Below are 114,957 nucleotides of genomic sequence, written 5' to 3'. Positions count from 1 at the left end.
CCAAACGATGGCTTGGTTCCGGGAGTGGCTTGACCCGATCGCCCCGGAGGGGCGGCCCGTGATCCTTGTCGGCTTCAGCGGAGGCGCGGCGTTCGCGGGCGGGTTGCTGCTGGCTGATCCGCAGCGTTTTGCGGGCACCGCCATACTCTCGTTTTGCGGGCACCGCCATACTCTATGGGACGATGCCGTTCGAGGCAGGCGTTCCGACGTCACCGGACCGGCTTGCCGGCGCCCCGGTGTTCGTTGCCCATGGCGAAGCTGACACTGTCATCCCGTCAGATCTCCTGGGCCGGACTTGGGAGTACCTGCTGGGGGACTCCGGAGCGCGCACCCACGCCCGCAGGGACCCCGGCGGCCATGCCCTCACCGGGAAAACTGTCGCCGAACTGGGAACGTGGATCACCGAACGGGCCTAGCTCCCGCTGCCCCTGTCAGTCTTCGTCGCAGAGTAGGTGGCACCAGCTGTCGACCAGCACCTACAACTCCCTGCTGCCGCCGGACGCCTTCCACCTCCCCGTGGGGGCCGGTAACCCACAAGATCTCCCGTGACGCGCACCATTCGTCCAGGCTGGTGCTTCCCTTTACCGTGCGCTGGTCAGGAGGGTGCCGGGCCGGTGGACTCCCGGATGGTCAGGTGGGTGGGCATGACCGCCAGTTGCCTGCTGGCGTTTCCGGACAGCGGGTTGAGCTGGGCCAGCAGCATGGACACCGCCACCCTGCCTGCCTGTTCTATAGGGCTGGAGATGGTGGTCAGCGGGGGATTGCAGAAATCGGCACCGAAAATGTCGTCCGATCCGATGATGCTCATGTCCTCGGGGACCCTGATGCCACGGGCTTTCAGGCGCTGGAGCATGCCGATGGCCAGCAGGTCGTTGAAGACAATGCAGCCTGTGGCGCCGGTCCGGACCGCGGCGTCCGCGGCGGCGGCTCCCGAGGTCGTCTTGGGGGCGTAGGGGCCGATCCGGTGGACCTCCATGCCGCGCTTGGTGGCATCCTCTTCGAAGACTTTCCACCGCATCTGGTTGGACCACGACGTGGGCGGGCCGGCGACGTAGCAGACCTTGTGGTGACCCAGCGAGGCCAGATGCTCCAGGGCCTGGATGATCGCGGACGGTGTATCGATCATGACCGTGGGGGCGCTGGTGGACGCCCGGTTGAACGTCACCAGGGGCTGAGACTGTGAAACCTCCGCCAACTGTGCGTCCGTCAGGCGGGAGGCGGCCAGGATGAAGCCGTCGGCGGATTTGCGCATCTTGTGCAGCGCGTCCAGCTCCATCTCGCTGGACTCCTCGGTATCCACGAGGAGCTGGGTGACGCCTGCGGCTTTGAGCTGGTGCTGGGTGCCGCGGATGATGTCGAAGTAGAACGGGTTGGTGATATCGGGAACCAGCACGGCCACGGCATTGGTCCGTCCCGAGCTCAGTCCCCGCGCCTGGGAACTCGGCACATAGTTCAGTTCCGCTGCGGCCTCTTCGATGCGGGCCCTGGTGCGGGCGTTCACCCGGTCCGGGCGCGAGAGCGCCCGCGACACCGTGGACGTCGCCACTCCTGCCAGTTCCGCGACGTCCCGGATGGTTGGGTGGCGCTCCCGCTGGGCGCCCGCGCCACTCCCGGCCGCGGTTGACGCCGTGGTTGCTGGGTCTGCCATCGCTGCGGACCTTTCCTCGCGGACCGGCAGGGCCGGCCGAATGGGGTGTCCGGGGCTGCCCGCCACGGATACCTGATGCATCAATATGAGCATTTATGGCAACTTTTGGCAACCGCTTGCCACGCGCTTGCCAGCTTCCTAGACTGGCATTCGAGTCGCCTGCAGTGATTTCCGCCACAGGACGGATGTGGCCATGTGGGTGTCCTAGAGGAGAAAAACAATGAGGTTTAAATCGACCACTGGGCTTGCGGCGATCGTCACGGCTGCAGCGCTCGCCTTGACCGGTTGTGGATCCGGAGGCTCCGGAACCGGCGGTGGAGGTTCAACCAACGCCGACGGGAAAGTGGACGGCACAGGCAAGACGCTCAACGTCCTTGTCGGCGTCCTGAGCCAGTATCCGGAGCAGCAGAAGCAGTGGCAGAGCGACATCGCCGCGAAGTTCAAGGCCGAAACCGGCGCCGACGTGAAGTTCGAAACCTTCGCTTCGGCCAACGATGAGCTCACCCGCATCCAGACCTCCGTGGTCTCGGGCCAGGGCCCGGACATCTACGGACTTGGCACCACGTTCACCCCCACGGCCTATGCCACCAAGGCTTTCGTCACCCTCTCTGATGATGACTGGAAGAAGGTGGGCGGCAAGGACCGGTTCAACCAGGCAGCCCTTGGCATTTCAGGACCGGATAAGGACCACCTGGCCGGCATCCCGTTCGTCAGCCGCCCGTTTGTGATGGCCTACAACAAGGACCTGCTGGCTGCGGCGGGCATCGACAAGCCCGCCACGAGCTGGGATGAGCTGGCAGCCCAGGCCAAGAAGATGACCAACGGCGACACCTACGGCATCGCCACCGGCTACAAGGACAACTACGACCCCTGGAAGTTTATCTGGGCCATGTCGGTGCAGGCCGGCAACCCGCTGGTCGACGGCGACAAGCTGCAGCTGGACGACCCCGCGGTCAAGAAGGCATACCAGACGTACTTCGGCTGGCTGACCGAGGACAAGGTGGTTGACCCCGCAGCCGTGGGTTGGAGCAGCAGCAACGCCCTGGCGGCCTTCGCCAGCGGCAAGGCCGGCTATCTCATGATGACGACCTCCAGTTCCATTCCGACGCTGGAGAAGTCCGAAGTCGCGGGCAAGTACGAATACGCCTTGATGCCGACCATCGCGCCGGGTGAAACCCAGTCCAAGTCCGATGGCGAGGCTGCCAGCATCCTCTCGGGCGACAACCTGGTGGTGGCTGACTACTCCAAGCAGAAGGACCTGGCCTTCGCCTACATCAAGCTGATCACGTCCAAGGAAGAACAGCTGAACTACCAGAAGACCTTCGGCGACCTGCCGGCGAATGCCGAGGCGCTTGCCAGCCTGACCGATCCGAAGCTCAAGCCGCTGGCCAAGGCCGCGGCCAGCTCGAAGGCCACGCCGTTCACCGGCGCCTGGGGCGACATCCAGCTCGCACTCCTCAATGTCACCGTACAGTCCATCCCGGACCTGGCCGCGGGCAAGGTGGACGAGGCCGCCCTCGAATCAAGGATCAAGGACGCCCAGGACAAGGGCCAGGCTTCCCTGGACCGGGCCCCCAAAGGATAAGTTCCGATGTCAACCGACGCCTCCCATGAAGTCCGGCCTGCGGCGGATACCGCCGCAGGCCGGGCGCCCCGCCATAGCGATGACACCGGGCAGCCGCCCGGCCACAAGGACGGGCTGCGCCGCAAGGGCCTGAGTGAACGGAACCGCCCCCTCTGGATGCTGATCCCAGGCGGAGCCCTGATGATCATCATCATCGTGCTTCCGCTGCTGCTGGGCATTTACATGTCCGCCTTGAACCTGGACCAGTACACCCTGCGGAAGTGGATCAGCGCACCGTTTATCGGGGTGGAAAACTTCGTTGAAGCGGTCACGGCTTCGCCGCTGCTGCACGCCGTCTGGCTCAGTGTCAGCTACTCGCTGCTGGCCATGGTGGTAACGCTGCCCCTGGGCATCGCCGCGGCCGTTGCCACCCAGAACGCGTTCAAGGGCCGGGCAGTGATCCGCTCGATCTTCCTCATCCCGTATGTCCTCCCGTCCTTTGTGGTGGCAACGGTCTGGCGGACCATGCTCCAGCCGGGCGGAATTGTCGATGAAGCACTTGCTACGGTGGGGATCCACGTGGGGCTGTGGCTCAACGGGCCCCAGACCTTCTGGACGCTGGTCCTGGTCCAGATCTGGGCCTCCTGGCCGTTCATCTACCTCCTGGCCCTCTCCGGCCTGCAGTCCGTTGACCACGAAGTGCACGAAGCCTCGGCGCTGGACGGGGCGCTGTGGTGGAACAAGCTGCGGTACGTGATCTTCCCCTACCTGAAGGGCCCCCTGGCGCTTGCCTTCCTGATCGGCATGCTGCACCACATCAACAACTTCACGCTGCCGTTCGTGCTGTTCGGCGTCCCGGCCCCGGCCGACGTCGAAGTCCTGCCCATCCTGACCTATGTCACGAGCTTCCAGAGCTTCCGCTTCGGGCTGAGCGCGGCGATGGCCTTCATCTCACTGGTGCTCATCGCCATCCCGCTGTTCGTCTACCTCCGCGCCGTGAAGCTTGACGACGCCGAAACACCAGGAGTGAAGAAATGAGCACCACGACAGCCACCCGGCACAGTGTGGCCACGGCTGACATTCCGCGTCCGGGTTCGCGCCGCCAGCATGAGGTGCTGCGGCTTCTTCCGACCCCCTTGCTGGTCTTCATCCTGGTGTTCCTGGGCGTCATGGTCCTGACTCCGGTGCTGTACATCTTCCTGGCCTCCGTGAACTCGGACATCGGGGTGGCCAACGGCGAGTTCTGGCCGTCCTCGGTCACGTTCGAGAACTACTCGAAGATCTGGACCAGCGTGGGCCTGGCCACCGGCCTCACCAACAGCGTCCTGGTGGCCGGGGCAACGGCTGTTGTTTCCGCGGCACTGTCCGTTTCCACCGCCTTCGTTTTGGTCCGCTACACCTTCCGGGGCAGGCTGACCATCCTGCGGGGCCTGCTGGCACTGCAGTCCGTTCCGGGCACCCTGATGGTGCTGCCCGTGTTCGTCCTGTTCTCCTCGGCCGCGACGTACCTCGGCATCCAGGTCATCGGAACCCAGTGGGGCCTGTTCGTCACCTACCTGACCTTCGCCATGCCGTTCTCCACCTGGGTGATGGTCACCTACCTCCGCGGGCTTCCCAAGGAACTTGAAGAGGCGGCAAGGATCGACGGCGCGTCCAACGTCGGGGTGCTTTTCCGCATCATCCTGCCGCTGAGCTGGCCCGGCATCGTCGTCTCCGGCATCTTCGCGTTCCTGCTCGGCTGGAACGACGTGCTGTTCGCCTCGGTGATGACGCGCCCCGAAAGCCAGACCGCCGCCGTCGCGCTCCAAATCTTCGGCGCTTCGCAGGAAGGCGGCGCGATCCCGTACTACGGCCAGATGATGGCGGCGGCGCTGGTGTGCGCCGCTCCCGTGGTCATTCTTTACCTGATTTTCCAGCGTTACCTAGTAGGCGGGCTAACCGCCGGAGGAGTTAAATAACCATGGTTTCGACCACCCAGGTCACCTGGCAGCTGTCAGGCTTCGGCGACGAGATCGACGACGACCCCGCAGTCCAGATCGCCGTGCTGCAGGCCCTCGGCGCCAACCACATCGAAGTCCGCAGCGCCTGGGGCACCAATATCGTGGACCTCAACGACGAACAGCTCCAGGCCCTCGCGTCCCTCCTGGCGGAGAAAGGCATGAAGGTCTCGGCCATCGCTTCCCCTATCGGGAAGGTGGATGTCAGCCTCCCCGTGGAGCACGAGGTGGAGCGGCTGCGCCGGGCGGTCAATGCCGCCAAGGTGCTGGGCGCCAAGTACATCCGGATCTTCTCCTTCTATTACGGGGAATCAGTGCAGGTGGAAAGCATCCGGGACGACGTCATGGAACGCATGCGGGCCCTGGCCGATGTTGCCGAGGAAGCCGGCGTGATCCTGCTGCATGAGAACGAGAAGGACATCTTCGGGGACACCCCCGACCGCGTCCTGGACATCATTGAGACCGTCAACTCGCCCGCCTTGAAGGTGGCCTGGGATGCCGCGAACTTCGTCCAGGTGGGCGTGAAGCCCTTCGACGAAGGCTACGCGAAACTCCGCCCGCACCTGGAGTACCTCCAGGTCAAGGACGCCCTCTTTTCCAATGGCCACGTGAAGCCCGCCGGTGAAGGCGACGGAGACGTGCTCAAGACCGTGGAGGCCCTCAAGAACGACGGCTACCAAGGATTCGCTTCCCTTGAACCGCACCTCGCCGGAGCCCACGGGCTGGGCGGATTCTCCGGCCCCACCGCCTTCGGCATCGCAGCACGCGCCTTCGCAAAAGTCACCGCAGAAGCAGGAGTCCAGACCGCATGAGCACCCTTAACGTAGCCATCACCGGATGCGGAACCATCGGCCGTACGCACGCCGTTGCCCTGCGGGAGTTCCCGGACGTCCGCATCGTGGCCCTGGTGGATGCCATTCCCGAGGCGGCCGAAGCGCTCGCCGACTTCATCGAGAAGCAGGGCGGCGAACGGCCAGCCCTTTACACCACCCAGGCGGAGGCCTTCGCTGCCGAGGACATCCACCTCGTGGCCCTGGCCACCCCCAGCGGCCTGCACATCCAGCAGAGCCTGGAGGTCCTCGCCGCCGGCAAGCACGTGGTGATCGAAAAGCCCCTCGACGTCGACCTCAGCCGCGCGCAGGAAATCGAAGCCGCCGCCAAGGAGGCAGCCAGCAAGGGCATTGTCGCCTCGGTCATCAGCCAGCACCGGTTCGACCAGGCCAGCATCGCCGTCTCCACGGCCATCGCCAACGGCCGCTTCGGCAAACTGACCTCGGCCATCGCCTCCGTTGCCTGGTGGCGCAGCCAGGGGTACTACGACTCCGGTGACTGGCGCGGCACCTGGGCCATGGACGGTGGCGGCGCGCTAATGAACCAGGGCGTCCACACCGTGGACCTCCTCCTGTGGTTCATGGGCCGGCCCGTGGAAATCTTTGCGCACACGGCGCGGCTCGCCCACGAACGGATCGAGGTGGAGGACACGGCCGTAGCCACCATCACCTTCGAAAACGGCGGCCTGGCGGTCCTGCACGCCACCACCGCGGCCTACCCGGGCCTGACCGTACGCGTTCAGCTGATGGGATCCGAAGGTTCGGCGGTGGTGGACAACGACCGCCTGCAGTACTTCCACAGCAGCGACGCCGGCGGCGCGTCCGCGGACATGGGCCTCCAGGGCGGGGGCAACCAGGCGGAACAGGAACTGGCCAAGTACCCGGAGGAGGACTACAAGGCGGCCGACCCCACGGTCTACCCCGCGGGCCACGTCCGGCAGTACCGGGACATCCTGGCAGCCGTCGCCGGCGGAACACAGTCCGGCGTCACCGTCAGCGACGCCGTCAACGCCCTCGCCGCTGTGCGGTCCGTTTACGTCTCAGCCACCCTCGGCCAGCCCGTCCTCTTCGAGGATGTCCTGGCCGGCAAGTACAACGACCTCGAAGTCCGCACCGGCAGCACCGCGGCAGAAAGCGCCTGAGGCCATGAAGTTTTCAGTATTTACGGCATCAACCCCCGAATGGACCCCCGAAGAGGCAGTGGAACAGCTCGCCGCCCAGGGCTGGGACGGCGTCGAATGGCGCATCACCGATCAGGCCGACGCCGCCGAGCCAGGCTTCTGGGCCGGCAACAGGGCCACGGTCCCGCTCACCGGCATGGAAGAGAACCTGCAGCGCATCGCCGCCATCACCGCTGACGCCGGCCTGGAGTTCTCCGGCATCGGCGGGTACGCGCGGTGCGACAACCACGCGGACGTGGACCGGATGCTGGCCGCCACCGCCGCGCTGGGTGCGGGCCAGGTCCGCGTGACCACGCCACCGCTGGGCACCGCTGCCTGGGGTAACGAACCGGCCAGCGGCACGCCCTACCCGGAGCTCTTCGAGGGAGCCCGCCGCGACTTTGAGTGGATCGCCGAACGGGCAGCCCACCATGGCGTGAAGGCCCTCGTGGAGCTGCACCACCGCACCATCACCGCTTCGGCCTCCTCCGCGCTTCGCCTGCTGGACGGGCTGGATCCCCGCCACGTGGGGGTCATCCACGACCTGGGCAACCTGCTGATCGAAGGCCAGGAGGACTACCTCCCGGCGTTCGAGCTCCTCGGCGACTACCTGGCGCACGTGCACGTCAAGAACGCCGTGTGGGTCGACAGCGGCGAGACCGACGAATCCGGCGCCGCCGTCTACCGCAACGAGTGGGCCCCGCTTCGCTCGGGCCAAGGCAGCGTGCTGCAGTACTTCAAAGCGCTCGCCGCCTTCGGCTACGACGGCTGGGTGACCGTGGAGGACTTCTCCACGGAGCTGCCACTGGCCGAGCGCACGGCAGGCAACCTCGACTACCTCCGTTCCACCGCGGCCCTGGCAGGGCTCTCCGTCGCGGCAGGGAGGCGTTGAGCCATGGCAAAGCCGATAGCGGACCACCCGGACCGGCTGCTGCCGGCCGACCCCGGGGTCCGGGAGATCGCCCGCTCACTCTTCGACAAGGTCGTGGGGCTCCCCATCATTTCCCCGCACGGGCACGTGGATGCGGCGGTCATCGAAAAGAACACCCCCTTTCCTGACCCGGCCGCGCTGCTGGTCACCCCGGACCACTACGTCACCCGGCTGATCCACGCCGGCGGGGTACCCCTGGACCAGCTGGGGCTCGGCAGCCAGCCCGCAGGTTCGCGGGAGGTGTGGCGGCATTTCTGCGAGGCCTGGCCCAATTTCGAAGGAACGGCATCCGGGTACTGGATCCGGCAGGAGTTCGCGCACGTGTTCGGCCTGGCGGAGGAGCCCTCTGCCGATAATGCCGACCGGCTCTACGATGCCCTGCAGGCCAAGCTGTCGGAGCCAGGTTTCCGGCCGCGGGAACTGTTCAAGGAGTTCAACATCGAGGTGCTCGCCACCACCGATGACCCCCTGGACTCCCTGGACAGCCACGCCGCCCTGCACTCGGACCCCTCCTTTGCCGGCCGCGTGCTGCCCACCTTCAGGCCGGACCAGTACCTGAACATGGCGCATCCGGCGTGGCAGGACAACGTGGAGCGCCTCATCGGTTCCGCCGGGGACGGAGCGTCCGGCTACGCAGGCTACATCCGGGCCCTTGAGGCGCGCCGGCGCCACTTTGTGGAGCGCGGCGCTGTCTCTGCAGACCATGGCGTCTTCACGCCGGCTACTTTGAAGCTGGACGACGCCGAGGCGGAGCGCCTTTTCGAGCGCGGCAGGACGGGCCAGGCAAGTGCCGCCGACCGGGACGCCTTCGAGGCGCACATGATCTACCAGATGGCCCGGATGTCGGTGGAGGACGGATTGGTCATGACCATCCACCCGGGCTCGTTCCGCAACCACCATTCGCCCACCTTCGAGGCTTTCGGCGCCGACACCGGCCATGACATTCCGGTGGCGGTCAACTACACCGAGGCCGTCCGCCCGCTGCTGCAGGACTTCGGAACGGCCAAGGACTTCCACCTGGTCCTGTTCACGCTTGACGAGACGGTGTTCTCCCGGGAGCTCGCCCCGCTGGCAGGCTTCTACCCCTCGGTGTACCTCGGTGCACCGTGGTGGTTCCTGGACGCGCCGGATGCCATGCTCCGCTTCCGTTCGGCGGTCACGGAGACGGCAGGATTCTCCCGGTCCTCGGGCTTCATCGATGACACCCGGGCGTTCTGCTCCATCCCGGCCCGCCACGATACCGCCCGGCGGATCGAGGCTTCCTTCCTGGCACGGCTGGTGGCCGAGCACCGGATCACCGAGGAGCGTGCCCACGAACTGATCGTGGACATCATCGACGCCTCTCCGCGGCGGGTGTTCAAGCTGTGAACGCCGTGCCGCCTGCAGAGCACCCGGTTCCGGCCCTGGACCGGAAGCTGAAGCCACTGCCGAAGCCCCCGGTACGCATCGTGCACCTTGGGCTGGGAGCTTTTCACCGCTCCCACCAGGCCTGGTATACGCAGCAGGCTCCGGACGCGGCGGAATGGGGGATCGCAGCATTTACCGGCCGCCGCCCGGATGCTGCGGAGGCGCTGTCCCGCCAGGACTGCCTCTACACACTCATTGAGCGGTCGGCCGGCGGGGACAGCTTCGAAGTCATCGGCAGCATCGTGGAAGCAGTGGACGGCGCCGACGTTGGCCGGCTGTGCGAGCTTCTCGCCGCCGGGCAGACGGCAATCGTTACGTTGACTATCACCGAGGCGGCCTACGGGCTGGCCGCGGATGGAACGTTCGACGCCGGGGCGCCGGGTGTGGTGGAAGACCTGCGGACGCTTGCGGCGGCTGCAGCCGGGGAGGCCGGGGTGCCCGGTACGCCTTTGGGGCGGCTGGTGCTGGCCCTCGCCCGGCGCCGGCACAGCGGCGCGGGACCGATCGCCGTCGTCAGCTGTGACAACCTTTCAGCCAACGGCGAGGTGGCGCGCCGCGCCGTCCTGGGCCTGGCGTCGGCCTGGGGACAGGACCTGGCGGAGTGGATTACAGCGAACGTCAGTTTCGTCAGCACCTCGGTGGACAGGATCACGCCGCGGACCACGGAGTCGGACATCGCCGAAGTCGCCGAACAGTGCGGCTACAGCGACAACTCGCCCGTAGTGGCCGAACCGTTCCGGAACTGGGTGCTGAGCGGCGGTTTCCCTGCCGGGAGGCCGCGCTGGGAGGAAGCTGGCGCCGTCGTCGTTGACGATATTGAACCCTACGAGAACCGCAAGCTGTGGCTGCTCAACGGCGCCCACTCGATGCTCGCCTACGCCGGCCAGCTCCGTGGCCACGCGACCGTTGCCGACGCCCTGGCCGATCCGGCCTGCCGCAAAGCCGTGGAGGATTTCTGGGACGAAGCCGCCCGGCACCTGCCGGCGGAGGGGCTGGACATCCCTGCATACCGGCAGGCCCTGCTGGAGCGCTTCGGCAACGCCCGGATCGCCCACCGCCTGGCCCAGATCGCGGCGGACGCAACCACCAAGCTGCGGATGCGCGCAGTACCGGCCCTGACTGCGGAACGGGCCGCCGGCCGCAGCGGCTCGGGCAGCGCACTGATGATCGCCGCATGGATCGACTACGTCGGTGCCACCAGCGACTTCCAGGACCCCCTCGCCGCCGGGATCCACGCCGCCAACGCGCTCGAGGGCAACGACAGGGTGGAAGCCCTGCTCCGCCTTGTCAGCGCCGCCCTCGCAGACGACGCCGAGATCGTTTCCATGGTCGGGGCGCTCTGCGGCTCCTTCGCAGCGCCCACGGCGGTTTCCGCCACAACGACACATCCTTAGACCCCGCTTTTACGTCCGGAAGGAACAGTTTCTCCCATGAAAATCATTGCCGCCGATGTGTTTGTGACCAGCCCGTCGCGGAACTTCGTCACGCTGCGGATCACCACCGAGGATGGTGTGACAGGTATCGGTGACGCCACCCTGAACGGCCGTGAGCTCGCCGTTGCCGCCTACCTGAAGGAGCATGTGGCGCAGCTGCTGATCGGCAAGGACCCGCACCGGATCGAGGATACGTGGCAGTTCCTGTACCGGAGCGCGTACTGGCGGCGTGGGCCGGTGACCATGGCGGCGATCGCCGCGGTGGACATGGCCTTGTGGGACATCAAGGGCAAGCTGGCGGGGATGCCGGTGTACCAGCTCCTCGGCGGTGCATCACGCAACGGGCTGCGGGCCTACGGGCACGCCTCCGGCGCGGACATCCCGTCCCTGTTCGATTCCGTGCGCGAGCACCTGGAGCTCGGGTACAAGTCCATCCGGATCCAGACCGCCGTACCGGGGATCAAGGCCCTGTACGGCGTGGCGGCGCAGGCCCAGGCGTCGGGGGAACGGTATGACTACGAGCCTGCCGGGCGTGGTGCGTTCCCGGTGGAAGAGGACTGGGATACCCGCGCTTACCTGCGGCACCTGCCAAGCGTGTTCGAGGCCGTCCGGAACGAGTTCGGCCCGGAGATCCCGCTGCTGCACGACGGGCACCACCGGATGACGCCCATCCAGGCCGCCAAGCTCGGCAAGGCCCTGGAACCGTATGACCTGTTCTGGCTCGAGGACTGCACTCCGGCGGAGAACCAGGAGGGCCTGCGCCTGGTCCGCCAGCACACCACCACGCCGCTGGCCATCGGTGAAATCTTCAACACCGTGTGGGACTACCAGACCCTGATCAAGGAGCAGCTGATCGACTACGTCCGCGCGGCCTCCACCCACTTCGGCGGGATCAGCCCGCTGAAGAAGGTCATGGACTTCGCCGCGCAGTACCAGATCAAGTCCGGCTTCCACGGCCCCACCGACATCTCCCCGGTGGGCTTCGCCGCGCAGCTGCACGTGGGCCTGGCGATCCACAACTATGGCATCCAGGAATACATGCAGCACTCGGACAAGACCAACGAAGTCTTCCAGCAGTCCATGACGTTCGTCGACGGTTACCTGCACCCGGGCAACAACCCGGGCATCGGCGTCGAATTCAACGAAGAAGCCGCCGCGGCCTACCCCTACCAGCAGGCCTACCTGCCCTACAACCGCCTCGTCGACGGCACGGTGCACGACTGGTGAGACAGGCACGACTGGTGAGGAACAGGCTATGACGAAGCCCCGCATCATCGTCATGGGGGTCTCCGGCTGCGGCAAGACCACCATCGGTGACCTTGTGGCCCGCGAACTCGGGATTCCGTTCATCGACGGCGACGCGCTCCACCCGGTGGAGAACGTGGCCAAGATGGCTGCCGGCACGCCTCTGACGGACGAAGACCGCTGGCCCTGGCTGGCGATCGTCGGCCGTGAACTGGCTGCCGCCGGGGACGGCGGGATGGTGCTCGCCTGCTCCGCGCTGCGCCGCACCTACCGCGATGCCATCCGCGAGCAGGCGCCGGACACCATCTTCCTGCACCTGAACGGCAGCAAGGAGGTCCTGAAGGCCCGCACCGAAGGACGGACCGGGCACTTCATGCCGCCAGCGCTGCTGGAATCCCAGCTCGCCACCCTCGAACCGCTGCAGGACGATGAGCGCGGGGTGGTGGTGGACATCGCCGCGCCCGTCGCGGACGTCGTGGCCGCGGCTCTCGAGGGGATTGCCGCCGTCGTAGGGCACACCCCGGACGCTGCCGCCCCGGACGCTGCCGCCCCGGGCGGGCAGCGCACCCGGGCCCGGCAGTTCGACGTCGACCTTGCCGCTGCGCCGTTCAACCTCGACGGCGACGCCATCGCCTGGGTGGAGGGCACAATTGGTGGCATGACGCTCGAGGAGAAGATCGGGCAGCTGTTCATCAACCACAACAACGACTACTCCCCGGAGTACCTGGACAGCGTGCTGGAGAACTTCCACGTGGGCGGGATGCGGTACCGCCCCGGGCCGTCCGCGGCTGTCCAGGAACACATCCGCTATGTGCAATCCCGGTCGAGGATTCCGCTGCTGATTGCGTCCAACCCGGAAATGGGCGGCGCCGGCAGCTGCGACGACGGGACGTTCGTGTGTACGCACCTGCAGGCCGGCTCGCACCTGGACAAGGACATCGCCCGGCAGATGGGGCAGGTGGCCGGGGTGGAGACGGCGGCGCTGGGCTGCAACTGGGCGTTCGCGCCCATCGTGGACATCCACTACAACTGGCGGAACACGGTCATCTCCACGCGTTCCTTCGGCAATACGCCGGAGGTGGTGGTGGAGCGGGCGAAGGAGTATTTCAACGGGATCAGCGAGTCCGCCACCGTGTGCGCCATCAAGCATTTCCCCGGAGATGGCGTGGATGAGCGGGACCAGCACGTGGTGACGTCCTACAACACTTTTTCCTTTGAGGAGTGGGACCGGACGTACGGGCACGTGTACCGGGAGATGATCGCGCACGGCGTGCAGTCCGTCATGGTGGGGCACATCGGCGCGCCGGAGGTGTCCCGGCACTTCCGGCCCGGCCTCACCGACGCGGAGATCCTGCCCGCGACGTTGTCTCCGGAGCTGCTGCAGGACCTGCTGCGCGGGGAGCTGGGGTTCAACGGGCTGGTGCTCACGGATGCTTCGCAGATGGTGGGGCTCACCCAGGCGATGAAGCGCAAGGACCTGGTGCCTGCCACGATCGCCGCGGGGTGTGACATGTTCCTGTTCTTCCGGAACCCTGCCGAGGACTTCCAGTACATGCTGGACGGGTACAAGTCCGGGGTCATCACCGAGCAGCGGCTGCATGATGCGCTGCGGCGGATCCTCGGGCTCAAGGCATCACTGGGCCTGCACCGCCGGTCCCGGGATGAGCTGGTCCCGCCCGCCTCGGCGCTTTCCATCATCGGCTCCGCCGGGCACCGGGCGATTGCTGCCGACATCGCGGATAAGACGGTGACGCTGGTCAAGGACACTGCCGGGAACCTGCCCATTACCCCGTCCACGCACCCTCGTGTCCGGTTGTACGGGATTTCTGGCGGAGCGGACTTCACGCGGGCCGACCCCCTGGCGTACCTGGAGGTGGTCAAGGAGGAACTGGAGGCCGCCGGGTTCGAGGTGCACCTGTTCCGCACGGCAGAGCAGCGTGAAGCCGCGGGGGAGGCCGGGATGAACTTTCTGCGGGTCCTGGCAGAGGAAGCCACCGGTGACTACGCGGAGAAGTACGACGCTGCGTTCGTTTTTGCCAACGTCAAGGGCTTCGCGCAGGAGGCAGCCATCCGGATCAAGTGGTCCTCACCGATGGCAGCGGAGATCCCCTGGTACGTCACCGAGGTGCCCACCGTGTTCGTGTCCCTGAACCAGCCGAACCACCTGATCGACGTGCCGATGGTCAAAACCGCCATCCACGCCCACGCGGGAACGCGGGAGGCCATTCGGGCTGCCGTGGACAAGATCCAGGGCAAATCGGAGTTCCAGGGAACGTTCAACGACAACGTGTTCTGCGGGTCCTTCGACACCAGGCTTTAGGAGCTCTACGGAAGGAGGCGCCACCGCAGCTGCGGTGGCGCCTCCTTTGTGCTGAGGACCCAGGCCTGGGTTTCCTTATGCGTCTTCGCGGTCAGGGTTCTCCAGCCGGAAGAAGTTGGACTGGCTCCCGTCGGTCCGCTGTTCCTGGTAGATGAAGTTGAGGCCGCGGTCGTCGAAGGTCTTGAACCATTCCTCCCAACTCACTTCGCGCAGGTTGGCGTCCTTGTCGCGGAAATCGATGCGCAGGACGCCCAGATGGTCGCCGTGTTCCGTGCCGTCGACCGTTGCCGGGACGCCACCGCGTTCTTCCGCCCACTGCCGGATCACTTCGTGGTGCGTGGTTGCCAGGCTGCGGCCTTCGCGCTCCGGTTCCTCCTCGGTGGAGGTGATTTCCTGCGAGTACTTCAACGACTTGGACGATTCATCGCCATAGCGGACCTTGCCGCCGTCGGGGCCGGCGCCGAAGTCCTCCGGGTCCTTTGCGCCAGAGCGGGAACTCTCGTTCCGGCCGCCGTCGTGGCCCTCCTGCCGGGCAGCGGCCACCTCCTTCACCAGTTCTTCCTTGCGCATGCCGGAGGCACCGGAGATGTGTTCCTCCTTCGCTTCCCGGCGGAGCTCGTCCACTTTCATGTTGCGCAGTTCGGTTTCACTCACATCGGGAGTGTTCGGTGTCTGGTTACCCGGCTTTTCACTCATGGAATGTCCTCCTTTGTCAGCCAGTAAATAATAAGGTTGCTTACTTTTCTACCGGTGGCCACACCCGGCGTCAAGCACTGCGAGGATTTGCGCGGGCACATTGGGAGGCATCTGCGTGGTAGCGAGCCTGCGGCGCCCTTCCTGCCAGCTGACCGGGTCGAATTGGAATGCGCGCACCTCCTGGGCGCAACGGCAAGCGGCCGCAATCTTCGAGGCCCATTCCAGGGCTGCATCGTACGAAGGCAGCTCAAGCACGGAATATCCGCCTTCAAGCCGCGCCGTCTGAGGGTAGGTGCCTTCCTGTACGGTGCCATCGCCATCGACCATGACGGGCGGGATGCTCTCATCAATACCTCCGCCGAACACCCAGACGCCGGCGTCCTTGGCCTCCTGGACCACAGCATGCGCAGCATCCGAAACGGCTGGCAATTCCTCGCTCGTGACAGCCATGGCGGCGCTCGGGAACGAAATCAAATATTTGGTCATCGCTTCGACTCCTTCTTTGCAGCACGGGGGACTGCGTTCATCCTCGTGGATGCCGTCCTGTCCCGCAATCATGCCGCGAGGCTGCGCAACCCGCATGACCGTCGCCGGGCAAAGCAAAAGGTCCTGCTTTTCCTTTTTCAGGAAAAGCAGGACCTTTCTACGTGGCGGTGACGGTGGGATTTGAACCCACGTTGGCTGTTACACCAAACAACATTTCGAGTGTTGCACCTTCGGCCGCTCGGACACGTCACCAACCTCAATAGGGTACCGGAGCGAGGCCGACATCCCCAAAACGTGGCGGCCCCAGGCTCCAGCTTTGAATGTCAGTGCCTCGTTGGATGATGTTTGTATGGGAATCAGCGGCGGCGCAGTGAGCGGTTCAGGGGCAGGAATGGAGGGCGTTCATGCCTCTGTTGCTGCCCTTGATGCGCTGTTCACGGAGGACGCTTTCCTCGCTTCCGGGGACGCTGCTGGTACGGACGCTGGTGATCTCGGTGCTCGGGTGGATGTATTGCAGCGGCAGTACGAGATCCGGCTGGAGCGGCTGGCCGGGTATTCGAAGCTGGAGTCAATGATTGCCGCCGCTAAAGCCCAGGACGCGGCCGAATCCATCCGGATCCAGCAGGCCATGACCCCGCCGGACGCGTCCGTGCCGGAACGCACCTACGCGGAAATGTCCGCGGTGGAGGAGATCGCCGGGGTCCTGACCATCAGCTCCGCGGCAGCCGGGGCTTTCGTCCACCAGGCGCAGCAGGTCTGCTCGCTGCCGCCGGTCATGGAGGCTTTGTCTTCCGGGGCGGTGTCGTGGCAGCACGCGAAGGTCGTCGTGGATGAAACCGAGGGCCTGAGCCCTGCCGGGGCGGCGTCCCTGGTGGCGCACTTCTTCGACCCCGGAGCCCCGAACCCTGCCCGCGGCGCCGCCCCCGGTGAGCTCGTCCCGTCACGGTTCCGGGCCAAGGCCCGTACCTGGCGGGAACGCCACCACCCCGAATCGATCGAGACACGCCACACCACAGCAGCCGCCGACCGGCGGATGGAATACCGGCCCGACCGGGACGGCATGGCCCGGGTGACGCTCTACCTCCCCGGCGACACCGCCTCCGCGATCTGGAACCGCACCACCGCCACCGCCCGCGGCCTCCAAGGACCCGACGAACCACGCACCCTTACCCAACTCCGCCCCGACATCGCCGCCAGCCTGCTCCTCGGCGCCGGAAGCACCAGCTCCGGCGACACCGGCTCCGGCGATGGCAGTTCCCTGCAACTAGGAACCATGGCCCTCGGCCAGGTTCCCGTCCCGAGGGCCGACGTCCTGGTTATGGTTCCGGTGTTATCCCTCCTCGGCGTCACCGAGGAACCCGCCGAACTCGACGGCCACGGACCGATCCCCGCCTCCATGGCACGGCGGCTGGTCGCGGACGGGGCGGACTCCTTCTACCGTGTCCTGGTCGACCCCCGCGACGGCGCACCCCTGGAAATCGGGCGGAAGAGCTACCGGCTCCCCGAGACGATCAAACGCTGGATCAGGATGCGCGATGCCAAGTGCACCTTCCCCGGCTGCACCAACCGATCACTGGGCAACGACACCGACCACCTCCAAGCTTGGCAACAGGGCGGTACCACCGGCGCGTCCAACCTGGGACAGCTCTGCCCCAAGCACCACCGCCTCAAACACAACACTGGCTGGACCCCCACCCCCGCCACCACCAACGAACCACCCGGCTGGACCTCCCCAACCGGCCGCACCTACACAGCCGAACAGCACGACAGAGAACCAACCAACTGGCCTCATTGGATGATGTTCGCCGCTGGCCCTGGTGAAGCTGCCAGCCCCGGGGACGTGCCGCAGTGGGAACCGGACGACGACAAACTCATCGATCCCGGCGATTTGTCACCCGACGACCCACTCTGGGCGGAATTCTTCGCAAAGCCATTTGCCTTGTTGACGTGTTAGTTCTGCCGCGATCCGCGCGCGTCTGTCCCGCCAAGCGGTTGGCACCCGCGTCTGCCCGTCCCTGCGGGGGTGCGCGCGTCTTCCCTCCGCCTCCACCGTGAACAGTCCACGAAAGTCCGACACCCGGCGTCGGACTTTCCCCTTGCCTGCGCATCCGGCTAGATTCATCAGCAAGATGACGAATCCACAGACTCCGATCCACGCAACCGCATACTGGACCACCGCCAAGGAGCACGGCGAGCTCCGGTCCGAGGAAGTGCCCGCTCCTGGCCCGGGGGAAGCCTTGGTCCGTGCCCTCTACTCGGGCATCAGCAAGGGCACAGAGATGGTGGTCCACGCCGGATCGGTCCCGCCACGTGTCGCAGAGGAAATGCGGGCGCCACGACAGGAAGGGCACTTCCCGGGGCCAGTGAAGTTCGGATACCTGTCCGTGGGCGTTGTGGAGGAGGGGCCCGAGGGCTGGAAAGGCCAGCGCGTCTTCTGCCTGAACCCGCACCAGGACCGTTACGTGGTTCCCGTCGACTCCCTGACCAGGATTCCTGACGACGTCCCGTCCCGCCGGGCCGTCCTCACCGGCACCGTCGAAACGGCGGTGAATGCGCTGTGGGAGGCCGGGCCGCGACTGGGGGACCGGATCGCGGTCGTCGGCGCCGGGCTGGTGGGCAGCATGGTGGCCACGCTGCTGCGCACCTTCCCGCTGGCCCGCCTCCAGTTGGTGGACCTCGATCCAGGACGGAAGCAGTTGGCGGACACCCTGGGCGTGGACTTCGCCCTGCCGGCCGACGCCCTTGCCGACTGCGACATCGTATTCCACTGCTCGGCGTCCCAGGAGGGCCTGGAGCGCAGCCTCCAGCTCGTGGGCGACGAAGGCGATGTCATCGAAATGTCCTGGTACGCCAACCGGGAGGTCACCGTGCCGCTCGGCGAGGACTTCCATGCCCGGCGCCTGTCCATCAGGGCGAGCCAGGTGGGAATGGTGGCGCGCGCCCGCCGCCACCGCCGGACCAACGCCGACCGCCTGGACTTGGCCGTTTCACTGCTTAAGGACCCAGTCTTCGACGCCTTCCTGACCGGCTCGTCTGCGTTCCAGGATCTGCCGGACGTGGTGCAAAGCCTGTCCCACGGCACCCTGCAGGCCCTGTGCCACGTCATTGACTACTCCGCAGACAGCGGCCCCGCAAACCACGCCAGCACCGATTCGACTCCCGAGGACCCGAGGTAAATATGTTCAGCCTGACGGTACGCCGCCATTTCATGATCGCCCACAGCCTTCCCCGGGAAGCTTTCGGCCCCGCCCAGGCCCTGCACGGGGCGACGTTCGTGGCCGAGGTGGCCTTCCGCCGTCGCGCGCTGAACTCCGATGCCATCGTCCTGGACATCGGTGCCGCCGGAACCATCATCGAGGAAGTGCTCGCCGGCCTGAACTACCGCAATCTGGACGAGCACCCCGACTTCGCCGGCAAGCTGACCACCACGGAAGCGCTTGCCGAGTACATTGCCCAGGCAGTGTCCGCCAGGATCAAGGACACTGACGACGGGCCCGCGCTCTCGGGGATCGACGTCACCCTTCGCGAGAACCCTGACGCCTGGGCCACCTACTCCCTGGACCTCTCCGCCTGACCATGGCCTCCATCCGGCTGCTGGTCCCCGGCAACATCCAGTACAGCTCCGGCGGCAATATCTACAACGCCCGTTTGGTTGCGGGGTTGAAAGCGCTTGGGGAAGAGGTGGAGGTCGTCGCCGCCGTGGGCGGCTGGCCAACTCCCAGTGCCAGGGAACGACGCCGGCTGGGCGCGCTGCTCGGGGGCCGGGACCCGGAACTGGGTCCGGGGCCGCCTGTGGTCATCGTTGACGGGCTGGTCGCCGTGGGCGCGCCGGACGAACTGGAGCTTGCGGCAAAGGGCGGCCGGAAAACATGGGTTTTGGAGCATATGCCGTTGCCGGAAACTTCGGACCCGGCCAGCCTGGAACGGGAGGCGCGGGCACTCCGTGCAGCAACGGGGGTGATCTGCACCAGCACCTGGGCCGCAACCAAGCTCGCGGAGCGGGGAATCACGGGCAGCAGTGTGGCACTTCCCGGGGTCGAGCCGGCTCCGGAAGCCCCCGGTTCGAACCCTCCGCATCTGGCCGTTGTGGCGGTCCTGCTGCCGAACAAGGACCAACTTCTGGCCGTGGAAGCCCTGGCAGGGATTCAGGATTTGGAGTGGACCGCGTCGCTGGTGGGCTCGGACCAGGCGGATCCCGACTATGCGGGCGAGGTCAGGGCCGCCATCGCGGACTTGGGATTGGAAAGCCGGGTGCAGTTGACTGGCGAGCTCACCGGCGACGCATTGGAAGCCGAATGGGCGCGCACCGATTTGAGCCTGCTGGTGTCCCGGAACGAGGCCTTCGGGATGGCGGTCACCGAGTCCCTGGCGCACGGCATCCCTGTGCTGGTGCGCGCGGGCACCGGCGCGGTGGAGGCGCTGAGCCTCGCAAAGTTGGCAGCGGCCGACGGCGGCGCCCGGCTTCCGGGGGCAGCCGTGGCACTTCCGGAAGGCGGGCGGGAGAGTCCTCTGCTGTTGGCTGGCGTCCTGCGGCGCTGGCTGGAGGACTCCGGAATCCGGCGGAGCTGGCAAGCGGCTGCCCTGGAGGCGCGGACGAGGCTCCCGGATTGGAACGGGACCGCCCAGACCGTGCTGCATTTGCTGGCAGGCCGGGAAGGGAAAGGCTAGAGCCCGGTCCGGTGAGCGGCGAAGAACTCCCGCAGCAGCACGGCGCACTCCTGCTCGCGGACCCCGGGATACACCTCGACCCAATGATTGAGGCGGCGCTCCCGGAGGATGTCGAACACCGAGCCGGCGGCGCCGGCCTTCTCATCCCAGGCACCGAAGACTACCCGGGGAATCCGGGCCAGGACAATCGCGCCCGCGCACATGGCGCAGGGTTCCAGGGTGACAACCAGCGTGCAGTCGGAAAGCCGCCAGCCGTCACCGCTGCCGCCGCCGGCCCTGGCCCGCTCCCGGAGCCGCCCGGCCGCCTCCCGGATCGCAACAACCTCGGCGTGGGCCGTGGGGTCTCCCAGCTCCTCGCGCTGGTTGCGTCCGGAACCCAGCACCTCGCCGTCGGGCCCTATCACCACGGCCCCGATGGGCACATCCTCGGTGCTGAGCGCCCGGCGGGCCTCCGTCAGGGCGAGCCCCATCCAGGCGTCGTGTTTCTTTTCGGGCAACGGCATGGCTCAATGATAGTTTCGGGGATACTCAGGTTACTTACCGATGCCGGGAGGCACCATGGACAGTCTTCGGGACCGTTTGGGTATTTGGTTCAAGCCATACGCCGCGCTGGTCCTCCCCATCCTCGTGGGCGGCGTGATCATCGTGTCCCTGGCACTGCTCGGCGCCGAGGTGTACGACGACGTGGTGGACTCGGCCGGACTGGCGAACCTGGACAAGCCTGCCCTGGCATATGCGGAGACCCTGCGGAACCCCGGCTTCAATGCCGCGGTCACCGGGTTCACGAATATCGGGGGCGGCGTCGGCATGCCCATCCTTGCCAGCATCCTCACGGCCTGGCTGACCTTTCTGAGCCGCAACTGGCGCCCCCTTGTCCTCGTTGGCGGCGCGGCCGCAGTGTCCATCACGGCCACCACGCTGGGGAAGAAGCTCGTGGGCCGCACCCGGCCGGACCACGCCGACGCCGTGCCGCCCTATGAGGATTCACCCTCGTTCCCCAGCGGCCATACCCTAAACACCACCGTGGTGATCAGCCTGATCGTCTACCTCATCTGCCTGCAGTTCAACGTGATGTGGACCCGCGTCACAGCAATCACTGCGGGGACTCTCTTCATCATTGCCATGGGCCTGAGCCGGGTCTTCCTCGGCCACCACTGGCTGACCGACGTCATGGCCGGCTGGATCCTTGGGCTTGCCTGGGTGGCCATAGTGATCCTGGCACACAGGCTCTTCCACCTTGTCCGGCGCCGGGAGCACGCCGGTGCGCCGCCGTCGTTCGACCGTCCCGTGGTCCGCGACGTGGTGGCCCAGGAACTGCACGACGGCGGTCCTTCCGGCCCGGGGCACGGTACCGGCGGGTGATAGTTTTGGGGGATGCGCACTCTCGTTGTTGACCACCCGCTGGTTGCCCACAAGCTCACCGTCCTGAGGGACAAGAACACGCCGTCGCCGGTCTTCCGCCAGTTGACGGAGGAGCTGGTCACCCTGCTGGCCTACGAGGCTACCCGTGAGGTCCGCACCGAGCCCGTCACCATCCAGACTCCCGTCAGCACCACCGTCGGCACGGCCTTTACCAAGCCCACGCCGCTTGTGGTCCCCATCCTGCGGGCCGGCCTGGGGATGCTTGAGGGCATGACCAAGCTGGTTCCCACCGCCGAGGTGGGCTTCCTGGGCATGGCCCGGGATGAGGAAACGCTGGACATCATCACCTATGCGGAGCGCCTTCCCGAGGACCTGACCGGCCGCCAGGTCTTCGTCCTGGACCCGATGCTGGCCACGGGCGGAACGCTGCGCGAGGCCATCAAGTTCCTGTTCAAGCGCGGTGCGTCCGATGTCACCTGCATCTGCCTGCTCGCCGCACCCGAAGGCCTCGCGCGGCTTGAGGAAGAGCTGTCGGGCGCCAACGTGCACATTGTCCTGGCATCCATCGACGAAAAGCTCAACGACAAGTCGTACATCGTTCCGGGCCTCGGCGACGCCGGTGACCGCCTTTACGGTATTGCCGGGTAGCCTGCAACCCTTTTCCCATCAGGGTCCCGCCGCTAGCCTGTGCGGATGGACTGGAAACTCGAACTTGTCTTTGTCCCCGTATCCGACGTTGACCGCGCCAAGGACTTCTATGTCAACAAGGTGGGTTTCAACGCGGACTATGACGAGCGGCCTTCGGACGACGTCCGCTTTGTACAGCTGACGCCGCCTGGCTCTGCCTGCTCCATCTGTATGGGCGAGGGGCTTTTGGACGCCCCTGCCGGCACGGGAACCGTTCTTCAGATGGTGGTCGACGATATCCAGGAAGCGCACGACCACCTGAAGAACAACGGTGTGGACGTCAGTGATGTTGAAGTGCTGCCGTGGGGCCACTTTGTGTACTTCGCAGATCCGGACGGCAACAAGTGGGCTGTCCAGTACATCCCGTGGCGGAACGCGGGGCAGGCTGCAGGCTGATTAACGCGGCAGCAGCCCGCATCCAGGGATGAGGGCTGCTGCGGGTGCTGGGTTACGCGCCTGGCGGCACGCGTGGGTGGCTCCTAGTACCAGTTGTGGGCCAGGTGGAAGTTCAGGGCGCCACAGGGAGAGTCGTAGCTCTTCTTGATGTAGTCCAGGCCCCAGTTGATCTGGGTGCGGTAGTTGGTGAGGTAATCCGCGCCGGCGGCGGCCATCTTTTCGGCCGGCAACGACTGCACGATGCCGTAGGCTCCGCTGCTGGCATTGGTGGCCGTGGTGGTCCAGTCCGATTCCTTGGTCCACAGCGTCTTCAGGCACTGCATCTGGTCGGCGCTCCAGCCAAAGGATGCCAGCTGGCTGGCCGCGTATGCCTGGGCGCCGGCAGGATCATTGACCGCGACGGCGGGAGCCGGCTCGGGCGCGGGGGCGGGAGCAGGTGCCGCCTCAACAGGGGGAGCGGACGGAGCAGGTGCCGGCTCGGCGGCCTGGGGTGCCACGCTGATAGGCGCGGGAGCGGGGGTCGCTGCCGGATTCGACCGGATCTCGCTCTTCTCGATGCTCATTTGGGCGTCGGAAGCTGCTGTGGAAGAGTGTGCCCCAGTGGCCGACACCGGCGCGATGCTGCTGGTGGCCTGGCCCGCGGCGCCTACGCCAACCAGCACGGCGCAGGACGCCGCCAGGATGGCGGCCCGCCGGCCGAGGGTGCTCTTCTTGGCCGCCTCGGGTTTGGCCCGGTGTTTTGACTTGGACTGCAGGCAGGGTTCTGCCGTGTTTTTGGACATGGTCTATCGCCTCTCACACCTGCGGAGTTAGCTGTCGGGTTCGGATGAGGGCATCCGGCAGCACGGAATGAACACGTGCTGCTTAACCCCAAGGGCAGTCAATGCCCGGGACGGTGGGTCCCCCGCCTCTGCCGTTGCTAAAGCGGAATCCGGGAAGTGGCAGAGCTTGGCGTCAACCCGGGATTGCGGTCCGAACGCGGGCCGCACTCAATCGACGGTACAGGAAGCCAGCGCTTAAGTCACATTTAGGTAACGGAAGTCACGATGAGTGGCGCGTCGCGTTGCACGCCGTCACCAGTCGTTATCAGCCCCGCAGTGGCCGTTGTTGCTGGCAGTGGCTTAACGCTTGCTGCGTTGTCAGCGCCTGGTTCCGGGAAGGCGCACGGCGAACTCTGTCCTGCCGGGCCGGGAGGCCAGTTCCACGGTGCCGCCATGGGCTTTGACGATCGACTCCACGATGGAAAGCCCCAGCCCGGACGAACCCTCCCCGAATGAGCCTTCCGCGCCGGAACGGGCTGCGTCCGCCCGGGCGAAGCGCGAGAAGATCCTGCCCTGGAACTCCGCAGGGATACCTGGCCCGTCGTCGGTCACAGTGACCACCACGCTGCCGTCGGCCGAGCGCATCACACCGGTAGTCACCGTGGTGCCCACGGGCGTGTGCTTGCGTGCATTCGAGAGCAGGTTTGCCAGTACCTGGTGCAGTTGGATGGTGTCCCCGCGGACGGAGACGGGTTCGTCGGGCAACTGCAGCTGCCAGGTGTGGTCCGGTGCCATCACCTTTTCGTCACTGACGGTTTCGACCACGAGTTGGGTCAGATCCACGTCGGTGGTGTCGGGCGTCTTGCCTTCGTCCAGCCTGGCCAGCAGCAGCAGGTCCTCCACCAGCGCCGTCATCCGCTCGGACTGGCTTTGCACCCGACCCAGCGACTTCCAGCCGTCTTCGGTAAGGGTCTCAGTCATGCGCATCAGTTCGGTATAACCGCGGATCGCCGTCAGCGGGGTCCGGAGCTCATGGGAGGCATCGGCCACGAACTGCCGCACTTTCATTTCGCTGCGTTGCCGTGCCTCCAGCGCGTTGGAGACGTTGTCCAGCATCAGGTTCAGCGTATGGCCAACGCTGCCCACCTCGGTCCCGGGGTGGGCAGCGGCGGGCGGGACACGCACTGCCAGCGCCACTTCGCCGGCATCAAGCGGCAGCTGCGACACCTTGGTCGCGACGTCGGACAACTGCTCCAGCGGCCGCATGGTCCGGCGGATCAGGGCGGTTCCGGCCAGTCCGATCAGGGCCAGGCCGCCGAGGGACACCAACACCATGGTCAGCACGAGCGACGCCTCGGTATTTTGCTTCGTCGCCAGCGGCAGTCCAGTAATCACCACGTCTCCGTAAGGGGTTGCAGTCGCCAGAAGCCGGTAATCGCCCTTGGAGAGCGTCCGGTTAACCGGTTCTCCGTTGTGGGGGAGTGCCTCCAGGATGGTGACGTCCCGGGCCGTCAGGGCGGTGCGGGTCGCGTCGGAGGACAGGAAACCGGCTGCACTGCCCACCTGCCCGTTCACCACCCGGGCGTTGAGCGTGCCGACGCTCTGGCCGCGCGCGTCCAGCGGGTCGGGGCGTCCCGAGGGGTTGCCCTCGGGCGGGCGGCCGCGGGAGGCCTGCATCAATTGCGAATCCAGCTGGTTGGTGAGGACCACGTCCATGGTGGCGTAGCTGACGACTCCGATGGCACTGGAGATCGCTACCAGCAGGGCCATGGAGAGCAGGATCAGGCGGGTGCGGAGGTGCCAGGTGGAAGGATTGAACCAGGACCGGCCCGCAGGCCGGGGAACACCGGAAAGCGACGACATGCGTTTCCTTGGTCAGTCCGCGGGCTTGATGACGTAGCCCGCCCCGCGCACGGTGTGGATCATTGGCGGGTGGTTGGCGTCGATCTTCTTGCGCAGGTAGGAAATGTAGAGTTCCACAATGTTGGCCTGGCCGCCAAAGTCGTAGTCCCACACGTGGTCCAGGATCTGCGCCTTGCTGACCACGCGCTTGGGGTTCTCCATCAGGTAGCGCAGCAGCTCGAACTGCGTTGCCGTCAGCTGGACGTCCTCTCCGGCGCGGGTGACCTCGCGGGTGTCCACGTTCAGGATCAGGTCGCCCACCACCAGTTCGGCAGTGTCCATGGCGGCAACGCCGGAGCGCTGGACCAGGCGATGCAGGCGCAGCAGGACCTCTTCCATGCTGAAGGGCTTGGTGACGTAGTCGTCCCCGCCGGCCGCCAGGCCCACGATCCGGTCCTGGACGTCGTCCTTGGCGGTGAGGAAGAGCGCGGGCACCTCCGGCGCGAAGGCGCGGATCCTGCCGAGCAACTCCACGCCGTCGAAGCCCGGGAGCATGACGTCCAACACCAGGACATCGGGATGGAAATCCTTGGCGAGCTTCACCGCGGTGGGCCCGTCCGCGGCGACGGCCACTGACCAGCCAGCCATGCGCAGGCCCATGCTCATCAGCTCGGAAAGGCTCGGCTCGTCGTCCACCACCAGGGCGCGGATCGGGGAACCGTCAGGGTGTGTGAGCTGCGGAAGGTTGTTGGTCATGGAGTGCGGGGATGCCATGGGACAACTCTCCGTTCTGGCGGTTTGCCGATGCTTTGCGGTTCCTGTGCTGCAGCTGTGAGCCCAAGCCTAGCCACCTGGCTGGTGCGGCGGGCCGGGGCCGGGCACGCCGTTTGCGCGTTGGTAGTGAGGCTGCAGCCGGCTTGGCCTGCCGCACAGCCCGTGCACAGCAACGCGGAAGACCCTGTTGGATGCTCATCGCCGGCATCTCCTGCCTCCAGCACCGGCGTAGGCGCAAAAATTCTTCGCTGAAGGTAGGACGCGGACTGGACAAGCCGCGGCCGAGGTTGGCGATTCTATGTCAAACGCGTGAAATTTACTGCGATTCGGTGAACGAGGACCTAAGCGAACAAAATTCTGTAATAGTGCAACTTCGGAGCTTCGGCTCGGATAACGAACGTTATTCTTTGCTTCACGCAGAATCGTGATCTGCAACACAATCTCCGGATTTGTCTCACCATGCGGACGATTTGGTCCATTGTTACTTGCAAGTTGTCATTGTTACGCGGCACACTTCCAATGTGAACAAGAACTCAACAGCACCTGCAGCCGCAGAATATTGGCCCAGCACATCCGCTGCTGCCGACATGCGCTGTTGTCGAATGCACGCCTGACCTTCCCACCCTTCGAAGTTCTTAGGCATTCGCCCACCCAGCCCAGCGTCGGGCGCCCCTCCCGGTCCGTGAGACGGGAAAGACAGCATTCGAGCCGCGAAGGCGGCCATTCACATTGAGGTAAGCATTCCATGTCAGTTGCATCCGGATACGTCCACATCTCTGTCCGTAACGCCGCCAAGGCAGGCCAGGCCTCCGGCCTGCGTCCCGGATTCGGGCCGCGCCCCTCCTTGGCACCTTCGTCCTCCGGAAGCAGCTTCCCCGCCCCGGGCTACGCTCCCCAGGGCTACAACCCCAATTCCTACGGCCAGCTTCGTGCCGTCCACCCGGCCGAGTCCGCTCCCATCACGGCTCCTACCCCTGTGGTGGCAGGTTCAAACCCGGTACGTCCGGTAGCCAACGACAACGTGGCCCGCGGGTTCGTCCTCTACATGGGAATTGACGAGGAGACTGCTGCGGCAGCAGGCACTTCCATCGCCAAGCTCGCCCAGGAGATCCGCGCCTACGCCCAGTCCCTGGTATCCGGTGCAGAGAGCTACGCAGCTGTTGCTGTAGCCCCGGCCGGCACCCCCGGTTCCGCGCTCGACGTCGTCCGTTCCACCTTTGGCGACCCCACGGTCAACGCCCGCCAGCGCACCGAGGCACCGCGCCCCGCCCAGCCGCAGGAGCCGCGCCCGTCCGGCGTCCTGATCGACCTTGCCCGCCGCGAAGTCCACCTCGACGGCGAATCGCTGAACCTGACCTTCAAGGAGTTCGAACTGCTGAACTACCTGGTGGAAAACGGCACCCGCACCGTGGGCCGCGACGAACTCCTCGAAGGCCTGTGGCGCAACGCCGAAGAGGTGCCCAACGAGCGCACCATCGACGTCCACATCCGCCGCCTCCGCTCCAAGCTGGGCCGCCTCGCCAACACCGTCCGCACGGTCCGTGGCCAGGGCTACCGGTTCTACGAGCACCCGGAGGTCATCGTCTGGGCCGCTCCGGAATACTCCATCTAGGTTTCACGTGAAAGCGCCTGCCCCACTGGGCGGGCGCTTTCGCGTTCCCCTGCCACTGTGGACCGAACCGCCTGGCGCTAGGCTTTAGCCATGAGTTCGCACCATGTCCGACGCCTTGTGATCATGCGCCATGCCAAGGCTGACTGGCCGGGTGGCGTAGCCGACCATGAGCGGCCGCTGGAGGAGCGCGGACACCGGGAAGCGCCGCTGGCCGGCCGGTGGCTGCTCAAGCACAACATCGTCCCGGACTTCATCCTCTGCTCCAGTGCCCTGCGTACCCGCCAGACCTGCACGTGGGTCTGCTCCGAGCTGGGGGACAAGGCGCCCACGCCCAAACTCGAGGACGGCCTGTACGCTGCCTCCGCCCTCCGGATGCTGACCGTCGTCAACCATGTACCGGACACCGTGACCACATTGATGCTGATCGCGCACCTGCCCGGCGTGCAGGACCTGGCCATGCACCTGGCGTCCCGCGACTCCGACCACGACGCCTACATGGACGCTGCCACCAGGTTCCCCACCAATGCGCTCACGGTCCTCGAAACCGAAAAGCCCTGGGCTGAACTGGATGGGCAGGACGCCAGGATTACCAAGTTCAAGGTTCCCCGCGCCCACTAGGATCGACCGCACCCGGGGCGGTCCCGCCGTCGGCAGGCCCGCTCGAGGCGATCTCGTGCAGCATCCCCGCCACGTGCCTGATGCCCGGGCTCGCCGTCATGGTCCTCCGGTGGACGAGCCCCACCTGCCGGGCCTGGACCGGGTTGACCACCGGAACGGCGACGACGTCCGGCGGCAATGCCGGCCTGCCCAGCCGGGGGACAAGAGCCACCGCGACCGCCTGTTCCACCAGGGCGATGTGCGTCGCGAAATCGGGGTCGTAGACACGGATATCCGGGACCCGCCCGAGATCCGCGAAAATCCGCAGCAGGGCTTCGTTGCAGATCGCCCCCGCCGGCGTGCTGATCCAGCGCTCGTCAACAAGCTCTGCCGGCTCCACCTCCGGCCGCCGTGCCAGCGGGTGGCTCCGGTGCACCAGGACATCCGCGACGTCCTCGCACAGCCACTCCAGCGTGAGGTGCTCCGGAATCACCAGGGGCACGGAGTTCCAGTTGTGCACCAGGCCCAGGTCGGCCTCGCCGTTGGCTACCCTGGCCACAGCTTCCCGCGGATCCTCCGCCAGGACTGCAAGCCGAAGCGCCGTCCCTGACCGCTCCAGCCGCGCCAGCAGCGGGCCCACCAGTCCCCGGCAGGCGGTGGAAAAGGCAACCACCCTGAGGCTGCCGCTGGGCTTGGCCGGATCCGCCAGCAGTGTGGACTGCAGCTCTTCGAGTTCGGCGAGGATGCGCCGCCCGTACGCCGCCAGGGCCAGTCCCCGCTCCGTCAGCAGCACACCCCGGCCGCGGCGTTCCAGGACGGCGAACCCGGCCTCCTTTTCCAGCTTCTTCACCTGCTGCGAGACCGCTGAGGGGCTGAACCCCGTAACCTCCGAGGCCGCCACCACGGAGCCGTGCTGCTCGATGGCCGCAAGGGCGCGCAGCGAACCGATATCGATCATGAAGAAAACGTACATGATCCGATGCATGATTGGACGCTGGTGCTTCATCCACTCCTCTGCCAGAGTGGGAGCGTGAACCTCCGCGACTCCCTCCTTGCCGTCCTCGTGGCCCTGCTGTGGGGCCTGAACTTCGTGGCCATCGACATCGGACTGCACGCCGGGGGCCAGGACTTCCCCCCGCTCCTGTTCGTTGCCATGCGGTTCGTCCTGGTGGTCCTGCCGTGGATCTTCTTCATCCGGAAGCCGGACGTCAGCTGGAAGGCGATCATCGGCGTCGGACTCTTCATGAGCGCCGGCCAGTTCGGCCTTCTCTACCTGGCCATGGCGCTGGGCATGCCGGCGGGGCTTGCGTCGCTGGTCCTGCAGGCCCAGGTGCTGCTGACCGTCCTGCTCGCCGCCGGCTTCCTGGGGGAACGGCCCAGCCGGCGGCAAATCGCGGGCGTTGTGCTGGGAGTGGCAGGCCTTGCTGTGGTGGCCGTGGGGCGCAGTGCAGTGGCACCGCTCCTGCCGCTGCTCATCGTCCTGGCGGCGGCGCTGTCATGGGCCGCCGGGAACGTCATCGTCCGCAGGGCGAAGGCAGCCTCAGGGCTGGGGTTGGTGGTCTGGTCCGGTGCTGTGGTGCCGCTGCCGCTCGGGGCGCTGTCGGTGCTGGTGGACGGGCCGGACACCGTATGGGCTTCGTTGTCCAACCTGCAGGGGCCCACCATCCTCAGCGCGCTGTACACCGCAATCTTCGCCTCCCTGGTGGGCTACGGCATCTGGAACCGGCTCCTCGCCGGGCACCCGTCGTCGGCCGTTGTTCCCTTCACGCTGCTGGTCCCGGTGGTGGGCATGAGCGCGGCCTGGCTGGTGCTGGGGGAGGCACCCACACCCACGGAACTGGCGGGCGGGCTGATCCTGCTGGGCGGCGTGGCGACGGCGGTGCTCACGGGCGGCACGCGGCGTCAGCGCCGGGGCGCCGAACCGCTGCCGGGGCGGGGTGCCTGCCTGGGCGCGGATGACGCGGACGACGGCGCCCGCCTGGCCGTGGCGGACGTCCCCCGGGCGGGGGTGCGGGAGGCCGACGTCCGCTGAACGGGGGACGACTGGCCGGCCGGCGCCTGGCCCCCAGTCCGTGGTGAGGCTGCCCGCTGGCTGCGCGCCGCCGTGGTGCCGCGCCCCGGCGAATTTGTGGCGCGCTGCGATGCGGCGCGCTGTGCCGCCGGCCGTACTGCTGGCCTGCGGGCCGCCGTCGCCCGCTTCCTGCCCGGCCACATGGCACCAATGAAGAGGACCCCAAGGGTGGCCACGGCCGCGCAGGCGGCACCCAGGAAGTAGTTGTCGGGGTCGTGGGTGGGCAGCGGGGTGCCCAGGAAAGAGGACTGCCCGTCGAAGGCCAGCTCCCACGTACTGAGGAACGCCAGGGAAAAGCCGAGGGTGAGGGCGGTGCCGGAGCCGGCGGCCAGCAGGACCAAGCGCCGGCGCCGGTGCAGCACCTCGGCGACCGCGGCCAGGTAGGCCAGGGCCAGGACGCCGAGGAACGCGATAAACACCGGCTCCGCGAGGGTCATCCCGGTAAGCACCAGCAGCCCTGCCGCGACGACGCCGCAGATGACCGCGAACTTTCCGCTCTTCCCCATGTGCCGCATAGGCTCCATCATCCCCGAGGAGCCGGCCCCGCCAGGACGTAGCCGCGCATGATCGCCATGATTGCTGCAACACTTTGGTCACGGGTCCGCTCCGGGTTGTACGTCTGCCGGTCCAGGCCCACCACAAAGCAGGCACCGAAGATCGCGGTCTCCAGGCTCCCGCGGGACACCGACTCATCCACCGGATAGGCGCGGGCAACATTGTCCACTGCCCGCCCAATGACCTCGAGCAGTTCTCCTCGCAGCACCGCGAACGTGCCCTGCCACTCGCTGGGAATCCGCCAGTTCTCACTGACCCACAGACGCGCGAAGGACGGGTACTCGGCCATGAAATCCATGGCCTGGCCGATCATCGACTCCATGGCCAGCAACGGATCGCGGGCGTCTTCCGCCCCGCCCGTCACCGCGCCGGCTACCCCTGAACCGGTCCCATCGGCAGCCGCCAGCAGCCGGGCTTTGAGGATGTCCACGCCATGGCGCAGAAGCTGCGCGATGAGCTCGGACTTGCTGCCGAAGTTGTAATACACCGTGCCCTTGGAAACCCCGGCAGCAGCGGCGATCTCATCCACGGTCACGCTGGCAGCGCCGCGCTCGCCGATCAGCTCCATGGAGGCATCGAAGAGCTTCTGGCGGGTGGCTGTAGTCCGTGCCGGCCGGAGCCCTTTGGCAGAGGCAGGCCCTTCCAGGGTCATACGGCAATCTCCGGTTTGAGGGTCTTCAGCGTCCAGTACTTGTTCTTGCGGACCGCGAGCGTGGACATGGCTGCGCCCAGCACCGTGTAGCCCAGGAGGCCGGCAAGGGTGGGGACGATCATCGACAGGTCGGCGCCGTAAATCAGGTGCCGCATGCCCGTCACCACGTAGCCCATCGGAAGGAGCTGGTGCACCACATGGAGCGGTTCCGGGGTGGTCTGCCACGGGAACGTCCCGCCGGAGGAGACCAGCTGGAGGACCAGCAGGATCAGCACCACCAGCTTGCCGGGCGAGCCCAGCAGCGCCACGATGCCCTGGATCAGGGCGCTGAAAGCCATGGCCGCCGCGAGCATCAGGAGCCACATCAGGACCGGATGCGCCGGATTCAGCCCCAGGCCAACATCCACCACCAGCGTCAGGAGCGAAGCCTGGGCCACGGAAACCAGAAGGAACGGAAGCCAGCCGCCCAGGGCGATCTTCCACGAGGGAGCGTTGGACGCCAGGGCCCGCTGGGTAATGGGCCGCATGGCCTGGACCAGCATGAAGATCCCGATCCACAACGCAAGCGTCAGGAAGAACGGCGCCAGCCCGGCTCCGTACGAGTCCGCCTTCGCCTGGGAGACATTGCTGACGGCCACGGGATCGGCCATCACCCGCGACAGGTTGTTCTTCTGGGCATCGTCCGGGTTGGGCACCTGGCCCGCGCCCTTACCCATCTCGTCCGCGAGCGTGCGGGACCCGGTGGCGGCCTGGCCTGCGCCGTCCGCTACCTGCGCTGCCCCGGCGTCGACCTTCCGTGCCCCGTCCGCGAGCCCTGCTGCACCGTCGACGGCGGTCTGCTCACCGGTGGCCAAGGTGGCCGCGCCGGTGTGCAACTTGTCTGCACCGGCCGACCCCTGAGCGATGCCTTCCTTCAGCGCCGGCATCCCGGCGGCCAGCTGGGAGGCGCCGACGCTGACGGCCTCTGAACCGTTGGCCAGCTGCTGCACCTGTTCGGCGTCTGTCTGGATCTTGATCTTCGCCGCCGCAACGGGGCTGGACGCAGCGGTGGCGTCGAAATCGGCGAGGATCCGGTCCGCCTGCTCCTGCGTGAGCACGCCCGACGCGACCAGCCTTGCGTTGGAATCCGCAACACGGGTCCGCATGCCCTGGTCGGCAGCCTCCAGCTGGGCTGCCACGTCCTGCACCTTGGCGTTGAGCTGGGCGTTCCCCGCGGCCACCTGCGCGGCGCCCGTTGCGAGCGTCTGGGTGTCGGTGGGCAAAGTGGCGGTCTTGTCCTTGAGGACGGACAGGCCACTGCTCAGCTGGCCCGCGCCATCGGTCAGCTGGTTGGCGCCGTCCCGCAGCGTGAGCTGGCCGGCGTACAGCTGGTCCGCGCCGCGGCTCAGCGCCGACGTTCCTTCGTGGAGGGTGACCGTTCCGTCCCGCAGGGTGGCCACGCCGTCGGCAAGCTGGGAAGCACCGCCCGCTGCCTGGACCATCCTGTTGTGGATGGTGCCAAAACCCGTGAGCAGCTGGTTTGCTGTTTCCTCGCCGACTTCCTTGGCCACTGTGGTGTGTACGGCTGTGGTCAGCTTGTCCACGATGGTGCTGAGGAGGTAGTTGTTGGCGTCGTTCGTAGTCACATTCAGCATGGCCTGGCTCGCGGAATCGAAGCTGCCGGGGGAGACCAGGTTGGCCGAGAAGTCCCGGGGGATCTTCAGCGCGAAGGCGTACTGCCCGCTGCTGACTCCTGCATCCGCTTCCGTTGAGCTGGCTACGGGCACCCAATGGAACACGTTGCTTTCCACCAGGCTGTCGGCCACCTTCGTGCCGGCTTCCAGGCGGGTGCCGCCAGCTGTTGCTGCACCCGCGTCCTCCACCACCAGGGCGGCATCAAGGTTGTTGAGGTGCCCGTAGGGATCCCAGTTCGCATACAGGTAGACCGCTCCGTAAAGCAGTGGAACCATGGTCAGCGCCAGGATCGTCAGCTTGGGCAGCAGGCCGCCGGTCATGCGCTTGAGTTCGGAGCGGGCGAGCCGCAGGACAGTCACTTGGCAACCTCGGTTTCGAGTTCGGTTTCCTGGTCTTCTGTTGCTTCCTGGTCTTCCGGGTCCTGCCCGGTTTCGACCGCTTCCGCGTTGCCGATCACCGCCACCGGCCCGTCCCACGGCGCGGGGACGGCGCTGACTGCCGCCACGACGGCGAGCGGCCGCCCGGCGTCGGACGCCAGCTCCTGGAGCCTGGGCAACCAGGTGGCAAGGTCCGCGCTGTGGCGGTCCGGGGAATCCACCACCAGCAGGTCCGTACGCGGGTTGGCCAGGGCCAGGGCCGTCAGCAGTTCCAGCCTGCGCCCGGGCTCCAGCTGCTCCGTCCACAGGGCTGCGATGTCCTCGAAGCGGTTGACCTTCAGCCATGGGCCGCTGAGCAGGGCGCCCCGGTAGCGGCGGGGGATCAGGGCGAGGTCCTCGGTCACCAGGTCGCGGACGCTCAGGTGTTCCTCGGGCTCATTGACGCCGGGGGAGTCCACCAGCGCCGCCGCCAGGCGAAGCTGCTTGGTCCGGCGGCTGTTGTCCCAGCCAAGCTCCCCGCCGGTGGGCTTCATCCGGCCGCTGAGGAGCAGGGCCAGGGCAGTGCGCTGGTCCTGCCGCTCGCCGGTGACAAGCAGCAGCTCGCCGCGGGCAACGGCAAGGGTGGTGGGTGGAAGCAACGGGTCCCGGCGTCCTTTGGCATGGAGCTGGTGTGCTGAAAGCAAGAAGGGCCTTTCGCAGGAGGTGCTGCGTTAAGGCTAACCGAACTGACCGGTCAGTTCAAATAGACATTATAAACCGTACTTTTCCAGCAGCCGGAGCCATACTTCGCTGATGGTCGGGTAGGAAGGAACGGCGTGCCAGAGTCGCTCCAGCGGCACTTCCCCCACCACGGCGATCGTTGCCGCGTGCAGCAGCTCGGATACGTCCGGGCCGGCGAAGGTTGCACCCAGGAGGACCTTGCGGTCCTCGTCCACCACCAGCTGGGCCCACCCCTCGTAGTTCTCGGAGTGAAGGGAGGAGCCCGCCACCTGGATGGGGAGTTCAACAGAGGAAACGTTGTAGCCGTCCTTCCGCGCGGCCTGCACGGTCCGGCCGACGCTCGCCAGCTCGGGGTCGGTGAAGACGACGCCGGGAACCGCGTGCTGGTTGGCGGTCTGGGCATACCGGGTCCAGTCCGCCGGGCGTCCCCTAAGTTCGCCCTTGGCACGCGCGGTGATGGCGTCTCCAGTGGCGCGGGCCTCGTATTTTCCCTGGTGCGTGTACAGGTTCTTGCCGGCCGCGTCCCCCACGGCGTAAAGCCAGGGCCCGTCTCCGGCCACTCCCTGGACCAGTCCCGTTGCGTCGGTAGTGAGGGACAGGTGCCCGGATTCGTTCGGGCGGACGCCGACGCTCTCCAGGCCCAGGCCCTCGAGGGCAGGGTGCCGGCCGGTTGAGACCAGCACCTTCCCGGCCGTAACGGTGCTGCCGTCACCCAGTGCCAGGGTGAGGGTTCCGTCGCCGTTTTCGCTGATGCGTTCTGTCGCCGTGTGGAGCCGCAGTTCAACGCCGTCAGCCCGCAGCCCGGCCGCAACCAGGGCGGCGGCCTCCTCCGGAAAGTTGCCCAGCAACCCGCTGCGCGCAATCAGGGTGACTGCCGACCCCAGCCGGGCGAAGGCCTGCGCAAGCTCGGCCCCGGCCACGCCGCCGCCCAGCACCGCGAGCCGTTCCGGAACCTCGCCCGCGGAGGTCGCTTCCCGCGTTCCCCATACCTCTACGTCCTGCAGGCCGTCGATGGGAGGCGTGTTGGGGGTGGAGCCCGTGGCGAGCACTACGGCATGCCTCGCCTGGAGGCGGTGCTGCGTGCCGTCCGTTCCGGCGACTTCAACTTCCCTGGTGCCGGTGAGCCACGCATGGCCGCGGACCAGTTCGACGCCGGCTTCCTTGACCCAATCGACCTGGCTGTCGTCCTGCCAGTTGGATGTGAAGTAGTTCCTGCGCTGCAGGACGGCGGCTGCATCGAGGGTCCGGGTCACTGCTTCCTTGGCGCCTGGTGACGTCTGGGCTCCGTGCAGGGCGGTCCCGGGCCTCAGGAGCGCTTTGGAGGGCATGCAGGCCCAGTACGAGCACTCCCCGCCGACCAGTTCCGCTTCCACGAGCACGGCAGAAAGCCCGCCCTGGACCACCCGGTCAGCCACGTTCTCGCCTGCGGCGCCTGCGCCAATAACAACAACGTCGAATTCGCGCTCCAGGGCATCGGGCATCATGTGGACAGCCTAGCCGGGGATTGCGTGGGCGGGCACAAAAAAGGTCCGCACCGGCGAACCGGTGCGGACCTTGTTGGTGCGCCCAAAGGGATTCGAACCCCTGACCTTCTGTTCCGTAGACAGACGCTCTATCCAGCTGAGCTATGGGCGCATCTCGTGTTCCTGGGAGAAGAACCGCTCTCCCCGAACCTCGAATTACTTTACGCGAGTCCGCGCCCAGTGCCAAATCGAAAGGCATGTAATGTGCGCGACTATACCGGTATAGGTGACCTTCGTCACTTAATGGGCCGTTTTCGGGCGACAGTTCCCTGACTTTCCGCGGAATTCACTTTCGGTGGCCGGATTTGTCAGTCAAGCTCCCCGAAAAGTCCAGTGGTCCGGACCATAGCATTTAGGACACACCGATGAACCCGAGGAAGGGAACTGCAATGGGCGATCTGGCGCAGAAGCCGCTGCTTGAGAAAGCACCCACCACACATGCCGGCCTGCTGGCATGGGTCGAAGAGGTTGCTGAGCTTACGCAGCCGGACCGCATCTACTGGGTTGACGGGTCCGAAGAGGAAAACACCCGTCTCACCGACGAACTGGTCGCTGCCGGAACCCTGACGCGGCTGAACCCGGACCTGTTCCCGAATTCCTTCGCCGCGTTCTCGGACCCTGCCGACGTGGCCCGTGTCGAGGAGCAGACCTTCATCTGCTCCGAGAACAAGCGCGATGCGGGCTTCACCAATAACTGGATGGACCCGCGCGAGATGAAGGACAAGCTGCGCGGCCTCTTCGCCGGTTCCATGCGCGGCCGCACCATGTACGTCATTCCGTTCGTGATGGGCCACCTCGACGCCGAGGACCCCAAGTTCGGCGTGGAGATCACTGACAGTGCCTACGTCGTTGCCTCCATGCGGATCATGGCCAACATCGGCACGGCCGTGCTGGACAAGATCACCCGCACCAACGCGTTCTTCGTGCCGGCCCTGCATTCCCTGGGTGCTCCGCTGGAACCGGGCCAGGATGACGTCGCCTGGCCGTGCAACCCGGACAAGTGGATTGTCCACTTCCCCGAAGAGCGCTCCATCTGGTCCTTCGGCTCGGGCTACGGCGGCAATGCGCTGCTGGGCAAGAAGTGCTACGCCCTGCGCATCGCCTCCGTGATGGCGCGGGATGAGGGCTGGCTGGCCGAGCACATGCTCATCCTCAAGCTGACTTCCCCCGAGAAGAAGAACTACTACGTCTCCGCGGCCTTCCCGTCGGCGTGCGGAAAGACCAACCTCGCGTTGCTGGACCCCACCATCGAAGGCTGGGAAGTTGAGACCCTGGGTGACGACATCACCTGGATGCGGATCGGCAAGGAAGGCGAACTCCGCGCCACCAACCCGGAAGCCGGCCTCTTTGGCGTAGCCCCCGGCACCGGCTGGGGCACCAACCCCAACGCCATGCGCGCCATCGCCAAGGGCCACAGCATCTTCACCAACGTTGCCCTCACCGACGACGGCGGTGTGTGGTGGGAGGGCATGACGGACGAGGTTCCGGCGCACCTTACCGACTGGCAGGGCAACTCCTGGACTCCCGACTCGGGCAGGCCCGCCGCGCACCCGAACTCCCGTTTCTGCACGCCGATTGCCCAGATCGACATGCTCGCAGAGGAGTACTACAGCCCTGAGGGCGTGGAGCTCTCCGCTATCCTCTTCGGCGGACGACGCAAGACCACCGTTCCCCTGGTGACCCAGGCCCGCAGCTGGACCAACGGCATCTTCATGGGGTCCACGCTGTCCTCGGAGACCACGGCCGCGGCTGCCGGCCAGGTCGGCGTGCTCCGCCGCGACCCCATGGCCATGCTGCCGTTCATCGGCTACGACGCCGGCGACTACCTGAAGCACTGGATCAGCGTTTCGGGCAAGGCCAACGCGGAACGGCTGCCGCACATCTTCCTGGTGAACTGGTTCCGCCGCACCGCCGACGGCGGCTTTGCGTGGCCCGGATTCGGCGACAACGCCCGCGTCCTCAAGTGGGCCATCGAACGCATTGAGGGCAAGGCCGATGCCGTCGAGACCCCCATCGGATACGTTCCTGCCGGCCACTCCCTGGACCTTACCGGGCTGGACATGACCCACGCCCACGTTGAGGACGCCGTCCGCGTCGACCGCGAGGAGTGGGATGCGGAGCTCGCCTCCATCGAGGAGTGGTACGCGAAGTTCGGCGACTCGCTGCCGGAAGCCCTGCGCGCAGAACTGGATTCCCTGAAGGAACGGATGGCCGCGCACTAGCCGGCAAACATTCAACGACGACGGCCCCGCACCTTTTCGAAAAAGGTGCGGGGCCGTCGTCGTATTGCAGGGGAGGCGGTGGGATCAGCTGGCCAGCCAGATGTCCGGGCCGAAGACCTCGTAGTGGATCCGGGTGGCCGGGATGCCGGCGTTGATGGCTTCGTTCCGGATGTTCTTCATGAACGGCAGCGGGCCGCACAGGTAGAGGGAGGCATCGGCGGGCAGGTCCACTTCACGCAGGGACATGAATCCCTCCTTGGCCCCGTCCACCGGCTTCTCCAGCCAAAGCTGCAGTTCGGCACCGTCCAGGCGTTCGACGTCGTCAGTCATCTGGCTGCGCAGCGCCCAGCTGTCCAGGGTGCTTTCGGCATGCAGCACCAGCACCTGGCGGTCGGAGCCGCTGTCCGCGAGTGAGCGCAGGATGGAGGCTGTGGGGGTGCAGCCGATGCCGGCGGAGGCCAGGACCACGGGGCCCTCGCCGTCCTTGAGGGTGATTTCGCCATAGGGGTTGGAGATGTCCAGGATGTCGCCCACCTGGACGGTGTTGTGCAGGACGGGGGAGACCTCGCCGCCGTCGTCCAGCTTGGTGGTGAAGCTGCGGCTCGTGCCCGCGTCGCCGGAGAGGGAGTACTGCCGCACCTGCCGCAGCCCGTCCGGCAGGGCCACCTTGACGCTGATGTACTGGCCGGGAAGGGCGGGGGTTACGGGGGTGTCGTCGGCGGGCTCGAGGGTGAAGGTCATGGATCCGGTTCCCGCGGGGGTCTTGGCCGCTACGCGCCATGGCATCCACATCTTGCCATTCGCCTGCGCTGCGTACAGGCCCTTTTCGAGCTTGATCAGGGCGTCCGCCATCAGCCAGTACACCTCGGTCCAGGCCTCGGCGATTTCCGGCGTGATGACCTCGGCAAGGTCCTCGGCGATGGCAGCGAACAGGTGCTCGTAGACCACCTTGTACTGGGGCTCGGTGATGCCCAGGGAAGCGTGCCGGTGGGCGATGCGTGAGAGGACGGTCTCGGGCAAGGTGCCGGGGTTGTTCACCAGGTGGGTGGCGAATGCGGCGATGCTCCCGGCGAGGGCCTGCTGCTGGTCGCCGGAGCGCTGGTTGGAGCGGCTGAACAGGCCATCCATCAGTTCGGGATGCGCGGCGAAGAGGCGGGCGTAGAACTTGGGGGTGATGGATCCGATCCGGGAACCGACCAGCGGCAGGGTGGCCTCAATGACGGGGCGGGACTTGTCCGAGAGCATCTGTACTCCTGAGGTTATGGCCGGGGCCTTCGTCCGGCCGGAGGAAAACTCATATTTCAAATACGAGTATTTCTGCCTCAGTTCTACACCTTGTAGAAGTTGGAAATCAAACCGGGAGTAAGCCCCCGGATGGCGGCTGTCTACAGCCCGGGGCGAAGGCCGATCATCTGGAAGACCGGTGCCATCTGGCGCGTTCCCGGCAGGTCCGCGATCACCACGGAATCGAGTTCGGCGTAGAACGCCTCGCGCGCCCGGGCCAGCGCGCCGCGAAGCTTGCACTCGTTGATCAGCGGGCAGTTGCCGGCCGGAGCCACGCAGTCGGCGGGGTCGGAACGCGTATCGAGCTCCCGCAGGATCTGGCCCACTGTGGCCTTGCGCCCGGCGGGGCTGAGCCGCGACCCGCCCGAGCGGCCACGGACCACCTCGATCAGTCCCATGCTCCGCAGGCGCGCCATGGCCTTGCTGACATGGTTGTAGGGAGTTCCCACCGAGTCGGCGATGCTCTGCGTAGTGAGCAGCGTGCCCCCCGGAACTGCCGCGAGGACCATGAGCGCACGCAGGCTGACATCGGCGAAGGCGTTGATTTTCATCGGGCTACCGGTCTAGTCCACCCAGATGGCGGGCTCGCTGGCGTCGGCACCCAGCTCGCCGAACTCCCAGGTCTGGGTGGTGGCGTTGGCCGCATACGGCAGGACTGCCGCGAACAGGGAGCCGTCGCGGTGCTCGGCCGCCACGTGGATGGCGTCCGAGTCTTCCTCAACCAGCAGGATGTCGCAGACCACTGCCGCTGCGCGGAAATCGTCCCGGTTCTGCCGCAGGAGGGCATGCAGGTCCCTGATCATGGCGTCGGCATCAAAGTCGCCGTCGGTGCCCTCTGCGGCATCCGCGGGAGAGACGGCAACCAGCCGCACCTCGCCGTCGTTCTGCACGGTCAGCGCAAAGGGCAGGAAGCCGCCGTTGCGCTGGAGCTGCTCCTGGGCGGCGCTGACGCCGGTGCCCAGGAGGTTCTCCAGGTCCGTTGCCGTGCCTTCCGCCACGGAGTCGCGCCAGCCCTCCTGCCCGCCGTTTCCGTCCGGGGTCCGTGCCTCACCAGCCATCCGGTGCTAGGCCCGCACGAGTTCGAGGACGCGGTCGCGGATGCGCTCCATGGTGGCGCGGTCCGTGGCCTCGGCGTTGAGCCGCAGGAATGGCTCGGTGTTGGAGGGGCGCAGGTTGAACCAGTAGCTGCCGTCGTTGGCCGTGAACGTGCTGCCGTCCAGGGTGTCGATGGCGAGGTCCTCATCGGAGAAGGCCTGGCGCACGCGCTCCACCGCCGCCGGCTTGTCCTCCACCTCGGAGTTGATTTCACCGGAGCTGACGTAGGGCTCGTATTCGCGGGCCAGCTCGGAGAGCGGGGCGGCCTGTTCGCCGAGCGCTGCCAGGACGTGCATGGCGGCCAGCATGCCGGTGTCAGCGTTCCAGAAGTCGCGGAAGTAGAAGTGGGCGGAGTGCTCGCCGCCGAACACGGCACCTTCCTCAGCCATGACTGCCTTGATGAAGGAATGGCCTACGCGCGTGCGCACGGCGCGTCCGCCGTCGTGCTCCACCAGTTCGGCGACGGCGCGCGAGGTAAGCAGGTTGTGGATGATGGTCGGCTTTTCCTCGCCCTGGGCCTTGGCGCGGGCAATTTCGCGGCGGGCCACCATGCCGGTGATGGCCGACGGCGACACGGGCTCGCCCTTTTCATCGATGACGAAGCAGCGGTCGGCGTCGCCGTCGAAGGCCAGGCCGATGTCGGCACCGTGTTCGATGACCGCGGCCTGCAGGTCGCGAAGGTTTTCCGGCTCCAGCGGGTTGGCGGGGTGGTTGGGGAAGGAGCCGTCCAGTTCGAAGTACAGCGGAACGATGTCGAAGGGCAGCTTGGGCAGCAGGGTGTCACCCAGGACAGCGGGGGTGGTCAGGCCGGCCATGCCGTTGCCTGCGTCCACTACCACCTTCAGCGGGCGCGATGCGGAAAGGTCAACCAGCTTGCGGAGGTACTCCGAGTAGTCCTTGAGCACGTCCCGGACACTGATGGCCCCCCGGGTTGCGGCGGCGGGGATGGAGCCTTCGTTGAGGTACTGCTCCGCGCGCGCCTGGATGTCCTTGAGGCCTGTTTCGGAGGAGATGGGGACGGCGCCGGCCTTGGCCATCTTGATCCCGTTGTAGGCGGCAGGGTTGTGACTGGCGGTGAACGTGGCGCCCGCGCGGTTGAGGAAACCGCAGGCGAAATACAGTTCATCGGTGGAGATCAGGTCCAGCAGTTCCACGTCGGCGCCGCGGGCTGCAGCACCGTTCGCGAAGGCCTTGGTGAACTCCGGCGAGGAGGGGCGCATGTCCCCGCCCACCACGATGGTCTGGCCTTCGAGCTGAAGGACATCCACGAACGCTGCCCCCACTGCTTCGACGATTTCGGCGGTGATGGACTCGCCCACAATCCCACGGACGTCGTAGGCCTTGAAGGATGCCGAGAGATCAAATGTCGTTGTCTGTTCGCTAGTCACGGGCTTTATCTTACGTGGGCGGCGGCAGCGGCCAGGGAGTTTTGGCGCCGCTTTGGTAACAGCTGCGGCATTGCGGCGCACTTTGCGCCTTTCCACATGCAGCCCTATCCACATACGAACACCGCGCTGCGCAGCCTGTCGGAGGGTGCTGGGATACTGAATCAATGGCCGATAACCAGTACGCTTCCACTATTACCGCTACAGCAGCCGCAGCCCCGGGACGCCCGGAGGGGGCGGGGACGGGCACGCATGCCGAAGCCCTTGAGGTCCTGCGCGGGCTGGTTGGGCACCCGGAGGCGGTCTTTCATGACGGGCAGTTTGAGGCCATTGAGGCGCTGGTCGACGACGCGCGGCGGGCCTTGGTGGTCCAGCGCACCGGCTGGGGAAAGTCAGCCGTGTACTTCGTGGCATCCCTCCTTTTGCGGCGCCGCGGCCATGGTCCCACGCTGATTGTCTCGCCGCTGCTTGCCCTGATGCGGGACCAGGTGGCTGCCGCCGCCAGGGCCGGGGTTCGCGCCGTCGCCATCAACTCCGCCAACCAGTTGGAGTGGGATACGGTCCGGGAACAGCTGGCCGCCGATGAAGTCGACGTACTGCTGGTCTCCCCGGAACGGCTCACCAATCCTGCATTCCGGGAGAACCAGCTGCCCGAACTGCTCAGGCGCACCGGCCTGCTGGTCATCGATGAAGCCCACTGCATCTCCGACTGGGGCCACGACTTCCGCCCCGACTACCGGAGGATCGCGGACCTCATCTCCCGCCTGCCGGAGTCCATCCCGGTGCTGGCCACCACCGCCACAGCCAATTCCCGGGTGGTGCACGACATCGAAGAGCAGCTCGGCGCCGGTGTCCTGACCATCCGGGGCTCACTGGGCCGCGACTCGCTCAGGCTGGGCGTGCTGTCCCTGCCCGATTCCAAACAGCGCCTGGGCTGGCTGCTGACGCACCTGTCCGACCTTCCAGGCAGCGGGATCATCTACACGCTGACGGTTTCGGCTGCAGAGGACACTGCCCGGCTCCTGGCCGAGGCAGGACATGACGTCCTCGCTTACACCGGCCGGACGGACCCGGCCGACCGGGAACGCGCCGAGCAATTGCTGAAGGACAACCAGGTCAAGGCGCTGGTGGCCACCTCCGCGCTGGGGATGGGCTTCGACAAGCCGGACCTTGGCTTCGTGGTCCACCTCGGCGCACCATCGTCGCCCGTGGCGTACTACCAGCAGGTGGGACGTGCCGGCCGTGGTGCGGCAAACGCCGATGTCCTGCTGCTGCCCGGATCCGAGGACCGTGAAATCTGGCAGTACTTCGCCACCGCGTCGATGCCCTCGGAGGAGAAGGCCGCGGCCGTGCTCACCGCCCTGGCCGAGGCCGGGAGCGCGCTGTCAACGGTGGCGCTGGAAGCGAGGGTGGACTTGCGCCGCACCCCGCTCGAACTGCTGCTGAAGGTCCTGTCCGTGGACGGGGCGGTGGAGCGGGTCGGCGGTGGCTGGCGGTCGACGGGCCAGCCCTGGGTGTATGACGCGGAGCGCTACCGGCGAATCGCCGAGGCCCGCGTGGATGAGCAGGACTCCATGGTGATCTACCAGGACACGGCGGGCTGCCGAATGGAGTACATCACGTCAGTCCTTGATGACGAGACGGCCAGTCCCTGCGGACGGTGTGACAACTGCGCCGGCCGCTGGTTCCCCGCAGACGTGGCTGCAGACGCTACCGCTGCGGCCAGCCAGACCCTCAGCAGGGCTGGCGGCGTCCTGGAGCCGCGCCTGCAATGGCCCAGCGGCATGGATCGGCTGGGGGTACCTGTGAAGGGGAAACTCAAGCCGGGCGAGGGCGTTGCGGAAGGACGCGTCCTGGCGCGCTTGACGGACCTGGGGTGGGGCGGGGCGTTACGGGAGTTGTTTGCCGCCGGGGCGGAGGACCGGCCCGTGGACCCTGCGATGCTGCAGGCATGCGTTCAGGTCCTGCGGGAGTGGGGGACTGGCGACGGGCGCAACCCGGGGTGGAGCGGCGCGGGCAGGCCGGCCGCCATTGTGGGCGTTCCGTCCCGGAACAAGCCCCAACTGGTGGACTCCCTGGCGCAGGGCATCTCCGGGATCGGGCGCATCCCTTACCTGGGCCAGCTCCAGCTGGCCCATGGCGGGCCCACGGGCGGCCGCGGCGGCAACAGTGCCTACCGGCTGGCCGGGGTGTGGGACAGGCTGGTGGTGGGCCCCGAGCTTGAAGCCGCGCTGCAGTCGGCCCCGGGCCAGACAGTGATGCTGATCGACGATCTGGCCGATAGCCGGTGGACGCTCACCGTTGCGGGGCGCGCCCTCCGCCAGGCGGGCGCGGGAGCGGTACTTCCCTTGGTCCTGGCACAGGCCGGGTAACCCCTGGCTCGCTGCGCACACGATCAGGACTCCCATCCAGGCCGGCCGCACCCCCGGAGCCGCCGGAGCCGCCAGGCTCAAGATCCGCGCTTGCCGGTGCGGGCTGGCCGGGGGCGGCTGCTTTCGGCTGCTTTCGGCTGCCTTGGGCGACTGCTGCACCCGCGTGCCGTGGCAGCAGGATGCTGTCCGCAGTGCTGGCCAGCATCAGGATTGCCATGGCCATGAACGCGCCGCGGAAGGGCCCGGCAGGATCCTGGGACAGGGGCGCCACCGTCTCGAAGCTCCGGATCAGCAGGGCCGCCACGGCGATTCCCGAACCCGTTCCCAGCTGCACCAGTGTGGCGGAGACCGTGTTGGCAGAGGTCAGTTGCGCGGGTGGAATGTCCGCGTACTGGACTGACGCGTAGGCCGAAAAACCAATGGAGCGGAAGGCCCCGCTGCAGACCAGCAGGACGAACATCAGCGGCTCGGGGGTCTCAGGTGTCAGGAAGGCGCACAGGGCGAAAGTTGCCGCCGATGCAAGCGAAGCGAACACCAGCACCGCCTTGAAGCCGAACCGCCGGATCAGCGGGGTGGTGGCCGGCTTGATGCCGATGTTTCCGACGAACACCGCCGCCACCAGGACCCCGGCATGCAGCGGGGACCAGCCGAACCCGGCCTGGAGCATCAGGGGCAGCAGGAACGGGACGGAACTGATGGTTACCCGGTAAACGAACCCGCCGGTGGCCATGGCGCGGAACGTGCGGGTGCGGAAGACCTGGAGGTTGAACAACGGATTCGGAGTGCGGCGCATCCAGAGCACAGCAGCGGCCAGCGCGGCCACCCCTGCCGCTGCGCTGAGGGCTGGCCAGGGGCCGTCGGGGTGGCTGCTGGCAAGCTCGAGGCCGACCACCAGGGCCCCCACGCCCAGGGTGGTCAGCACCATGCCGGGCCAGTCCAGCCGCCGCCCGGGATCTCCGGGCGCCACCGGGACCAGCCGCAGTGCGGCGAAAAAGGCCGCGGCACCCAGTGGGATGTTGACCAGGAAAATCCAATGCCAGGACAGGTACGTAGTGAGTGCGCCGCCCACCAGGGGCGCGAGGACAGGTGCCAGGAGCCCGGGCCACACCAGGAAGGCGGTGGCACGCAGCAGATCGGATTTTGGCGTTCCGCGCAGGACCACCAGCGTTCCCACGGGAACCATCATCGCGCCGCCGGCTCCCTGGGCGATGCGGCTGAGGGTCAAAGTGGCCAGGTCCTGGCTGGCGGCGCAGGCCAGGGAGGCGAGGGTGAATACTGCGATGGCCAGGCAAAAGACCCGGCGTGCTCCAAACCGCTCTGCCAGCCAGCCGCTGATGGGAATGCCGACCGCCACGGTGAGCAGGTACGCCGTCATGGTCACGTTCACGTCGGCGGCGGGGACGGCGAAGTCAGTGGAAATGCTGGGGATGGCGGTGGTGAGGACCGTTCCGTCCAGGAATTCCATAAAGAACGTTGCCGCTACCAGGAGTGCGAGGCGCGGGTTCCATGGCGCCAGGGTGCCGCCGCCCTGTTGGTCCAAACCGCTGCTTGCCGCCATCCGTTAATCCTGCCACCGCAGCAAGGACGGCCGCCCTCCCTGTCCGGTTGTTGGACAGCGCATTCCAAGTCCGGGCCCGCCGGATGCTTGCCCAGCGGGCCTCAACGCCGTCCGCCGGCCTCAGCCTTCCCGCGTTATCAGAGGCATGTTCGCCCATCCGGATCTTCAACGTTCCGACAGGCGAACGAGCTCCGGAGGAACGGACTCCTAGCCCCGTGGCCCCGGGAACACAAAGGCCCGCGAACACAAAGACCCGCGAACTCAAAAGCCCGGGAACGCAAAAGGCCCCGGTCAAGGACCGGGGCCAAACGCGGAGACGGGGGGATTTGAACCCCCGGTCGAGTTTAACCCCGACCCTTCATTAGCAGTGAAGTCCATTCGGCCGCTCTGGCACGTCTCCAATTGCTATTCCTAGCCCACCAAGGATACGCAGATCCGGCCATGCAGTGCAAAACGGTTCCCCGGAAGTCCGCGGCCTGGCTGCCGGCGGCCCGCTCGGCTTAGGTGAGATGCTGTTCCGCGCGGACCATGCGGATCACCGGCAGGCCCTCCCAGTCCGCCAGGGTGTCCTCGGCGCCATCAGCAACAAAACCAAAGTGGCGGTAGAAATCGATGGCCTTGCCGTTGCCGGCGGCCACCCAAAGACTGGCAGGATTGTTGCCCAGCGCGGCGGCGAGCAGCCGGCGCCCCAGGCCGAGGCCCTGGTGCGATGCGAGCAAATACAGCCCCCAAAGCTCCACATTTCCTGAGGACGGCGGTGGGTGCCCCTCCGGCGACCCAGGCCCGGGCAGCAGCCGCACGCCGGCAAACCCCACTGGCCTGCCGTCGTCGCACGCCACCCACGCCTCGGCCGGTTGCGGCCGGTCCAGCAGCTGGCGCCAAAGCGCCAGCCGACCCGCTGGGTCCACGGCGGCGAGGAAGCCATCCGACAGCATCCCCCGGTACGTCTCCTGCCAGCACTGGTAATGCACCCGGGCCACGGCCTCTATGTCGGCCGGCCGCGCACGCCGGATTTCCAGCCGGGATCCCACGGCCGTCAGCCCGCCAGGGCCTTCCACAGGAAGTGCTGGCTGCGGGCCTGCAGCGCCGCCGCCTGCCGGTTGTCCGATGCCCCCGCGTGGCCCCCTTCGAGGGCTTCATGGAACCAGACGTTGGGGATGCCCATGGCCAGCATCCGGGCTGCCATTTTCCGCGCCTGGACCGGACCTACCCTGTCGTCGGAGGTCGCCGTCCAAATGAATGTTTCCGGATACTCGACCGCGTCCTTCAGCAGGTGGTAAGGCGAGAACGTCCTGATGTACTCCCAATCCCCGGGAACGTCGGGGTCGCCGTACTCGGCGATCCACGAGTGCCCTGCGGAGAGCCGGGTGTAGCGGCGCATGTCCAGCAGCGGCACCCCGCAGGAGACGGCCCTGAACAGTTCCGGATACCGGGTGAGCATGTTCCCTACCAGGAGCCCTCCGTTGGATCCGCCCACGCAGCCAAGCCGCCGAGGCGAGGTGACGCCGCGCGAGATCAGGTCCCGGGCCACAGCCGCGAAGTCCTCGTACGCCTTGTGCCGGTTCTCCTTCAGCGCGGCAAGGTGCCAGGCGGGCCCGTATTCACCGCCGCCGCGGATGTTCGCTACCACGTACACCCCGCCGCGCGAGTGCGGAGCTTTTCCGTCGCTTCCATCGGACAAGGTGGTTCGCCGCTCCAGCCACGCCCTGCCAACGGTGCCGCTGTAGGCCGGGGTCCGGGAGACTTCGAACCCGCCGTAGCCGGACAGCTGGGTGGGGTTCTGCCCGTCCAAGGCCAGGTTTCGCGGGGCTATCTGGAAGTACGGGACCCGGGTCCCGTCGTCGGAAACAGCGAAGTGCTGCTCCACGCCGTAGTCGCTGTCGGCGAAGAACGACGGCGACGTCTTCACCACCGCGTGCCAGGCTCACCACGCCGGACGTCCCGGCGTCGTCCTGCCCGGCGTCGTCCTGCTGCAGGCGGTCCCGCTCGAGGGTTCCCCGCATCAGCGTCGTGGGGGTGGTGAAACCGGTGGCGACCAGCCAGAAATCGTCACCGGCGCCCCCGTTCGCGGGTGCCTCGTCCTCGTCGTCCACGGCGTAGGCGTTGACGTCGTGCAGCGGCGGGCACGCGTCCAGGACAGTGGAACCCCAGGCGCTGCCCGGGCTGCTGGAGGGGGTGGCCGGATCCAGGACGCGGATCTCGGAGGAGACGTCCTTGAGCAGGTTCAGCAGCAGGAAGTTCCGGGTCCAGCTCCAGGACTGCAGGGAGGTGGCGGTGTCCGGGGTGAAGAGCACCGTGATGGCCCGGTTGCCGGCAAGGTAGTCCTCGAAGTCCGCGGCGAGCAGCGAACCTGCGGGGTAGGTGGTGCCGTCCAGCGCCCAGTCCTGCTGCGGCCGGAACAGCAGCCAGTCCCGGTGCGCGCTGACGTTCACGTCCGTGGGGACATCGATGGCCACCCAGGAGCCGTCCCGGAGCACGAAGTTGGTGCGGTTGAAGAAGTCGATGTAGTCCACGGCGAAGGTGCGCTCGAAGCCGGGCGTGGAGTCGTGTGCCACCGCGGCCATCATGTGGTTTTCGGGAACTTCGAAGAGCAGGGGCGCCCCGGAGAGCGCTTCGCCGCGCTTCAGGGTAACCGCGGTGCGGGCGTAGGAGGACGCCGTTTTGGGCAGCCCGTCGGCGGTGGAGGCGACCAGCAGCGTGTCCGCATCCAGCCACGACACGTTGCCCTTCGCCGTCGGCAGGTCGAAGCCGCCCTGCGCCGGACCAACAAAGCCGCGCGCCTCGACGTCGAACTCCCGGTATCGGTTTGCGTCGCCGCCGTCGGGGGAGAGGGCAAGCAGCGCCAGGCGGTACGGTTCGCCGGCTACGGGCCGCAGGAAGGTGGCCCCGTGGAAGACCCACTCCTGGCCTTCCTCAGCGGACAGCGCGTCGACGTCCAGCAGGACATCCCACTCCGGGGAGTCGTTGCAGTAACTTTCCCATGTGGTCCGGCGCCACAGCCCCTTGGGGTTCTGCCGGTCCTTCCAGAAGTTGTAGTACCAGTCGCCGCGCTTGCCCACCATGGCGATCCGGTCGGTGGAATCCATCACCTCAAGGATGCTGGCTTCCAGGCCCGCGTACTCGGCGTCCACGAGCAGGTCCTCGGTGCGGGAGTTTTGTTCCTTGACCCAGGCGAGCTGCTCTTCACCGTAGATGTCCTCCAGCCAGACGTTCTCATCCACCGGTTCCGGAGCCGTCCCGGTGGAAGCGGTGCCGGACGTGCCCTGGCCGGAACCGGGAATGGACGCTGAATCAGCTGCAGTGGTGGTCATGCGCCCCATCCAAACAACTCCACCTGGAGCTGGCAAGTCAAGCCCCGGGCGCATCCGCCGCTCCCAGCCCGTACGCTGGATGCCGTGGAATTAACGCAGAGCATCCGGGCCGTCATCATCGGCGCCGGCCCCCGCGGCACCAGCGTGCTGGAGCGGTTGCTCGCCCACATGGCTGCTGCCAACGCATCCGGCGATCGGCAGGCCGCGCTCCATGTCGACGTCGTGGACCCCTACCCGGCAGGCCCCGGGCATGTCTGGCAGCCTGGGCAGTCCAGGCTGTTCCTGATGAACACCCAGTCCTTCTACCCCACGCTGGTTCCGCAGGACCCCGCACTGCCCGCACCGGTTGCCGGCACCACGTTCGACCAGTGGCGGGAACGCCAGCAGCGCGCGCCCCTGCCGTCCCTCACCACGGATGAGCTGGCCGAGCTGGCCGTGCTGCAGTCCAACGATTTCCCCAGCCGCGCGCTGTACGGCCGGTACCTCCAGTCCACGCTGGCGGACCTGCTCGAAAAGGCGCCCGACGGCGTCACCATCGACTTCCACGAAACGACCGCTGAGTCGGTGCGCCGCCTCCCGGACGGAACGTTCGACGTCGGCCTGGCCACCGGAACTACGATGCGCGCCGGTTCCGTGGTGCTCGCCCTGGGCCACATCCCGTCCCGGCTGAACCCCGAACAGCGCGAGCTGCAGGCCGCCGGCGGCCAGCTGGGCCTGCAGTACTTTCCCCCTGCAGTCCCCGCGGACGTGGACTGGACCCGGATCCCCGCGGGTGAACCGGTCCTGGTCAGGGGCATGGGGCTGAATTTCTTCGACACGATGGGGCAGCTGACGGAGGGCCGCGGCGGAAAGTTCGTCGCCACCGGCAACCGGCTCGAGTATGAACCGTCCGGCCAGGAGCCCCGCATCATCGCCGCGTCCCGGCGGGGAACACCGTACCGGGCCAAGGCGGAACAGGCCGGCTATTACGCCTCATCACTCACGCTGCGCTATCTCACCGAGGCTGCCCTGGAACGGCTGGCCACCGCCGGAATACGGCCCTCGTTCGACCACGACCTGTGGCCGCTGCTGCACCGCGACGCCCTCTGGGCCTACTACTCGACGCTGGTGCGCTCACAGCCTGGAGCGGTGCCCGACGCCCCTGCGTTCCTGGCCGCCCTGGAAGAAGCGCTGCGCCCGCATGCGCACAGCGCCGCCAACTGGGAGGACGGCGTCGAAAGCGTCCTGGCCGTCCACGTCGGCCCCCGGCACCGCCTGGACCTGCCGGGCCTGGCGGCCCCGCTTGCCGGCCGCACCTTCGCCTCGCGCGCCGAGCACGACGCCGCTGTGGTCGAGTTCCTGCTCGACGACGCCCGGCGTTCGGCACTCGGCGAGGATGATCCGGTCAAGATGGCCATTGGCGCCCTGCATCACGGACGTGCCGTCCTCAAGACGGCAGTGGCCGACGGCGGCATCACCGACGAATCATGGGTCGCCGGCCTGCGTGGCTGGTTCGAGTCCTTCGTTGAGGGCCTGGCCAGCGGGCCTCCGGCGCTGCGCTCCGAACAGCTCGCCGCGCTGGCACGGGCTGGCGTGGTCAGCTTTGTGGGGCCCGATCCAAAGTTCGCCGTGGACCGGAAGGCAAGGATGTTTACAGCGTCCTCGCCCTGGGTTGCCGGCCCGCCGGTGACCGCCCGGACCATGGTGGAGGCCCTCGCGCCGGGCAACCGGGTCGCGGCCAACGATTCCCCCGTCCTGGAACAGTTGCTCGCCGACGGGCTGGTGCGGCCGCGGCTGATGATGACGGCGGAAGGCGCCCCCGTGCAGTCCACGGGCCTGGACGTGCTGCCTCACCCATACCGCCCGGTAGGGGCCAATGGGTCCGTCACGGAAAACCTGTACGTGCTGGGACTGCAGCTGTCGTCCTCGCAGTGGGGGACGGCGATAGCCGCTGAGGCCATCCAGCCGGGCGGCCCGGTGTACCGCAGCGGCCAGCGGACCCTCCGGGACGCCGACGAGATCGCCGCCGCCATCCTCGCCCCGTGAGTGTCGGCCGCTTCCCAGCACGCAATCCCGTCCCCGGTCCGTGCGCCTGACGCCGCTGCCGAGGTTGCCGCAGGCCCTACCTGCCCTGTTCCGGCACAGGCTGGATGATCCTGAAGACGGCGCCGGTGGGGTCGGCGAGCTGGGCAACGCGGCCGAAGTCCGAGTCCGAGGGGCCATCCTGCAGCACAGCGCCCATGGCCGTGGCCCTTTTGACGGTGGCATCCGTGTCCTCCACCGCAAAGTAGACGAGCCAGTGCGAGGGGATGTTTTCCGGCAGGTACCCTGAGGCGTCCATGATTCCAGCCTGGGCCGTCATGCCCGAGCCCATGGTGGTATAGCGGAATTCGGGGGTGTCGCTCAGTACCTCGGTTTCCCAGCCGAACACGTCTTTGTAGAACCGGACAGCGGCGTCGTAGTCCTTGGCATGGAGTTCGTGCCAGGCGGCGGCTCCCGGCTCGGCCACGAGTTCGTAGCCCAGCATCTCGCGCGGCTGCCAGACACCTACGGCGGCGCCGGTGGCATCGCCGAAGATGGCCATGTGGCCCTGCCCTGGGACATCCATCGGCGGTACATAGACCTGTCCGCCGCTGGCCTCAACGGCTTTGGCGGTGGGCGCGGCGTCGTCCACCCGAAGATAGGTGGACCAGGCGTCCGGCGTGCCGGCCGGGGAACCGTCCTTCTTCATCATCCCGGCGACAGGGCGCCCGTCCTTCGTGGCGGTGACGTAGCCACCGTACTTTTCGTCGTCGCCGGTTTCGTACTCCCAGCCGAACAGGTCGGCGTAGAACCGCCGTGCCCCGGCGACGTCCGTCGTCATGAGGTCGATCCAGCAGGGTGCGCCGGGAGTGGGTACGGGGCTGGGCATGGAGGTCTCCTCGTGGTGTGCCGGCTGTCCGGTGGCCTTCGGGATGAAACACCCTGACCCTATTGACCGGGTCTGACACTTTCAAGGGGTGCGGGGAAAACAAAACCCCCGGCGGCCAAGGGCTGGCTGCCGGGGGTTTCCTGCGCGGAAGGTAAGAGATTCGAACTCTTGGTACGGGGTTACCGCACACTGGTTTTCAAGACCAGCTCCTTCGGCCGCTCGGACAACCTTCCTCAGCTAGTAGTGTTTCATAGGCACTTGCCTGCAACAAAACAGGCCCAAGGAAGGTGTCCGGTACAGGCTGGTTGCAGGCCGGCAGTTTGAGTCAGGAACGGGAGAGATCCATGAAAGCCGTCTACATAACAGAGCCGGGCGGCCCGGAGGTCCTGGAAGTCAGGGACGTTGACGCCCCGGTCCCCGGCCAGGGCGAAGTGCTGATTGATGTCGTGGCTGCAGGCCTGAACCGCGCCGACGTCCAGCAGCGCCGGGGCTTCTATCCGCCCCCGCCCGGTGCCTCCGAAATCCCAGGCCTCGAAGTATCAGGGCGGATCGCAGGTTTCGGGCCGGGCGTGAGCAAACCTTTCTCGATCGGGGACAAGGTTGTCGCACTGCTGGCCGGCGGCGGTTATGCCCAGCAGGTAGCGGTGCCTGCGGAGCAGGTGCTGCGGGTTCCTGACGGGGTTGACCTGGTGACGGCTGCATCGCTTCCCGAGGTGGCGGCAACCGTCTATTCCAACCTCGTGATGACTGCCCAGCTGCAGCCCGGCGAGACCGTGCTCATCCATGGGGCCACGGGCGGTATCGGCACGATGGCCATCCAGTTGGCCAAAGCGCTCGGTGCCAAGGTGGCCGCTACCGCCGGCTCCGACGAAAAGGTCAGCACAGCCAAGGCGTTCCTGGGGGCGGACATCGCCATCAACTACGCCGAGGAGAGCTTCCCCGAAAGCCTGCGCCGACAGAATGGCGGCAAGGGCGCGGACGTGATCCTGGACGTGGTGGGGGCCAAGTACCTGCCGCAGAACGTGGATGCTTTGGCCGAGTATGGCCGCCTGGTGGTGATTGGCCTGCAGGGAGGCACCAAGGGCGAGCTGGACCTGGGGATGCTGCTGAAGAAGCGCGCTGCCGTCGTGGCCACCGCCCTTCGTCCCCGGCCGGTCGCGGAAAAGGGTGCCATCATGACTGCGGTGCGGGACGCCGTCTGGCCGCTGGTGGCCGAGGGCACCGTCCGTCCCCTGGTGGCCAGGACTTTCCCGTTGGACCAGGTCCGTGCGGCGCACCGCTATTTCGACAGCGGGGACCACGTGGGCAAGATCCTGCTGGTCATGTAGCGGTAGATACTCAGTATTGGCGTCCTGCCGCCTCGCGGGCTAGGCTTGTCCATACGCGGTATGCACAGGTCTTGGGGGCCTGTGCATGCCGGTAACGGCTAAGCCCGGGGGAGCACTATGTCGATTCGCCACAGCCTACTCGCCCTGCTGCAGGACCAGCCGCGATACGGCTACCAGTTGCGGGTCGAGTTCGAGAACCGGACGGGGGCCACCTGGCCCCTGAACATTGGGCAGGTCTACACCACGCTGGACCGGCTGGAGCGGGACGGCCTTGTCGCAAAGAAGGGCGACGACGGCGAGGGGCACGTGGTCTACAGCATCACTGCCGCCGGGAAAGCGGAGGTGCAAACCTGGTTCGCCGCCCCCGTGGAGCGGACCAACCCGCCGCGCAACGAACTCGCCATCAAGCTCGCGCTCGCCGTCACGATCCCCGGAGTGGACGTCCAGGCCATCATCCAGGCGCAGCGTGTGGCATCCATCCGGGCGCTGCAGGATTACACCAAGGCCCGCAGGGACATCGCGGGCAACCAGCGGGCGGCCGATACCGCGTGGCTGCTGGTCCTGGATTCCCTGATCTTCCAGACCGAGGCGGAGGTCCGCTGGCTGGACCTGTGCGAGGCGCGGATGGTCCAGCAGACGCAGTCCGGTTAGGCATTACGTCACAGAATTGGGTCTTTTTGATGGCCGGGATCAGGCCTACGGTGGGTGCAGAAGCCGCCCGCCGGGCGGCGGAACCTACGGAGGAGCTCCATGACAACCCACGTTGCCGACTGCAGTGTCACCCGTTGTTCGTTCAATGACCACGAAGGCTGCACGGCGCACGCCATCACCGTGGCGGGAACCCGGGACCACGCGTCCTGCGCCACCTTTATCGAAACCGGCATCCACGGCGGCCTGCCCAAGGTGCTGGCCGACGTCGGGGCCTGCCAGCGCGCCGAGTGCGTCCACAACGACCACCTGATGTGCAATGCGCCCGAGGTCCATGTTGGGCCGGGCGCCGACAACGCCGACTGCCTCACGTACGCCCACACCTGACAGCGCCTTCGCTGCGGTGGATACCAAGGCTCCCGTTCGGAACACCGGACGGGAGCCTCCGCCTGGCCGCCGCCCGCCGTCGTCCTTCACTTCTGTTCGCCGGCTCATTCGTCGACGCCTCGCCGCCGCTCACCGCACGGCCCGGCGCCACGCCGCCCTCGCGCGTTCCCGCAAGGCTACCCGTTGGTAGGGTGCCGGATAGCAGAAGCGGGAAAACTCTCAAGGAGGAGACATGGCCGGAGTGCCTGACCAACGGAAGAACGGGTCACGGGCGGAGGGCGGACTGGCCACAGACCCGGATCTTCCCCCGGCCGCCTTGGACGAAGCAAGGCTCGAAGCCGAAGAGCGGAAATGGACGCCCCGCAAGATCGCGCTGTGGGCCGCCATCGCCCTGCTGGGCGGCGTTGCCTGGTTCATGCTGGCGATCGTCCGCGGTGAAACAGTCAACGCCATCTGGTTCGTCTTCGCCTCGGTCTGCACCTACCTGATCGGCTACCGCTTCTACTCGAAGGTGATCGAACGGTACATCACCAAGCCTGACGACCGCCGGGCCACTCCCGCCGAGTACAAGGCGGATGGCAAGGACTACGTCCGCACTGACCGGAACGTCCTGTTCGGGCACCACTTCGCGGCCATCGCCAGCGCCGGCCCGCTGGTGGGCCCGGTCATCGCGGCGCAGATGGGCTACCTCCCCGGCACCATCTGGATCATCGTCGGCGTGGTCTTTGCCGGAGCGGTGCAGGACTACCTGGTGATGTTCTTCTCCATGCGCCGCGGGGGCCGGTCCCTTGGCCAGATGGCCCGCGAGGAACTCGGCGTCATCGGCGGCACGGCAGCCCTGATCGCCACCCTGCTCATCATGGTGATCATCGTCGCCATCCTCGCGCTCGTCGTCGTCAACGCCCTCGGTGAAAGCCCGTGGGGCGTGTTCTCGGTGGGCATGACCATCCCCATCGCCCTGTTCATGGGCGTCTACCTGCGTTTCCTGCGGCCGGGCAAGGTCATGGAAGTTTCGATCATCGGCTTCGTCCTGCTGATGGCCGCCATCATCGGCGGCGGCCTGGTGGCCCAGACCGGGTGGGGCGCCGCCGTGTTCCACCTGGACAAGGTGACCATCGCCTGGGGCCTGATCATCTACGGCTTCATCGCCGCCATCCTGCCCGTCTGGCTGCTCCTGGCACCGCGTGACTACCTCTCCACCTTCATGAAGATCGGCGTGATCGTCATGCTCGCGCTGGCCATTGTCGTCGTCCGGCCCGAGGTCAACGTCCCGGCCTTCAGCGAATTTGCCAGCCGCGAGAACGGCCCGGTGTTCTCCGGAGCGCTGTTCCCGTTCCTCTTCGTCACCATCGCCTGCGGCGCCCTCTCCGGATTCCACGCCCTGATCTCCTCCGGCACCACCCCCAAGCTGGTGGAGAAGGAACGGCAGACCCGGTACATCGGCTACGGCGGCATGCTGATGGAATCCTTCGTGGCCATCATGGCCCTGGTCGCGGCCATCTCGATCGACCGCGGCCTTTACTTCGCCATGAACGCCCCCGCTGCCCTGACCGGCGGAACCGTGGAAACGGCAGCCACCTGGGTCAACAGCCTGGGCCTGAGCGGCGTCAACATCACGCCCGGCCTGCTCAGTGAAACCGCCGCCAACGTGGGCGAACAGAGCATCGTCTCCCGCACCGGTGGCGCCCCCACCCTGGCCGTGGGGCTGGCGCACATCATGCACCAGTTCATCGGCGGGACGGCCATGATGGGCTTCTGGTACCACTTCGCCATCATGTTCGAGGCGCTGTTCATCCTCACCGCCGTGGACGCCGGCACCCGCGTCGCCCGGTTCATGCTGCAGGACTCGATCGGCAACTTCGTCCCCAAGTTCAAGGAAGCCTCATGGCGGCCGGGTGCCTGGCTGTGCACCGCCGTCATGGTCGCTGCCTGGGGCGCCGTGCTGCTCATGGGCGTCACCGATCCGCTGGGCGGCATCAACACCCTGTTCCCGCTCTTCGGCATCGCCAACCAGCTGCTGGCCGCCATTGCCCTGGCCGTGTGCCTGGCCATCGTCGCCAAGCGCGGCACCTTCAAGTACCTCTGGATCGTGGCCCTGCCGCTGGCCTTCGCCGCGGTGGTCACCATCACGGCCAGCTACCAGAAGATCTTCTCGCCCGTGCCCGCCGTCGGATACTTCGCCAACAACGCAGCATTCAGCAAGGCGCTGGCGGACGGCAAGAAGGAATTCGGCACCGCCAAGACGGTGGCGGCCATGGAAGCCGTGGTCCGCAACACCACCATCCAGGGCTGGCTGTCCGTGATCTTCGTGGTGCTCAGCATCATCGTTATTGCGACGGCGGTCCTCGCCACCGTCAGGGCGTTCCGTAACAGGGCGGCCGGCATCGCCACGACGGACAACGAGGACCCGTTCGTTCCGTCGCGCGTCTTCGCGCCCGCCGGCCTGGTGCCAACCGCTGCCGAGCGCGAGCTTGCCGCCGAGTGGGACAAGCTGCCCGCCGACGCCCGGCTTGAGCGGACGGGGCACTGATGGGTTCCGGCCTCGCCGTGGTGGCGAACGGGTTCCGGGGGTTTGCCCGGTACCTCGGCGGTGTCATGGGCGCAGATGCCTACGCCAAGTACCTGGAGCACCACAAGGCGGCCGGGCACGCCGGGCCGCCGCTCGGCGAGCGGGAGTTCTGGCGGGACCGCACGGACCGGCAGGACAGCAATCCGCAAGGCAGGTGCTGCTGATTGAGCCTGCAGCGGACAAGCCCCCCGAGGGGGCTTTGTCGGGGGCTTCCGGCGGATTGCCCATGAGAGTATGAACGCATGAGCGATCCCAAAGACACTCAGGAAGCTGAGGACCTCCCGGTAGAAGGCACCCCCGTCGACGACAGCCAGGAACCCATCCCCAGCCCGGCCACACCGGACGGCAGGCCCCGGGGCAGCAGCCTGCAGGACCTCGTGGACGAGCCGGCCAAGGTGATGCGGATCGGCACCATGATCCGCCAGCTCCTCGAAGAGGTGAAGTCCGCGCCCCTGGACGACGCCGCTAGGGGCAGGCTCGCTGCCATCCACGAGCGGTCCATCAAGGAGCTCGAGGACGGGCTGGCGCCGGAGCTGGTGGAGGAACTGGACAGGATCAGCCTGCCTTTCTCCGACGACGCCACTCCGTCCGACGCTGAACTCCGCATCGCCCAGGCACAGTTGGTGGGCTGGCTGGAGGGTCTCTTCCATGGCATCCAGACCGCCATCGCGGCCCAAAACGCAGCCAGGGAACATGCCGTTGCCCAGCTGCAGCTGCGCCAACTGCCGCCGGGCACCATGATCGCGCCCGGCGTCGTCATCGGGGAAAACGGCGAGCCGCAGCGGGCCCCCGCCGGTGCCCGGCCCGGAGCCCCCGCAAAGTCCGGCCAGCGTGAAGACCCGGACCACGGTCCGGGCCAGTACCTGTAGGTTCCGCTTGGGCTTTTTCAGCGCCGCCAGGCAGGGGCGGAAGGATGACGCGGAACTTGGCCAAGGGTTGTGGCGCCGCGCGCACGACCGGTTCCACCGGGGACTGGACCGCTTCCACCAGGTGCTGGAAGGCGTGGAGGACGACCAGCTGTACGGCGAGCTGGTGGACATTGCCAATGACCTGGCCGCCCTCCTGCAACGGGTCAGGGCAGTGTGCGTGGAGGCGCAGCGGCGTGCGCCCAGCGAGGGGCTGGATATTCCCGCGGGCCTCTCGGACGTGCACCGGTCCCTGTCCAAGGCCGGAAATTCCCTCGCGACCACGGCGGAAGCGGCAGCCATGCTGCGGCTCGCCGTGGGGCCCGTGCCCGTGGGCGCAGCCTCCGTGCGGCGCCGGGCGGAGGCAGTGTTCCAGCAGGTGGCCGACGCCGAACGGCAGCTTCACGGGTAGCAGTTGCGTTCGCGGCAGCAAAATATTCCCGTTCCGGCGGGATAATCCTGCCGTTAAGCGTGTGGCTGACAGGACCGAAAACGGGGCCGTGCGCCAGCCGGTCTTTGGCAGGATGAATGCATGACTCTTTCACCTACCTTGACTTTCAACGACGGAAACACGATCCCCCAGCTTGGCTACGGTGTGTGGCAGGTAGAGGATGACGTGGCTGAAAAGGTCGTCCGCCAGGCGTTCGAGGCCGGCTTCCGCCACATCGACACCGCCAAGATCTACGGAAACGAGGCAGGCGTAGGCCGGGCCATTGCCAGCTCCGGGCTCTCCCCGGAACAGATCTTCATCACCACCAAGCTGTGGAACGCGGACCAGGGCTACGAGTCGACGCTTGCCGCCTTCGAGGAATCCATGGACCGGCTTGGCCTGGAAACCCTGGACCTTTACCTGATCCACTGGATGCAGCCCAAGCAGGACAAGTACGTTGACACCTGGAAGGCGCTGATCGAACTCCAGAAGCGCGGCCGGGTCAAGTCCATTGGTGTCTCCAACTTCACCATCGAGGGCCTGCAGCGCCTCATCGACGAGACCGGTGTGGTTCCGGCCATCCACCAGATCGAACTGCACCCGTACTTCAGCCAGCGTGAACTGCGCGGGTTCGGTGCCGCGAACGGCATCCTCACCCAGGCCTGGTCCCCGCTGGGCCAGGGCGGCGAGCTCCTGCAGGATCCCGCGGTGGCGTCTATTGCCGCGAAGCACCAGGCAACCCCTGCCCAGGTGGTTATCGCCTGGCACCTGGCCATCGGCAACGTGGTAATCCCCAAGTCCGTGACCGAGTCCCGCATCAGGGAAAACTTCGCAGCCCTTGAGGTGGCCCTGGACGCGGAGGATGTTGAGGCGATCAACGCCCTGGACAAGACCGCCAGCGGCGAGGGCCGCATCGGGCCCGACCCCGCGGTTTCCGACTTCGCCTAAGAAGCAGACGGGGCAGACAGGCCCCTGGTCTGGGTTGCCCGCCTGAACCGGTCAACAGCCAAACCCGGTCAACAGCTAAAGCCGGTCAACGGCCGGACCCGCCAAAACCTGACCCGTCAACAGCCCGTGCTGCCGGAATATGCCCGGCCGCGCGGGCTTCGGCGTTTAAGCCAGGGTTTCCTGCCTCGCGGCGGATGCCGTTCAGGCGGCGGCCTGGACCTGCGCTACCGCTACCGCATCCACCACGGCCCAGCTGTCTTCACCGTGGCAGTGCCGCTTGGCGAACCGTTCCGCCTCTTCGAGTGTTTCGAAGATCTCGGACCGGGCGCGGCCGCAGTCGGCGTCGAAGTACGTGACGTGAAATTCCTGTGTGGGTTCCATGAATCCAGTCTGCAACCGGGGTCTGACATTCCACGGAATCAGCGCCGCGTGTTGCGGGACACCTGCCCATCTGCACCCGCTGGAGCCCCCACCTTCAGCGTGAGCGCAGCCAGCGCAAGCATCTCAAGCCCGGTCCACACAAGCGTCCCGCCCCAGACCTCGGGGGAGAAGCTGAGCGCCCCGTCGTGCAGTGCCACACCCGCGAAGTACGGGGCCCAGAACACCATGGGGCAGAGGGCCGCCGCGGTCATGATCCTTGCGGGACGGTCCGGGGCGGGGCGGACCAGAGCCCACACCACGCCTACCAGGACCGCGCCGGCGAGGGCCACCGGTACCAGCCACGCATCCCGCAGCGCCACCATGACCTGCAGTGCCACGGCGGGGACCAGCGCCATGGCGGCGGCTACCATGGCGTGCAGGCGCCAGCGCAGCGCCACCAACAGGACGGGCACGAAGACCACGGCCGTTGAGACGAAGAACGTTGCCAGGGACACCATGATGCTCGAGGACGTCGGAGGCGCCACGGTGGGCGGCGCCCCGGGAACGTTGATGTAGGTCTGGACCAGCCCGTGCCGCGCGAAGACCGCGAACTCCTGCAGGATGAAAGCCGCAACCATGCCTGCGAGCAGGGCGCTGGCGACGGCGGGCGCCAGCCGGGTCCAGGGCCGCGCCGGCGATTGCCAGGCGGCCGAGAACGGCGCGCCCAGGATCAGGAAGGCGCCCGTGGCGAGTCCTGAACAGCGCGGTGATGCCCTGCTCGATGCCGAACGCCGAGTGCCAGGCGAAGTCGGCCACCCCGGAAACCAGGAACAGGACAACGCCTGCGGCGGCGGCCCCGTAGCCTGCCGGCACCGCGTCCGTCCACCCCACGCCGGCGGCATGCCGGCGCCAGGTCAGCGCGGCGATCCAGAGGGCGCAGGCGGCGAAGCCGGAATAGAGGACCGCGTGCCACGGGGTGAAGAACGTCTCGAGGTCGCGGAGGTTGTTGTGCGCCCACCCGTCCACATAGGTCCCGGTGAGGAGCCAGACACCGGCGGCAAGGGTGATGGCGTCTTCAACGGCCGTGGTGGGGCGGTGCACCGATACCGGCGGGATCGCAAAGGCATGAGCTGCTGCGGCGTCCATAGCACCACAGTAGGTCGCACCGCTGTCCTGGGCGAGGGGTAATCTTCCCGGCGGCCGGGAACGCACTCCGTCAGCTGCCCAGCCGGAGAACCCGTTCCTGCGCCAGCATGGCGGTGCGGCCGGCTTTGTCTGCTGCCCGTGCCGCCTGCTTCGCCTCAGCGGATGTGGCGGACAGCTGTTTCCGCGCCCGGTCCAGCTCTTCTTCGGCGGCCTTGAGCCGCTCCCGGAGCCCGGCCGTTTCCTGTTGCAGCGCCGAGATCGCAGTGCGTGCTTCCTCCGCCTTGTCCTGCAGTTCCGCTGCGAGGCGCGCAGTTTCAGCCTCTTCGGCCTGTGCCTGGGCGAGGGCCGCCTTGGCCCGTTCCAAGGCCGGGGGAGACACCGGCCGCGGGGTCTGCCTGACTGCCTCGAGCCGGGGCTTGGCCGGTTTTGGCTGGGAGGCGCGCTCCGCCGTCGTACGCTTCTTTGCGCCCGTTCCCGGAGCCGGCTGAGGAACCGGGGCAGGGGACGCGACGGCGGGCAGCATCGCCGGCAGGGCCACGGCACCGTCAAGGTCCACGGCGTTGACGCCGTCGGCCGAGAGAACCTTCAAGAGGCGCCCGCTGATGACTGCTGAGGCAGCGCCCTCGTCAGCGGTCAGGGCCCGCAGGGTCTCCTCCACGTCCGTGGCCATCGCGTCGCTGATCGCGCGGCCCTGCTCCCGGGCCACTGCCCGGGCGGTGTCGACGGCGGCAGCCAGCAGGGTGCGGCGCTCGCGTCCCAGCTCACGCAGGGCCGCGGCATCCAGCGACCCCTGGGCCGTGCGCATCCGGGCACCAAGGCCGGCCAGCCCGGTCAGGACGTCCGGCCGCTGCCGTGCGAGCATGTTGACGGCCCAGGCAGCCACCGAGGGTTTCGGCAGGGCCCGGACCCCGGCAGCAAGTTCCTTGTCCTGTCCGGCAGCGTCCTTGGCTGCGGCAGCCCGGGACGCGATGAAGTCCTCCAGCGTACCGGCGTACAGCCTGTCCGCAATGCCAGCCAGGGCTTCGTCTTCCATGCCGCCATCTTAGGTCGCGGGCAGCCGCGCGTTCGCGCCGGCCGGTTGTGCCCTGTTGCTCGTGGGCCGGCAGGGGTATCTTGCTCGGATGGAGGATTCATATCAGGTCATCGTGGTTGGTGGCGGTTTCGCCGGCACCACCGCCGCTGAGGAGCTCGGCCGCAAAGGCATCCGCGTCCTGCTGATCGACGCGAACAACTACCGCCAGTTCCAGCCGCTGCTGTACCAGGTGGCGGCGTCGCAGATCGGTGTCTCGGCCGTGGCGCGGCCGCTGCGCGCGGAGTTCCGGAGGATCAACAACGTGCGGGTCCTCACCGCCGAGGTGACGGCCATCGATGCCGCCAGCCGCACGGTCACCACCGGGGACGGTTCCACCTACCGTGCGCGGATCCTGGTCATCGCCGCCGGGGCTGTGCCCAACTACTTCAACACCCCGGGTGCTGACGAGCACGCTTATCCGCTGTACTCGGTGGCCGATGCGACGCGGCTCAGCGCTGCCATCACCGCCGTCCTGGATGAAGCGGACCGCGAACCGGAGGAGACGGCAGACGTGATCGTGGTGGGCGGAGGCCCCACGGGCGTGGAGACTGCCGGCGCGTTGGCGGAGAACGTCAAATACCTGGTGCCGAAGTACTTTTCCGGGGGCCTCGCTTCCCGCTGCCACGTGCACCTGGTGGACATGGTTCCCAATGTGCTTGCTGCTTTCTCGGAAAAATCGCAGGCGTACGCCCGTGACCGCCTGACCAAACTCGGCGTGCAGCTGCACATGGGCCAGGCCGTGAGCGAAGTCCGGCCGGACGGCGTGACCCTCAAGGACGGGACCGTCATTCCCGCCCGGATCGTGGTCTGGGCAGGTGGACTCCAGGCCGGGCGCGTCATCGCGGAATCCGGCCTGCAGCAGGGGAAGGGCGGACGGATCGACGTGCAGCCGGATCTCACGGCCCCCGGAGTGGACGGCGTCTACGTCCTGGGCGACGCCGCCAACATCACCGATGCTGCCGGCAACAAGCTGCCCCAGCTCGGATCGGTGGCCCAGCAGTCCGGCAAATGGGCTGCACGCAATATCCATGCCGACCTCACCGGCGGCGCCCGGGAGGCGTTCCGCTACTGGGACAAGGGGTACATGGCGATGGTGGGACGCGGCGCTGCCGTGGCGGAGATGGGGCGCCGGCGCCTCCAGTTGCAGGGCCCGCTGGCGTTCGTGTCATGGCTGGCGGTCCACCTGGCCCTGCTGCCCGGGTTCCAGCAGAAGGTGCGCGCCCTCTTCTCCTGGGCCAACGGCTATCTGACCCACAGCCCGGCGCAGGTGGTGGTCGGCAGGCCCGATTAGCGCTGCTTTTCGAACGTCAGGAGGTGGCCCGCGACGGTCCAGCCCGACCCCTCGTAGCGGGGAGCATCGGCAGGCGGGACCATCATGTGCAGGTACTCGGCGCCGTGCAGGAACGCCTCTTCGGCCATGGCGGCGAACATGGCCCGCTGGAAGCCCTCCTGTTCCGGTCCTTCGGGAAGTTCGGTGATGGCCACCACCGCGAAACCGTCGCGGACCTGGATGCGTCCCTTGGCCACCGGCCGGTCGAAAACGGTGATTTCGACGGCGTCGTACGTCTCCATGGGTGCCTGGGCCACCTGCGAGGTGTCGGGAAGTCCCGCGTCCACGTCCAGTTCCGCCGCGGGAGCCATGAGCAGGATGCTGTGAGCTGCCAGGGACAACCCCGCCGGTGCCAGGCCGGCAGCAGTGTCCGCATCAGCGCAGACCAGTGTCAGGCGCGCGCCGGGCTCGCTTGAAATCCTCGACATCAACTGTTCCGCACCCGGGTCCGGCCACGCCGCCACATACTCGGTTCCCCCGCCGCCCCCAACGCTGAAACCGGAGCCGGCGGACTCAAAGGGCCGCTCCTGCAGATCCGCCCAGGCAGGCAGCCAACCCATGGCCGTGGTGCTGTGCTGTTCGGGCATGGGAGTGCTCCTTACGGAAGGCTGCGATGGCGGTCCTGCCGGCGCAGGCGAACAGGTTTCACTGCCAAAGTATCGAATCAGCAGATGCCCCGCCAGCACTGGTGCAGGAGGCATGCCTCAGGGCAGGTGCTGGAAAGAGTTTCCTGCAGCCAGCAGCTTGTCCAGGGCCTGTCGTACGCCTTCGGCGGTTCCGCCGCCGGGGTGGTTGCCGTGGCAGATGACGATGTCCCCCGCCCTGGCCCGGCCCACTTCCCGGGCGACGACGGCGGCAGGGAAGGTGGCGCCGCCGTCGCCATTGACGCTGAAGCCCGCCGGTCTTACCCTCAGGGCGCGAAGGATGTCCGCGGCGACGTCGTCCATGTAAGCGGTACCGGGGCGGAAGTACCGGGGCCGGGCACCGGTCAGTGCGGCCATCCCGGCATCGTTGGGCATGATCTCGTCATAGACTTCGCCGGCATTTCTGGTCCCGGGAATTCCGTAGGCCGAGTTGCCGGTGGTGGACAGCGGCTTGTGCGATGTCCCGTGGTTGGCGAGTTCGAAGAGCGGGTCTGCTGCCAGCTGCCGGGCGGTGTCCGGGTTGGCGGAGATCCAGCGGGAGTTCAGGAACAGCGTCGCCGGAACGTGCCGCTGCCGCAGGGTGTCGAGCAGGGCCTGGTCGTAGCCGTTGCCGCCGGGACCGCCGCAGAAATCGAAGGTCAGGGCAATGCCCGGCGTCCCTGCTGGCAGCCGGGCCAGGACGCCCGGGGCCTCCAGGCCCCAGTACCGGGCACCGTGGGCGCCGTAAGTGTTGATGATGTCGGTCCGCGACGGGGCCGGAGGGGCCTGCTGCCGCTGCGGCTCCGTGTCAGGGGCACCATCCATGATCCGTGCGGTACTGTCGTCGGCCGGGGCTTGGGCCAACCCGTCCGGAGCACCCGCTTCATCGCGTTGCCTGTCCCGCTGCGGCTCGAGGTCAGGGACGGCCGCGGACAACGTCATGACCGCTGCCAGGAGCACCGCGCGGCGGCCCGGGCCCTTCCCGTCCCGTCTCATGTGGCGGGGGGTGGAGCGTTCCATCAGTGCGCCCCGTGAGTGAAGGGACGGGCCAGTGCGCGGCCTTCCCGGACGGCGGAAGCAGGAGCACTGGTCGGAGGGCCGGGGACAGCCGGATGGGCCATGGCTCCTCGTACGGCGTGCAGGACGGCAGCCTTAAAGCGGGGGGTCATGCCGGGAGGATACCGTGCTCTGCTTAAGGTTCCCTGAACCGTGATGACTGCCGGAGCGTCGCGCTGTAACAATTGCACGCGCGCGCCTCAACCAGTCACGCGTACTCCTCCCACTGCCCCCGTCCAGGGCGTATCGCCGGGGCCGGACAGCACCAGGTGCGCGAAAACGTACCCCTGCTCAAGTGCAATGACCCGCGACGTTGCCCCCGCGCAATCCAGCGCGAGCTCCTCCGGGCGGAAGGGGGCTCCGGGGTGCTCCTGTCCAACGGCGACCGTCGCGCTGGAAGCACCAACACAGGCTGCGGTGACGGTGTACAGGCCGGCCGCCGGCACCTTCGCCGTCGTGCCAAAGCCCCTGACGGGTCCATCCAGGGGGCCCTCCTCGAAAAGGAGGACTGGCCCGGGAACGGCCTTGAGGAGCCGGTCCAGCTGCGCGTAGTTTTTGACCTCGCGCTCCAGGACCCGGGGATCGGGGTACGGCGCCGCGGACTCCCTGCCCTGCGATGGGCTGGTCGCGGGCGGGTGCAACGGTTCGGGGTAGTCATAGGAGCATCCAGCCGTTCCGCAGAGCGCCACCGTCAGGGACAGGGCAGGCACATGCCGGCCACGCAGGCCCTTCATTCCGGTGCGCGCTCCGAGGGGCCGGGAAGCCAGTGACCGCCAATGTCCGGTTCGGGCCGCCGCCGCAGTTTACGTATCAAGACGGCGAACTGCAGCAGCACGGCCTTGAGGATGCCAACCACGACCAGCAACACCAGGACCATGGCGATGACCGGCGAGTAGAGGAGGAATACGCCTGCACTGGTAACGAGGTACCCGAAGCTGAACCCGAGGATCATCCCGGAATCCATGGTTGCTCCCAAGATCTGCGGAAGGAAGCCCACTGCTCGACTTATGTGTCGATGAAAAAACTCCGCAGGGCTCTTGTCAATGACCAGGTGCGGGCTTTGGGGACGAAGAGTGACGGGGGGCAACATGCCTTGCACAGAGGCCCTGGCCTGGGGCGCTGCAGGGCCGCTTAACCAGCGAAAAACCCCGGAAACCCCTGAAATCAGGGGCTGTCCGGGGTTTATCCCGAGCTTCCTATCAGAATCGAACTGATGACCTTTTCATTACGAGTGAAACGCTCTACCGACTGAGCTAAGGAAGCACCGCATGAACTTCCCGGGCGGACCCGGTGGCTTCATGCAAGAGTCAACTGTAATGGAGTCCGTGCGCCGCGGTCAAAATGGGGCCCCGCCGGCGGTTGGGGCCTTCAGCACACCGTGTTGTCAGCGGGAATCTTGCCGCTCACCAGGTAGCCGTCCACTGCATCTTCCAGGCAGCTGTTGGCCCGGCCGTATGCGGTGTGCCCCTCGCCCTTCCAGGTCAGCAGGGAGGCGTTGCCCAGCTGCTTGCGCAGGGACGCAGCCCAGTCGACGGGAGTGGCGGGGTCCCCGGTGGTGCCGATGACCACGATGGGGGAGTCCCCCCGGTATTCGACGGGGGCCGGTGTCCGCAGGTTCTTGTACGGCCAGTCTGCGCAGTTGACGCCTCCGTAGGCGAAGAAATATCCGAACGTGGGGGAGTCCTGCTCCAGCCGCTGCTCCTCTGCACGCATGCCTGCCGTGTCCGAGACCATTGGGTAGTCCAGGCAGTTGACCGCGTTGAAGGCGAGCGTCGAATTGGAGGTGTACGTACCGTCTTGCGCACGGTCGGCCCCGATATCGGCCAGGCGGAGCACCAGGCTCACGTCACCGTTCATGGCAGCTTCAAGCGCCTGGGTGAGGGCAGGCCAGCTTTGGTCGTTGTACAGCGGGGTGATCAGGCCGCTGACGAACATTGTCGCGTTGACCTGGCGGCCGTCCTTGGCTGTGCGCGGCGTCTGCTGGACGGCGCTGATGAGGTCCTGGATCTGCTTCACACCAGAGTCGACGTCCCCGCCGAGGGGGCACTTGTCCTGCCGCTGGCAGCTCGCCACGTAGGAGCGGATGGCCTTCTCGAACGCGCGGGCCTGCCCGCTGGTGAGGTCCTCGTTGCTGATCGAAGGATCAAGGGCGCCATCGAGCACCATCCGTCCCACGTTGTCCGGAAACAGGGAGGCATAGGTGGAGCCCAGGAAGGTGCCGTAGGAGTATCCGAGGTAGTTCAGCTTGCTGTCGTTGACGACCGCCCGGAGCACGTCCAGGTCCTTTGCGGCGCTGACGGTGTCGATGTGGGCCAGCACCGGGCCGGTCTGGGCCGCGCACTGGGCACCGATTGCCTTGTTGTCGGCAAGCGCCTCGGCCAGGCCGGCGTCCGTCTGCAGGTCGTAGATCTTGGCGCGTGAGGCATCCCGTTCCGCGTCCGTCATGCAGGTGACGGGTGCGGACCGCTTGACGCCCCGGGGATCAAAACCCACGAGGTCGTAGGTGCTGCGCACGCCCTGGGAGAAATGCGTTCCCGCAGCGTCCTTGACGAAGTCGTACCCGGAGGCCCCGGGCCCGCCGGGGTTGACCAGGAGGCTGCCGGTCTTCTTTCCAGTGCTGGGCGCACGTAGTGCCGCAATCTGGATGGTGTCCCCCGCAGGGTTGGCATAGTCCAGGGGAACCGTCACCTTGGCGCACTGGAACTCACCTTCGCAGGGCTGCCACACGACTTCCTGGGAATAGAACTTTTCCAGGCCGGAGGGTGCCGAAGCGACGATCGACGGATCGGCCTTCGCAGTGGCCGCCTCAGGCTTCTTGTCGCCGCCGTTGAGGAGGCTGCACGACGCGAGGACCATGGCCAGGACCATGGCGCCGGCGGCACGGACAGCAAGCGTCAGGGGCCGTGCAGGCAGTGGGCGGGCAGTCATCGGGTCTCCTTGGATGGCTGGATCAGGCTGGCTGCCATGGACTCAATGGCCAACAGCGGGGCAACGTTGGTGGTGGTGATGCGTTCGCGGGCCTTGTTGATGGCATCCATGCGGGCCAGCGTGACCTCCGGAGCGGTTCGGGCAGCGAACTCCTCCAACTCGCTCCTCAGCTCAACGTTGACCAGCTCCACGGCGTTCCCCAGCTGGATGATCAGCACGTCGCGGTAGAAGGACAGCAAGTCGGTGAGGGTCCGGTCAAGGGAGTCCGTGATGGACCGCTTGGCCCGGCGTTTTTGGTCGTCCTCTAGCTGCTTCAGCTGGCTGCGCATCGCCGGCGGCAGGGTTCCGGACTCCGGCGCACCCAAGGTTGCCAGCAGCGCGGCTTTCTCGGCGGCATCGCGTTCCTCATTGGAACTGTTGGCTTCCGCCGTGGCGATCTTGACCAGCTTGTCTGCCATCATGACGGCCGCCGTGACACCCCGCAGCCCCAGCGGGAAACGGACTGTTTCCAGCCGGCGTTCCCTGGCGGCAGGGTCCCTGGCGAGGCGGCGGGCGATACCCACATGGCTTTGCGCGGCGCGGGCTGCCCGTTCCGCGAGGGCGGGGTCCACGCCGTCGCGCCGGACCAGCAGGGCCGCAACGTCCTCGGCAGGCGGCAGCCGCAGTGCGACGCTGCGGCAGCGGGAGCGGATGGTGACCAGGACGTCCGCCGGGGAGGGGGCGCAGAGCATCCACACGGTCCGCGGGGTGGGCTCCTCGATGGCCTTCAGGAGGACGTTGGTGGTCCGCTCGGCCATGCGGTCGGCGTCCTCCACCACGATGATCCGCCAGCGCGCGGAGGACGGCCGGTTTCCGGCGGTGGCCACAAGTTCGCGGGCCTCATCGATGGTGATGGTGACCTTTTCGGTCCGGACGAACGTCACGTCGGAGTGTGTTTCACCCAGGATCGTGTGGCACGCCTGGCATTGGCCGCAGCCTCGCAGGCCCACGTCGTCCTGGTCGCAGTTCAACGCCGCGGCAAAGGCTTTCGCCGCATTGGAACGGCCGGACCCGGGCGGGCCGGTGAACAGCCAGGCGTGCGTCAGGCCCTCGCCCCGTGCGGCCTGCCGCAGTTGTTCGACGACGGCGGGCTGGCCCTGGAGGTCGTCCCAGACCGTCACGCGCCGCCACCGCCTGTGGACGCTCCCGGCGACGCCGGCAGCGGCAGGCCAGCGGCAGGATGGACCAGGGCTTCGACGCGCTGCAGGATCTGCGCGGCGAGGTCGTCGACCGGCAGGCGGGCCGGCAGCACCAGGTAGGAGTCCGGCCGGCGTGCCGCGAGTTCAAGGAAGGCGTCCCGGATCCGGGTGTGGAATTCGTCCGCCTCGGATTCCAGCCGGTCTTCGGCGGCTTCGCCCGCAGTCCGGCGGCGCCGGCCCAGCTGCGGATCCACGTCCAGCAGGACAGTGAGGTCCGGCTGGAGGCCCGCGGTGGCCCATTCGTTGAGGGACTGGACAGCATCCTTGCCGAGGTTCCGCCCTGCGCCCTGGTAAGCCACGGACGAATCGATGTAACGGTCACTCAGCACGACGTCGCCGCGCTGCAGGGCGGGCCGGATCACCTGCGCGGCATGGGCGGCCCGGGAGGCCGCGAAGATGAGGGCCTCGGTGCGGGCATCGATTTCGCCGTTGCCGTGGTCCAGGACCAGCGAACGCAGTTTTTCGCCGACGGGTGTCCCGCCGGGCTCGCGGGTGCGCAGGACGTTGAACCCGCGGCCTTCCAGGGCAGCTGCCAGCCGGGCCGCCTGGGTGGACTTGCCGGCACCATCGCCACCCTCGAATGCGATGAATACGCCGGCGCTTTGTTTGCTCACTTCTCAAGCCTACCGAGCCGCACGGACATTTCCTGCCCCTGGCTGAACGCAGCCGGGCGGACATGGCACGTCACTGCTTTCCTGCAGTTCCGGGCCGGACAGTACGCTTTCACCATGAGTCTTTCCGAGCATCAGGCCGCGTCCCTTTCAGCCGAGACCGTGGTGGTGGCGGCCGGGCGTCCGCCGCGGGAAAGGGACCAGCCGGTCAACCCGCCTATCACCCTTTCCTCCACGTATTTCGGCACTGGACCGCTGGGGGACGGCGACCGGGGCTACGGCCGCTACTCCAACCCCACCTGGGACCCTTTCGAAGAGGCGCTCGGACAGCTTGAAGGGTCCACCCTTCCCGGCCTGCTGTACGCATCGGGCCTTGCCGCGGTCAGTTCGGCGCTGTCCCTGATCCCGGCCGGGGGAGTGCTCGTCATGCCGAGCCACAGCTACTCCGGCTCCCTGGTGATGGCGTCCGAGCTGGCGCAGAAGGGCTTCATCGAACTCCGGACCGTGGACATCGCCGACACAGACGCCGTGAAGGAAGCCATTGCTCCCGGCGGCCCCTCCGGCAGGCCCGCGGCGATGCTCTGGCTGGAAAGCCCCACCAACCCCATGCTGGGTATTGCCGACGTGCGTGCGCTCGCTGACGCTGCCCACGCCGCCGGTGCCATTGTGGTCACCGACAACACCTTTTCCACGCCCCTGGTCCAGCAGCCCCTCCTGCTGGGCTCCGACGTCGTCCTCCACTCAGTGACCAAGTACCTGGCCGGGCACTCCGACGTCGTCCTGGGGGCACTGGTCACCTCCAGCCCGGAGATCCGCTCGGAACTGTTGCACCACCGCATCATCCATGGCGGCATCGCCGGTCCCTTCGAAGCCTGGCTGGCCCTGCGCGGCCTGCGGACCCTCGCGCTGCGGGTGGAGCGTTCCCAGGCATCGGCGATGCTCCTCGCCGAAAGGCTCGCCGCCCACCCTGCCATCGAATCCATCCGGTTCCCCGGCCTTGCCACCGATCCCGGCCATGACCGGGCCAGGGACCAGATGAAGGGATTCGGTTCCATCATCTGCATCCAGGTTGCCGCCACCTCAGGGTTGAGCGGGGCGGATGCGGCGGACAAGCTGGTCCAGGCCCTGGATCTCTGGCTCCCGGCGACCTCCCTGGGCGGGGTGGAGTCCTTGATCGAGCGCCGGCGCAGGCACACGGCCGAACCGGCCAGCGTGCCGGAAAACCTCGTCCGGCTGAGTGTCGGTATTGAGAACCTGGAGGACCTTTGGGCTGATTTGGAGCAGGCCCTGAAGGCGCTGGACGGATAGGCTGGGTCTGTGGACGGTGAACTGATTATTCGGCCTGTAGAGCAGGCACTGTATTGGATCCTTGCGTTGGTGGCCCTGGGGCTTGAGCTCTGGGCTGTCATCGACTGCGCCAGGCACCGGGCCAACGCCTTCGAAGCCACCGGGAAGCGGACCAAGACCTTCTGGCTTGCGTTGACCGGGGGCGCCGCCCTCATCGGCGTCCTCTCGCTCCTGACGTCCGGCGGCGGCTTCCTCGGAACCTTCGGTCTTTTCGGCCTCGCCGCGGTGGTGGCAGCGTCCGTCTACCTGGCTGATGTCCGGCCAGCGGTCAAGGATGCGGGCCGCGGCGGCAGCCGCAACATGGGGCCTTACGGCCCTTGGTGACCAGTGCCCTGGGGACCAGGACCCTGGCGGCCAGGGGCCACCGCCTCCCAGCCCACCGTTAGCTCCCCGAGCCGCCACCTGGCGGGTCCGTCCTGGACCGGCCATCCGGCGTCGCGCAATGCCCTGCACATGCCCACCCAGCGCTGCCTGTTGCCGAACGCGGCGAGGGGCGCGCACTCAAGCCAGGCCCGGTCCATTGCCTGCAGGAACGCATGGACCGGTTCGCCGGGGACGTTCCGGTGGATGAGGGCCTTCGGAAGCCGCTCGGCAACCTCCGACGGCAAGTCGAAGCTGCCGAACCGCACCGAGATGCTCAGGGACAGCGGGCGCTGTGCATCAAGTGCCACCCACGCGACCCGGCGGCCGATCTCATCGCACGTGCCGTCGATGAACAGCGCGTCCGGGGCGAGCCGGTCCTGCACCAGCCGCCAGATGCCGGGAACATCCTGCTCCTCGTACTGGCGCAGGACGTTGAAGGCGCGGACCAGGGCCGGGCGCCCGGGGACGGGAAGTTCGAAGCCACCAACGTGGAAGGTCAGGCCCGGCCGCTGGAGGGGGAGCGCGGCCCGGACGCGCTCGGGCTCAATCTCGATCCCGCAGACCCGCACGTCCGGGCGGACAGCCGCGAGCCGTTCATAGAGTTCGACGGCGGTGGCCGGGGTGGCGCCGTAGCCGAGGTCCACGACGAGGGGTTCTTTGGCGGCCCGCAGCCGCCAGGCCTGCGGTCCGGTGAGCCAGCGGTCCACCCGCCGCATCCGGTTGGGGTTGGTGGTGCCGCGGGTCACGTTGCCCACCGGCCGGCCCTGCCGCGCGGCGGGCGTCCGGCCGGACAGTTGCGGGGAGTTGACCCGTTCAGCCTTTTGAACCACCGCCCAACCCTATCCCTGCCTGCCCGGCGGTGTCCTGTCCGGCGGGCCTTGTAACGCTGGGCAGGCGGCGACAGCGCTCGGCTAGGATGAAAATCATGACTTACAAGCTGATTCTGCTGCGCCACGGCCACAGCGAATGGAACGCCAAGAACCTGTTCACCGGCTGGGTGGACGTCGACCTGAACGACCAGGGCCGCGCGGAAGCAGCGCGCGGCGGTGAGCTGCTGGTGGAGAACAACGTCCTGCCGGACGTGCTCTACACCTCCCTGCTGAAGCGTGCCATCAACACGGCGAACATCGCCCTGGACAAGGCCGACCGTGGCTGGATCCCGGTCAAGCGCGACTGGCGCCTGAACGAACGCCACTACGGCGCGCTGCAGGGCAAGGACAAGGCCCAGACCCTGGCCGAATACGGCGAGGAACAGTTCATGGAATGGCGCCGCTCCTACGACACCCCGCCGCCGCCCCTGTCGGACGACTCCGAGTTCTCGCAGGCCCACGACCCCCGGTACGCCGGCCTCGGCGATGCGCTGCCGCGTACTGAGTGCCTGAAGGATGTCCTGGTGCGGCTCCTGCCTTACTGGGAATCGGACATCAAGGAAGACCTCAAGGCAGGCAAGACCGTCCTCGTCACGGCGCACGGCAACTCGCTGCGCGCCCTGGTCAAGCACCTGGACGGCATCAGCGACGAAGCGATCGCCGGCCTGAACATCCCCACGGGCATCCCGCTGGTCTACGACCTGGACGAGGACTTCAAGCCGGTCAAGCCGGGCGGCACCTACCTGGACCCGGAGGCCGCCGAGGAAGCCATCCTGGCCGTCGCCAACCAGGGCAAAAAATAAGGCATTAACGCGTACGACGGCGGGCTGGCCACCTTAGGTGACCAGCCCGCCGTCGTGCTTCCCGGTGTTCGGACCGGGCGTCAGCTGTGCTCGATGCCGTTCGGCTGCCAGGCACCCGTGACCAGGTACGTCACCTTCTGGGCGACGGAGACGCCATGGTCCGCAAAGCGTTCGAAGTAGCGGCTGGCCAGGGCCACGTCCACCGTCGTGGCGGGCGACTCGACCCACTCGGGGGCCGCGATGGCCTTGAAGACGCTCAGGTGCAGGTCGTTGATCGCCGTGTTCGCCTTCAGGATGTCCCGGGCCAGCTCAAGGTTCCGGGTCTCCAGCAGGACGGTGAGCTTCTCGGCGATCTCCTGGTCCAGCTCCGCCATCTTGTTAAAGGTCTCCGTCATGGATGCCGGAATGACGGTCGAAGGGTACCGAAGGCGCGCGAGCTGGGCGATGTGCCGGGCGAGGTCGCCCATCCGCTCAAGCGAGGCGCTCATCCGGAGGGAACCCACGATCATCCGCAGGTCACTGGCGACCGGACCCTGCAGGGCCAGGATGTCGATGGCCCGCTCATCCAGGCTGTTCTGCAGGAAGTCGATCCGCGCATCCGCCGCAATGACATCCTGGGCGAGGTCAACGTCCGCCACCTGGAACGAGGTGGTGGCCTTTTCCATCGCTTCGCTGACAAGCCGCGAAATCTCCACCAGCTGGTCACCGACCTGGGTGAGCTCTTCCTGAAAAACCTTACGCACGTCGGCGTCCTTTCCTTGTAACTCCCCCCGCCCGCACGAGGGCAGCAGGAATTGTGTCGCCAATGGGCGCTCCAACCAGCAACTTTGCCAGCACCCGGTAAACGATTATGCGCATGAAGGTGAACGTTAGTTGAACCGTTGGCTTGAAGGGGCCGGACGCGCCGGGCCACGGCCAGCAGGAGCATAAAGTGGAGCTGTGGATCCTATGCTCATCGGTCTGGTGGCCGGCCTTATCGGACTGGCGCTCGGCACGTTCGGCGTGCTCGCCTACCGGGTGAGCGAAAAGCAGCGCGAGCTGCTGGACGTCGACGCCGGGGAGCCCGCGCTGCCAGCGGGCGCAGCCGAGGTGCTGGCCGTCGTCGGACGCGCTTTCGTGGTGCTGGACGATGTGGACGGCGTGGTCCGTGCCAGCCCCGCAGCCTATGCCTACGGCCTGGTGCGCGGCCACACCGTGGTGCACAAGGAACTCCTGGACATGACCGCCGGGGTGCGCCGGGACGGCGTCATCCTTGAGCGGCAACTGGAGCTTCCACGCGGTCCGCTCGGGCACGGGACCATCATCGTGCAGGTCCGGGCAGCCATGCTGGGTGAGGAATACATCCTGCTCCTTGCCGACGACCGGACTGAGATCACGCGTACCGAGGAGATCCGCAACGACTTCGTTGCCAACGTCTCGCATGAACTGAAGACACCGGTAGGCGCTATCTCCCTGCTCGCGGAGGCGCTCGAATCCTCTGCCGACGACGAAGAGGCCGTCCGGCGCTTTGCCAAGCGCATGCACAAGGAATCGGCCCGCCTGGCCGCCCTGGTCCAGGACATCATCGAACTGTCCCGCCTGCAGGGGGCCAGCGTGATCCAGGAAGGCCGCCCGGTTGACATCAACGCGGTCATCGCCGAAGCCGTGGACCGCTCGCAGCTTCCGGCGGAAAGCAAGAACATCACCATCGTCGTGGGCGGCCGGACCGACGGGAAGGTCTTCGGGGACCAGGACCTCCTGGTCACGGCGCTGCGGAACCTCATCGACAACGCCATCCGCTATTCCGCTGCGAACACCCGGGTGGGGATCGGGGTGCGTTCCAAGGAAGGCCTGGTCTCCATCTCCGTGACCGACCAGGGGGAGGGGCTCAGCGCCGAGGACCAGGAACGGGTCTTTGAACGCTTTTACCGGGTGGATGCCGCGCGCTCCCGCCACACCGGGGGTACCGGCTTGGGCCTGAGCATCGTCAAGCACGTGGCATCAAACCACGGCGGCGAGGTCACGCTCTGGTCCCAGCCGGGCCAGGGCTCCACCTTCACCCTCCGCCTTCCCGAGATGGAAGAGCAGGAGGGCGGCGAAAAGGTTCCAGCTTCCCCGGTCCCGGCCCTGGCGACGGCCCGTGAAGCGGCCGCCCAGCAGAGTGTCGTCCAAGGATCCCGCGCCGCCGGCGCAAAAGAACGAGGAGCTAGCGCTTGAGCAGGATTTTGATTGTGGAGGACGAGGAGTCGTTCAGCGACCCCCTGTCCTACTTGCTGGGTAAAGAGGGGTTCGAGGTGGAGGTGGTGGACAACGGGCTCGACGCCATCACCGAATTCGACCGGAACGGTGCAGACCTGGTGTTGCTTGACCTGCAGCTTCCCGGGCTCTCCGGCACTGAGGTGTGCCGGCAGTTGCGGCAGCGTTCGAGCGTCCCCGTGATCATGCTGACCGCCAAGGACTCCGAGATCGACAAAGTGGTGGGCCTGGAGCTGGGCGCGGACGACTACGTGACCAAGCCCTACTCCTCCCGGGAACTGGTGGCCAGGGTCCGGGCAGTGCTGCGGCGGCAGGGGGAGCCGGAGGAACTGGTGTCGTCCACGGTGCAGGCGGGGCCGGTCCGGATGGACATTGAACGGCACGTGGTAAGCGTTGGCGGCGAGCAGGTGCTGCTGCCCCTGAAGGAGTTTGAGCTCCTGGAAATGCTCCTTCGGAATTCCGGCAGGGTGCTGACCCGGGGCCAGCTCATCGACCGGGTCTGGGGCTCGGATTACGTCGGCGACACCAAGACCCTGGACGTGCACGTGAAGCGGCTCCGCGGCAAGATTGAGCCCGACCCGTCCGCTCCCCGCTACCTGGTGACCGTCCGCGGCCTCGGGTACAAGTTCGAGCCGTAGGCGGCAGGCATAGCGAAAAGGCAGGCATAGCAAAAGGGAGGGACCGTACGGTCCCTCCCTTTTGCTATGCCTTTCCTGCCGTGCGCGCCTAGTGTCCGCCGGTGGTGGCGGATGCGCTGGGGCTTGCGGAAGAGCTGGCGGTCCCGGAAGGGGAAGCCGACGACGTCGGGCCAGCCGAGGTGCTGGGCGATGGGGTGCTGGACGCCGGCAGGTAGTCCTTGTACTCCGCCAAGGTGGCGTCCAGGACAGGGACCTTGACGGTGCTGGACACGTTCGTGCCGTTTTCGCTGATCTTGACGTCCACCAGCGAACCAGGCTTGCCGCCGCTGGTGCTCAGGATCGCTTCGTCAGAGTTTTCGTTCAGCAGGGTGTAGGAGTTGGCCTTCACCGGAACTTCAGTCTGGGAGCCCTTGGCACCGTTGACCGTGAGCTTCACGTCCTTCGAGGAGGAGTTGTAGACGGCGCCGATCAGGCGGCCCGGCTTGTCTTCGCCCGCGGAGACAATGAGCATGTTGCGCAGCTGCAGCGGGCCGAGGTCCGCGCGGATGCCGTCAGAGGCGGAGTACTGGTGGCTGGTCTGCTGGGGCGTGATGTAACCGCAGCCTGCGGTCAGCAGGCTGACGCCAAGGGCGGCAGCCGTCAGTGCCAGTTTGCCGCGCTGGGCCCGGTTCATCGCAGTGGAACGCACGTCACGTACTCCTCGAGAATTTTGAAGTCTTTTTCAGCCATAGCCTATCCGCAAACAGGGGCAAACAATGATTCGGCACTGTCACATCGGCAGTGGGAACGCTCACGCGATGCACTATTATCCCGATCCGTCAAGGGGGTTGAGGGGGTCGATTGGGCCGTTTTTCCGCGTATTTCTGCGGTTGGGAGCCCTTTCTCCGGCCGGTCATATGCCTGAATCGTGATAAACTGGTCTGCGGGAAAGGGGAAATGTCCACATGGTATTTGAGGTCGGCGAGACAGTAGTTTACCCTCACCACGGTGCCGCGAAGATCGAAGAGATCAAGATGCGCACCATCAAGGGCGAAGAGAAAATGTATCTCAAGCTCAAGGTGGCTCAGGGTGATCTGACCATTGAAGTTCCAGCAGAAAACGTTGACCTTGTTGGGGTCCGGGACGTAGTGGGCAAGGATGGCTTGGAGCACGTGTTTGATGTGCTTCGTGCCGAGTTCACCGAAGAGCCCACCAACTGGTCGCGCAGGTACAAGGCGAATCTGGAGAAGCTTGCTTCCGGTGATGTCATCAAGGTGGCAGAGGTCGTCCGCGACCTGTGGCGCCGTGATCACGACCGGGGCCTTTCCGCAGGCGAGAAGCGAATGCTGGCCAAGGCCCGCCAGATTCTGATTTCAGAACTGGCGCTGGCTGAAAAGACCGACGAGGAGAAGGCTGCAAGCGTTCTCGACGAGGTCCTGGCTTCCTAAGAATTAAGCCCCGGCGGCACCCAAGTGCCACCGGGGCTTCTTTTTGCCCTAAAACTTTGCCGCCCCGAAACCCCGGGCGTCTTCGGCACTCACCGCAAGCGGCGCCGTCGTAGGCTAGTCCGCATGAGTGAAACACCATCCCGCCTGGTCACCGCCGTCGTCGTGGTTGCCGCAGGTTCGGGGCAACGGCTTGGCTACGGCATGCCCAAGGCGGCGGTGCCGCTGGGAAGCGAGACGATCCTGATGCATGCTTTGCGGGGCATTGTCGCCTCCGAAGTCGCTACCCAGGTCTGTGTTGCCCTGCCCGCAGGGGATGAGGGCCTGCGCAAGTTGTGCGAGGAGTTCCGGGCGGAACTTGCCGACGGCGGCCCCCTGGTAACCGTCGTCGACGGCGGGGCAACCAGGGCAGACTCCGTCCGGGCCGGCATCGCGGCGCTGATGGACGGCATCGAGGCGGTCCTGGTCCATGACGCCGCCCGTGCACTTGCCCCTGAGTCCGTATTCCACCGGGTGGCTGACGCGTTGGCCTCCGGCGCGGCTGCCGTCATTCCCGCCCTGCCGGTTGTGGACACGATCAAGACGGTGGCAGCAACGACGGGGAGCGACGCCGCACTCGCCCCCGAGCTGGTGACCGGGACGGTGGCGCGTGGGGAACTGCGGACGGTCCAGACCCCGCAAGGCTTCCGGCTGGATACGCTGCTGGCGGCGCACCGGGCCGCGCAGGACCTGGACGGGCAGGAATCGACGGCCGTCACGGACGACGCCATGCTGGTTGAGATGCTGGGGACGCCGGTCCACGTGGTCCGCGGCTCCACGCAGTCCTTGAAGATCACCACGCCCCTTGACCTGATCTTCGCCGAGGGGCTGCTGGAAGGGCCACTCGGAGCCCGCTGGGTGGAGGGCTAGTCATGGACGCACAGCAGCCGGTCCTCCCGCGTACCGGCGTGGGCATCGACGTCCACGCGTACACCCCCGAGGACCTGCCCCGGCCCCTGTGGCTGGGCGGCCTCCTGTGGCCCGGTGAACGCGGCCTCGCCGGGCATTCGGACGGCGACGCCGTGGCTCACGCAGCTGCCGATGCCCTGTTTTCCGCCGCTGGTGTGGGCGACCTTGGCACCCATTTCGGTACTGACCGGCCCGAATTCGCCGGCGCCTCCGGAGCCACGCTCCTCGCGGAAGCCGCCAGGATCGTCAGGGCGGCCGGCTTCGAGATCGGCAATGTGGCGGTCCAGTTCGTCGCCAACCGGCCCAAGTTTGGGCCTCGCCGGGAAGAATCGCAGAGGGTCCTCAGCGAGGCGGCCGGCGCGCAGGTGAGTGTCACGGCGACCACCAGTGACGGGCTGGGCTTCACTGGCCGTGGCGAAGGCGTCTCCGCGGTGGCCACCGCCCTGGTCTACCCGCGGCACCGGCAAGGCATCGGCTAATCTGGAGCGGTGACCCTGCGCTTCTATGACACTGCCTCCGCCGAAGTCCGGAACTTCGTCCCCCTGGTCGAGGGCAAGGCCAGCCTCTACTACTGCGGGGCCACGGTGCAGGGCATGCCGCATGTGGGCCACATCCGCTCCGCCATCGCCTTCGACCAGCTGACCCGTTGGCTGCAGTACCGCGGGCTGCGCGTAACCGTGGTCCGGAACGTCACGGATATCGACGACAAGATCCTCGCCAAATCCGAGGCGTCCTTCGCGTCGGACTTCAGCCCCGAGCCGGGTGAGGTGCCGCGCGAGGAATGGTGGGCGCTGGCTTACCGCTACGAGCAGGAATTCCTGAAGGCATACGACACCCTGGGCGTTTCCCGTCCCACCTACGAGCCCAGGGCCACCGGGCACATCCCGGAAATGCACGCCCTGATCCAGCAGTTGATCGACCGCGGGCACGCCTACCCGGCACTGGACGACTCCGGCGACGTGTACTTCGACGTCCGTTCCTGGAGCAAGTACGGCGCACTGACCCGGCAGAACATCGAGGACATGCAGGCCGCTCCGGACGCCGACCCCCGGGGGAAGAAGGACCCGCGCGACTTCGCCCTCTGGAAGGGGTCCAAAGCAGGGGAACCTGCCACGGCCAGCTGGGCATCCCCCTGGGGAGCGGGCCGTCCGGGCTGGCACCTTGAATGCTCCGCGATGGTCACCAAGTACCTCGGCACCGAATTCGACATCCACGGCGGCGGCCTGGACCTGCGCTTCCCGCACCACGAAAACGAGATGGCACAGTCCCAGGCGGCAGGGCACCCGTTCGCCAACTTCTGGATGCACAACGGCATGGTGACCTACGAGGGCGAGAAGATGTCGAAATCCATCGGCAACACCATCAGCCCCGCAGAGATGCTGGAGCTGGCTTCGCCCCGCGTGGTGCGCTACTACCTCGGCCAGGCGCATTACCGCTCCGTGCTGGACTACCGGCCCACTTCCCTCCAGGAAGCCGCGGCCGCCGTCGAGCGCATCGACGGGTTCCTGGCCAAGACCGTGGCGCGCTTCGGCGGCGGGTCCGGGGTCGTCGCCGGGAACTACGGACCGTCCAGCGGGAGCATGCAGGCGTTCGAGGAAGCGATGGACGACGACCTGAACGTCCCGCGTGCCCTGGCGGCACTGCACGAAACCGTCCGGGCCGGAAACACAGCGCTGGCTGACGGCGACGATGAGGCCGCACGGAATGCGATGCATGCCGCCACTGCCATGACGGATGTCCTGGGCCTCAACGCCGTCGCAGGCACGGCAGCGGCGGATACCCGCGAGGCCGAGGCCCTCAGCGTCCTCGTGGAGGCGCAGCTGGCCGCCCGCGCCCAGGCGCGGGCGGACAAGGACTGGGCCGCGTCCGATGCCATCCGCGACACCCTCAAGCAGGCCGGGATCGTTGTCGAAGACGGCCCGGACGGTGCCACCTGGAACCTGCGCCGCGACTGAACGCACCCGGGCAGCGGCCGGATCCAGACGCCTTAACCAGTCGATTTTTTCCTGGTCAGTAGACTGGTAGGCAGAGTCAGTCAGCACAATCAAGGGTGGAACATCATGGCCAACAATGGTCGCCGATCGGTTAAAGCGAAGAAGGGCCCAACCATCGGAACCGGGGGCCACGGGCGCAAGGCCCTCGAGGGCAAGGGGCCCACGCCCAAGGCAGAGGACCGCGTCTACCACAAGGCCCACAAAGCCAGGCAGCTGGCTGAACGCTCGGCCGCCAAGCGCAACGCCGGTGCCCGCAGCGCCGGGGCCGGCAAGTCCGGCCCGAAGGGACGCGCCACCGAGGAAGTCGTCACCGGCCGCAACTCCGTGGTGGAGGCACTGCGCGCCGGCATCCCCGCGAAGGCGCTGCACGTGGCCATCCGCATCGAAATGGACGACCGCGTCAAGGAGTCCCTGAAGATCGCCGCCGAACGCGGCATCCCGCTGCTGGAGACCGGCAAACCCGAGCTGGACCGGATGACCGACGACGCCGTGCACCAGGGCCTGGTTCTGCAGATCCCGCCCTACGACTATGCGGACGCCTACGAGCTGGCCGAAGAGACAGTGGACAAGTGGAAGAAGGGGCACGTTGCCAACGCGCCGCTCTTCGTCGCGCTTGACGGCATCACGGATCCCCGGAACCTTGGCGCGATCATCCGCTCCGTCTCCGCCTTCAGCGGCCACGGGGTCATCGTTCCCGAGCGCCGCTCCGTTGGCGTCACCGCCTCGGCCTGGAAGACCAGCGCCGGTGCCGCGGTCCGCGTCCCGGTGGCGCGCGCGGCCAACCTGAACAACGCCCTCAAGCAGTTCAAGGGCATGGGGATCTTCGTGCTGGGGCTCGACGGCGACGGCGACGTTTCACTGCCGGACCTCACCCTGGCGAAGGAACCGGTGTGCATAGTGGTGGGTTCGGAAGGCAAGGGGCTCAGCCGCCTGGTCCGGGAGAACTGCGACCAGATCGTCTCGATCCCGATCGACTCCGCGATGGAATCACTCAACGCTTCCATGGCCGTGGGCATCTCGCTGTACGAGGTTTCCCGGCAGCGCGCCGCAAAGTAGCCCGACTCCCACATAAATTCCACACACCACCCGGCGCCGCAGGGGCGTCCGGGCTGGCCAGATGCCGCTGGCGGCTACTATTTAGGTGATGGTCATGCCGCTTTTCGACACCACGTCCGCCATGGAGGCCTCCACGGCTGTTCCACTTGGCGTGAGCGTTCCGCGCACTGACTCCGGCGGCACCCGCCACCACGCCGGAGGCCGTGCGAACGTGGCCTGCTTCGCCCCCGCGGTTTCCAGCCTGGAGGTCGTGTATTGCCCGCCGGGCGGTAAGTGGCGGGTCCAGGCCCTTCCCAACACCACCGGGGGCGTGCACCACGGCATCGTGGAGGACCTGCCGTACGGTTCGCGCTACGGCTTCCGTCCGGCGCGGGACGGGCAGTCCCTGCCGCTGGCAATACCCGCCGTGGATGTGGAGGGGCCCGGCAACCAGCCCCTGCTGCTGGACCCGTATTGCCACGGCATCGACCAGCGCGACGGCGTCGTCACCAGCGTCCGCACGGCCACCGACTTCGACTGGGGTACTGACGATCGCCTGCGCCTGCCATGGCGCAACACGATCATCTACGAAGCCCATGTCCGCGGACAAAGCATGCTCCATCCGGATGTTCCGGAAGAGCTGCGTGGAACCTACGCGGGGCTGGCACACCCCGCCGTCGTCGAGCACCTCACCAGCCTGGGCGTCACGTCCGTCCAACTCCTGCCGGTTCACTTCCATATCGACGAGCCGCACCTGCAGGACCTCGGGCTCACCAACTACTGGGGCTACAACACTGCTGCGTTCTTTGCCCCGCACCCCGCCTACGCCACCCGGGCCGCCCAGGAAGTGGGCCCCCAGGCAGTCCAGGACGAGTTCAAGGCCATGGTGAAGTCGCTCCACGCGGCCGGGCTGGAGGTCATCCTCGACGTCGTCTACAACCACACTGCCGAAGGCGGTGCCGACGGGCAGGTCCTCAGCTTCCGCGGGCTCGGCGAGGACACGTACTACCGGATGGACAGCCATGGCAGGTATGTGGACACCACCGGCTGCGGCAACAGCCTGGATTTCAGCGAACAGCGCGTGGTCCAGATGGTGGTCGATTCACTGCGCTACTGGGTGGACGAGTACCACATCGATGGTTTCCGGTTCGACCTCGCCGTCACGCTCTGCCGGAACGCGGAGAACGAATTCGACCCGAAGCACCCCTTCCTCACTGCTGTTGCCGCCGACCCCGTCCTGTCCGACACCAAACTGATCGCCGAGCCATGGGACATTGGCTACGGAGGCTGGCAGACCGGGCGGTTCCCCATCGGCTGGGTGGATTGGAACGACCACTTCCGGGACGCCGTCCGTACCTTCTGGCTGGCCGACCAGGCTTCACTGGCGTCCGGAGGTCATGGCGGCACGATGGCCAGGCTTGCCGATTCCCTGTCCGGCTCCGCCGCCCTCTTCCAGCCATCCGGCCGCTCGCGCCTGGCCTCGGTCAACCTGGTGACCGCCCATGACGGCTTCACCATGAACGACCTCGTGTCCTATGACCGGAAGCACAACGAAGCCAACGGTGAAGAGAACCGCGATGGCCACGGCGACAACCGCAGCTACAACCACGGGGTGGAGGGGCCCACGGAGAACGGCGCAATTTTGGCCAGGCGCGCCCAGTCCCGCCGCAACCTGATGGCGTCGCTGATGGTCTCGCTCGGTGTCCCCATGATCACGGCCGGGGACGAACTGGCAAGGACGCAGCAGGGAAACAACAACGCCTACTGCCAGGACAACGCCATCACCTGGCTGGACTGGACGCTGACCCCGGAGGCGCACGAGATGCTGCGCAGCACAAAGCGGTACATCCGGCTGCGCAAGGAGTTCCTTGCGGCGCAGCCACGGGACTTTCCGGTACGGGACGAACAGTCCTACCTCCACTGGTTCGACCAGGACGGGCACCCGATGTCCGCCGACCGCTGGAACGATCCCCATCACCGGGTGATGCAGCTCCTGCTCGGATCCGGGAACGGCGACCTGGCGGGCCTGGTGGTGGTGAACGGCGGCGCCTCGGACGTGCAGGTCACCCTGCCCCGCGCGGTCCAGGGTTCCTCCCCCCGCACCTACGAGCTTCGGTTGACCACGTCGCCGCTGCATAAGCTGCGCCAGGGGACCGAGGTGCTGTCCGGGGAAAAGGATCTCGTGGAAGCCCAGTCCATCAGCATCTACCGGACCTAGGCCGGCCTGCCAGTGCATAACCGCTCCGTCCGCACCCTCTTGCTGGCTGCCCTGGTGGTGGCAGCCCTGCTCGCCTTCGGCGGGACCGGCCTGGGGACCAGCCTCCTTGACCAATTCGGCCAAGGGCAGGCGGGGCAAGGACAACAGAGCCAGGGCACGACGCCGGGCGCCACTTCCAGCCCGGTCCGCGCCGCCAACCCGTCCAGCCTGCCGGAAATCCGGGAATCGGACCTGCCGGCGGAGGGACGGAAGGTCCTGGCCCTGATCCGGTCCGGCGGCCCCTTTGCCTACAGCCAGGACGACCAGGCCTTCGGCAACTTCGAACGGGTCCTGCCGCAGCGGAACAAGGGGTACTACCGCGAATACACGGTTCCCACGCCGGGCGAATCCGACCGGGGTGCCCGCCGCATCGTGGCCGGCGGGGACGGGGAAAAGTACTACACGGCAGACCACTACGAAACGTTCAAGTACATAGCGGAAGGCAGCTAGCACAACCATGAAGATTTTCTCCGGCGATACCTGGACCCTGGAAGAGTTGCAGGAACAGGTGGCCGACGCCGGCCGGCGCAGCCTCGTGGTCCCGCCCGCCGACAGCAAGCGGGCCGTCCTGGAAACCTTCGGCGAGGTCCTCAGCTTCCCGGAGCACTACGGGGTGAACCTGGATGCCCTGAACGATTCACTCCACGACTTCGCGGACAGCATCACCGACAACGGCAACCCTCCCGTCACCGTGCTGTGGCAGGTGGCTGCTCCGTTCCGCGCCGACAGGTCGTTCGGCATCATCTGCGAAATCCTGCAGGACGCCGAGCGCTACGCCGGCAAGGACCTGGCCGTGACCGCCGTCCTGCTGTAGGAGCGCGTCCGGCTGAAGGCCACGGGGGAGGAGTCAGGCCTGCTTGCGCTCCTCCTGCGAAGCGTAGGTGTCCAGCAACGCGGCGGCCCGGCCGCCGTCGTCCTCCGCTGCCAGGCCCTTGCGCATGCTCTCCGCCTTCTCCCGGCCCGCGGGAAACGGCGGAAGCAGCGGCACCTCGGGGTCGGTCAGCACCTCGATCACCACGGGACTGTCCGCGGCGAAGGCCTCCTCCCAGGCAGCGCCGATGTCCTCCGGATCTTCCACGCGGATGCCGCGGAGCCCCAGCAGGTCCGCATAGCCGGCAAAGGGAAAATCGGGAAGCTGCTGGCTGTCGGCGAACCGCGGTTCGCCCTCGGACTCGCGCTGCTCCCACGTGACCTCGGTCAGCTCACGGTTGTTGAAGACGCACACCACGAACCGCGGATCCTGCCACTGCTGCCAGCGGTGCGCCACGGTCACCAGTTCGGCCAGGCCGGACATCTGCATGGCACCGTCCCCGGCCAAGGCCACCAGCGGCAGGTCGGGCCTGGCCAGCTTGGCGGCGAGGCCGTACGGGATGGCGCATCCCATGCTGGCCAGCGTCCCGGACAGGTGCACGGGCACGCCGGGCGGCAAGATCAGTTGCCGGGCATACCAGTACACGCAGCTGCCGACGTCGATACTCACCTGGGCGTCCGCCGGGAGCCGGCCGTTGAGCTCGCGGACCACCCGTTCCGGGTTGACGGGGCTGGCAGGAACAGCGGCGCGGTCGGCGGCGAGGATGCGCCAGCGGCTGACCTGTTCCTCCACGTCGGAGCGCCATTGGCTGCGCGGACGGTGTTCGAGCCTGCTGTTCAAGGCTTCCAGGGCGGAGCCGGCGTCCCCGGCCAGGCCCACTTCCACCGGGTAGCGGTTGCCGATCTTTTTCTCGTCGATGTCGATCTGCACGGCGCGGGCCGCGCCGGGCGGCGGATAAAACTCGGTCCAGGGGTCGTTGGAGCCCACGATGAGCAGGGCATCGCAGTTGCCCAGGAGGTGCGCACTTGCGGTGGTGCCCAGGTGGCCCATCGTGCCGACGGCAAACGGCAGGTTCTCATCGACATAGGGCTTGCCCAGCAGGCTGGTGGCAATCCCGGCCTGGAGTTTCTCCGCCACTGCAACGACTTCCTGTCCGGCCCGGCGCGCTCCCTGTCCCACCAGGAGGGCAACACGCTCTGCCGAGTTCAGGAGCGCAGCGGCGGCGTCCAGGTCCTCGTCCCGCGGCGTCTTGGCCGCGGCACTCCAGGACGGTGCCGTCACCGCGATCCCGTGCTGCTGCTCCAGCCCGGGTGCGGGTGCTGACTGTATGTCGTGGGGGACGATCACCACGCAGGGCGACGAGGTGGCCTTCGCAGTCCTGAAGGCACGGTCCAGAACCATGGGAACCTGCTCGGGCGCGCTGACCAGCTGCACGAACTGCGACGCCACGTCCTTGAACAGGGCGGGAAGGTCGATCTCCTGCATGTAGGCGGACCCCAGCACGGTGCGGCTCTGCTGGCCCACGATCGCCACCACCGGAACGCCGTCCAGCTTGGCGTCATAGAGCCCGTTGAGCAGGTGCACGGCGCCAGGACCCTGGGTGGACGTCACCACGCCCACGCCACCGGTGTACTTCGCGTGGCCAACCGCCATGAACGCCGCGGTTTCCTCGTGCCGGGCCTGGACGAACTCAACCTGCCCTTCGGTGCTGCCCTCAGTCCTGCGGAGCGCACCCATGAAGCCGTTGATGCCGTCACCGCTGTATCCGAAGACGCGGTTCACTCCCCAGGTCCTGAGCCGCTCCACGATGGCGTCGGCCACGGTACGTTCGGTCATGGTGTCCTCCTGCGTCGGGGTTGGGGCCCTGCCTGCAGGAGCCTTACCCACCGGAGCGGCGCCTAAGCGTTGACGATCAGTCCGAGCTCGGCCTTGGAAGCCAGGGCGTCGTGCCGCGGGAGGACCCGGACGGTGTAGCCGAAAGGCCCGGAACGGTCGATCACCAGGGAACCGCTGAACAGGTGGCGGCCGCTGCCCAAATGTTCCTGGACCTTCAGCTCCATCATGGTGATGTCGGCGAGGGTGTCATTCTCCTCAGCCTTCCCGTATGCCACTTCCACGCAGACGTCCTCCGGGGTCAGCGCATTGAGGGCCACGTATGCGTTGACCTGGAGGGTGTCACCGATTTGCGGGTCCTCGGACACGCCCACCGAATCCACGTGTTCCACATGGATCTGGGGCCAGGCGGCACGCACCTTCGCGGACCACGCGGCCAGGGCCCGCGCCTGCGCGTAGGAGTTCGCGGTGGCACTGCGTCCCGCCTCGGCCGCGGGGCGGTAGAGGATGTTCACGTAGTCGCGGAGCATGCGTTCGGCGGAGACTGCGGGGCCGAGGTGGGACAGGGTGTGCTTGATCATGGACACCCAGTGCGTGGGGACCTTCTCGCTCCTGGTGGTCGACGGGCCGGCCGCGCCTGCCGCCTCGGACACGGTGCTTCCGTAGAAGCGCGGCGCCACCTGCGTTTCGAGCAGCTCGTACAGCGCCGCCGCCTCGATGTCGTCCCGCTCCTCGGGGGACGCGTCGTTGTTGGCGGTGGGGATCGCCCAGCCGTTCTCGCCGTCGTACATCTCATCCCACCAGCCGTCCAGGACGGAGAGGTTCAGCGAACCGTTCAGCGCCGCCTTCATGCCGGACGTGCCGCAGGCCTCCAGCGGCCGCAGCGGGTTGTTCAGCCAGACGTCGCAGCCGGGGAACAGCGTCCTGGCCATGGCGATGTCGTAGTTTGGCAGGAACGCGATCCGGTGGCGGACCTCGGGGTCGTCCGTGAACCGCACCAGCTCCTGGATCATCTTCTTCCCGGCGTCGTCCGCAGGGTGCGACTTTCCGGCGATGACCAGCTGGATGGGGTGGTCCTTGTGCAGGAGCAGCGCTTTCAGCCGCGCCGGCTCGCGCAGCATCAGGGTGAGCCGCTTGTAGGTGGGCACCCGGCGGGCAAACCCGATGGTCAGGACGTCCGGGTCCAGGACGCTGTCTGTCCAGCCGAGCTCGGCATCGGCGGCGCCGCGCTTCTTCCACGCTGCCCGGAGCCTGCGCCGGACATCCTCCACCAGCGCTGCCCGCATCTCCCGTCGCAGCGCCCACACGTCGGCGTCGCTGACGTTGTAGGCGAGGTCCCATTTACCCAGCGCTTCCGCTTCGCTGCCGAACTGGTCCCGGGCGAGCTTGGAGATGCGGCTGTCCACCCAGGTGGGCACGTGCACGCCGTTGGTCACCGAGGTGATGGGCACCTCGGAATGGTCAAAGCCCGGCCACAGGGCGGAGAACATGCTGCGGGACACCTCGCCGTGGAGCTTGGCAACGCCGTTGGCACGCTGGGCCAGCCGCAGGCCCATCACGGCCATGTTGAAGACTGACGGGTTGCCGTCCGCATAGTTCTCCCGGCCCAGTTCCAGGATCCGGTCCACCGGCACGTCCGGCGCCAGGCCGGCCTGGAAGAAGTGGCTGATCTGGGCGATCTCGAACCTGTCGATGCCCGCCGGCACCGGGGTGTGCGTGGTGAACACAGTGGAGGCCCGCCCGGCGGCGAGGGCTTCGTCGAAGGTCAGCGGCTGCTCCCCGGACATGAGTTCCTGGATGCGCTCGATCCCCAGGAAACCGGCGTGCCCCTCATTGGTGTGGAACACCTCCGGGGCGGCGCAGCCAGTCAGTTTCTGGAAGGCGCGCAGGGCCTTCACGCCGCCCATGCCCAGCAGCAGCTCCTGCTGGAGCCGGTGGTCCCCGCCGCCACCGTAGAGCCGGTCGGTAATGCTGCGGGCGGCGTCATCGTTGCCCGGAACGTTGGAGTCAAGGAGGAGCAGGGGGACACGCCCGACGTCGGCACGCCAGATGTGTGCCAGAAGCCGCCTGCCGTTGGGCAGGGGGAGCGAGATCTGCAGCGCCTTGCCGTTGCCGTCGGGGGAGGGCTCGCGGAGCAGGGTGAGGGGCAGCCCGTCAGGGTCCAGGACAGGATAGGTCTCCTGCTGCCAGGCGTCCCGGGAGAGGGACTGCTTGAAGTAGCCGGCCTGGTACAGCAGGCCCACGCCGATCAGCGGCACGCCCAGGTCCGAAGCGGCCTTCAGGTGGTCGCCGGCCAGGATGCCCAGGCCGCCGGAGTACTGGGGGAGGACTTCGGTGATGCCGAACTCGGGGGAGAAATAGGCAATGGAGGCCGGCGCGTCGGGACCCAGCCCTTGGTACCAGCGCGGCTCGTCGAGGTACCGGTCAAGGTCCTGTTCCGCCGCCCGTACCCGGTCCACCACCGACTGGTCCGCCGCAAGCTGCTGGAACTCCTCACGGCTGACCATGCCCAGGAAACCGATGGGGTCCTGCCCGCTTTCCTCCCAGAGGCGCGGGTTCAGTCCGGCGAACAGCTCGCGGGTGGGGCGGTGCCAGGACCACCGCAAATTGCTGGCCAGCCGGGCAAGCGGCCGAATGGGCTCAGGGAGGACTGTACGGACCGTAAACCTGCGGATTGCCTTCACCTGCGTCACACTAACCGACAACCTGCCTGCCGGGAACCAGCATTGGGTTTCTTTTGGGTAAATGACCGGGGCATGAAGAAAATGGCGGGCGGCACGGCGAAATTGATGAGCAGCCTTAGCAATCTTCGCCGTTTCTCGCTAACGTCGAGCCTGTGACGACTAACTCAGGAACCAGTGCCGCATCAACCAAAATGCTCCAGCGCCGCATCACCGAGGGTCTGCGGTTCGGGCGTTTTCCCATCACCGCCGTGCAGCCCGTCGTCGAGGGCGGCAGGTTTCCGGCCAAGGCAGTGCCGGGGGAGGGCATCGTTGTCGGTGCCACCGCCTTCCGCGAAGGCCATGACCAGCTCGGCGTCAGCGCCGTGCTCCTGGACCCAGCCGGAGCCGAGCGCCAGCGCGTCCGGCTCGCGCCGCCCCGCGGGGAACGAGGCATGGGCACGGACCGCTGGGAAGGCATCCTCACGCCGTCGGAAACCGGCAACTGGTCCTTTGTCATCGAAGCCTGGCATGACCGCTACGGAACCTGGCATCACAATGCCGAGGTGAAGATCGATGCGGGCATCGACGTCGAACTCATGCTCGCCGAAGGTGCCAAGCTGCTGGCCGACGCAGCGCAGGAGGACTTCCGCAGCGAAGCGGACCGGGAAACGCTCCGCCACGCCGCCGACGTCCTGGCCGACCAGTCCCGCGGCACGGAAGAACGGCTCGCAGCCGGTTTCAGCCGCGAGGTTGCCGGCATCGTTGACCGCGAGCCCATCCGTGAGCTCGTCACTGTCTCCGAAGAGTTCCCCCTGCTGGTGGAGCGGGACCGCGCCGGCCGCGGCGCCTGGTACGAGTTCTTCCCCCGGTCCGAAGGCGCCGTCAAGGACCACACCACCGGCGCCTGGACCTCCGGCAACTTCCGCACCGCCGCCAAGCGGCTCGACGCCGTGGCCGCCATGGGATTCGACGTCCTCTACATGCCGCCCATCCACCCCATTGGCGTGCAGCACCGCAAGGGACCCAACAACACGCTGGTGGCGGGCCCCAACGACCCCGGTTCGCCCTGGGCCATCGGTGCCAAGGAGGGTGGCCACGACGCCATCCATCCCGACCTCGGGTCCTTCGACGATTTCGACGCCTTCGTGGCGCGGGCCAACGAACTTGGCCTCGAGGTTGCCCTGGACCTCGCCCTCCAGGCGGCACCGGACCACCCCTGGGTGCAGTCCCACCCCGAGTGGTTCACCACGCGGGTGGACGGCAGTATTGCGTATGCGGAAAATCCACCCAAGAAGTACCAGGACATTTATCCGCTCAATTTCGATAATGACCCTGAAGGGCTTTCCCGCGAAATTCTCCGGATTGTGCTGCTCTGGGTCAGCCACGGGGTAAAGATATTCCGCGTCGATAACCCGCACACCAAACCGGTGTGGTTCTGGGAATGGCTTATTGCGGAAGTCAATAAAGAAGTTCCCGGCGTCGTCTTCCTGGCCGAAGCCTTCACCCGGCCGGCCATGATGCACGCACTGGGCAGGGCCGGCTTCCAGCAGTCCTACACCTACTTCACCTGGCGCAACACCAAGAAGGAGATCGAGGCCTACTTCAACGAAGTCAGCCACGAGTCCCCGGCATTCTTCCGACCCAACTTCTTTGTGAACACGCCGGATATCCTCACCGAGTACCTGCAGTACGGCGGCCCCGCCGCGTTCCGGGTCAGGGCCGTCCTTGCCTCCACGGGCAGCCCGCTGTGGGGCGTCTACGCCGGCTACGAACTGTACGAGCACGTGGCCCGGCCGGGCGCCGAGGAGTACATCGACAACGAGAAGTTCGAATACAAGCACCGCGACTGGGACGCCGCCTCTGAATCCGGCCGCACCCTGGCTCCCTACATCACCCGGCTGAACCACATCCGCCGGGACCACCCCGCGCTGCTGGACCTGCAGAACCTCACGGTCCACCAGAGCACGGACGAGTCCACAGTGGTGTACTCCAAGCACAAGACGCTTCCCGACGGGTCCAAGGACACCCTCATCGTGGTGGTCAACGTGGACCCGCACGTCACTAAGGAATGCAGCGTGGCCCTGGACCTGGCGGCCCTGGAACTGGATCCGCAGGACCTCACGCCGGGCGGCGGCTTCTACGTGGATGATCTGATCTCCGGCCAAAGCTGGGAGTGGGGCGAGTACAACTACGTGCGCCTTGACCCGCACGTGGAGCCGGCCCACATCCTGAGCGTGAGGAGAATGCATTCGTGAATTTCAATCCGCAAAGTTCCGGCCATTTCACTCCCAAGAACACATTCGAGCTCAATGCACCCGGCCTCCAGCATGATCCGCTGTGGTACCGGAAGGCCGTGTTCTACGAGGTGCTGGTCAGGGCCTTCGCGGATGCCAACGGCGATGGGTCCGGAGATTTCTCCGGGCTCATCGACCGGCTGGATTACCTTCAGTGGCTGGGCGTGGACTGCCTTTGGCTGCCGCCGTTCTTCCAGTCGCCCCTGCGGGATGGTGGCTACGACATCTCGGACTACAACTCGGTCCTGGATGAGTTCGGCACCATCAGCGACTTCAAGCGACTGGTGGCCGAAGCCCACGCCCGTGGCGTGCGGGTCATCATCGACCTGCCGCTGAACCACACCTCCGACCAGCACCCCTGGTTCCAGGAATCCCGGAAGGATCCGGATGGGCCCTTCGGTGACTTCTACGTCTGGAGCGACACCGACGAGAAATACCAGGACGCCCGCATCATCTTCGTGGACACGGAGGAATCGAACTGGACCTTCGATCCCATCCGCCGCCAGTTCTTCTGGCACCGGTTCTTCAGCCACCAGCCTGACCTGAACTTCGAAAACCCCAAGGTCATCGACGCGCTCTTCGACGTCGTCCGGTTTTGGCTGGACCAGGGCATCGACGGGTTCCGGGCTGATGCCATTCCCTACCTCTACGAGGAGGAAGGCACCAACTGCGAGAACCTCCCGGCCACCCACGAGTTCCTCCGCCAACTGCGCGCCATGGTGGACGAAAGCTATCCAGGCCGGGTCATCATCGCCGAAGCCAACCAGCCGCCCAACGAGGTGGTGGAGTACTTCGGCACCGAAGATGAACCCGAATGCCACATGGCGTTCCACTTCCCGATCATGCCGCGCCTGTACTACGCGCTCCGGGACCAGAAGGCCGCACCCATCATCGAGACCATGCGCGACACCCCGGATATCCCGGAGGGTGCGCAGTGGGGCACGTTCCTGCGCAACCATGACGAACTGACCCTCGAAATGGTCACGGCCGATGAACGCGCAGCCATGCTCGGCTGGTACGCGCCGGACCCGCGCATGCGTGCGAACATCGGCATCCGGCGCCGCCTGGCCCCGCTGCTGGACAACTCCCGGGCGGAGATCGAGTTGATCAACGCCCTGCTCCTCTCGCTACCGGGCAGCCCGTTCCTGTATTACGGGGACGAGATCGGCATGGGAGACAACATCTGGCTTGAAGACCGCGACGCGGTCCGCACCCCCATGCAGTGGAACCCGGACCGGAACGCGGGCTTCTCGAACGCCGACCCCGGCAAGCTTTACCTGCCGCCCATCCAGTCGCTGGTGTACAACTACAGCATGGCCAACGTGGAAGCCGAGGCTGCCCATTCGGGTTCGCTGCTGCGCTGGACCCGGCAGATCCTCAGCGTCCGCAAGAACCACCCAGCGTTCGGCCTGGGCGGATTCAAGCATGTTGAAGCAGACCACGACGCCGTGCTGGCGTACCTCCGCGAGCTTCCGGACAACAACCCTGCCGGTGCCGCCGGCGAAAGCGTCCTCTGCGCCTTCAACCTCTCCCAGCACCCCGTCGCTGCCAGGCTGCGCGTCCCCGACTACGCCGGGCGCGGCCTGCGTGACGTTTTCGGCGGCCAGCCGTTCCCCGGCATCAATGACGACGGGAGCCTGACCCTGACACTGGGAAGCCACGACTTCTTCTGGCTCCGCGTCAGGTCCGCGGCGTCCAACCCGTCCTCGCCCTACACCCAGGCCATGCCCATCCTGTCGATAGAGAACTGAGATGAACCAGCCAATCCTCACTCCCGCCCTGACCGCGCTGCTCAAGGAATGGCTGCCCCGGCAGCGGTGGTTCCCCGTCAAGTCTCCCGACTTCCAAATGTCCCAGGCAGGCAGCCTGGGCCTGGAAGATCCCACCGGCCACGCCGCGCTGGCAGTCTTCCTGCTGAACGTCACCACGGAGGCGCCCGACGGCGGCACGCGGACTGCGGTGGTCCAGGTACCCCTCAGCTTCCGCCCGGCACCTGCGGGCGGCATGGAGCGCGCGCTCGTCGGGGAAGCCGCGGGAACAGATCCGTCCCGCCCCTGGGTTTACGACGCAGTGCACGACCCCGAATTCGTGGGCGCCTGGCTGGAACTGATCCGGCAGGAGGAAAAGGCACCGAACGGAAGCGCCAGGGGGTACCGCGTAGAGGGCCCCTACCGCCTGCCCACAGCCAAGGGCGTGGTGAAGGTCCTGAGCGGTGAGCAGTCGAACAGTTCCGTCATTGTTGACGACGGCGAATCGGCGGCGATGGTGAAGTTCTTCCGCGTGCTTTCGGACGGCACAAACCCCGAAATCGAAGTCGGGGCAGCGCTGACCAACGCCGGCACTGCTGAAGTTCCGGCCACCCTCGGCTGGGTCCGCGGCGAGTGGCTGGCCAAACCCGGCAACGGCCAGGGCACCAAGCCTGTCCAGGGCGAATTGGCGGTGGCCCACGAGTTCCTTGTCGGCGGCCGCGACGCTTGGCGGTTGGCCGTCGATGCGGCCCGCTCGGGAACCGACTTCACCTCCGAGGCAAGAGCCCTGGGTGCGGCCACCGCCACCGTTCACCGCCGGCTCGCGGAAACGCTGGGGCAATCGGCCGGGACGGAAACTGGACCGTCAGTGGGGCAGGCTGTTGCCCAGCGGGTCCGCAGCGCATGGGCGGAAGCCCGTTCCGCCGTCGGCCCCTATGACCAGGCGCTGGACGCCCTGCTGGAAGGCCTCGATGCCGCACCCGACAGCCCCCTCCAGCGCATCCACGGCGACCTCCACCTCGGCCAGATCCTCCAGGTCACCGGGCAAACGGGCGACCAGTCCCGCTGGGCCATCCTCGATTTCGAGGGTGAACCGCTGCGGCCCATCGCCGAGCGGAACGTGCCGGACGTGCCCCTGCGCGACGTCGTGGGCATGCTGCGGTCGTTCGACTATGCGGCCGGGGCGGCCCAGCGCGAGCAGGAGGGCGCCCAGGTTCCGGATTCCTGGGTGGACGACTGCGCCGACGCCTTCCTCGAGGGTTATTCGGGGGTCATCCCGGGTACGGTTGACCGGACCTCGCCCCTGTTTGTGGCATTGTGGCTGGACAAGGCGCTGTACGAAGTTGTTTATGAAATGCGTAACAGGCCCGACTGGCTGGCGATCCCAGTGAACGCCGCCAGGCGGCTTTTGAGCGGCAACGGCACCGGCGATCAGGCCGGTGCAGCATCGGAAGGTAACGAAATGACAGGCTCAGCACGAACTGACCGCCCGGGGGTGCCGCTGCACGTGGATGAAGGCACCCTGGGCCGGATCGCAAACGGCGAACACCATGCCCCCCATTCAGTCCTGGGCGCGCACCTCGATGACTACGGTCATGTCACCATCCGCACCGTGAAGCACCTCGCTGACGCGGTCGCCGTCGTCACCGCCGGCGGCGAGGTTCCCATGCAGCACGAAGCGCACGGGGTGTGGGTGGCAGTGCTTGAACCGCCGCAGCAGGGCCATGTTCCCGACTACCGGCTTTCCGTCACCTACCCCGGGAAGGACCCGGTCACGGTGGACGAGCCGTACCGCTACCTGCCGACGGTGGGTGAGGTGGACCTGCACCTGATCGGCGAGGGCCGGCACGAGAAACTCTGGGAAGTCCTGGGCGCCCACGTGCAGCACTACAAGTCTTCGATGGGGGACGTTGATGGTGTCTCGTTCGCTGTCTGGGCGCCGAACGCGCAGGCAGTCCGGGTCAAGGGCGACTTCAACGCCTGGGACGGACGCGAACACTCGATGCGCTCGCTGGGGTCGTCCGGGGTCTGGGAAGTCTTCCTCCCTGGGGTTACGGCAGGGGCATGCTACAAATTCGAAATCCTGACCCGGGGCGGGTACTGGGTGGAGAAGGCCGACCCCTTGGCATTCAACACCGAGGTGCCGCCGCTGACGGCGTCCCGCGTGGTGGAACGCTCCTACGCGTTCAAGGACGACGAATGGATGGCGGCCCGGGCCAAGCGTGACCCGCACAACTCCGCGATGAGCGTCTACGAGGTGCACCTCGGGTCCTGGCGCCTGGGGCTCGGCTACCGCGAACTCGCCAAGGAACTGGTGGAGTACGTGAAGTGGCTTGGCTTCACCCACGTGGAATTCATGCCCGTGGCCGAGCACCCGTTCGGCGGCTCCTGGGGTTACCAGGTCACGTCGTACTACGCCCCGACCTCCAGGTTCGGCCACCCGGATGAGTTCCGCTACCTGGTGGACACCCTCCACCAGGCCGGGATCGGCGTCCTGCTGGACTGGGTGCCCGCGCACTTCCCCAAGGACTCGTGGGCTCTGGCGAAGTTCGACGGCGAGGCCCTCTACGAGCACTCCGACCCGGCCCTCGGCGAGCACCCCGACTGGGGCACGCTGATCTTCGACTTCGGACGTACCGAGGTGCGGAACTTCCTGGTGGCGAACGCGCTCTACTGGCTGGACGAGTTCCACATCGATGGCCTGCGCGTGGACGCCGTGGCGTCCATGCTTTACCTCGACTACTCGCGCCAGGAAGGCCAGTGGCGGCCCAACCGCTTCGGCGGCCGGGAGAACCTTGAGGCCATCTCCTTCCTCCAGGAAGTCAACGCGACGGTCTACAAGACGCACCCGGGTGCCGTCATGATCGCGGAGGAATCCACCGCATTCCCCGGGGTCACTGCCCCCACCAGCCACGGCGGACTGGGCTTCGGCCTGAAATGGAACATGGGCTGGATGCACGATTCCCTCAAGTACGCCTCCGAGGACCCGGTCAACCGTAAGTGGCACCACGGCACGGTCACGTTCTCGCTGGTGTACGCGTTCACGGAGAACTTCCTGCTGCCCATCAGCCACGATGAAGTAGTCCACGGCAAGGGTTCCATGCTGCGCAAGATGCCGGGCGACCGCTGGCAGCAGCTGGCCAACCTCCGCGCCTTCCTCGCCTACCAGTGGGCCCACCCCGGCAAGCAGCTCATCTTCATGGGCACCGAATTCGGCCAGGAAGCGGAGTGGTCCGAGCAGCACGGCCTGGACTGGTGGCTCGCGGACATCCCCGCGCACAAGGGCCTGCAGCTGCTGACCAAGGACCTGAACGAGCTGTACAAGGCGACGCCGGCCCTGTACACCCAGGACAATGTTCCGGCCGGGTTCCAATGGATCAACGGGGGAGACGCGGACAGGAATGTCCTGTCGTTCATCCGCTGGGGTGCCGACGGCGACCCGATCGTCTGCGCCATCAACTTCTCGGGTGCTCCGCACGTGGGTTACACCCTGGGAGTTCCGGTTTCCGGTGTCTGGACGGAGGTCCTCAACACGGACCACGCCACCTACGGCGGGTCCGGCGTCCTCAACACTGGCGAGCTGAAGGCCACTGATGAAGGGCAGGACGGGCAGCCGGCAACGCTGACCGTTACGCTTCCCCCGCTGGGAGCTTCGTTCTTCAAGCCCGGAGCTTCGGCCGGAAGCTGACGGCGGGCCGGACACCTCCGTCTTCAGGACAGTAGAAAGCCTGGGATCCCCCGTGATTCCGGGCTTTTTGCTGTCCTGAAGACGACCGGGGGAGGAGTCCCCGAGCCTGGATTGGCCATCCCGGAAGAGTGGTGGTAGAGTTTATTTCCGCGCTGATCCACGAAGTCAGACGGAAAACCGGAACCCCAAGCATCTCGCTGAGGAAGTTCGCGGTGGCCGGTTTGACAAGAGTGAAGTCAGCGGGTAAGTTTGGAAAGTTGCTCCGGAGCGATCCTGAATGTTTGGTTTGGGTGGTGCCGGGTGTGTCTGTTGTTTGAGAACTCAATAGTGTGCCATGTTTGTTGATACCGATTTTTTATGAATTGGTTGAATTTGCTGTGCCGCCACCCCGTGGTTGGCATGGTTTTTTAGCTGGTTTCAAATTTTGTGCAGCCTTTTCTGGTGTTATTTCCACTGGTTTTGGTTGTGTCTGTTTGTTTTCAACGGAGAGTTTGATCCTGGCTCAGGATGAACGCTGGCGGCGTGCTTAACACATGCAAGTCGAACGATGATGCCCACTTGTGGGTGGATTAGTGGCGAACGGGTGAGTAACACGTGAGTAACCTGCCCTTGACTCTGGGATAAGCCTGGGAAACTGGGTCTAATACCGGATATGACCTTCCATCGCATGGTGGTTGGTGGAAAGCTTTTGTGGTTTTGGATGGACTCGCGGCCTATCAGCTTGTTGGTGGGGTAATGGCCTACCAAGGCGACGACGGGTAGCCGGCCTGAGAGGGTGACCGGCCACACTGGGACTGAGACACGGCCCAGACTCCTACGGGAGGCAGCAGTGGGGAATATTGCACAATGGGCGCAAGCCTGATGCAGCGACGCCGCGTGAGGGATGACGGCCTTCGGGTTGTAAACCTCTTTCAGTAGGGAAGAAGCGAAAGTGACGGTACCTGCAGAAGAAGCGCCGGCTAACTACGTGCCAGCAGCCGCGGTAATACGTAGGGCGCAAGCGTTATCCGGAATTATTGGGCGTAAAGAGCTCGTAGGCGGTTTGTCGCGTCTGCCGTGAAAGTCCGGGGCTCAACTCCGGATCTGCGGTGGGTACGGGCAGACTAGAGTGATGTAGGGGAGACTGGAATTCCTGGTGTAGCGGTGAAATGCGCAGATATCAGGAGGAACACCGATGGCGAAGGCAGGTCTCTGGGCATTAACTGACGCTGAGGAGCGAAAGCATGGGGAGCGAACAGGATTAGATACCCTGGTAGTCCATGCCGTAAACGTTGGGCACTAGGTGTGGGGGACATTCCACGTTTTCCGCGCCGTAGCTAACGCATTAAGTGCCCCGCCTGGGGAGTACGGCCGCAAGGCTAAAACTCAAAGGAATTGACGGGGGCCCGCACAAGCGGCGGAGCATGCGGATTAATTCGATGCAACGCGAAGAACCTTACCAAGGCTTGACATGGACCGGACCGCCGCAGAAATGTGGTTTCCCCTTTGGGGCCGGTTTACAGGTGGTGCATGGTTGTCGTCAGCTCGTGTCGTGAGATGTTGGGTTAAGTCCCGCAACGAGCGCAACCCTCGTTCTATGTTGCCAGCGGTTCGGCCGGGGACTCATAGGAGACTGCCGGGGTCAACTCGGAGGAAGGTGGGGACGACGTCAAATCATCATGCCCCTTATGTCTTGGGCTTCACGCATGCTACAATGGCCGGTACAAAGGGTTGCGATACTGTGAGGTGGAGCTAATCCCAAAAAGCCGGTCTCAGTTCGGATTGGGGTCTGCAACTCGACCCCATGAAGTCGGAGTCGCTAGTAATCGCAGATCAGCAACGCTGCGGTGAATACGTTCCCGGGCCTTGTACACACCGCCCGTCAAGTCACGAAAGTTGGTAACACCCGAAGCCGGTGGCCTAACCCCTTGTGGGAGGGAGCTGTCGAAGGTGGGACTGGCGATTGGGACTAAGTCGTAACAAGGTAGCCGTACCGGAAGGTGCGGCTGGATCACCTCCTTTCTAAGGAGCACCTACAGCAACCATTCATCGTGTATGCGGTGGTGTGGTGTTGTCAGGAAGCAAGCCCGTTGCGCAGGCGTCTGTTCTGCGGCGGGTGCTCATGGGTGGAATATCAACGAATTTGCCGGGCACTGGGTGTCTTGTTCTTCTCTAGTACGAACCATTTGTGTGGTTCTGGAACGGTGGGGCGGGTTTCCTGGTGGTTGGTTATGGCACACTGTTGGGTCCTGAGGCAACAGGACCATGTGGTGGCTCTCCTGGTGGGGGTTGTTGTGTGGGACTTTGTTTCTGGTTTCCCTGCCGCGACGCTTTCACGCATGTTTGATCCCTTTTGGGGGGTTTGTGTGTGGGGTGTGTGGTGTGGGGTTGTTGTTTGAGAACTACATAGTGGACGCGAGCATCTTGTATAAGAAGCAATTTCCAAGATTATGAACCTGGATCTGGTTCGTGTGCCTTTTGGGTGCGCGGGACAGTTTCTGTGGTTCTCTCGAGTGTTTTTTGTTTTTGATCTTTGTGGTCAAGTTTTTAAGAGCACACGGTGGATGCCTTGGCATTAGGAGCCGATGAAGGACGTAGGAATCTGCGATAAGCCTGGGGGAGTCGATAACCGGACTGTGATCCCAGGGTGTCCGAATGGGGAAACCCCGCCAAGCGCGCGAGTGACTTGGTGACCCGTACCTGAACACATAGGGTGCGTGGGGGGAACGCGGGGAAGTGAAACATCTCAGTACCCGCAGGAAGAGAAAACAATAGTGATTCCGTTAGTAGTGGCGAGCGAACGCGGATCAGGCTAAACCGTTCCATGTGTGATAGCCGGCGGGCGTTGCATGGTCGGGGTTGTGGGACTTTCCATACCAGTTCTGCCGGGCTGGTGGGGTGTGATGTGCGCGCATAGGTGAACGGTTTTGAAAGGCCGGCCAGAGAGGGTGTTAGTCCCGTAACCGTAATGCGTTTGTGCCGCCTGTGAGAGTATCCCAAGTAGTACGGGGCCCGAGAAATCCCGTGCGAATCTGTCAGGACCACCTGATAAGCCTAAATACTCCCTAATGACCGATAGCGGACCAGTACCGTGAGGGAAAGGTGAAAAGTACCCCGGGAGGGGAGTGAAACAGTACCTGAAACCGTGTGCTTACAATCCGTCGGAGCAGCCTTGTAGCTGTGACGGCGTGCCTTTTGAAGAATGAGCCTGCGAGTTAGTGTTACGTCGCGAGGTTAACCCGTGTGGGGCAGCCGTAGCGAAAGCGAGTCTGAATAGGGCGTGTGAGTGGCGTGATCTAGACCCGAAGCGAAGTGATCTACCCATGGCCAGGTTGAAGCGACGGTAAGACGTCGTGGAGGACCGAACCCACTTCAGTTGAAAATGGAGGGGATGAGCTGTGGGTAGGGGTGAAAGGCCAATCAAACTTCGTGATAGCTGGTTCTCCCCGAAATGCATTTAGGTGCAGCGTTGCGTGTTTCTTATCGGAGGTAGAGCTACTGGATGGCTAATGGGCCCTACAAGGTTACTGACGTCAGCCAAACTCCGAATGCCGGTAAGTGAGAGCGCAGCAGTGAGACTGTGGGGGATAAGCTTCATAGTCGAGAGGGAAACAGCCCAGACCACCAACTAAGGCCCCTAAGCGTGTGCTAAGTGGGAAAGGATGTGGAGTTGCCCAGACAACCAGGAGGTTGGCTTAGAAGCAGCCACCCTTAAAAGAGTGCGTAATAGCTCACTGGTCAAGTGATTCCGCGCCGACAATGTAGCGGGGCTCAAGTACACCGCCGAAGTTGTGGCATTCACACATATCTCTAAGCCTTTGTGGTTCAGGAGTGTGGATGGGTAGGGGAGCGTCGTGTGGGCGGTGAAGTCGCGGTGTAAACCAGCGGTGGAGCCTACACGAGTGAGAATGCAGGCATGAGTAGCGAAAGACGGGTGAGAAACCCGTCCGCCGAATGATCAAGGGTTCCAGGGTCAAGCTAATCTGCCCTGGGTAAGTCGGGACCTAAGGCGAGGCCGACAGGCGTAGTCGATGGACAACGGGTTGATATTCCCGTACCGGCGAAAAACCGCCCATGCTGAGCGGGGGATACTAACTGCCCGAAACCTGCCCGACACCCCTTGTGGGTGAAGGGTTTTGGTGGAGCGCAGGACCTGATCCCGGGAGGCAAGCGTATTAACAGGTGTGACGCAGGAAGGTAGCCGAGCCGGGCGATGGTTGTCCCGGTCTAAGGATGTAGGGCGAACGGTAGGCAAATCCGCTGTTCATGATGCCTGAGATCTGATGGGACCCCCGTATGGGGGGATTTGGTGATCCTATGCTGCCGAGAAAAGCATCGACGCGAGGTTTTAGCCGCCCGTACCCCAAACCGACACAGGTGATCAGGTAGAGAATACCAAGGCGATCGAGAGAATTATGGTTAAGGAACTCGGCAAAATGCCCCCGTAACTTCGGGAGAAGGGGGGCCCCAACCTTGAACGGACTGCGCGTCCGGGAGGGGATCGGGGCCGCAGAGACCAGGGGGAAGCGACTGTTTACTAAAAACACAGGTCCGTGCGAAGTCGCAAGACGATGTATACGGACTGACTCCTGCCCGGTGCTGGAAGGTTAAGAGGACCGGTTAGCCTCACGGCGAAGCTGAGAATTTAAGCCCCAGTAAACGGCGGTGGTAACTATAACCATCCTAAGGTAGCGAAATTCCTTGTCGGGTAAGTTCCGACCTGCACGAATGGAGTAACGACTTCCCCGCTGTCTCAACCATAAACTCGGCGAAATTGCAGTACGAGTAAAGATGCTCGTTACGCGCAGCAGGACGGAAAGACCCCGAGACCTTTACTATAGTTTGGTATTGGTGTTCGGAGTGGCTTGTGTAGGATAGGTGGGAGACGTTGAAGCCCGGACGCCAGTTCGGGTGGAGTCATCGTTGAAATACCACTCTGGTCACTTTGGACATCTAACTTCGGCCCGTAATCCGGGTCAGGGACAGTGCCTGATGGGTAGTTTAACTGGGGCGGTTGCCTCCTAAAAAGTAACGGAGGCGCCCAAAGGTTCCCTCAGCCTGGTTGGCAATCAGGTGTCGAGTGTAAGTGCACAAGGGAGCTTGACTGTGAGAGAGACATCTCGAGCAGGGACGAAAGTCGGGACTAGTGATCCGGCGGTACATTGTGGAATGGCCGTCGCTCAACGGATAAAAGGTACCTCGGGGATAACAGGCTGATCTTGCCCAAGAGTCCATATCGACGGCATGGTTTGGCACCTCGATGTCGGCTCGTCGCATCCTGGGGCTGGAGTAGGTCCCAAGGGTTGGGCTGTTCGCCCATTAAAGCGGTACGCGAGCTGGGTTTAGAACGTCGTGAGACAGTTCGGTCCCTATCCGCTGCGCGCGCAGGAAATTTGAGAAGGGCTGTCCTTAGTACGAGAGGACCGGGACGGACGAACCTCTGGTGTGTCAGTTGTACTGCCAAGTGCACCGCTGATTAGCTACGTTCGGATGGGATAACCGCTGAAAGCATCTAAGCGGGAAGCTCGCTTCAAGATGAGATTTCCATACACATTTATGTGTGAGAGGCCCCCAGCCAGACCACTGGGTTGATAGGCCGGATGTGGAAGCGAGGACTAACGACTCGTGAAGCTGACCGGTACTAATAGGCCAACAACTTACACCACACAGAAACACATTCTGCTTGCGTCCACTATGTGGTTCCCAACCAACAACCCCCGTTGCTGGTGGAACCAATTAACTGAATAACAACACCACCATGCTGTCCCAGGACAGCAAGTCGTAACCACACAAGATTTCCCAACCCCAGCCACGGCTGACGGTCCGGGTAACAGGGTTACGGCGGTCATAGCGTGGGGGAAACGCCCGGTCCCATTCCGAACCCGGAAGCTAAGACCCACAGCGCCGATGGTACTGCACCCGGGAGGGTGTGGGAGAGTAGGACACCGCCGGACACACACCAATGGTCGAGGCCCCAACCACACGGTTGGGGCCTCCCACATTTAAAACACCACCCACCAAAAAGCCGAACACCACTTCCCGACACCCCCGCTGGCAGACGGCCTGATAACGCGTCCGCGGGGGAGCGGCAGGACGTGATGCCGCGTCGGAGGGCCAGGTAGGTGGACTAACATTGAGCATCATGGACAGCCTCTTCAGCCATGCACAGGAACCGGCGGCGAACGGAACTGACGGTGCCGCCGATCTCGAGCCATTGGTGAACTCGGTTGTGGTCCCCGGGGGAGTGGCACATGCTTTCGCCGGCTTCACCGACCATACGCATCTTTGGTGGCCGCTTGAGGACCACGGCGTGTACGGTGCCAGCTCCTACGTGGAGTTTGAGGAGAACCTCATCCTGGAGACCGCCGACGACGGCAGGACCAGCATCTGGGGCACGCTGGATGACTGGCAGCCCCCATTTTCCTTCCACGCCACGTGGCACCCCGGTTCAACCGCACTCTATTCCACCGAATTGCTGGTGGTTTTCCATCCTGAGGGCGAAGGCACGGAAGTGCGTATCTTCCACGAGGGCTGGGAAGGCGCGGAAGATCCCCGGGCGGCGCGTGCGCGCTACGCCGCGGCCTGGCCCGATATCCTGGCCCGGTATGCCCGCTTCATGGGCGCTTAGGCCTGCTGGCCGGCCGGCGGCACGGCCGTACTGCTGCGGATGATGAAGTCCGTGGGGAATTCCTGGTCGCTTCCCCCGGAAGCCGCCGTCCCGCCGTCGCCCGCCTCCCGCACGCGTGCCGGCCCGACGTTGTCCAGCAGGGCCAGCGCCGTGGCCGCGGCAAGCTTCCCCTGGCCGTGCGGGTCCTGGTCGATGGTGGTCAGGCCGAACGTCTCACCCAGCTCATGTCCGTCCATGCCCACAACGGACAGCTCCTCCGGTACCCGGAGTCCATAGTCGCGGGCGGCCAGTATCGTGCCGACCGCCATCTCGTCGGAGGCGGCAAATATGGCAGTGGGCCGCTCCGCGGCGGTTCCGAGCAGCTGCCTCGCCGCCGCGTATGCGCCGTGGATCGTGAAGTCTGCGGGCACCAGCCAGCCAGGATGCACGGGCAGGCCGGCCCCCTCCATGGCGGCCAGGAAACCGCGCTGCCGGATCCCGGGGAGCTTGAAGTCGCGGTTCAGTTCCTTGTTTCCCGTCAGGTGCGCTATCCGGGTGTGGCCCAAGCGGATCAGGTGATTGGTCAGCTGCGACGCAAGACCGGCATCGTCGATCCTGATGCTCGCAGCACCCGGCAGCGTCCCGCCGATTCCCACGATCGGCCGGTGGACCGCCAGGAGCTGCTGGATTTCGTCTTCGCCAAGCACCAGGGCAACCGCAATGACGGCGTCCAGCCGTTTACGCAGCAGGAAGTCGTTCAGGACGCTGTCGCGCCGCTCCGGAAGCTCCCCGACGTTGTAGAGCGTGAGGTCGTAGCCGGCATCCAGCAGGGTCTCTGAGACGCCTTCGAGCACGGAGGAGAAATACCAACGGTGGACGGAGGGGACCACCAGTCCGATGTTGTGGTTGCGGCCCGAGGCCAGGCTGGAGGCGTGGTACGAGGGAACGAATCCCAGTTCACGCGCAGCCTCCTCGGCGCGCTGCCGGCTTTTGGCGGACACGTTCGCCTTGCCGCCCAGCGCCCGTGAAACAGTCGCGACGGACAGTCCGGCCCTGTCCGCAACCTCCTTGATTCCCCCCATGTCAGTCTGTGGGCGCCCCGGATTCAAGGCGGATCCAGGCAGTCTCACCTGAAGCCAGGCACCGTGCATCGTCAGGGGAAGCGCTGCGCAGCAGGACCTGGCCCGCGGGCAGCTCCAAGGGGTCGTGGTTGAGGTTCATGAGGACAAGGGTAGTGCCGTTGACATACGCCAGCGAGGAACTGGTGCACCAGGTCTCGGCCCAGGCCAGGGAACCGCGTCCCAGGTCCAGGGCCCGGCGCTGGCGCAGGATCTCCCGGTACAGGGAAAGATGGGACGACGGCGAGCCCGCCTGCAGGTCACGGGCGAGCTCCGCGAAGGATGCCGGGAACGGCAACCAGGGGCTCTCCCCGGCGCCGAAACCAAGGTGGGGTTCGGCTGCCCGCCAGGGGAGTGGGACACGGCAGCCGTCCCGCCCCAGCCGTTCCCCACCGGTACGGGCGAAGGTGGGGTCCTGGCGGAGGTGCTCCGGGATGTCGGTGCCGTCGGGCAGCCCCAGTTCCTCCCCCTGGTAGAGGTACGCGGCGCCGGGAAGTCCCAGCATGAAAAGCGATGCGGCAGCAGCGCGGTGGCGGCCCAATGTGGTGTCCGGCTGGGGATCGAAGGGGCCGATGCCGTCGCCGTCGCGGGGCCCATGCCCGTCGTAGCCGAACCTGCTGGCGTGCCGGACGACGTCGTGGTTGGAAAGCACCCAGGTGCTTGGCGCTCCCACCGCGTCCAAGGCCATCAGGGAATCCGTCACCACGGTGCGCATCCGGTGGATGTCCAGACCTGCGTGGAGGTACGGGAAGTTGAAGGCCTGGTGCATCTGGTCAGGACGGACCCAGTTTGCCAGCCGCGGCAGCGGATCGACGTTGGCCTCGGCGCACAGGATGCGGTCCGGGCCGTACTCATCAAGGACCTCCCGCCACCTCCGGTAGATGTCGTGCAGCGCCGGCTGCCCGAACATCGGTGCCTCGTGGCCGGGGAAGCCGTCAGTGCTGGAACCGTCGGCCCGGCCGCCCCAGGCAGGCAGGCCGGGAGCCTTGACCAGGGCGTGAGCCACGTCCACCCGGAAGCCGGAAACGCCGCGGTCCAGCCAGAAGCGGAGCACGCGTTCAAACTCCGCGTGCACGGCGGGGTTGTCCCAGTTGAAGTCGGGCTGCGAGGAATCGAAGAGGTGCAGGTACCACTGGTCGGGTTGGCCGTCCGGCCCGGCAACCCGGGTCCAGGCGGGGCCGCCGAAGTGCGACTGCCAGTTATTCGGCGGCTCGTGTCCGCCCTCGCCCGCACCGTCGCGGAAGATGAACATGTCGCGCTCCGGGCTTCCGGCCGGCGCCGCCAGGGCAGCCTGGAAGGCGGCGTGCTGATCTGAGCAATGGTTGGGAACCAGATCGACGATCATCCGCAGGCCCAGCCGGTGGGACTCGGCCATCATGACGTCGAAGTCCCCGAGGGTTCCGAAGATCGGGTCGACGTCGCAGTAGTCGCTGACGTCGTACCCGGCGTCGCGCTGGGGGGAGCGGTAGAAGGGCGACAGCCACACCGCGTCGACGCCGAGCTCTGCAAGTTGGGGCAGTTCTTCGGTGATGCCGGCGAGGTCGCCCACCCCGTCCCCGTTGAGGTCGCGGAAGGATCGCGGGTAGACCTGGTAGATCACCGCGGAGCGCCACCAGCCAGGCGCAGTGTCGGCGGTGTGGATGGGCGTGAGGGGCCCCGTCGCCGGGGAAGTGGCCTCGATCACAGTATCGACTGACATGTCTGCCAGCATAAGCTCCCGCGCTCAAAAATGAAAACGCTTACACGCTCCAAGCGCGGCAGGTTTTGCGTCCTTGAGCGTATTAGCAGGTCAGCCGCTGGAAACGCTTCCAGCCGAGGCCGCGCAACAGAGGACTCCGTCCGTCATAAACTGGGCCAGATCGCGACGACGGGTGGAGGCTCTGTGGGAAGCATTGGTGACGAGCTGGGCAGCATCCTCGGGCCCGGGCGGGTGGACACAACCGAGGCCGCGCTCCGGCGCTACGCAGTGGACCAGGCGCCGGTCATAGATTTCCAGCTGCCGCTTGCCGTCGTCTTTCCCGAATCCGTCCCCGAGGTGCAGGCGGCGGTGAAGGCCTGCGCCGACCTCGGCGTTGCCGTGGTGGCCCGGGGCGCCGGTACCGGAGTGTCAGGCGGCGCCCACGCCACCCGCGACTGCATCATCCTGTCGCTGGAGCGGATGGACCGCATCCTGTCCCTGAACCCCGACGATGAAACCGCGGTAGTGGAACCCGGCGTGGTCAACGCCGTACTCAATGAGGCCGCCGCACAGCATGGCTTGATGTACGCCCCCGATCCCGCCAGCTTCCGCAGCTCCACCATTGGCGGCAATGTTGCCACCAACGCCGGTGGCCTGCGCTGCGCCAAGTACGGCGTCACCCGGGATTCGGTCCTGGCTCTGGATGTCGTCCTGGCTGACGGTTCCCTCATCCATACCGGGCACCAAACCTTCAAGGGAGTCGCCGGCTACGATCTGACGGGCCTCTTCGTGGGTTCGGAAGGGACCCTGGGCATCGTCGTCGGAATCACCGTGCGGCTGAAGTACCTGCCCCGGGAAGTCCACACCATCGCGGCGTTCTACCCCGACTTCCGGCTCGCCGCTGCCGGGGTCCTGGCGGTGGGCAAAGCACGCGTCCAGCCGGCCATCATGGAACTGCTCGACGGCGGCACGCTGGCCCAGCTGGACGGGATCCACGGTTCGGACCTGAGTGCCCGGGGCACCGCCCTGCTCCTGGTCCAGACCGACGGGTTCGGTGCCGCCGCGGAAGCGGACGTGGTGCGCGAGGTTTTGCGGGCAGGCGGAGCAACTGTCACCAGCGAGGCCAACGCGGAGGCGGAGCGGCTGGTGGAACTGCGCCGGCACAGCCGGGGCACCGAGGTGGACGACGAATACCGCGTGGGGGAGGACGTCGCCGTCCCCCGCTCACGCCTGGTGGACTACGTTGCTGCCCTCGAAGCAATGGCCGCGGCCCAGCAGGTGCACCTGAAGGTGGTGGCGCACGCAGGGGACGGCAACCTGCACCCCACCTTTTGGATCGACCGTCTGGGGCCGGACATCGATGCCGCCGCGATGGACCGGCTGCAGGCTGCGCTCGACGAATCCATCACCGCCGCGCTGGAGATGGGCGGCACCATCACGGGCGAGCACGGCGTGGGGCAATACAAGCTGCGGTGGCTGGGCCAGGAGCAGCCCGAACCGGTCCGTGAGCTGCAGCGCAGGATCAAGGACCTGTTTGATCCCGCCGGGATCCTCAATCCCGGAAAGGCGATCTAAGGGTCAGTCGTCGGAGTCGGGATACTCGTCTTCGGATTCATCAGGGCCGTAGCGGGATTCCTCGTTCTCCACCTCGAGGATCTTCAGCAGCTCCGTGTCCGGGTTCAGCATGATGGCGGCCTCATCCCGGCGGTGGCGCAGGATCGAGTCGATGTAGGACTGGACGGCCTCGGCCAGCGGAATGTGCCGCTCCTGCTTTTCCGACATGTACCAGCGGTGTTCCAGGACCTCATGGACCACCTCGGCGTGCTCCAGCTTGCCGGAAAGATCCCTCGGGATGGAGCGGACGATCGGCTCGAAGATCTGGCTCACCCAGAGGTGTGCACTGTATTCCTCATCCATTTCCGGGTTGTTGTCCGCCCGGAAGGAGTCCATGTCGTTAAGCAGCCGGCGGGCCTGGTTCTCCTGGGCGTCCAGGCCCGTGAGCCGCAGCAGCCGCCGCTGGTGGTGCCCGGCGTCCACCACCTTGGGCTGCAGCTGGATGGTGGAACCGTTCTGCGTGGTCTTGATGGCGTATTCCTCGACGTCGAAGCCGAGTTCGTTCAGGCGGCGGATGCGTGCCCCCACCCGCCAGCGTTCGCCGAGCTCGAAGGACTCCTTCTCCGTCAGTTCCGCCCACAGGCGCCGGTAGCTGTCCATGATGAGTTCGCTCGTGGCCACGGGATCCACTTTTTCCTCGATCAGCCCGCCGTCCAGCAGGTCCATGAGCTCACCGGCTATGTTGACGCGGGCGATTTCCAGGTCGTACTCGCGCTGGCCTGTCGAAAGGTCCGGGTACAGTTCGCCGGTTTCGGCGTCCACCAGGTAGGCGGCGAACGCGCCGGCATCGCGGCGGAACAGGGTGTTGGACAGTGACACGTCGCCCCAATAGAAGCCGATCAGGTGCAGCCGCACCATGAGGAGGGCCTGCGCGTCAATGAGGCGGGTGAGGGTGTCCTTGCGCAGCATCTGGGAGAAGAGGGCGCGGTAGGGCATGGAGAATTTAAGGTGCCGGGTCACCAGGACAGGGTTGAGCGGGCGCCCGTCCGGGGTGGTGCGGCCGGTGATGACCGCGACCGGCTCCACACAGGGGACATCCAGCCGCGCGAGCTTGCGGAGCATGTGGTATTCGTGCCGTGCCACGTGCTCGGAGGTTTCCTTGATGGCAATGACTGAGCCGCCCAGGTGGGCGAAGCGCACGATGTGGCGGGAGATGCCCCGCGGCAGCGCTGCGAGGTACTGCGCCGGCCAGTCCTCCAAGGCTATGTGCCAGGGCAGGTCCAGCAGTTCAGGATCCGCCGCGGCGGCCGTGATGTTCAGGGACGAGGAAACTGCGGCCTTGTTGTCGTCCGCGCTGGCGGCGACGAACCGTGGCAGCTTGCCGATCTGCTCGTAGTCGGTGGGCTCATCGTGCCACTGGGCGCTGTATTCCTCGGTCATGGCTCAATTCTTCCGTACTCGGGGCAGGGCGGCTAAATTCTGCGAAGGCGTCGTTAACGGCCGACGGCGGCCCGCACCATTGCATAAGGGTGCGGGCCGCCGTCGGTTGCGTTAGTGCCGGTTGGCGATCAGTCGCCCAGGCGCAGGCCGGTCTTGGTGTCGAACAGGTGCACGTGGCCCGACTGCGGACGGACGTAGATGGCCTCGCCCTTCATCGGAGGACGGCGGCCGTCGACGCGTGCCACGATGTCGTGGTCCTTGCCGTCGAGCGTGGTGTGACCGTAAACGTAGGCGTCAGCACCGAGCTCTTCGACGACGTCGACCTCAACCTTCAGGCCTTCACCGTGCGGAGCGGTTTCGAGGTCTTCGGGGCGGCTGCCGAGCGTGACGGTGGAGCCGTGGGCTTCTTCGAGGACGTCCCGCGGCACAGGGTAAACGGTGCCGCCGAACTGGACGCCGCCGTCGACCACGGGCAGTTCCAGCAGGTTCATGGCCGGCGAGCCTATGAAGCCTGCAACGAAAACGTTCTTCGGGCGGTCGTAGAGGTTGCGCGGGGTGTCGACCTGCTGCAGGAGGCCGTCCTTGAGCACGGCGACGCGGTCACCCATGGTCATTGCCTCAACCTGGTCGTGCGTCACGTAAACGGTGGTGACGCCCAGGCGGCGGGTCAGGGATGCGATCTGGGTGCGGGTCTGGACACGGAGCTTGGCGTCCAGGTTGGACAGCGGCTCATCCATGAGGAAGACCTGGGGGTTACGGACGATGGCGCGGCCCATGGCGACACGCTGGCGCTGGCCGCCGGAGAGTGCCTTCGGCTTGCGGTCCAGGTACTGCTCCAGGTCAAGGAGCTTGGCGGCCTCACGGACGCGCTCGGCGCGCTCTTCCTTGGGCACACCGGCGATCTTGAGGGCGAAGCCCATGTTGTCGGCCACAGTCATGTGCGGGTACAGCGCGTAGTTCTGGAAGACCATCGCAATGTCGCGGTCCTTGGGCGGAACGTCCGTGACGTCACGGTCACCGATCAGGATGCGGCCCGCGTTGACGTCCTCAAGGCCTGCAAGCATGCGCAGGGAGGTGGACTTACCGCAACCGGAGGGTCCAACGAGGACCAGGAATTCGCCATCGGCGATGTCGATGTTGAGCTTATCGACGGCGGGCTTATCTGTGCCCGGGTACAGACGCGTAGCGTTGTCAAAAGTAACTGTAGCCACAGTTATCAATCCCTTCACCGGCAGGTACGTGCCGGACGATCCGTTGTGAATGGTTCATGTTTATTCAGTTGGGTTAAAGCAAGTGCTCCGCGGCCTGGCCGCGGGGCACCGAGTGACGCCGCACGCTTGTTTGTGCGCCACATCACACAACAGAGTATGTCAGACAAAAGTCTTTCCGGCGCAAATGTTACGAACGTCACACGGGATTGGGGGCTTACTGGCCGGAGGCGGCCTGGGAGTCCTCTTCGGCGACGGCGATGCTCCGCTCCTGCAGCAGGGCCTCGAGTAGTTCCGCTACGTGAACGGGAGCTTCCACCCGGTACTGCGCCTGGGTGAAGTCCAGCCCCACCTTGACGCCGACGTCTCCGGGTTCCAACCGGGCGAAGGCGTCTTCGTCAGTGGTGTCGTCGCCGGCGAACAGGACGGCAGTGGCACCACTGATCTGGCGGAGGAAGGTGACCCCTTCCCCCTTGGAGGCGTGGACCACGGACGTCTCAAGGACACGCTTGCCGTCCTTGAGGTAAACGCCCTTCCGGTCCTGGAGGACCGCGCGGGCGGCCGCGACGGCATCTTCCGCAACGTCGTCGTCGGCCAGCCGGGTGTGCAGGACAACCCCCGCGGGTTTGTCTTCAAGCGTGGTTCCGGGTGCCTCCGCCACTATGTCCGCCAGCACGGCCCGCACCTCAGCGAGGAGCAGCTTCTGGTCCTCCTCGAGGGCCAGCTCCGTGGATCCCGGACCCAGCCACGCTTCTGCCCCGTGGCTGCCGATCAGCAGGGTGTCCACCGGCGGCGAAGCCACCGCCCGCAGGCTGGCGAGGGCGCGGCCCGAGATGAGTGCCGTCGTCGTGCGTGGAAGCGCAGCAAGCCCGGCAAATGCCGAAGCCGACCTGGGCAGCGGCCGCGCGTCCTCGGCGCGGCCCACGATGGGAGCCATGGTTCCGTCGAAGTCCATGGCCACCAGCAGGTGCCCGGTCCCGGCGATCCGGCGCACGGCTTCCCGGAGCTCGGGGGACAGCGCGAGCGGCGTTTTGGCGTGGCGGCCCTCAGGAGTCATCGCGGACCACCTTTTCGTTCAGCGCCCGCAGGAAGTCTGCGGACCAATGGTCCACGTCGTGGTCAAGGATCTGTTTGCGCATTGCCCTCATGCGGCGCGACGCCTCCCGGGGCGTCAGCTCGACGGCGTTCATGATGGTGTTCTTGAGTCCTGCGATGTCGTGCGGGTTGACCAGCAGGGCCTGCTTGAGCTGGTCCGCGGCGCCGGCGAATTCGCTGAGGACCAGGGCGCCGTCATTGTTGTTGCGGGCAGTCACGTACTCCTTGGCCACCAGGTTCATCCCGTCCCGCAGTGCGGTGACCAGCATGACGTCGGCAGCCAGGTACAGCGCCACCATCTCCTCCACCGGGTAGCTGTGGTGCAGGTAGCGGACGGCGGTGTTCTCGAGCGTGTCGTAGGTGCCGTTGATGTGGCCCACGGTGCCCTCCACCTCCTCGCGCAGGAGCCGGTACTGTTCCACCCGCTCCCGGCTGGGGGAGGCTACCTGGATCAGCGTCGCGTCACCGACCGTCAGCCGGCCGTCCGCGAGAAGCTCTTCGTAGGCCTTCAGGCGGTGGCGGATGCCCTTGGTGTAATCCAGCCGGTCGACCCCCAGCAGGATGGTGTTGGGGTTGCCCAGGTCCTGCCGGATCTGGCGGGCACGTTCGATGATTTCCGGTTTCGCGGCCAGTTCGGTGATCTGCTTGACGTCGATGGAGATGGGGAAGGCCTGGGCTCGGGCGATGTGCGTGATTTCGCCGTCGTGGCCTTTGACGTGCACCTGCTGCTGTTTAACGCTGGCGCCCAGGAACCGGCGCGCGGACCGCATGAAGTTTCCTGCGTCGCTGACCCGCTGGAAGCCCACCAGGTCGGCGCCGAGGAGGCCGTCGATGATGGCATGGCGCCAGGGGAGCTGGGCGAAGATTTCCGGCGGCGGGAACGGGATGTGGTTGAAGAACCCGATCCGGAGGTCGGGACGTGCCTCGCGCAGCATCCGCGGCACCAGCTGCAGCTGGTAGTCCTGGACCCAGACGGTGGCGCCCTGGTCCGCGTGGCGGATGACGGCGTCGGCGAACCTGCGGTTGACCCTGCGGTAGGCGTCCCACCAGGTCCGGTGGAATTCCGGCGGCGCAATGACGTCGTGGTACAGCGGCCAAAGGGTTGCGTTGGAAAAGCCCTCGTAATACAGCTCCACGTCATCGGTGCTGAGGTGGACCGGAACCAGGTCCATGCCGCCGTGGCTGAAGGGCTTCACGGTTTCATCGGGTGCCCCGTGCCAGCCAACCCAGGCACCGTCCGTCTTGGTCATCATCGGCGCCAGTGCGGTCACCAGGCCGCCGGGGGAGCGGCGCCAGCCGGACCCGTCGTCGCCGTTCTCACCCGGTGCCACACGGTCCACGGGCAGCCTGTTGGAGACCACCATGAAGTCGTATTTAGTATGGCCGGCATGGCCGGAACTGGTTCCGCTGGCCGTTTCCGTGCCGGCGGGTTTTTTGTGGACGGGTGTTTGCATTGCGGCCCCCTGGGGTTGCTTGTGCCTCTAAGCCACCCTAGCCGGACGGAATCATCGGGGCTATTCGTCCGTTGGTCAACCCGTAGGAATGGTTGAAAGCGCAAGCGCCCAGCTTTCTCCCCTAAAATGTGGGAGTGCCACGAAGTGGTCCCCGTACGTCGACCGACCCAAGGAACTCATGAGCCCCGCAAACGAAGTACGTAAGTCCAAGGCTGAGCGAACCGCGGATGCGCGCGAAAAGGCGCGCCTGATCCGGGAAGAACAGGTCAAAAAGGACAAGCGCAACAAGCTGCTGATTGGGTGGGGCATCGTAGCGGCGGTCGTGGCCATCCTCGTGGTGGTGGCGCTGGTGGTCACCAGCAGCCTCAAGCAGAACGCACCCATCGCCGACCAGGGCCCTACGCCGGCCAACGCCAACGTCCACGGCGGCGTGACCCTGCTTGCCAACACGGATGTGGCGAAGTTGGAGCCGGCCACGGTGGACGCCGCCTCCCTGGGTGAGGCACCGAAGACCCCGCCGGCCGAGGTGGTGGCGCCGGGCGCCGAGGCGGAGGCCGGCAAGCCGGTGAAGGTGGTGCTGTACATCGACTTCATTTGCCCCGTCTGCAAGAACTTCGAAGCCCAGTACAACGAACAGCTCACCAAGCTGCGCAATGAGGGCAAGATCACGGTGGAGTACCGCGCCCTGGGCTTCCTGGACAGCCGGTCCACCACCAACTACTCATCCCGTGCAGCCAACGCGGCCGCGTGCGTGGTCAACGAGTCCCCGGAAAAGTACTCCGCTTTCGTGGACGAACTGTTCGCCAAGCAGCCCGCTGAGGGCGGCGCCGGCCTTTCCGACAACGACCTGAAGAAGATGGCCTCGGACATGGGCGTCAACATCGACTCCTGTGTGGACGACAAGACGTACCGCCCCTTCGTGAAGTTCACGACGAAGGAAGCTTCCGCGATCGGCGTCACCGGCACGCCCACCGTCTTCGTGGACGGCAAGCAGTGGGGCAAGGGTGACAGCGCACAGACGCCGTTCCCCGAATTCCTGCAGAATGCAATCACCGCAAAGGGCTGATCTCAGTTTGCCCCGGCAAAAGGGCCCGTTCCGGAACCTCCCGGAGCGGGCCCTTTGCGCTTCTACGGCCCGGCCGCGGCGTTTTTACCCATGACCTGAGTTGGGCTAACCTTATCTAGCGCCTTCCCGGCGCCCGCCCGCGAGGGCACGCCTCCTTAGCTCAGTTGGCCAGAGCACCGCTCTTGTAAAGCGGGGGTCGTCGGTTCGAATCCGACAGGGGGCTCCAAACAACCTCCAGGTCTATGCTGGTTGCATCCGAATGATCAGCGTGCTGACTAAAGGAGGCTCGGTGCCATGCCCAAGACCGGCAAGAACGACCACGCCCGCAAGGAAGAGCTGCCCTCGACCCTGCAACGCTCCGACCAGAAGGCCCAGGACACGTTCGCCAAGACATACGACTCGGCCCTGGAGTCCTACGACCACGACGAACAGCGGGCCGCCCGGGCCGCCTACGCCTCGCTGAAACACAGCTACGAAAAGGTGGGCGACCACTGGGAGGCGAAGGAAAAACGCGGTCCCTCCGACAAGCGGGCAGAGCAGGGGATCCGGTCCTCCGCCCCCACCGCCGGCGGCGTGGACGCCAATGCCTCCAAGGCGCACCTCTACAAGCTGGCCCGCGAACTGGACGTTAAGGGCCGTTCGAAGATGGACAAGGACGAGTTGGTCAAGGCTCTGCAGAAGGCCAACGACGCGGCCACCCGCAAAGCCCGCAGCAAATAGCCTCCGCTCTTGCCGTCCTGACCGCCAGGGTGTCGAATCAGAGGACACGTTCGGTCCGTACGGCAACGATGCCAGGAGGTTCCAATGTCGGTGAAAAGCGCCAAGGAGTCAGCGCGGGCGGCAGGCGGCAGGAACGGGCCGGAATCCCGCCGCGCCGACCAGTCCGCGGGCATTGCCGCGCAGGACCCGGCCCGCATCCGGAACGTGGCACTGGTGGGTCACTCCGGCGCCGGGAAGACGATGCTGATCGAAGCACTGCTCGCGGCCAACGGCGTGCTCACCCGCAAGGGCTCCATCGCCGACGGGACAACGGTCAGTGACTCCGATCCGGCGGCCGTGCACCAGCAGCGCTCCGTCACCTTGTCCCTGGTGCCGCTGCTCGTGGACGACATCAAGGTCAACCT

Annotated in this window: 93 protein-coding genes, 6 tRNA genes, 3 rRNA genes, 2 pseudogenes and 1 riboswitch (1 of these 105 running past the window's edge); of the genes and pseudogenes, 58 read left to right on the top strand and 46 right to left on the bottom strand. The window is 66.3% G+C overall.

What is annotated here, in order from left to right; genetic code table 11:
* Window positions 1-182 precede the first annotated feature (182 nt).
* Entirely contained in the window at window positions 183-416 is a 234-nt protein-coding gene (locus AC2JAJ_RS04360) for an alpha/beta hydrolase (protein ID WP_486414151.1), read from the top strand.
* Between the two features lie 179 nt (window positions 417-595).
* Here AC2JAJ_RS04360 and AC2JAJ_RS04355 read toward each other — a convergent pair whose 3' ends face one another.
* Entirely contained in the window at window positions 596-1,648 is a 1,053-nt protein-coding gene (locus AC2JAJ_RS04355; protein ID WP_486414152.1) for a LacI family DNA-binding transcriptional regulator, read from the bottom strand.
* A 220-nt stretch (window positions 1,649-1,868) separates the two neighbouring features.
* Between AC2JAJ_RS04355 and AC2JAJ_RS04350 the strand changes: the two genes are divergently transcribed.
* From AC2JAJ_RS04350 to AC2JAJ_RS04305, 10 genes are read left to right on the top strand one after another with little or no spacing between them, the layout of a single operon-like run.
* Window positions 1,869-3,233, top strand: a complete 1,365-nt coding sequence (locus tag AC2JAJ_RS04350) for an ABC transporter substrate-binding protein (protein ID WP_486414153.1) — start codon at window positions 1,869-1,871, stop codon at window positions 3,231-3,233.
* Between the two features lie 6 nt (window positions 3,234-3,239).
* Entirely contained in the window at window positions 3,240-4,250 is a 1,011-nt protein-coding gene (locus AC2JAJ_RS04345; RefSeq protein WP_486414154.1) for a carbohydrate ABC transporter permease, read from the top strand.
* Window positions 4,247-5,170 (top strand): carbohydrate ABC transporter permease, encoded by a 924-nt coding sequence (locus tag AC2JAJ_RS04340; RefSeq protein ID WP_486414155.1) that lies wholly within the window; start codon window positions 4,247-4,249, stop codon window positions 5,168-5,170. Before AC2JAJ_RS04345 ends, AC2JAJ_RS04340 begins: the two co-directional genes overlap by 4 nt.
* A gap of 2 nt (window positions 5,171-5,172) precedes the next feature.
* Window positions 5,173-6,021, top strand: a complete 849-nt coding sequence (locus AC2JAJ_RS04335; protein WP_486414156.1) for a sugar phosphate isomerase/epimerase family protein — start codon at window positions 5,173-5,175, stop codon at window positions 6,019-6,021.
* The gene (locus tag AC2JAJ_RS04330; protein ID WP_486414157.1) at window positions 6,018-7,181 is read left to right on the top strand and encodes a Gfo/Idh/MocA family protein; all 1,164 of its coding nucleotides are present in this window, start codon (window positions 6,018-6,020) and stop codon (window positions 7,179-7,181) included. The genes AC2JAJ_RS04335 and AC2JAJ_RS04330 overlap by 4 nt, the downstream gene beginning before the upstream one ends.
* A 4-nt stretch (window positions 7,182-7,185) precedes the next feature.
* Window positions 7,186-8,091: a sugar phosphate isomerase/epimerase family protein gene (locus tag AC2JAJ_RS04325; protein ID WP_486414158.1), complete on the top strand. Its 906-nt coding sequence runs from the start codon at window positions 7,186-7,188 to the stop codon at window positions 8,089-8,091.
* 3 nt (window positions 8,092-8,094) lie between these two features.
* A complete protein-coding gene (uxaC, locus tag AC2JAJ_RS04320; RefSeq protein ID WP_473695204.1) occupies window positions 8,095-9,498 on the top strand; it encodes a glucuronate isomerase in 1,404 nt (467 codons plus the stop codon).
* A 5-nt stretch (window positions 9,499-9,503) separates the two neighbouring features.
* Window positions 9,504-10,931: a mannitol dehydrogenase family protein gene (locus AC2JAJ_RS04315; protein ID WP_486414159.1), complete on the top strand. Its 1,428-nt coding sequence runs from the start codon at window positions 9,504-9,506 to the stop codon at window positions 10,929-10,931.
* Window positions 10,932-10,967: 36 nt separating this feature from the next.
* Window positions 10,968-12,197, top strand: coding sequence for a D-mannonate dehydratase ManD (gene manD, locus AC2JAJ_RS04310; RefSeq protein WP_221385520.1), 1,230 nt, complete (start codon window positions 10,968-10,970; stop codon window positions 12,195-12,197).
* Between the two features lie 28 nt (window positions 12,198-12,225).
* Window positions 12,226-14,535, top strand: a complete 2,310-nt coding sequence (locus AC2JAJ_RS04305; RefSeq protein ID WP_486414160.1) for a gluconokinase, GntK/IdnK-type — start codon at window positions 12,226-12,228, stop codon at window positions 14,533-14,535.
* A 75-nt stretch (window positions 14,536-14,610) separates the two neighbouring features.
* On the opposite strand, the gene AC2JAJ_RS04300 is transcribed toward AC2JAJ_RS04305, so the two are convergent.
* The 3 genes and pseudogenes from AC2JAJ_RS04300 to AC2JAJ_RS04290 form a co-directional block, all read right to left on the bottom strand.
* Window positions 14,611-15,231 (bottom strand): Rho termination factor N-terminal domain-containing protein, encoded by a 621-nt coding sequence (locus AC2JAJ_RS04300; RefSeq protein ID WP_486414161.1) that lies wholly within the window; start codon window positions 15,229-15,231, stop codon window positions 14,611-14,613.
* Between the two features lie 147 nt (window positions 15,232-15,378).
* Window positions 15,379-15,717 (bottom strand): annotated as a pseudogene (locus tag AC2JAJ_RS04295) (YciI family protein); the annotation flags it as partial.
* Between the two features lie 162 nt (window positions 15,718-15,879).
* Window positions 15,880-15,969, bottom strand: a tRNA-Ser gene (locus AC2JAJ_RS04290).
* A 97-nt stretch (window positions 15,970-16,066) separates the two neighbouring features.
* On the opposite strand from AC2JAJ_RS04290, the gene AC2JAJ_RS04285 reads away from it, so the two are divergent.
* From AC2JAJ_RS04285 to AC2JAJ_RS04270, 4 genes are all read left to right on the top strand, one after another.
* Window positions 16,067-17,671 carry an HNH endonuclease signature motif containing protein gene (locus tag AC2JAJ_RS04285; protein ID WP_486414162.1) on the top strand — a complete coding sequence of 535 codons (1,605 nt, stop codon included), beginning with the start codon at window positions 16,067-16,069 and terminating at the stop codon, window positions 17,669-17,671.
* Window positions 17,672-17,846: 175 nt separating this feature from the next.
* Complete coding sequence (locus AC2JAJ_RS04280; RefSeq protein WP_486414163.1) at window positions 17,847-18,893, top strand: zinc-dependent alcohol dehydrogenase; 1,047 nt, start codon at window positions 17,847-17,849, stop codon at window positions 18,891-18,893.
* Between the two features lie 2 nt (window positions 18,894-18,895).
* Window positions 18,896-19,291, top strand: a complete 396-nt coding sequence (locus AC2JAJ_RS04275) for a 6-pyruvoyl trahydropterin synthase family protein (protein ID WP_486414164.1) — start codon at window positions 18,896-18,898, stop codon at window positions 19,289-19,291.
* Window positions 19,292-19,293: 2 nt separating this feature from the next.
* The gene (locus tag AC2JAJ_RS04270; protein ID WP_501053379.1) at window positions 19,294-20,385 is read left to right on the top strand and encodes a glycosyltransferase; all 1,092 of its coding nucleotides are present in this window, start codon (window positions 19,294-19,296) and stop codon (window positions 20,383-20,385) included.
* Here AC2JAJ_RS04270 and tadA read toward each other — a convergent pair.
* Complete coding sequence (gene tadA / locus AC2JAJ_RS04265) at window positions 20,382-20,888, bottom strand: tRNA adenosine(34) deaminase TadA (protein ID WP_221385528.1); 507 nt, start codon at window positions 20,886-20,888, stop codon at window positions 20,382-20,384. The genes AC2JAJ_RS04270 and tadA overlap by 4 nt on opposite strands.
* A 55-nt stretch (window positions 20,889-20,943) precedes the next feature.
* Here tadA and AC2JAJ_RS04260 point away from each other — a divergent pair, with 55 nt between their 5' ends.
* The 3 genes from AC2JAJ_RS04260 to AC2JAJ_RS04250 are packed head-to-tail and all read left to right on the top strand — an operon-like array spanning window position 20,944 to window position 22,830.
* On the top strand, window positions 20,944-21,747 hold the full coding sequence (locus AC2JAJ_RS04260) for a phosphatase PAP2 family protein (protein WP_260323459.1): 804 nt from the start codon (window positions 20,944-20,946) through the stop codon (window positions 21,745-21,747).
* 12 nt (window positions 21,748-21,759) lie between these two features.
* Complete coding sequence (gene upp, locus AC2JAJ_RS04255) at window positions 21,760-22,395, top strand: uracil phosphoribosyltransferase (protein WP_221385530.1); 636 nt, start codon at window positions 21,760-21,762, stop codon at window positions 22,393-22,395.
* 45 nt (window positions 22,396-22,440) lie between these two features.
* Window positions 22,441-22,830 (top strand): glyoxalase superfamily protein, encoded by a 390-nt coding sequence (locus AC2JAJ_RS04250; protein WP_221385531.1) that lies wholly within the window; start codon window positions 22,441-22,443, stop codon window positions 22,828-22,830.
* 83 nt (window positions 22,831-22,913) lie between these two features.
* On the opposite strand, the gene AC2JAJ_RS04245 is transcribed toward AC2JAJ_RS04250, so the two are convergent.
* The 3 genes from AC2JAJ_RS04245 to AC2JAJ_RS04235 all read right to left on the bottom strand — a co-directional run bounded on the left by AC2JAJ_RS04245 (window position 22,914) and on the right by AC2JAJ_RS04235 (window position 26,207).
* Window positions 22,914-23,612 carry an aggregation-promoting factor C-terminal-like domain-containing protein gene (locus AC2JAJ_RS04245; protein ID WP_486414167.1) on the bottom strand — a complete coding sequence of 233 codons (699 nt, stop codon included), beginning with the start codon at window positions 23,610-23,612 and terminating at the stop codon, window positions 22,914-22,916.
* A gap of 5 nt (window positions 23,613-23,617) precedes the next feature.
* Window positions 23,618-23,777: riboswitch (cyclic di-AMP (ydaO/yuaA leader) on the bottom strand.
* Window positions 23,778-23,969: 192 nt separating this feature from the next.
* On the bottom strand, window positions 23,970-25,454 hold the full coding sequence (locus tag AC2JAJ_RS04240; RefSeq protein ID WP_486414168.1) for a sensor histidine kinase: 1,485 nt from the start codon (window positions 25,452-25,454) through the stop codon (window positions 23,970-23,972).
* 12 nt (window positions 25,455-25,466) lie between these two features.
* Window positions 25,467-26,207: a response regulator transcription factor gene (locus tag AC2JAJ_RS04235; RefSeq protein WP_221385534.1), complete on the bottom strand. Its 741-nt coding sequence runs from the start codon at window positions 26,205-26,207 to the stop codon at window positions 25,467-25,469.
* Window positions 26,208-26,952: 745 nt separating this feature from the next.
* Between AC2JAJ_RS04235 and AC2JAJ_RS04230 the strand changes: the two genes are divergently transcribed.
* Complete coding sequence (locus tag AC2JAJ_RS04230; protein WP_221385535.1) at window positions 26,953-27,819, top strand: winged helix-turn-helix domain-containing protein; 867 nt, start codon at window positions 26,953-26,955, stop codon at window positions 27,817-27,819.
* Between the two features lie 90 nt (window positions 27,820-27,909).
* The gene (locus tag AC2JAJ_RS04225; RefSeq protein WP_221385536.1) at window positions 27,910-28,437 is read left to right on the top strand and encodes a SixA phosphatase family protein; all 528 of its coding nucleotides are present in this window, start codon (window positions 27,910-27,912) and stop codon (window positions 28,435-28,437) included.
* Here the strand turns inward: AC2JAJ_RS04225 and AC2JAJ_RS04220 are convergent.
* Entirely contained in the window at window positions 28,415-29,374 is a 960-nt protein-coding gene (locus tag AC2JAJ_RS04220; RefSeq protein ID WP_221385537.1) for a LysR family transcriptional regulator, read from the bottom strand. The genes AC2JAJ_RS04225 and AC2JAJ_RS04220 overlap by 23 nt on opposite strands.
* A gap of 72 nt (window positions 29,375-29,446) precedes the next feature.
* On the opposite strand from AC2JAJ_RS04220, the gene AC2JAJ_RS04215 reads away from it, so the two are divergent.
* On the top strand, window positions 29,447-30,448 hold the full coding sequence (locus AC2JAJ_RS04215; RefSeq protein ID WP_501053378.1) for an EamA family transporter: 1,002 nt from the start codon (window positions 29,447-29,449) through the stop codon (window positions 30,446-30,448).
* Window positions 30,449-31,010: 562 nt separating this feature from the next.
* Here the strand turns inward: AC2JAJ_RS04215 and AC2JAJ_RS04210 are convergent.
* From AC2JAJ_RS04210 to AC2JAJ_RS04190, 5 genes are all read right to left on the bottom strand, one after another.
* A complete protein-coding gene (locus AC2JAJ_RS04210; protein WP_486414169.1) occupies window positions 31,011-31,694 on the bottom strand; it encodes a TetR/AcrR family transcriptional regulator in 684 nt (227 codons plus the stop codon).
* Window positions 31,691-33,727 carry a YhgE/Pip family protein gene (locus AC2JAJ_RS04205; RefSeq protein WP_486414170.1) on the bottom strand — a complete coding sequence of 679 codons (2,037 nt, stop codon included), beginning with the start codon at window positions 33,725-33,727 and terminating at the stop codon, window positions 31,691-31,693. Before AC2JAJ_RS04205 ends, AC2JAJ_RS04210 begins: the two co-directional genes overlap by 4 nt.
* Window positions 33,724-34,428, bottom strand: a complete 705-nt coding sequence (locus tag AC2JAJ_RS04200) for an ABC transporter ATP-binding protein (protein WP_486414171.1) — start codon at window positions 34,426-34,428, stop codon at window positions 33,724-33,726. The genes AC2JAJ_RS04205 and AC2JAJ_RS04200 overlap by 4 nt, the downstream gene beginning before the upstream one ends.
* A gap of 66 nt (window positions 34,429-34,494) precedes the next feature.
* A complete protein-coding gene (locus AC2JAJ_RS04195; protein WP_486414172.1) occupies window positions 34,495-35,949 on the bottom strand; it encodes a dihydrolipoyl dehydrogenase family protein in 1,455 nt (484 codons plus the stop codon).
* A gap of 74 nt (window positions 35,950-36,023) precedes the next feature.
* Window positions 36,024-36,100: transfer RNA gene (locus AC2JAJ_RS04190), tRNA-Arg, on the bottom strand.
* A 277-nt stretch (window positions 36,101-36,377) separates the two neighbouring features.
* Between AC2JAJ_RS04190 and AC2JAJ_RS04185 the strand changes: the two genes are divergently transcribed.
* Window positions 36,378-38,210: a phosphoenolpyruvate carboxykinase (GTP) gene (locus AC2JAJ_RS04185; protein WP_501053377.1), complete on the top strand. Its 1,833-nt coding sequence runs from the start codon at window positions 36,378-36,380 to the stop codon at window positions 38,208-38,210.
* An 84-nt stretch (window positions 38,211-38,294) separates the two neighbouring features.
* Here AC2JAJ_RS04185 and AC2JAJ_RS04180 read toward each other — a convergent pair whose 3' ends face one another.
* The 4 genes from AC2JAJ_RS04180 to AC2JAJ_RS04165 form a co-directional block, all read right to left on the bottom strand.
* Window positions 38,295-39,455, bottom strand: coding sequence for a globin domain-containing protein (locus tag AC2JAJ_RS04180; protein ID WP_486414173.1), 1,161 nt, complete (start codon window positions 39,453-39,455; stop codon window positions 38,295-38,297).
* Between the two features lie 140 nt (window positions 39,456-39,595).
* Window positions 39,596-40,045: an RrF2 family transcriptional regulator gene (locus tag AC2JAJ_RS04175; RefSeq protein ID WP_221385545.1), complete on the bottom strand. Its 450-nt coding sequence runs from the start codon at window positions 40,043-40,045 to the stop codon at window positions 39,596-39,598.
* A gap of 12 nt (window positions 40,046-40,057) precedes the next feature.
* On the bottom strand, window positions 40,058-40,552 hold the full coding sequence (locus AC2JAJ_RS04170; RefSeq protein ID WP_486414174.1) for a hypothetical protein: 495 nt from the start codon (window positions 40,550-40,552) through the stop codon (window positions 40,058-40,060).
* A 6-nt stretch (window positions 40,553-40,558) separates the two neighbouring features.
* Window positions 40,559-41,977 carry a phosphomannomutase/phosphoglucomutase gene (locus AC2JAJ_RS04165; protein WP_486414175.1) on the bottom strand — a complete coding sequence of 473 codons (1,419 nt, stop codon included), beginning with the start codon at window positions 41,975-41,977 and terminating at the stop codon, window positions 40,559-40,561.
* 164 nt (window positions 41,978-42,141) lie between these two features.
* Here AC2JAJ_RS04165 and AC2JAJ_RS04160 point away from each other — a divergent pair, with 164 nt between their 5' ends.
* The gene (locus AC2JAJ_RS04160) at window positions 42,142-44,346 is read left to right on the top strand and encodes a RecQ family ATP-dependent DNA helicase (RefSeq protein WP_486414176.1); all 2,205 of its coding nucleotides are present in this window, start codon (window positions 42,142-42,144) and stop codon (window positions 44,344-44,346) included.
* Here the strand turns inward: AC2JAJ_RS04160 and AC2JAJ_RS04155 are convergent.
* The 4 genes and pseudogenes from AC2JAJ_RS04155 to AC2JAJ_RS04140 form a co-directional block, all read right to left on the bottom strand.
* Window positions 44,270-45,904, bottom strand: coding sequence for an MFS transporter (locus AC2JAJ_RS04155; RefSeq protein ID WP_486414177.1), 1,635 nt, complete (start codon window positions 45,902-45,904; stop codon window positions 44,270-44,272). The genes AC2JAJ_RS04160 and AC2JAJ_RS04155 overlap by 77 nt on opposite strands.
* 311 nt (window positions 45,905-46,215) lie before the next feature.
* Window positions 46,216-46,304 (bottom strand) — tRNA-Ser (locus AC2JAJ_RS04150).
* Between the two features lie 100 nt (window positions 46,305-46,404).
* The gene (locus tag AC2JAJ_RS04145) at window positions 46,405-46,962 is read right to left on the bottom strand and encodes a GNAT family N-acetyltransferase (RefSeq protein ID WP_486414178.1); all 558 of its coding nucleotides are present in this window, start codon (window positions 46,960-46,962) and stop codon (window positions 46,405-46,407) included.
* Window positions 46,941-49,215 (bottom strand): annotated as a pseudogene (locus AC2JAJ_RS04140) (prolyl oligopeptidase family serine peptidase). Before AC2JAJ_RS04140 ends, AC2JAJ_RS04145 begins: the two are co-directional and overlap by 22 nt.
* Before the next feature lie 84 nt (window positions 49,216-49,299).
* Between AC2JAJ_RS04140 and AC2JAJ_RS04135 the strand changes: the two are divergent.
* Window positions 49,300-51,240, top strand: a complete 1,941-nt coding sequence (locus AC2JAJ_RS04135) for an FAD/NAD(P)-binding protein (RefSeq protein ID WP_486414179.1) — start codon at window positions 49,300-49,302, stop codon at window positions 51,238-51,240.
* Between the two features lie 76 nt (window positions 51,241-51,316).
* On the opposite strand, the gene AC2JAJ_RS04130 is transcribed toward AC2JAJ_RS04135, so the two are convergent.
* Both AC2JAJ_RS04130 and AC2JAJ_RS04125 read right to left on the bottom strand, forming a co-directional pair.
* A complete protein-coding gene (locus AC2JAJ_RS04130) occupies window positions 51,317-52,105 on the bottom strand; it encodes a VOC family protein (RefSeq protein WP_486414180.1) in 789 nt (262 codons plus the stop codon).
* 145 nt (window positions 52,106-52,250) lie between these two features.
* A tRNA-Ser gene (locus tag AC2JAJ_RS04125) sits at window positions 52,251-52,338 on the bottom strand.
* A gap of 111 nt (window positions 52,339-52,449) precedes the next feature.
* Between AC2JAJ_RS04125 and AC2JAJ_RS04120 the strand changes: the two genes are divergently transcribed.
* The 8 genes from AC2JAJ_RS04120 to AC2JAJ_RS04085 all read left to right on the top strand — a co-directional run bounded on the left by AC2JAJ_RS04120 (window position 52,450) and on the right by AC2JAJ_RS04085 (window position 59,320).
* Entirely contained in the window at window positions 52,450-53,433 is a 984-nt protein-coding gene (locus AC2JAJ_RS04120; RefSeq protein WP_486414181.1) for an NAD(P)H-quinone oxidoreductase, read from the top strand.
* A gap of 117 nt (window positions 53,434-53,550) precedes the next feature.
* On the top strand, window positions 53,551-54,084 hold the full coding sequence (locus AC2JAJ_RS04115; protein WP_486414182.1) for a PadR family transcriptional regulator: 534 nt from the start codon (window positions 53,551-53,553) through the stop codon (window positions 54,082-54,084).
* A gap of 99 nt (window positions 54,085-54,183) precedes the next feature.
* Window positions 54,184-54,468 carry a DUF1540 domain-containing protein gene (locus tag AC2JAJ_RS04110; protein WP_486414183.1) on the top strand — a complete coding sequence of 95 codons (285 nt, stop codon included), beginning with the start codon at window positions 54,184-54,186 and terminating at the stop codon, window positions 54,466-54,468.
* A gap of 232 nt (window positions 54,469-54,700) precedes the next feature.
* Entirely contained in the window at window positions 54,701-56,998 is a 2,298-nt protein-coding gene (locus AC2JAJ_RS04105) for a carbon starvation CstA family protein (RefSeq protein WP_486414184.1), read from the top strand.
* Entirely contained in the window at window positions 56,998-57,201 is a 204-nt protein-coding gene (locus AC2JAJ_RS04100) for a YbdD/YjiX family protein (RefSeq protein WP_221385556.1), read from the top strand. The genes AC2JAJ_RS04105 and AC2JAJ_RS04100 overlap by 1 nt, the downstream gene beginning before the upstream one ends.
* 78 nt (window positions 57,202-57,279) lie before the next feature.
* Window positions 57,280-57,906, top strand: a complete 627-nt coding sequence (locus AC2JAJ_RS04095) for a bacterial proteasome activator family protein (protein WP_473695259.1) — start codon at window positions 57,280-57,282, stop codon at window positions 57,904-57,906.
* Window positions 57,907-57,913: 7 nt separating this feature from the next.
* Window positions 57,914-58,354: a hypothetical protein gene (locus AC2JAJ_RS04090; protein WP_221385558.1), complete on the top strand. Its 441-nt coding sequence runs from the start codon at window positions 57,914-57,916 to the stop codon at window positions 58,352-58,354.
* 120 nt (window positions 58,355-58,474) lie between these two features.
* Entirely contained in the window at window positions 58,475-59,320 is an 846-nt protein-coding gene (locus AC2JAJ_RS04085; RefSeq protein WP_221385559.1) for an aldo/keto reductase, read from the top strand.
* 201 nt (window positions 59,321-59,521) lie between these two features.
* On the opposite strand, the gene AC2JAJ_RS04080 is transcribed toward AC2JAJ_RS04085, so the two are convergent.
* The 3 genes from AC2JAJ_RS04080 to AC2JAJ_RS04070 form a co-directional block, all read right to left on the bottom strand.
* Entirely contained in the window at window positions 59,522-59,701 is a 180-nt protein-coding gene (locus AC2JAJ_RS04080; protein WP_221385560.1) for a hypothetical protein, read from the bottom strand.
* Window positions 59,702-59,739: 38 nt separating this feature from the next.
* Window positions 59,740-60,318, bottom strand: coding sequence for a hypothetical protein (locus AC2JAJ_RS04075; protein ID WP_486414185.1), 579 nt, complete (start codon window positions 60,316-60,318; stop codon window positions 59,740-59,742).
* Between the two features lie 578 nt (window positions 60,319-60,896).
* On the bottom strand, window positions 60,897-61,859 hold the full coding sequence (locus tag AC2JAJ_RS04070; protein WP_486414186.1) for a GAS domain-containing protein: 963 nt from the start codon (window positions 61,857-61,859) through the stop codon (window positions 60,897-60,899).
* A gap of 88 nt (window positions 61,860-61,947) precedes the next feature.
* On the opposite strand from AC2JAJ_RS04070, the gene AC2JAJ_RS04065 reads away from it, so the two are divergent.
* Window positions 61,948-63,189, top strand: a complete 1,242-nt coding sequence (locus tag AC2JAJ_RS04065) for an NAD(P)/FAD-dependent oxidoreductase (RefSeq protein WP_486414187.1) — start codon at window positions 61,948-61,950, stop codon at window positions 63,187-63,189.
* Here the strand turns inward: AC2JAJ_RS04065 and AC2JAJ_RS04060 are convergent.
* The 8 genes from AC2JAJ_RS04060 to tmk all read right to left on the bottom strand — a co-directional run bounded on the left by AC2JAJ_RS04060 (window position 63,186) and on the right by tmk (window position 69,687).
* The gene (locus tag AC2JAJ_RS04060) at window positions 63,186-63,815 is read right to left on the bottom strand and encodes a hypothetical protein (RefSeq protein ID WP_501053375.1); all 630 of its coding nucleotides are present in this window, start codon (window positions 63,813-63,815) and stop codon (window positions 63,186-63,188) included. The two genes, AC2JAJ_RS04065 and AC2JAJ_RS04060, sit on opposite strands and share 4 nt — an antisense overlap.
* A gap of 117 nt (window positions 63,816-63,932) precedes the next feature.
* The gene (locus tag AC2JAJ_RS04055; protein WP_501053374.1) at window positions 63,933-64,871 is read right to left on the bottom strand and encodes a polysaccharide deacetylase family protein; all 939 of its coding nucleotides are present in this window, start codon (window positions 64,869-64,871) and stop codon (window positions 63,933-63,935) included.
* A gap of 236 nt (window positions 64,872-65,107) precedes the next feature.
* Complete coding sequence (locus tag AC2JAJ_RS04050; RefSeq protein WP_473695275.1) at window positions 65,108-65,641, bottom strand: hypothetical protein; 534 nt, start codon at window positions 65,639-65,641, stop codon at window positions 65,108-65,110.
* Window positions 65,638-65,871 (bottom strand): hypothetical protein, encoded by a 234-nt coding sequence (locus tag AC2JAJ_RS04045; protein WP_486414190.1) that lies wholly within the window; start codon window positions 65,869-65,871, stop codon window positions 65,638-65,640. The genes AC2JAJ_RS04050 and AC2JAJ_RS04045 overlap by 4 nt, the downstream gene beginning before the upstream one ends.
* A 226-nt stretch (window positions 65,872-66,097) precedes the next feature.
* Window positions 66,098-66,170: transfer RNA gene (locus AC2JAJ_RS04040), tRNA-Thr, on the bottom strand.
* A gap of 105 nt (window positions 66,171-66,275) precedes the next feature.
* Window positions 66,276-67,835, bottom strand: a complete 1,560-nt coding sequence (locus AC2JAJ_RS04035; protein WP_486414191.1) for an alpha/beta hydrolase — start codon at window positions 67,833-67,835, stop codon at window positions 66,276-66,278.
* Window positions 67,832-68,995, bottom strand: coding sequence for a DNA polymerase III subunit delta' (locus tag AC2JAJ_RS04030; protein WP_221385569.1), 1,164 nt, complete (start codon window positions 68,993-68,995; stop codon window positions 67,832-67,834). The genes AC2JAJ_RS04035 and AC2JAJ_RS04030 overlap by 4 nt, the downstream gene beginning before the upstream one ends.
* On the bottom strand, window positions 68,992-69,687 hold the full coding sequence (gene tmk / locus AC2JAJ_RS04025) for a dTMP kinase (protein ID WP_501053372.1): 696 nt from the start codon (window positions 69,685-69,687) through the stop codon (window positions 68,992-68,994). Before tmk ends, AC2JAJ_RS04030 begins: the two co-directional genes overlap by 4 nt.
* Before the next feature lie 114 nt (window positions 69,688-69,801).
* Here tmk and AC2JAJ_RS04020 point away from each other — a divergent pair, with 114 nt between their 5' ends.
* The gene (locus tag AC2JAJ_RS04020) at window positions 69,802-70,992 is read left to right on the top strand and encodes a trans-sulfuration enzyme family protein (RefSeq protein ID WP_486414193.1); all 1,191 of its coding nucleotides are present in this window, start codon (window positions 69,802-69,804) and stop codon (window positions 70,990-70,992) included.
* Between the two features lie 9 nt (window positions 70,993-71,001).
* On the top strand, window positions 71,002-71,355 hold the full coding sequence (locus AC2JAJ_RS04015; protein ID WP_221385572.1) for a DUF2516 family protein: 354 nt from the start codon (window positions 71,002-71,004) through the stop codon (window positions 71,353-71,355).
* On the opposite strand, the gene AC2JAJ_RS04010 is transcribed toward AC2JAJ_RS04015, so the two are convergent.
* A complete protein-coding gene (locus AC2JAJ_RS04010) occupies window positions 71,340-72,224 on the bottom strand; it encodes a class I SAM-dependent methyltransferase (RefSeq protein WP_486414194.1) in 885 nt (294 codons plus the stop codon). The genes AC2JAJ_RS04015 and AC2JAJ_RS04010 overlap by 16 nt on opposite strands.
* Window positions 72,225-72,319: 95 nt before the next feature.
* Here AC2JAJ_RS04010 and AC2JAJ_RS04005 point away from each other — a divergent pair, with 95 nt between their 5' ends.
* Entirely contained in the window at window positions 72,320-73,066 is a 747-nt protein-coding gene (locus AC2JAJ_RS04005; protein WP_221385574.1) for a phosphoglyceromutase, read from the top strand.
* An 80-nt stretch (window positions 73,067-73,146) separates the two neighbouring features.
* On the opposite strand, the gene phoU is transcribed toward AC2JAJ_RS04005, so the two are convergent.
* Window positions 73,147-73,809: a phosphate signaling complex protein PhoU gene (gene phoU, locus AC2JAJ_RS04000; RefSeq protein ID WP_221385575.1), complete on the bottom strand. Its 663-nt coding sequence runs from the start codon at window positions 73,807-73,809 to the stop codon at window positions 73,147-73,149.
* A gap of 205 nt (window positions 73,810-74,014) precedes the next feature.
* Between phoU and AC2JAJ_RS03995 the strand changes: the two genes are divergently transcribed.
* Window positions 74,015-75,262, top strand: coding sequence for a sensor histidine kinase (locus tag AC2JAJ_RS03995; protein ID WP_486416746.1), 1,248 nt, complete (start codon window positions 74,015-74,017; stop codon window positions 75,260-75,262).
* Entirely contained in the window at window positions 75,259-75,939 is a 681-nt protein-coding gene (locus AC2JAJ_RS03990; RefSeq protein WP_221385576.1) for a response regulator, read from the top strand. Before AC2JAJ_RS03995 ends, AC2JAJ_RS03990 begins: the two co-directional genes overlap by 4 nt.
* Before the next feature lie 88 nt (window positions 75,940-76,027).
* Here AC2JAJ_RS03990 and AC2JAJ_RS03985 read toward each other — a convergent pair whose 3' ends face one another.
* Window positions 76,028-76,612, bottom strand: coding sequence for a hypothetical protein (locus tag AC2JAJ_RS03985; protein ID WP_221385623.1), 585 nt, complete (start codon window positions 76,610-76,612; stop codon window positions 76,028-76,030).
* Between the two features lie 271 nt (window positions 76,613-76,883).
* Here AC2JAJ_RS03985 and AC2JAJ_RS03980 point away from each other — a divergent pair, with 271 nt between their 5' ends.
* The 8 genes from AC2JAJ_RS03980 (at window position 76,884) to AC2JAJ_RS03945 (ending at window position 84,411) form a co-directional block, all read left to right on the top strand.
* A complete protein-coding gene (locus AC2JAJ_RS03980) occupies window positions 76,884-77,366 on the top strand; it encodes a CarD family transcriptional regulator (protein ID WP_009357288.1) in 483 nt (160 codons plus the stop codon).
* A 123-nt stretch (window positions 77,367-77,489) separates the two neighbouring features.
* Window positions 77,490-78,272 carry a 2-C-methyl-D-erythritol 4-phosphate cytidylyltransferase gene (ispD, locus tag AC2JAJ_RS03975; protein ID WP_501053370.1) on the top strand — a complete coding sequence of 261 codons (783 nt, stop codon included), beginning with the start codon at window positions 77,490-77,492 and terminating at the stop codon, window positions 78,270-78,272.
* 2 nt (window positions 78,273-78,274) lie between these two features.
* Window positions 78,275-78,790 carry a 2-C-methyl-D-erythritol 2,4-cyclodiphosphate synthase gene (ispF, locus tag AC2JAJ_RS03970; RefSeq protein ID WP_486414195.1) on the top strand — a complete coding sequence of 172 codons (516 nt, stop codon included), beginning with the start codon at window positions 78,275-78,277 and terminating at the stop codon, window positions 78,788-78,790.
* A gap of 9 nt (window positions 78,791-78,799) precedes the next feature.
* Window positions 78,800-80,266, top strand: coding sequence for a cysteine--tRNA ligase (gene cysS / locus AC2JAJ_RS03965; protein ID WP_473695295.1), 1,467 nt, complete (start codon window positions 78,800-78,802; stop codon window positions 80,264-80,266).
* 105 nt (window positions 80,267-80,371) lie between these two features.
* Window positions 80,372-81,361, top strand: coding sequence for a 23S rRNA (guanosine(2251)-2'-O)-methyltransferase RlmB (gene rlmB, locus AC2JAJ_RS03960; protein ID WP_486414196.1), 990 nt, complete (start codon window positions 80,372-80,374; stop codon window positions 81,359-81,361).
* An 88-nt stretch (window positions 81,362-81,449) separates the two neighbouring features.
* A complete protein-coding gene (gene glgX, locus AC2JAJ_RS03955) occupies window positions 81,450-83,558 on the top strand; it encodes a glycogen debranching protein GlgX (protein ID WP_473695297.1) in 2,109 nt (702 codons plus the stop codon).
* Window positions 83,559-83,570: 12 nt separating this feature from the next.
* On the top strand, window positions 83,571-84,047 hold the full coding sequence (locus AC2JAJ_RS03950) for a guanyl-specific ribonuclease (protein WP_486414197.1): 477 nt from the start codon (window positions 83,571-83,573) through the stop codon (window positions 84,045-84,047).
* A gap of 7 nt (window positions 84,048-84,054) precedes the next feature.
* On the top strand, window positions 84,055-84,411 hold the full coding sequence (locus AC2JAJ_RS03945) for a barstar family protein (protein WP_221385583.1): 357 nt from the start codon (window positions 84,055-84,057) through the stop codon (window positions 84,409-84,411).
* Window positions 84,412-84,444: 33 nt separating this feature from the next.
* Here AC2JAJ_RS03945 and AC2JAJ_RS03940 read toward each other — a convergent pair whose 3' ends face one another.
* The gene (locus AC2JAJ_RS03940; protein ID WP_486414198.1) at window positions 84,445-86,244 is read right to left on the bottom strand and encodes a thiamine pyrophosphate-requiring protein; all 1,800 of its coding nucleotides are present in this window, start codon (window positions 86,242-86,244) and stop codon (window positions 84,445-84,447) included.
* 62 nt (window positions 86,245-86,306) lie between these two features.
* Window positions 86,307-88,925, bottom strand: coding sequence for an alpha-glucan family phosphorylase (glgP, locus tag AC2JAJ_RS03935; RefSeq protein WP_221385585.1), 2,619 nt, complete (start codon window positions 88,923-88,925; stop codon window positions 86,307-86,309).
* 191 nt (window positions 88,926-89,116) lie between these two features.
* Here glgP and AC2JAJ_RS03930 point away from each other — a divergent pair, with 191 nt between their 5' ends.
* The 7 genes from AC2JAJ_RS03930 (at window position 89,117) to AC2JAJ_RS03900 (ending at window position 103,241) form a co-directional block, all read left to right on the top strand.
* Complete coding sequence (locus tag AC2JAJ_RS03930) at window positions 89,117-91,159, top strand: alpha-1,4-glucan--maltose-1-phosphate maltosyltransferase (protein ID WP_486416747.1); 2,043 nt, start codon at window positions 89,117-89,119, stop codon at window positions 91,157-91,159.
* Complete coding sequence (gene treS, locus AC2JAJ_RS03925; protein WP_221385586.1) at window positions 91,156-92,949, top strand: maltose alpha-D-glucosyltransferase; 1,794 nt, start codon at window positions 91,156-91,158, stop codon at window positions 92,947-92,949. The genes AC2JAJ_RS03930 and treS overlap by 4 nt, the downstream gene beginning before the upstream one ends.
* A gap of 1 nt (window position 92,950) precedes the next feature.
* Window positions 92,951-96,634, top strand: a complete 3,684-nt coding sequence (locus tag AC2JAJ_RS03920) for a 1,4-alpha-glucan branching enzyme (RefSeq protein WP_486414200.1) — start codon at window positions 92,951-92,953, stop codon at window positions 96,632-96,634.
* Window positions 96,635-97,113: 479 nt separating this feature from the next.
* Window positions 97,114-98,635: ribosomal RNA gene (locus AC2JAJ_RS03915) — 16S ribosomal RNA — on the top strand.
* A gap of 515 nt (window positions 98,636-99,150) precedes the next feature.
* Window positions 99,151-102,279: ribosomal RNA gene (locus tag AC2JAJ_RS03910) — 23S ribosomal RNA — on the top strand.
* A 171-nt stretch (window positions 102,280-102,450) separates the two neighbouring features.
* Window positions 102,451-102,567 (top strand): 5S ribosomal RNA (gene rrf / locus AC2JAJ_RS03905).
* Together the 16S, 23S and 5S rRNA genes form the textbook arrangement of a ribosomal RNA operon.
* A 188-nt stretch (window positions 102,568-102,755) precedes the next feature.
* Window positions 102,756-103,241 carry an SRPBCC family protein gene (locus AC2JAJ_RS03900; protein WP_486414201.1) on the top strand — a complete coding sequence of 162 codons (486 nt, stop codon included), beginning with the start codon at window positions 102,756-102,758 and terminating at the stop codon, window positions 103,239-103,241.
* On the opposite strand, the gene AC2JAJ_RS03895 is transcribed toward AC2JAJ_RS03900, so the two are convergent.
* Both AC2JAJ_RS03895 and AC2JAJ_RS03890 read right to left on the bottom strand, forming a co-directional pair.
* Window positions 103,238-104,302, bottom strand: coding sequence for a LacI family DNA-binding transcriptional regulator (locus AC2JAJ_RS03895; RefSeq protein ID WP_486414202.1), 1,065 nt, complete (start codon window positions 104,300-104,302; stop codon window positions 103,238-103,240). The genes AC2JAJ_RS03900 and AC2JAJ_RS03895 overlap by 4 nt on opposite strands.
* Window position 104,303: 1 nt before the next feature.
* Entirely contained in the window at window positions 104,304-106,037 is a 1,734-nt protein-coding gene (locus AC2JAJ_RS03890; RefSeq protein ID WP_486414203.1) for a glycoside hydrolase family 13 protein, read from the bottom strand.
* A 183-nt stretch (window positions 106,038-106,220) separates the two neighbouring features.
* Between AC2JAJ_RS03890 and AC2JAJ_RS03885 the strand changes: the two genes are divergently transcribed.
* Window positions 106,221-107,591 carry an FAD-binding oxidoreductase gene (locus AC2JAJ_RS03885; protein WP_486414204.1) on the top strand — a complete coding sequence of 457 codons (1,371 nt, stop codon included), beginning with the start codon at window positions 106,221-106,223 and terminating at the stop codon, window positions 107,589-107,591.
* 3 nt (window positions 107,592-107,594) lie between these two features.
* On the opposite strand, the gene AC2JAJ_RS03880 is transcribed toward AC2JAJ_RS03885, so the two are convergent.
* From AC2JAJ_RS03880 to AC2JAJ_RS03865, 4 genes are all read right to left on the bottom strand, one after another.
* Window positions 107,595-109,010 (bottom strand): DUF4032 domain-containing protein, encoded by a 1,416-nt coding sequence (locus AC2JAJ_RS03880; protein ID WP_221387181.1) that lies wholly within the window; start codon window positions 109,008-109,010, stop codon window positions 107,595-107,597.
* Between the two features lie 128 nt (window positions 109,011-109,138).
* Complete coding sequence (locus AC2JAJ_RS03875) at window positions 109,139-110,221, bottom strand: ABC transporter ATP-binding protein (RefSeq protein WP_486414205.1); 1,083 nt, start codon at window positions 110,219-110,221, stop codon at window positions 109,139-109,141.
* Between the two features lie 214 nt (window positions 110,222-110,435).
* Complete coding sequence (gene otsB / locus AC2JAJ_RS03870) at window positions 110,436-111,275, bottom strand: trehalose-phosphatase (RefSeq protein ID WP_486414206.1); 840 nt, start codon at window positions 111,273-111,275, stop codon at window positions 110,436-110,438.
* Window positions 111,265-112,767 carry a trehalose-6-phosphate synthase gene (locus tag AC2JAJ_RS03865; protein ID WP_501053366.1) on the bottom strand — a complete coding sequence of 501 codons (1,503 nt, stop codon included), beginning with the start codon at window positions 112,765-112,767 and terminating at the stop codon, window positions 111,265-111,267. The genes otsB and AC2JAJ_RS03865 overlap by 11 nt, the downstream gene beginning before the upstream one ends.
* Window positions 112,768-112,945: 178 nt before the next feature.
* On the opposite strand from AC2JAJ_RS03865, the gene AC2JAJ_RS03860 reads away from it, so the two are divergent.
* The 4 genes from AC2JAJ_RS03860 to AC2JAJ_RS03845 all read left to right on the top strand — a co-directional run.
* On the top strand, window positions 112,946-113,833 hold the full coding sequence (locus AC2JAJ_RS03860) for a DsbA family protein (protein ID WP_486414207.1): 888 nt from the start codon (window positions 112,946-112,948) through the stop codon (window positions 113,831-113,833).
* 149 nt (window positions 113,834-113,982) lie between these two features.
* Window positions 113,983-114,059: transfer RNA gene (locus AC2JAJ_RS03855), tRNA-Thr, on the top strand.
* A 68-nt stretch (window positions 114,060-114,127) separates the two neighbouring features.
* On the top strand, window positions 114,128-114,553 hold the full coding sequence (locus AC2JAJ_RS03850; RefSeq protein ID WP_221387176.1) for a ChaB family protein: 426 nt from the start codon (window positions 114,128-114,130) through the stop codon (window positions 114,551-114,553).
* Between the two features lie 84 nt (window positions 114,554-114,637).
* Window positions 114,638-114,957: the beginning of an elongation factor G-like protein EF-G2 gene (locus AC2JAJ_RS03845; RefSeq protein ID WP_486414208.1), read on the top strand. It continues 1,852 nt past the right edge of the window; 320 of the gene's 2,172 nt are visible here — the first part of the coding sequence; its start codon is at window positions 114,638-114,640; its stop codon lies beyond the right edge, outside the window.

This window comes from Arthrobacter sp. MOO21, assembly GCF_057369995.2.
This window is presented reverse-complemented; position numbering and strand designations above follow the sequence as displayed.

Coding starts and splice junctions, on each gene's coding strand:
- AC2JAJ_RS04270 (WP_501053379.1), top strand. CDS start 19,294: ATGGCCTCCATCCGGCTGCTGGTCCCCGGCAACATCCAGTACAGCTCC.
- AC2JAJ_RS04175 (WP_221385545.1), bottom strand. CDS start 40,045: ATGAAAATCAACGCCTTCGCCGATGTCAGCCTGCGTGCGCTCATGGTC.
- AC2JAJ_RS03865 (WP_501053366.1), bottom strand. CDS start 112,767: ATGCAAACACCCGTCCACAAAAAACCCGCCGGCACGGAAACGGCCAGC.
- AC2JAJ_RS04335 (WP_486414156.1), top strand. CDS start 5,173: ATGGTTTCGACCACCCAGGTCACCTGGCAGCTGTCAGGCTTCGGCGAC.
- AC2JAJ_RS03945 (WP_221385583.1), top strand. CDS start 84,055: ATGAAGATTTTCTCCGGCGATACCTGGACCCTGGAAGAGTTGCAGGAA.
- AC2JAJ_RS04285 (WP_486414162.1), top strand. CDS start 16,067: ATGGGAATCAGCGGCGGCGCAGTGAGCGGTTCAGGGGCAGGAATGGAG.
- rlmB (WP_486414196.1), top strand. CDS start 80,372: ATGGCCAACAATGGTCGCCGATCGGTTAAAGCGAAGAAGGGCCCAACC.
- manD (WP_221385520.1), top strand. CDS start 10,968: ATGAAAATCATTGCCGCCGATGTGTTTGTGACCAGCCCGTCGCGGAAC.
- AC2JAJ_RS04155 (WP_486414177.1), bottom strand. CDS start 45,904: ATGGCGGCAAGCAGCGGTTTGGACCAACAGGGCGGCGGCACCCTGGCG.
- AC2JAJ_RS04235 (WP_221385534.1), bottom strand. CDS start 26,207: ATGGCATCCCCGCACTCCATGACCAACAACCTTCCGCAGCTCACACAC.
- AC2JAJ_RS04105 (WP_486414184.1), top strand. CDS start 54,701: ATGGCCGGAGTGCCTGACCAACGGAAGAACGGGTCACGGGCGGAGGGC.
- AC2JAJ_RS04225 (WP_221385536.1), top strand. CDS start 27,910: ATGAGTTCGCACCATGTCCGACGCCTTGTGATCATGCGCCATGCCAAG.
- AC2JAJ_RS04020 (WP_486414193.1), top strand. CDS start 69,802: ATGAGTCTTTCCGAGCATCAGGCCGCGTCCCTTTCAGCCGAGACCGTG.
- tadA (WP_221385528.1), bottom strand. CDS start 20,888: ATGCCGTTGCCCGAAAAGAAACACGACGCCTGGATGGGGCTCGCCCTG.
- AC2JAJ_RS04045 (WP_486414190.1), bottom strand. CDS start 65,871: ATGGATTCCGGGATGATCCTCGGGTTCAGCTTCGGGTACCTCGTTACC.
- AC2JAJ_RS04035 (WP_486414191.1), bottom strand. CDS start 67,835: ATGACTGCCCGCCCACTGCCTGCACGGCCCCTGACGCTTGCTGTCCGT.
- AC2JAJ_RS04170 (WP_486414174.1), bottom strand. CDS start 40,552: ATGGCTGGTGAGGCACGGACCCCGGACGGAAACGGCGGGCAGGAGGGC.
- AC2JAJ_RS04305 (WP_486414160.1), top strand. CDS start 12,226: ATGACGAAGCCCCGCATCATCGTCATGGGGGTCTCCGGCTGCGGCAAG.
- AC2JAJ_RS04110 (WP_486414183.1), top strand. CDS start 54,184: ATGACAACCCACGTTGCCGACTGCAGTGTCACCCGTTGTTCGTTCAAT.
- AC2JAJ_RS03850 (WP_221387176.1), top strand. CDS start 114,128: ATGCCCAAGACCGGCAAGAACGACCACGCCCGCAAGGAAGAGCTGCCC.
- AC2JAJ_RS03985 (WP_221385623.1), bottom strand. CDS start 76,612: ATGAACCGGGCCCAGCGCGGCAAACTGGCACTGACGGCTGCCGCCCTT.
- AC2JAJ_RS04195 (WP_486414172.1), bottom strand. CDS start 35,949: ATGATGCCCGATGCCCTGGAGCGCGAATTCGACGTTGTTGTTATTGGC.
- AC2JAJ_RS03895 (WP_486414202.1), bottom strand. CDS start 104,302: ATGGGGGGAATCAAGGAGGTTGCGGACAGGGCCGGACTGTCCGTCGCG.
- AC2JAJ_RS03980 (WP_009357288.1), top strand. CDS start 76,884: ATGGTATTTGAGGTCGGCGAGACAGTAGTTTACCCTCACCACGGTGCC.
- AC2JAJ_RS04055 (WP_501053374.1), bottom strand. CDS start 64,871: ATGGAACGCTCCACCCCCCGCCACATGAGACGGGACGGGAAGGGCCCG.
- AC2JAJ_RS03860 (WP_486414207.1), top strand. CDS start 112,946: ATGAGCCCCGCAAACGAAGTACGTAAGTCCAAGGCTGAGCGAACCGCG.
- AC2JAJ_RS04080 (WP_221385560.1), bottom strand. CDS start 59,701: ATGGAACCCACACAGGAATTTCACGTCACGTACTTCGACGCCGACTGC.
- AC2JAJ_RS04340 (WP_486414155.1), top strand. CDS start 4,247: ATGAGCACCACGACAGCCACCCGGCACAGTGTGGCCACGGCTGACATT.
- AC2JAJ_RS04100 (WP_221385556.1), top strand. CDS start 56,998: ATGGGTTCCGGCCTCGCCGTGGTGGCGAACGGGTTCCGGGGGTTTGCC.
- upp (WP_221385530.1), top strand. CDS start 21,760: ATGCGCACTCTCGTTGTTGACCACCCGCTGGTTGCCCACAAGCTCACC.
- AC2JAJ_RS04325 (WP_486414158.1), top strand. CDS start 7,186: ATGAAGTTTTCAGTATTTACGGCATCAACCCCCGAATGGACCCCCGAA.
- AC2JAJ_RS04160 (WP_486414176.1), top strand. CDS start 42,142: ATGGCCGATAACCAGTACGCTTCCACTATTACCGCTACAGCAGCCGCA.
- AC2JAJ_RS04330 (WP_486414157.1), top strand. CDS start 6,018: ATGAGCACCCTTAACGTAGCCATCACCGGATGCGGAACCATCGGCCGT.
- AC2JAJ_RS04130 (WP_486414180.1), bottom strand. CDS start 52,105: ATGCCCAGCCCCGTACCCACTCCCGGCGCACCCTGCTGGATCGACCTC.
- AC2JAJ_RS04240 (WP_486414168.1), bottom strand. CDS start 25,454: ATGTCGTCGCTTTCCGGTGTTCCCCGGCCTGCGGGCCGGTCCTGGTTC.
- AC2JAJ_RS04085 (WP_221385559.1), top strand. CDS start 58,475: ATGACTCTTTCACCTACCTTGACTTTCAACGACGGAAACACGATCCCC.
- AC2JAJ_RS03930 (WP_486416747.1), top strand. CDS start 89,117: ATGCTCCAGCGCCGCATCACCGAGGGTCTGCGGTTCGGGCGTTTTCCC.
- AC2JAJ_RS03995 (WP_486416746.1), top strand. CDS start 74,015: ATGCTCATCGGTCTGGTGGCCGGCCTTATCGGACTGGCGCTCGGCACG.
- AC2JAJ_RS04075 (WP_486414185.1), bottom strand. CDS start 60,318: ATGGTTGCGGCTTTCATCCTGCAGGAGTTCGCGGTCTTCGCGCGGCAC.
- AC2JAJ_RS04050 (WP_473695275.1), bottom strand. CDS start 65,641: ATGAAGGGCCTGCGTGGCCGGCATGTGCCTGCCCTGTCCCTGACGGTG.
- AC2JAJ_RS04230 (WP_221385535.1), top strand. CDS start 26,953: ATGTCAGTTGCATCCGGATACGTCCACATCTCTGTCCGTAACGCCGCC.
- ispF (WP_486414195.1), top strand. CDS start 78,275: ATGGACGCACAGCAGCCGGTCCTCCCGCGTACCGGCGTGGGCATCGAC.
- AC2JAJ_RS04120 (WP_486414181.1), top strand. CDS start 52,450: ATGAAAGCCGTCTACATAACAGAGCCGGGCGGCCCGGAGGTCCTGGAA.
- uxaC (WP_473695204.1), top strand. CDS start 8,095: ATGGCAAAGCCGATAGCGGACCACCCGGACCGGCTGCTGCCGGCCGAC.
- AC2JAJ_RS03940 (WP_486414198.1), bottom strand. CDS start 86,244: ATGACCGAACGTACCGTGGCCGACGCCATCGTGGAGCGGCTCAGGACC.
- AC2JAJ_RS04260 (WP_260323459.1), top strand. CDS start 20,944: ATGGACAGTCTTCGGGACCGTTTGGGTATTTGGTTCAAGCCATACGCC.
- AC2JAJ_RS03880 (WP_221387181.1), bottom strand. CDS start 109,010: ATGACCGAGGAATACAGCGCCCAGTGGCACGATGAGCCCACCGACTAC.
- AC2JAJ_RS04115 (WP_486414182.1), top strand. CDS start 53,551: ATGTCGATTCGCCACAGCCTACTCGCCCTGCTGCAGGACCAGCCGCGA.
- AC2JAJ_RS04280 (WP_486414163.1), top strand. CDS start 17,847: ATGACGAATCCACAGACTCCGATCCACGCAACCGCATACTGGACCACC.
- AC2JAJ_RS04360 (WP_486414151.1), top strand. CDS start 183: ATGCCGTTCGAGGCAGGCGTTCCGACGTCACCGGACCGGCTTGCCGGC.
- AC2JAJ_RS03890 (WP_486414203.1), bottom strand. CDS start 106,037: ATGTCAGTCGATACTGTGATCGAGGCCACTTCCCCGGCGACGGGGCCC.
- AC2JAJ_RS04065 (WP_486414187.1), top strand. CDS start 61,948: ATGGAGGATTCATATCAGGTCATCGTGGTTGGTGGCGGTTTCGCCGGC.
- AC2JAJ_RS04185 (WP_501053377.1), top strand. CDS start 36,378: ATGGGCGATCTGGCGCAGAAGCCGCTGCTTGAGAAAGCACCCACCACA.
- AC2JAJ_RS04180 (WP_486414173.1), bottom strand. CDS start 39,455: ATGCTCTCGGACAAGTCCCGCCCCGTCATTGAGGCCACCCTGCCGCTG.
- ispD (WP_501053370.1), top strand. CDS start 77,490: ATGAGTGAAACACCATCCCGCCTGGTCACCGCCGTCGTCGTGGTTGCC.
- glgX (WP_473695297.1), top strand. CDS start 81,450: ATGGTCATGCCGCTTTTCGACACCACGTCCGCCATGGAGGCCTCCACG.
- AC2JAJ_RS04070 (WP_486414186.1), bottom strand. CDS start 61,859: ATGGAAGACGAAGCCCTGGCTGGCATTGCGGACAGGCTGTACGCCGGT.
- AC2JAJ_RS04350 (WP_486414153.1), top strand. CDS start 1,869: ATGAGGTTTAAATCGACCACTGGGCTTGCGGCGATCGTCACGGCTGCA.
- AC2JAJ_RS04005 (WP_221385574.1), top strand. CDS start 72,320: ATGACTTACAAGCTGATTCTGCTGCGCCACGGCCACAGCGAATGGAAC.
- AC2JAJ_RS03920 (WP_486414200.1), top strand. CDS start 92,951: ATGAACCAGCCAATCCTCACTCCCGCCCTGACCGCGCTGCTCAAGGAA.
- AC2JAJ_RS04275 (WP_486414164.1), top strand. CDS start 18,896: ATGTTCAGCCTGACGGTACGCCGCCATTTCATGATCGCCCACAGCCTT.
- AC2JAJ_RS04245 (WP_486414167.1), bottom strand. CDS start 23,612: ATGTCCAAAAACACGGCAGAACCCTGCCTGCAGTCCAAGTCAAAACAC.
- AC2JAJ_RS03900 (WP_486414201.1), top strand. CDS start 102,756: ATGGACAGCCTCTTCAGCCATGCACAGGAACCGGCGGCGAACGGAACT.
- AC2JAJ_RS04250 (WP_221385531.1), top strand. CDS start 22,441: ATGGACTGGAAACTCGAACTTGTCTTTGTCCCCGTATCCGACGTTGAC.
- AC2JAJ_RS04220 (WP_221385537.1), bottom strand. CDS start 29,374: ATGATCGATATCGGTTCGCTGCGCGCCCTTGCGGCCATCGAGCAGCAC.
- otsB (WP_486414206.1), bottom strand. CDS start 111,275: ATGACTCCTGAGGGCCGCCACGCCAAAACGCCGCTCGCGCTGTCCCCC.
- AC2JAJ_RS04095 (WP_473695259.1), top strand. CDS start 57,280: ATGAGCGATCCCAAAGACACTCAGGAAGCTGAGGACCTCCCGGTAGAA.
- AC2JAJ_RS04060 (WP_501053375.1), bottom strand. CDS start 63,815: ATGCCCGAACAGCACAGCACCACGGCCATGGGTTGGCTGCCTGCCTGG.
- AC2JAJ_RS04355 (WP_486414152.1), bottom strand. CDS start 1,648: ATGGCAGACCCAGCAACCACGGCGTCAACCGCGGCCGGGAGTGGCGCG.
- AC2JAJ_RS04345 (WP_486414154.1), top strand. CDS start 3,240: ATGTCAACCGACGCCTCCCATGAAGTCCGGCCTGCGGCGGATACCGCC.
- AC2JAJ_RS04300 (WP_486414161.1), bottom strand. CDS start 15,231: ATGAGTGAAAAGCCGGGTAACCAGACACCGAACACTCCCGATGTGAGT.
- AC2JAJ_RS04210 (WP_486414169.1), bottom strand. CDS start 31,694: ATGACCCTGGAAGGGCCTGCCTCTGCCAAAGGGCTCCGGCCGGCACGG.